The sequence below is a fragment of the Brevibacillus nitrificans genome (assembly GCF_003710965.1).
Lineage (GTDB): Bacteria > Bacillota > Bacilli > Brevibacillales > Brevibacillaceae > Brevibacillus > Brevibacillus centrosporus.
The window spans coordinates 1-112,443 of record NZ_RHHU01000011.1; the positions used below are offsets into that span (position 1 = coordinate 1).

The 112,443-nt window shown below is 50.3% G+C and carries 120 protein-coding genes, 1 rRNA gene and 2 riboswitches (1 of these 123 only partly in view); of the genes, 48 read left to right on the forward strand and 73 right to left on the reverse strand.

All coding sequences use genetic code 11. The features are described from left to right. Positions 1-90: ribosomal RNA gene (locus EDM59_RS17960) — 16S ribosomal RNA — on the reverse strand; the annotation flags it as partial. A 247-nt stretch (positions 91-337) separates the two neighbouring features. Continuing rightward, positions 338-1,201: a hypothetical protein gene (locus tag EDM59_RS17965; protein ID WP_122924892.1), complete on the reverse strand. Its 864-nt coding sequence runs from the start codon at positions 1,199-1,201 to the stop codon at positions 338-340. 115 nt (positions 1,202-1,316) lie between these two features. Between EDM59_RS17965 and EDM59_RS17970 the strand changes: the two genes are divergently transcribed. Then, positions 1,317-1,706, forward strand: a complete 390-nt coding sequence (locus tag EDM59_RS17970; protein WP_092266989.1) for a YgzB family protein — start codon at positions 1,317-1,319, stop codon at positions 1,704-1,706. A gap of 61 nt (positions 1,707-1,767) precedes the next feature. On the opposite strand, the gene EDM59_RS17975 is transcribed toward EDM59_RS17970, so the two are convergent. The 3 genes from EDM59_RS17975 to nth form a co-directional block, all read right to left on the reverse strand. Continuing rightward, the gene (locus EDM59_RS17975; protein ID WP_425455996.1) at positions 1,768-3,525 is read right to left on the reverse strand and encodes a glycosyl hydrolase family 18 protein; all 1,758 of its coding nucleotides are present in this window, start codon (positions 3,523-3,525) and stop codon (positions 1,768-1,770) included. 251 nt (positions 3,526-3,776) lie between these two features. After that, positions 3,777-4,211: a peroxide-responsive transcriptional repressor PerR gene (gene perR / locus EDM59_RS17980; protein ID WP_092266990.1), complete on the reverse strand. Its 435-nt coding sequence runs from the start codon at positions 4,209-4,211 to the stop codon at positions 3,777-3,779. A 151-nt stretch (positions 4,212-4,362) separates the two neighbouring features. After that, on the reverse strand, positions 4,363-5,049 hold the full coding sequence (gene nth, locus EDM59_RS17985) for an endonuclease III (protein ID WP_122924893.1): 687 nt from the start codon (positions 5,047-5,049) through the stop codon (positions 4,363-4,365). A gap of 129 nt (positions 5,050-5,178) precedes the next feature. On the opposite strand from nth, the gene EDM59_RS17990 reads away from it, so the two are divergent. After that, complete coding sequence (locus EDM59_RS17990; protein ID WP_122925199.1) at positions 5,179-6,081, forward strand: complex I NDUFA9 subunit family protein; 903 nt, start codon at positions 5,179-5,181, stop codon at positions 6,079-6,081. 85 nt (positions 6,082-6,166) lie between these two features. Here EDM59_RS17990 and EDM59_RS17995 read toward each other — a convergent pair whose 3' ends face one another. Genes EDM59_RS17995 through bcp form a run of 5 tightly spaced genes read right to left on the reverse strand, consistent with a single transcriptional unit; the run spans position 6,167 to position 9,902 of the window. Continuing rightward, the gene (locus tag EDM59_RS17995; protein WP_122924894.1) at positions 6,167-6,955 is read right to left on the reverse strand and encodes a GNAT family N-acetyltransferase; all 789 of its coding nucleotides are present in this window, start codon (positions 6,953-6,955) and stop codon (positions 6,167-6,169) included. An 18-nt stretch (positions 6,956-6,973) separates the two neighbouring features. Next, positions 6,974-7,522 (reverse strand): cob(I)yrinic acid a,c-diamide adenosyltransferase, encoded by a 549-nt coding sequence (locus tag EDM59_RS18000; RefSeq protein WP_122924895.1) that lies wholly within the window; start codon positions 7,520-7,522, stop codon positions 6,974-6,976. 45 nt (positions 7,523-7,567) lie between these two features. Further along, positions 7,568-8,329, reverse strand: a complete 762-nt coding sequence (locus EDM59_RS18005; protein WP_122924896.1) for a class I SAM-dependent methyltransferase — start codon at positions 8,327-8,329, stop codon at positions 7,568-7,570. 10 nt (positions 8,330-8,339) lie between these two features. After that, complete coding sequence (locus EDM59_RS18010) at positions 8,340-9,392, reverse strand: M42 family metallopeptidase (protein WP_122924897.1); 1,053 nt, start codon at positions 9,390-9,392, stop codon at positions 8,340-8,342. Between the two features lie 39 nt (positions 9,393-9,431). Next, positions 9,432-9,902, reverse strand: coding sequence for a thioredoxin-dependent thiol peroxidase (gene bcp, locus EDM59_RS18015; protein WP_122924898.1), 471 nt, complete (start codon positions 9,900-9,902; stop codon positions 9,432-9,434). A 186-nt stretch (positions 9,903-10,088) separates the two neighbouring features. Here bcp and EDM59_RS18020 point away from each other — a divergent pair, with 186 nt between their 5' ends. Next, positions 10,089-10,706, forward strand: a complete 618-nt coding sequence (locus EDM59_RS18020) for a winged helix-turn-helix domain-containing protein (RefSeq protein ID WP_092266997.1) — start codon at positions 10,089-10,091, stop codon at positions 10,704-10,706. A gap of 68 nt (positions 10,707-10,774) precedes the next feature. After that, positions 10,775-11,449, forward strand: coding sequence for an HAD family hydrolase (locus EDM59_RS18025; RefSeq protein ID WP_122924899.1), 675 nt, complete (start codon positions 10,775-10,777; stop codon positions 11,447-11,449). A gap of 98 nt (positions 11,450-11,547) precedes the next feature. Here EDM59_RS18025 and proS read toward each other — a convergent pair whose 3' ends face one another. From proS to EDM59_RS18055, 6 genes are all read right to left on the reverse strand, one after another. Further along, positions 11,548-13,014, reverse strand: coding sequence for a proline--tRNA ligase (gene proS / locus EDM59_RS18030; protein ID WP_122924900.1), 1,467 nt, complete (start codon positions 13,012-13,014; stop codon positions 11,548-11,550). A gap of 326 nt (positions 13,015-13,340) precedes the next feature. Then, positions 13,341-13,946, reverse strand: coding sequence for an ECF transporter S component (locus tag EDM59_RS18035; RefSeq protein WP_122924901.1), 606 nt, complete (start codon positions 13,944-13,946; stop codon positions 13,341-13,343). Between the two features lie 243 nt (positions 13,947-14,189). Next, positions 14,190-14,344: riboswitch (FMN riboswitch) on the reverse strand. Between the two features lie 121 nt (positions 14,345-14,465). Beyond that, entirely contained in the window at positions 14,466-15,263 is a 798-nt protein-coding gene (locus EDM59_RS18040; RefSeq protein ID WP_122924902.1) for an ABC transporter permease, read from the reverse strand. Between the two features lie 5 nt (positions 15,264-15,268). Continuing rightward, a complete protein-coding gene (locus EDM59_RS18045; RefSeq protein ID WP_122924903.1) occupies positions 15,269-16,063 on the reverse strand; it encodes an ABC transporter permease in 795 nt (264 codons plus the stop codon). Further along, positions 16,056-17,066 (reverse strand): ABC transporter ATP-binding protein, encoded by a 1,011-nt coding sequence (locus EDM59_RS18050; protein ID WP_122924904.1) that lies wholly within the window; start codon positions 17,064-17,066, stop codon positions 16,056-16,058. The genes EDM59_RS18045 and EDM59_RS18050 overlap by 8 nt, the downstream gene beginning before the upstream one ends. 94 nt (positions 17,067-17,160) lie before the next feature. After that, entirely contained in the window at positions 17,161-18,006 is an 846-nt protein-coding gene (locus EDM59_RS18055) for a protein phosphatase 2C domain-containing protein (protein ID WP_122924905.1), read from the reverse strand. Between the two features lie 149 nt (positions 18,007-18,155). Between EDM59_RS18055 and EDM59_RS18060 the strand changes: the two genes are divergently transcribed. Next, a complete protein-coding gene (locus EDM59_RS18060; RefSeq protein WP_122924906.1) occupies positions 18,156-19,451 on the forward strand; it encodes a glutamate-1-semialdehyde 2,1-aminomutase in 1,296 nt (431 codons plus the stop codon). Positions 19,452-19,543: 92 nt separating this feature from the next. On the opposite strand, the gene EDM59_RS31615 is transcribed toward EDM59_RS18060, so the two are convergent. Continuing rightward, positions 19,544-19,666: a hypothetical protein gene (locus tag EDM59_RS31615; RefSeq protein ID WP_281274577.1), complete on the reverse strand. Its 123-nt coding sequence runs from the start codon at positions 19,664-19,666 to the stop codon at positions 19,544-19,546. A gap of 20 nt (positions 19,667-19,686) precedes the next feature. Then, positions 19,687-19,992 (reverse strand): class I SAM-dependent methyltransferase, encoded by a 306-nt coding sequence (locus tag EDM59_RS18065; protein ID WP_122924907.1) that lies wholly within the window; start codon positions 19,990-19,992, stop codon positions 19,687-19,689. A 195-nt stretch (positions 19,993-20,187) separates the two neighbouring features. Here EDM59_RS18065 and EDM59_RS31100 point away from each other — a divergent pair, with 195 nt between their 5' ends. From EDM59_RS31100 to EDM59_RS18085, 5 genes are all read left to right on the forward strand, one after another. Continuing rightward, positions 20,188-20,328: a hypothetical protein gene (locus EDM59_RS31100; RefSeq protein WP_170184504.1), complete on the forward strand. Its 141-nt coding sequence runs from the start codon at positions 20,188-20,190 to the stop codon at positions 20,326-20,328. 244 nt (positions 20,329-20,572) lie between these two features. Continuing rightward, a complete protein-coding gene (locus EDM59_RS18070) occupies positions 20,573-25,102 on the forward strand; it encodes a glutamate synthase-related protein (RefSeq protein ID WP_122924908.1) in 4,530 nt (1,509 codons plus the stop codon). 220 nt (positions 25,103-25,322) lie between these two features. After that, positions 25,323-26,006 (forward strand): zinc metallopeptidase, encoded by a 684-nt coding sequence (locus EDM59_RS18075; RefSeq protein ID WP_122924909.1) that lies wholly within the window; start codon positions 25,323-25,325, stop codon positions 26,004-26,006. 96 nt (positions 26,007-26,102) lie between these two features. Beyond that, on the forward strand, positions 26,103-26,921 hold the full coding sequence (locus EDM59_RS18080) for a pyrroline-5-carboxylate reductase dimerization domain-containing protein (RefSeq protein WP_122924910.1): 819 nt from the start codon (positions 26,103-26,105) through the stop codon (positions 26,919-26,921). Next, entirely contained in the window at positions 26,922-27,791 is an 870-nt protein-coding gene (locus EDM59_RS18085) for an NAD(P)-dependent oxidoreductase (protein ID WP_281274581.1), read from the forward strand. It abuts the gene before it with no gap. Positions 27,792-27,864: 73 nt separating this feature from the next. Here the strand turns inward: EDM59_RS18085 and EDM59_RS18090 are convergent, their stop codons facing one another. Then, positions 27,865-28,230, reverse strand: coding sequence for a winged helix-turn-helix transcriptional regulator (locus EDM59_RS18090; protein WP_122924912.1), 366 nt, complete (start codon positions 28,228-28,230; stop codon positions 27,865-27,867). A 128-nt stretch (positions 28,231-28,358) separates the two neighbouring features. Between EDM59_RS18090 and EDM59_RS18095 the strand changes: the two genes are divergently transcribed. Both EDM59_RS18095 and EDM59_RS18100 read left to right on the forward strand, forming a co-directional pair. After that, entirely contained in the window at positions 28,359-28,745 is a 387-nt protein-coding gene (locus tag EDM59_RS18095) for a DoxX family protein (protein WP_122924913.1), read from the forward strand. Between the two features lie 36 nt (positions 28,746-28,781). Continuing rightward, complete coding sequence (locus EDM59_RS18100; protein WP_122924914.1) at positions 28,782-29,639, forward strand: pirin family protein; 858 nt, start codon at positions 28,782-28,784, stop codon at positions 29,637-29,639. An 85-nt stretch (positions 29,640-29,724) separates the two neighbouring features. On the opposite strand, the gene EDM59_RS18105 is transcribed toward EDM59_RS18100, so the two are convergent. Next, entirely contained in the window at positions 29,725-30,270 is a 546-nt protein-coding gene (locus EDM59_RS18105; RefSeq protein WP_122924915.1) for a flavodoxin family protein, read from the reverse strand. A gap of 231 nt (positions 30,271-30,501) precedes the next feature. Between EDM59_RS18105 and EDM59_RS18110 the strand changes: the two genes are divergently transcribed. Continuing rightward, a complete protein-coding gene (locus EDM59_RS18110; protein ID WP_122924916.1) occupies positions 30,502-31,041 on the forward strand; it encodes a GNAT family N-acetyltransferase in 540 nt (179 codons plus the stop codon). Between the two features lie 87 nt (positions 31,042-31,128). Here the strand turns inward: EDM59_RS18110 and EDM59_RS18115 are convergent, their stop codons facing one another. The 5 genes from EDM59_RS18115 to EDM59_RS18135 form a co-directional block, all read right to left on the reverse strand. Next, positions 31,129-32,382 (reverse strand): MFS transporter, encoded by a 1,254-nt coding sequence (locus tag EDM59_RS18115; protein WP_122924917.1) that lies wholly within the window; start codon positions 32,380-32,382, stop codon positions 31,129-31,131. A gap of 132 nt (positions 32,383-32,514) precedes the next feature. After that, positions 32,515-33,729, reverse strand: a complete 1,215-nt coding sequence (locus tag EDM59_RS18120) for an MFS transporter (protein ID WP_122925200.1) — start codon at positions 33,727-33,729, stop codon at positions 32,515-32,517. Between the two features lie 66 nt (positions 33,730-33,795). After that, the gene (locus EDM59_RS18125) at positions 33,796-35,556 is read right to left on the reverse strand and encodes an ABC transporter ATP-binding protein (protein WP_122924918.1); all 1,761 of its coding nucleotides are present in this window, start codon (positions 35,554-35,556) and stop codon (positions 33,796-33,798) included. 58 nt (positions 35,557-35,614) lie between these two features. Continuing rightward, the gene (locus EDM59_RS18130) at positions 35,615-36,151 is read right to left on the reverse strand and encodes a DUF402 domain-containing protein (protein ID WP_092267014.1); all 537 of its coding nucleotides are present in this window, start codon (positions 36,149-36,151) and stop codon (positions 35,615-35,617) included. 48 nt (positions 36,152-36,199) lie between these two features. Next, positions 36,200-36,613 (reverse strand): GNAT family N-acetyltransferase, encoded by a 414-nt coding sequence (locus tag EDM59_RS18135; protein WP_092267015.1) that lies wholly within the window; start codon positions 36,611-36,613, stop codon positions 36,200-36,202. 652 nt (positions 36,614-37,265) lie between these two features. Between EDM59_RS18135 and EDM59_RS31105 the strand changes: the two genes are divergently transcribed. Both EDM59_RS31105 and EDM59_RS18140 read left to right on the forward strand, forming a co-directional pair. Then, positions 37,266-37,412: a hypothetical protein gene (locus EDM59_RS31105; protein WP_183192947.1), complete on the forward strand. Its 147-nt coding sequence runs from the start codon at positions 37,266-37,268 to the stop codon at positions 37,410-37,412. A 136-nt stretch (positions 37,413-37,548) separates the two neighbouring features. Beyond that, entirely contained in the window at positions 37,549-37,713 is a 165-nt protein-coding gene (locus tag EDM59_RS18140) for a YrzI family protein (RefSeq protein ID WP_122924919.1), read from the forward strand. A 59-nt stretch (positions 37,714-37,772) separates the two neighbouring features. Here the strand turns inward: EDM59_RS18140 and mutY are convergent, their stop codons facing one another. Next, positions 37,773-38,897, reverse strand: coding sequence for an A/G-specific adenine glycosylase (gene mutY / locus EDM59_RS18145; protein ID WP_122924920.1), 1,125 nt, complete (start codon positions 38,895-38,897; stop codon positions 37,773-37,775). Positions 38,898-38,921: 24 nt separating this feature from the next. Next, on the reverse strand, positions 38,922-39,209 hold the full coding sequence (locus EDM59_RS18150) for a hypothetical protein (protein WP_122925201.1): 288 nt from the start codon (positions 39,207-39,209) through the stop codon (positions 38,922-38,924). Positions 39,210-39,374: 165 nt separating this feature from the next. Between EDM59_RS18150 and EDM59_RS18155 the strand changes: the two genes are divergently transcribed. Together EDM59_RS18155 and EDM59_RS18160 are read left to right on the forward strand one after the other, a co-directional pair. Continuing rightward, positions 39,375-40,370 (forward strand): metal-dependent hydrolase, encoded by a 996-nt coding sequence (locus EDM59_RS18155; RefSeq protein ID WP_122924921.1) that lies wholly within the window; start codon positions 39,375-39,377, stop codon positions 40,368-40,370. A 143-nt stretch (positions 40,371-40,513) separates the two neighbouring features. Then, the gene (locus EDM59_RS18160) at positions 40,514-41,077 is read left to right on the forward strand and encodes a pyridoxamine 5'-phosphate oxidase family protein (RefSeq protein ID WP_092267019.1); all 564 of its coding nucleotides are present in this window, start codon (positions 40,514-40,516) and stop codon (positions 41,075-41,077) included. 65 nt (positions 41,078-41,142) lie between these two features. Here the strand turns inward: EDM59_RS18160 and mle are convergent, their stop codons facing one another. From mle to EDM59_RS18215, 11 genes are all read right to left on the reverse strand, one after another. Further along, entirely contained in the window at positions 41,143-42,003 is an 861-nt protein-coding gene (gene mle, locus EDM59_RS18165) for an alpha/beta fold macrolide esterase (RefSeq protein WP_122924922.1), read from the reverse strand. Positions 42,004-42,309: 306 nt separating this feature from the next. Continuing rightward, positions 42,310-42,756: a carboxymuconolactone decarboxylase family protein gene (locus EDM59_RS18170; RefSeq protein ID WP_183192963.1), complete on the reverse strand. Its 447-nt coding sequence runs from the start codon at positions 42,754-42,756 to the stop codon at positions 42,310-42,312. A 75-nt stretch (positions 42,757-42,831) separates the two neighbouring features. Then, entirely contained in the window at positions 42,832-43,719 is an 888-nt protein-coding gene (locus EDM59_RS18175) for an RNA polymerase sigma-70 factor (protein ID WP_122924923.1), read from the reverse strand. Then, complete coding sequence (locus EDM59_RS18180) at positions 43,719-44,513, reverse strand: dioxygenase family protein (protein ID WP_122924924.1); 795 nt, start codon at positions 44,511-44,513, stop codon at positions 43,719-43,721. The genes EDM59_RS18175 and EDM59_RS18180 overlap by 1 nt, the downstream gene beginning before the upstream one ends. A gap of 133 nt (positions 44,514-44,646) precedes the next feature. Next, positions 44,647-46,335 (reverse strand): methyl-accepting chemotaxis protein, encoded by a 1,689-nt coding sequence (locus EDM59_RS18185; protein ID WP_122924925.1) that lies wholly within the window; start codon positions 46,333-46,335, stop codon positions 44,647-44,649. A gap of 117 nt (positions 46,336-46,452) precedes the next feature. Further along, positions 46,453-48,168, reverse strand: a complete 1,716-nt coding sequence (locus EDM59_RS18190) for a glycerol-3-phosphate dehydrogenase/oxidase (protein ID WP_122924926.1) — start codon at positions 48,166-48,168, stop codon at positions 46,453-46,455. 164 nt (positions 48,169-48,332) lie between these two features. Further along, entirely contained in the window at positions 48,333-48,890 is a 558-nt protein-coding gene (locus EDM59_RS18195; protein ID WP_122924927.1) for a glycerol-3-phosphate responsive antiterminator, read from the reverse strand. Between the two features lie 54 nt (positions 48,891-48,944). Next, positions 48,945-49,715, reverse strand: coding sequence for an HAD-IIA family hydrolase (locus EDM59_RS18200; RefSeq protein WP_122924928.1), 771 nt, complete (start codon positions 49,713-49,715; stop codon positions 48,945-48,947). A gap of 36 nt (positions 49,716-49,751) precedes the next feature. After that, positions 49,752-51,458 carry an ABC transporter permease gene (locus EDM59_RS18205; protein ID WP_122924929.1) on the reverse strand — a complete coding sequence of 569 codons (1,707 nt, stop codon included), beginning with the start codon at positions 51,456-51,458 and terminating at the stop codon, positions 49,752-49,754. Then, positions 51,458-52,588 (reverse strand): ABC transporter ATP-binding protein, encoded by a 1,131-nt coding sequence (locus EDM59_RS18210; RefSeq protein ID WP_122924930.1) that lies wholly within the window; start codon positions 52,586-52,588, stop codon positions 51,458-51,460. Before EDM59_RS18210 ends, EDM59_RS18205 begins: the two co-directional genes overlap by 1 nt. A gap of 15 nt (positions 52,589-52,603) precedes the next feature. Further along, entirely contained in the window at positions 52,604-53,677 is a 1,074-nt protein-coding gene (locus EDM59_RS18215; RefSeq protein ID WP_122924931.1) for an extracellular solute-binding protein, read from the reverse strand. Between the two features lie 409 nt (positions 53,678-54,086). On the opposite strand from EDM59_RS18215, the gene EDM59_RS18220 reads away from it, so the two are divergent. Beyond that, the gene (locus tag EDM59_RS18220) at positions 54,087-55,091 is read left to right on the forward strand and encodes an MBL fold metallo-hydrolase (RefSeq protein WP_183192948.1); all 1,005 of its coding nucleotides are present in this window, start codon (positions 54,087-54,089) and stop codon (positions 55,089-55,091) included. A 134-nt stretch (positions 55,092-55,225) separates the two neighbouring features. On the opposite strand, the gene EDM59_RS18225 is transcribed toward EDM59_RS18220, so the two are convergent. Next, positions 55,226-55,834 (reverse strand): superoxide dismutase, encoded by a 609-nt coding sequence (locus EDM59_RS18225; protein ID WP_092267031.1) that lies wholly within the window; start codon positions 55,832-55,834, stop codon positions 55,226-55,228. 194 nt (positions 55,835-56,028) lie between these two features. Here EDM59_RS18225 and EDM59_RS18230 point away from each other — a divergent pair, with 194 nt between their 5' ends. After that, positions 56,029-56,796, forward strand: a complete 768-nt coding sequence (locus EDM59_RS18230) for a TSUP family transporter (protein ID WP_092267032.1) — start codon at positions 56,029-56,031, stop codon at positions 56,794-56,796. A 150-nt stretch (positions 56,797-56,946) separates the two neighbouring features. Beyond that, entirely contained in the window at positions 56,947-58,536 is a 1,590-nt protein-coding gene (locus EDM59_RS18235; RefSeq protein ID WP_122924932.1) for an FMN-binding glutamate synthase family protein, read from the forward strand. Positions 58,537-58,749: 213 nt separating this feature from the next. On the opposite strand, the gene EDM59_RS18240 is transcribed toward EDM59_RS18235, so the two are convergent. Further along, positions 58,750-58,935, reverse strand: a complete 186-nt coding sequence (locus EDM59_RS18240; RefSeq protein ID WP_092267035.1) for a hypothetical protein — start codon at positions 58,933-58,935, stop codon at positions 58,750-58,752. Positions 58,936-58,955: 20 nt separating this feature from the next. Then, on the reverse strand, positions 58,956-59,186 hold the full coding sequence (locus EDM59_RS18245; protein WP_092267036.1) for a YneF family protein: 231 nt from the start codon (positions 59,184-59,186) through the stop codon (positions 58,956-58,958). A 151-nt stretch (positions 59,187-59,337) separates the two neighbouring features. On the opposite strand from EDM59_RS18245, the gene EDM59_RS18250 reads away from it, so the two are divergent. Further along, on the forward strand, positions 59,338-60,159 hold the full coding sequence (locus tag EDM59_RS18250; RefSeq protein ID WP_122924933.1) for an N-acetylmuramoyl-L-alanine amidase family protein: 822 nt from the start codon (positions 59,338-59,340) through the stop codon (positions 60,157-60,159). 17 nt (positions 60,160-60,176) lie between these two features. Beyond that, entirely contained in the window at positions 60,177-60,473 is a 297-nt protein-coding gene (locus tag EDM59_RS18255) for a hypothetical protein (RefSeq protein ID WP_122924934.1), read from the forward strand. Here EDM59_RS18255 and prpE read toward each other — a convergent pair. The 7 genes from prpE to EDM59_RS18290 form a co-directional block, all read right to left on the reverse strand. After that, the gene (gene prpE / locus EDM59_RS18260; RefSeq protein WP_122924935.1) at positions 60,458-61,279 is read right to left on the reverse strand and encodes a bis(5'-nucleosyl)-tetraphosphatase PrpE; all 822 of its coding nucleotides are present in this window, start codon (positions 61,277-61,279) and stop codon (positions 60,458-60,460) included. The genes EDM59_RS18255 and prpE overlap by 16 nt on opposite strands. A gap of 96 nt (positions 61,280-61,375) precedes the next feature. Further along, entirely contained in the window at positions 61,376-62,005 is a 630-nt protein-coding gene (locus tag EDM59_RS18265; protein WP_122924936.1) for a response regulator, read from the reverse strand. 8 nt (positions 62,006-62,013) lie between these two features. Further along, positions 62,014-63,162 (reverse strand): HAMP domain-containing sensor histidine kinase, encoded by a 1,149-nt coding sequence (locus tag EDM59_RS18270; RefSeq protein WP_122924937.1) that lies wholly within the window; start codon positions 63,160-63,162, stop codon positions 62,014-62,016. Between the two features lie 13 nt (positions 63,163-63,175). After that, a complete protein-coding gene (gene liaF / locus EDM59_RS18275) occupies positions 63,176-63,979 on the reverse strand; it encodes a cell wall-active antibiotics response protein LiaF (RefSeq protein WP_122924938.1) in 804 nt (267 codons plus the stop codon). Positions 63,980-64,015: 36 nt separating this feature from the next. Further along, a complete protein-coding gene (locus EDM59_RS18280) occupies positions 64,016-64,573 on the reverse strand; it encodes a class I SAM-dependent methyltransferase (RefSeq protein WP_183192949.1) in 558 nt (185 codons plus the stop codon). A 91-nt stretch (positions 64,574-64,664) separates the two neighbouring features. Beyond that, a complete protein-coding gene (locus EDM59_RS18285; RefSeq protein WP_122924939.1) occupies positions 64,665-65,360 on the reverse strand; it encodes a PspA/IM30 family protein in 696 nt (231 codons plus the stop codon). Positions 65,361-65,417: 57 nt separating this feature from the next. Next, positions 65,418-65,816 (reverse strand): LiaF transmembrane domain-containing protein, encoded by a 399-nt coding sequence (locus EDM59_RS18290; RefSeq protein WP_122925204.1) that lies wholly within the window; start codon positions 65,814-65,816, stop codon positions 65,418-65,420. 295 nt (positions 65,817-66,111) lie between these two features. Then, positions 66,112-66,253, forward strand: a riboswitch (cyclic di-AMP (ydaO/yuaA leader). 4 nt (positions 66,254-66,257) lie between these two features. Here EDM59_RS18290 and EDM59_RS18295 point away from each other — a divergent pair. From EDM59_RS18295 to EDM59_RS18305, 3 genes are all read left to right on the forward strand, one after another. Beyond that, positions 66,258-66,788, forward strand: coding sequence for a C40 family peptidase (locus tag EDM59_RS18295; RefSeq protein ID WP_122924940.1), 531 nt, complete (start codon positions 66,258-66,260; stop codon positions 66,786-66,788). Positions 66,789-67,015: 227 nt separating this feature from the next. Next, positions 67,016-67,738, forward strand: a complete 723-nt coding sequence (locus EDM59_RS18300; protein WP_122924941.1) for a response regulator transcription factor — start codon at positions 67,016-67,018, stop codon at positions 67,736-67,738. Next, a complete protein-coding gene (locus EDM59_RS18305) occupies positions 67,739-69,118 on the forward strand; it encodes a sensor histidine kinase (RefSeq protein WP_122924942.1) in 1,380 nt (459 codons plus the stop codon). Between the two features lie 166 nt (positions 69,119-69,284). Here EDM59_RS18305 and EDM59_RS18310 read toward each other — a convergent pair whose 3' ends face one another. The 3 genes from EDM59_RS18310 to EDM59_RS18320 all read right to left on the reverse strand — a co-directional run bounded on the left by EDM59_RS18310 (position 69,285) and on the right by EDM59_RS18320 (position 71,964). Continuing rightward, positions 69,285-70,625, reverse strand: a complete 1,341-nt coding sequence (locus EDM59_RS18310) for a cytochrome P450 (RefSeq protein WP_122924943.1) — start codon at positions 70,623-70,625, stop codon at positions 69,285-69,287. A gap of 113 nt (positions 70,626-70,738) precedes the next feature. Further along, complete coding sequence (locus EDM59_RS18315) at positions 70,739-71,302, reverse strand: biotin transporter BioY (RefSeq protein WP_122924944.1); 564 nt, start codon at positions 71,300-71,302, stop codon at positions 70,739-70,741. A 95-nt stretch (positions 71,303-71,397) separates the two neighbouring features. Then, positions 71,398-71,964 (reverse strand): hypothetical protein, encoded by a 567-nt coding sequence (locus tag EDM59_RS18320; RefSeq protein WP_122924945.1) that lies wholly within the window; start codon positions 71,962-71,964, stop codon positions 71,398-71,400. A gap of 132 nt (positions 71,965-72,096) precedes the next feature. On the opposite strand from EDM59_RS18320, the gene EDM59_RS18325 reads away from it, so the two are divergent. Continuing rightward, a complete protein-coding gene (locus tag EDM59_RS18325; protein ID WP_122924946.1) occupies positions 72,097-72,408 on the forward strand; it encodes a hypothetical protein in 312 nt (103 codons plus the stop codon). Positions 72,409-72,492: 84 nt separating this feature from the next. Here EDM59_RS18325 and EDM59_RS31700 read toward each other — a convergent pair whose 3' ends face one another. From EDM59_RS31700 to EDM59_RS18345, 4 genes are all read right to left on the reverse strand, one after another. Next, the gene (locus tag EDM59_RS31700) at positions 72,493-73,566 is read right to left on the reverse strand and encodes an ankyrin repeat domain-containing protein (protein ID WP_342769217.1); all 1,074 of its coding nucleotides are present in this window, start codon (positions 73,564-73,566) and stop codon (positions 72,493-72,495) included. Between the two features lie 142 nt (positions 73,567-73,708). Beyond that, positions 73,709-73,870 (reverse strand): protein YhfH, encoded by a 162-nt coding sequence (yhfH, locus tag EDM59_RS18335; RefSeq protein WP_092267053.1) that lies wholly within the window; start codon positions 73,868-73,870, stop codon positions 73,709-73,711. Positions 73,871-74,053: 183 nt separating this feature from the next. After that, a complete protein-coding gene (gene ilvA, locus EDM59_RS18340) occupies positions 74,054-75,301 on the reverse strand; it encodes a threonine ammonia-lyase IlvA (protein WP_122925206.1) in 1,248 nt (415 codons plus the stop codon). 538 nt (positions 75,302-75,839) lie between these two features. Continuing rightward, positions 75,840-76,181 (reverse strand): hypothetical protein, encoded by a 342-nt coding sequence (locus EDM59_RS18345; RefSeq protein WP_092267054.1) that lies wholly within the window; start codon positions 76,179-76,181, stop codon positions 75,840-75,842. A gap of 162 nt (positions 76,182-76,343) precedes the next feature. On the opposite strand from EDM59_RS18345, the gene rlmD reads away from it, so the two are divergent. Then, positions 76,344-77,726 (forward strand): 23S rRNA (uracil(1939)-C(5))-methyltransferase RlmD, encoded by a 1,383-nt coding sequence (gene rlmD / locus EDM59_RS18350; protein ID WP_122924947.1) that lies wholly within the window; start codon positions 76,344-76,346, stop codon positions 77,724-77,726. Positions 77,727-77,905: 179 nt separating this feature from the next. Here the strand turns inward: rlmD and EDM59_RS18355 are convergent, their stop codons facing one another. After that, positions 77,906-78,388, reverse strand: a complete 483-nt coding sequence (locus EDM59_RS18355; RefSeq protein ID WP_122924948.1) for a toxin-antitoxin system TumE family protein — start codon at positions 78,386-78,388, stop codon at positions 77,906-77,908. Beyond that, complete coding sequence (locus tag EDM59_RS18360; RefSeq protein ID WP_122924949.1) at positions 78,360-79,028, reverse strand: helix-turn-helix domain-containing protein; 669 nt, start codon at positions 79,026-79,028, stop codon at positions 78,360-78,362. The genes EDM59_RS18355 and EDM59_RS18360 overlap by 29 nt, the downstream gene beginning before the upstream one ends. Positions 79,029-79,429: 401 nt before the next feature. Between EDM59_RS18360 and EDM59_RS18365 the strand changes: the two genes are divergently transcribed. Next, a complete protein-coding gene (locus EDM59_RS18365; RefSeq protein ID WP_122924950.1) occupies positions 79,430-80,203 on the forward strand; it encodes a hypothetical protein in 774 nt (257 codons plus the stop codon). A gap of 310 nt (positions 80,204-80,513) precedes the next feature. Here the strand turns inward: EDM59_RS18365 and EDM59_RS18370 are convergent, their stop codons facing one another. Beyond that, positions 80,514-80,900, reverse strand: coding sequence for a carboxymuconolactone decarboxylase family protein (locus EDM59_RS18370; RefSeq protein ID WP_122924951.1), 387 nt, complete (start codon positions 80,898-80,900; stop codon positions 80,514-80,516). Between the two features lie 100 nt (positions 80,901-81,000). Here EDM59_RS18370 and EDM59_RS18375 point away from each other — a divergent pair, with 100 nt between their 5' ends. From EDM59_RS18375 to EDM59_RS18410, 8 genes are all read left to right on the forward strand, one after another. Beyond that, positions 81,001-81,375, forward strand: coding sequence for a MerR family transcriptional regulator (locus tag EDM59_RS18375; RefSeq protein WP_122924952.1), 375 nt, complete (start codon positions 81,001-81,003; stop codon positions 81,373-81,375). 99 nt (positions 81,376-81,474) lie between these two features. Beyond that, positions 81,475-82,041 (forward strand): DUF4256 domain-containing protein, encoded by a 567-nt coding sequence (locus EDM59_RS18380; RefSeq protein WP_122924953.1) that lies wholly within the window; start codon positions 81,475-81,477, stop codon positions 82,039-82,041. Between the two features lie 96 nt (positions 82,042-82,137). Then, positions 82,138-82,446: a YciI family protein gene (locus tag EDM59_RS18385; protein WP_122924954.1), complete on the forward strand. Its 309-nt coding sequence runs from the start codon at positions 82,138-82,140 to the stop codon at positions 82,444-82,446. A 165-nt stretch (positions 82,447-82,611) separates the two neighbouring features. Continuing rightward, a complete protein-coding gene (locus EDM59_RS18390) occupies positions 82,612-83,043 on the forward strand; it encodes a GNAT family N-acetyltransferase (RefSeq protein WP_122924955.1) in 432 nt (143 codons plus the stop codon). Further along, positions 83,040-83,828 (forward strand): class I SAM-dependent methyltransferase, encoded by a 789-nt coding sequence (locus EDM59_RS18395; protein ID WP_122924956.1) that lies wholly within the window; start codon positions 83,040-83,042, stop codon positions 83,826-83,828. Before EDM59_RS18390 ends, EDM59_RS18395 begins: the two co-directional genes overlap by 4 nt. Before the next feature lie 146 nt (positions 83,829-83,974). After that, on the forward strand, positions 83,975-84,319 hold the full coding sequence (locus EDM59_RS18400) for a YojF family protein (protein ID WP_122924957.1): 345 nt from the start codon (positions 83,975-83,977) through the stop codon (positions 84,317-84,319). Between the two features lie 23 nt (positions 84,320-84,342). Then, positions 84,343-84,999, forward strand: coding sequence for a bacillithiol biosynthesis deacetylase BshB2 (bshB2, locus tag EDM59_RS18405; RefSeq protein ID WP_092267064.1), 657 nt, complete (start codon positions 84,343-84,345; stop codon positions 84,997-84,999). 169 nt (positions 85,000-85,168) lie between these two features. Continuing rightward, complete coding sequence (locus tag EDM59_RS18410; RefSeq protein ID WP_122924958.1) at positions 85,169-85,711, forward strand: histidine phosphatase family protein; 543 nt, start codon at positions 85,169-85,171, stop codon at positions 85,709-85,711. A 134-nt stretch (positions 85,712-85,845) separates the two neighbouring features. Here EDM59_RS18410 and EDM59_RS18415 read toward each other — a convergent pair whose 3' ends face one another. Together EDM59_RS18415 and EDM59_RS18420 are read right to left on the reverse strand one after the other, a co-directional pair. Continuing rightward, complete coding sequence (locus tag EDM59_RS18415) at positions 85,846-86,259, reverse strand: YjdF family protein (protein ID WP_122924959.1); 414 nt, start codon at positions 86,257-86,259, stop codon at positions 85,846-85,848. Between the two features lie 204 nt (positions 86,260-86,463). Next, entirely contained in the window at positions 86,464-86,793 is a 330-nt protein-coding gene (locus EDM59_RS18420; protein WP_122924960.1) for an antibiotic biosynthesis monooxygenase family protein, read from the reverse strand. A 491-nt stretch (positions 86,794-87,284) separates the two neighbouring features. On the opposite strand from EDM59_RS18420, the gene EDM59_RS18425 reads away from it, so the two are divergent. After that, positions 87,285-88,763, forward strand: a complete 1,479-nt coding sequence (locus EDM59_RS18425; RefSeq protein WP_122924961.1) for an Lsa family ABC-F type ribosomal protection protein — start codon at positions 87,285-87,287, stop codon at positions 88,761-88,763. Positions 88,764-89,043: 280 nt separating this feature from the next. Continuing rightward, positions 89,044-89,571 (forward strand): superoxide dismutase family protein, encoded by a 528-nt coding sequence (locus EDM59_RS18430; RefSeq protein ID WP_122924962.1) that lies wholly within the window; start codon positions 89,044-89,046, stop codon positions 89,569-89,571. 127 nt (positions 89,572-89,698) lie between these two features. On the opposite strand, the gene EDM59_RS18435 is transcribed toward EDM59_RS18430, so the two are convergent. The 5 genes from EDM59_RS18435 to EDM59_RS18455 all read right to left on the reverse strand — a co-directional run bounded on the left by EDM59_RS18435 (position 89,699) and on the right by EDM59_RS18455 (position 97,936). Next, complete coding sequence (locus EDM59_RS18435) at positions 89,699-90,529, reverse strand: 1,4-dihydroxy-6-naphtoate synthase (RefSeq protein ID WP_122924963.1); 831 nt, start codon at positions 90,527-90,529, stop codon at positions 89,699-89,701. Further along, a complete protein-coding gene (locus EDM59_RS18440) occupies positions 90,529-91,191 on the reverse strand; it encodes a futalosine hydrolase (protein ID WP_122924964.1) in 663 nt (220 codons plus the stop codon). Before EDM59_RS18440 ends, EDM59_RS18435 begins: the two co-directional genes overlap by 1 nt. Before the next feature lie 133 nt (positions 91,192-91,324). Continuing rightward, entirely contained in the window at positions 91,325-95,785 is a 4,461-nt protein-coding gene (locus EDM59_RS18445; protein WP_183192950.1) for an immunoglobulin-like domain-containing protein, read from the reverse strand. A 160-nt stretch (positions 95,786-95,945) separates the two neighbouring features. After that, on the reverse strand, positions 95,946-96,599 hold the full coding sequence (locus EDM59_RS18450) for a response regulator transcription factor (protein ID WP_122924966.1): 654 nt from the start codon (positions 96,597-96,599) through the stop codon (positions 95,946-95,948). An 8-nt stretch (positions 96,600-96,607) separates the two neighbouring features. Further along, positions 96,608-97,936, reverse strand: coding sequence for a sensor histidine kinase (locus tag EDM59_RS18455; protein WP_122924967.1), 1,329 nt, complete (start codon positions 97,934-97,936; stop codon positions 96,608-96,610). Between the two features lie 374 nt (positions 97,937-98,310). Here EDM59_RS18455 and EDM59_RS18460 point away from each other — a divergent pair, with 374 nt between their 5' ends. Next, positions 98,311-98,511, forward strand: coding sequence for a cold-shock protein (locus EDM59_RS18460; RefSeq protein WP_005830059.1), 201 nt, complete (start codon positions 98,311-98,313; stop codon positions 98,509-98,511). 67 nt (positions 98,512-98,578) lie between these two features. Here EDM59_RS18460 and EDM59_RS18465 read toward each other — a convergent pair whose 3' ends face one another. Next, the gene (locus EDM59_RS18465; RefSeq protein WP_122924968.1) at positions 98,579-98,908 is read right to left on the reverse strand and encodes a YnfA family protein; all 330 of its coding nucleotides are present in this window, start codon (positions 98,906-98,908) and stop codon (positions 98,579-98,581) included. Positions 98,909-99,221: 313 nt separating this feature from the next. On the opposite strand from EDM59_RS18465, the gene EDM59_RS18470 reads away from it, so the two are divergent. Beyond that, on the forward strand, positions 99,222-100,103 hold the full coding sequence (locus tag EDM59_RS18470) for a YitT family protein (protein ID WP_122924969.1): 882 nt from the start codon (positions 99,222-99,224) through the stop codon (positions 100,101-100,103). 57 nt (positions 100,104-100,160) lie between these two features. Here EDM59_RS18470 and EDM59_RS18475 read toward each other — a convergent pair whose 3' ends face one another. Both EDM59_RS18475 and EDM59_RS18480 read right to left on the reverse strand, forming a co-directional pair. Next, on the reverse strand, positions 100,161-100,865 hold the full coding sequence (locus EDM59_RS18475; protein WP_183192951.1) for an HAD family hydrolase: 705 nt from the start codon (positions 100,863-100,865) through the stop codon (positions 100,161-100,163). A gap of 115 nt (positions 100,866-100,980) precedes the next feature. After that, complete coding sequence (locus EDM59_RS18480) at positions 100,981-101,391, reverse strand: acyl-CoA thioesterase (protein ID WP_122925207.1); 411 nt, start codon at positions 101,389-101,391, stop codon at positions 100,981-100,983. 162 nt (positions 101,392-101,553) lie between these two features. Between EDM59_RS18480 and EDM59_RS18485 the strand changes: the two genes are divergently transcribed. The 8 genes from EDM59_RS18485 to EDM59_RS18520 all read left to right on the forward strand — a co-directional run bounded on the left by EDM59_RS18485 (position 101,554) and on the right by EDM59_RS18520 (position 108,721). After that, on the forward strand, positions 101,554-102,009 hold the full coding sequence (locus EDM59_RS18485; protein ID WP_122925208.1) for a DinB family protein: 456 nt from the start codon (positions 101,554-101,556) through the stop codon (positions 102,007-102,009). Continuing rightward, a complete protein-coding gene (locus EDM59_RS18490; protein ID WP_122924971.1) occupies positions 102,006-102,527 on the forward strand; it encodes a GNAT family N-acetyltransferase in 522 nt (173 codons plus the stop codon). The genes EDM59_RS18485 and EDM59_RS18490 overlap by 4 nt, the downstream gene beginning before the upstream one ends. Before the next feature lie 149 nt (positions 102,528-102,676). Next, a complete protein-coding gene (locus EDM59_RS18495; RefSeq protein WP_122924972.1) occupies positions 102,677-103,594 on the forward strand; it encodes a DMT family transporter in 918 nt (305 codons plus the stop codon). A gap of 184 nt (positions 103,595-103,778) precedes the next feature. Next, positions 103,779-104,873, forward strand: a complete 1,095-nt coding sequence (locus EDM59_RS18500) for an iron-containing alcohol dehydrogenase family protein (RefSeq protein ID WP_122924973.1) — start codon at positions 103,779-103,781, stop codon at positions 104,871-104,873. Next, complete coding sequence (gene hisC, locus EDM59_RS18505) at positions 104,870-105,979, forward strand: histidinol-phosphate transaminase (RefSeq protein ID WP_122924974.1); 1,110 nt, start codon at positions 104,870-104,872, stop codon at positions 105,977-105,979. The genes EDM59_RS18500 and hisC overlap by 4 nt, the downstream gene beginning before the upstream one ends. A gap of 23 nt (positions 105,980-106,002) precedes the next feature. Then, entirely contained in the window at positions 106,003-107,016 is a 1,014-nt protein-coding gene (locus EDM59_RS18510) for an ABC transporter substrate-binding protein (protein WP_122924975.1), read from the forward strand. A 120-nt stretch (positions 107,017-107,136) separates the two neighbouring features. Continuing rightward, the gene (locus tag EDM59_RS18515; protein ID WP_122924976.1) at positions 107,137-107,934 is read left to right on the forward strand and encodes an ABC transporter permease; all 798 of its coding nucleotides are present in this window, start codon (positions 107,137-107,139) and stop codon (positions 107,932-107,934) included. Between the two features lies 1 nt (position 107,935). Then, positions 107,936-108,721 (forward strand): ABC transporter ATP-binding protein, encoded by a 786-nt coding sequence (locus EDM59_RS18520; RefSeq protein WP_122924977.1) that lies wholly within the window; start codon positions 107,936-107,938, stop codon positions 108,719-108,721. A gap of 99 nt (positions 108,722-108,820) precedes the next feature. Here EDM59_RS18520 and EDM59_RS18525 read toward each other — a convergent pair whose 3' ends face one another. The 5 genes from EDM59_RS18525 to EDM59_RS18545 form a co-directional block, all read right to left on the reverse strand. Next, complete coding sequence (locus EDM59_RS18525; protein ID WP_122924978.1) at positions 108,821-109,159, reverse strand: cupin domain-containing protein; 339 nt, start codon at positions 109,157-109,159, stop codon at positions 108,821-108,823. Between the two features lie 12 nt (positions 109,160-109,171). Beyond that, entirely contained in the window at positions 109,172-109,768 is a 597-nt protein-coding gene (locus EDM59_RS18530; RefSeq protein WP_122924979.1) for a TetR/AcrR family transcriptional regulator, read from the reverse strand. A 23-nt stretch (positions 109,769-109,791) separates the two neighbouring features. Then, on the reverse strand, positions 109,792-109,971 hold the full coding sequence (locus EDM59_RS18535; RefSeq protein WP_122924980.1) for a hypothetical protein: 180 nt from the start codon (positions 109,969-109,971) through the stop codon (positions 109,792-109,794). Between the two features lie 111 nt (positions 109,972-110,082). After that, positions 110,083-111,420, reverse strand: coding sequence for an MFS transporter (locus EDM59_RS18540; protein WP_122924981.1), 1,338 nt, complete (start codon positions 111,418-111,420; stop codon positions 110,083-110,085). 65 nt (positions 111,421-111,485) lie between these two features. Then, a protein-coding gene (locus EDM59_RS18545) for a hydantoinase B/oxoprolinase family protein (RefSeq protein WP_122924982.1) crosses the window boundary here: on the reverse strand, positions 111,486-112,443 show its 3' portion. The gene runs 794 nt beyond the window's last position; the window shows 958 of its 1,752 coding nt (coding positions 795-1,752); its start codon lies beyond the right edge, outside the window; its stop codon occupies positions 111,486-111,488.

Genomic DNA, 112,443 nt, shown 5'->3' on the forward strand with positions numbered 1-112,443 from the left:
GCCGCTAGCCTCCGAAGAGACTCGCTCGACTTGCATGTATTAGGCACGCCGCCAGCGTTCGTCCTGAGCCAGGATCAAACTCTCCAATAAAGTTTGTATCTGGTTCAAAGCTGGCAAATCATTTCATGATAGACTCATCAACGCTTTCGCTGTTCAGTTTTCAAAGAGCATTTTTGGCTTATCGCCCAGAGGCGACTTTTTTAATTTACCACATTTCCAACCAGGAAATCAAGTGGTTTTTTCAAATTCTTTCGCTGCCATTTTTTCGTAGAAGCAGCAGCAACGTTTGTTAATATAGCATGGATCACAAACCGAAGTCAACACTATTTAAAAAAATTCACCCAAGCAAAATAAAACAAGCCTCTAGTGCTCCCTCATCTTGCCCTGGGCAGACCACTTCCTGAAGGAATGAGCGCTGAACCATTTTCTCAATTAAAGAAGGAATTTCAATGTCCGCTGCCTGCACAGCAGGATGATTCATCAGCTCCTGCAAGCGCCAGGGCCCCTCCTTTGTCTCCATCAGCTCAATCAAAAAACGTACCGATTCCTTCATGCGTGATGTCACTGCGAATTCAATCGCAAGCACCAAGAGCTCAATCCGCTTTTCCAAAGTCTCTGCGTTCATAGACAGCTCTTCATACAGCTTGTACACAGACGAGTCCAGTTGTTTCACTTGAGACCATAGTGCCGGCTGAGGATACTCTCCCATTTCATATACAGTGAGGCGGGCCCATGCATGCAGCGCCTGTACAAAAGCGTGGTAAGCATCCAGAGTAGAGCCTTGCTGCAGCCATTCTTTTGCTTCGTGGAAAAAATACACCAATCGGGAATACTCTTTGCAGATGAGCTTTTTTTGCAGCGAATCGGTAAGCCGAAGCAACCGCTGCCTCATCTGTCTCATATAACCGTCCTTATCAACAAGAATCTCTGCCTTTGCCACTGTGTATGCCAGCTTCTCATCCAAGCCGTATGCCGCACTCTTTTCCAGCTGCCAAACGCTGATCCATTGCTCAACAATCCATTGATCTTGAAAGTATATCCGCCGAATGCTGTTATCAGACTCAGGTTGGCTGGCAACAATCAAATAGAAGGTGCCATCGCGAAGGGGAAAATTGGGAAGCATAAGTACAGCTTGTACATCCAAACGCTTTTGAAGCAGTTCAAGGTACGTTTGTTGACTCTCTTCTGGCCTCATGTCCATGCCTTTTCCTCCCTGCCCCTGGGTTGAACATATGGATTCTACATGAGAACTCCTTTTCCTGCTTGTCAACAGACAAATCCTTAGTATGCTATACTGTAGGGTAGGAGGAATGATGATGAAGAAAACTGAACGTCTTAGCAAGATCAAACGCATGCGCACTTGGGGTAACTGGAGCATGGTGATCGGTATTTTGCTGATGTATACGGGGTACGCTTTCTTTGCTGGATACTTGGACTTTATTCCTTTTCTCGGCACCCTGTTCAAAGGTTCTCACGTCTTTATGACGTTGCTGTTGATCATTGGCTTTATCTTGACGATGGGCAGCACGGTTATGTTTATGATTTCCGGAATGGTATCTACCTCTGCTCCTCAGGTACAATGCCCATCGTGCCAAAAAGTAACGAAAATGCTCGGAAAAGAAGACGCCTGTATGTTTTGCGGACAACCACTCCGTCTCGATGACGCACAGCCTCAGCAAAACCAAAACCTTACACCACAAAAATAATGAAAGATCATGCAAAAGCCACCCGCTGCCCACGTCGAGCAACAGGTGGCTTATTTTCTTTCTAGGACGAGGGCTTCTCATGCTGGCTGTTCAATCCATCTGAGACAGCCTTCCAAATCTCGGGCACCTCATAGCCGCGGCGCCAAGAAGCTACTCCCGCGAGATTGTACTTGTGCACAATGGCCATCCGTTTTTCTATAGAAGTCACGTCTTCCAGCCACATTTTATAGGTATTGCCATCTTTAGGATCTTGATACTGCACATAGTTCTGCCCGCTGGCCTCATCCAAAGTCGGCGTCAGCTTGCGTTCCTCGATCCACTCCAGCGCACGAGGCATCGACAAGGCCTTGGAGGATACCTTTACGCTTCCATCCGCTTGCTTGGTTTCCGTCCACAATCTCGTATAAAAAGGGACACCCAGCAACAGCTTTTGATGGGGAACCTCCTCGAGTACCCCTTGCAATCCGTTTTCCACCCATGGCAAGGATGCCACTGAACCGGCTTTTGGACTGGACGCCCAATGCTCGTCATAGGTCATGACCGCCATGTAGTCTACCACTTCTGCGAGGGCTTTTCGATCGAGGAACATCGACCATGTTTCTGCGGTTGACTTGATTGTCACATCGATGGAAACCGTCAGCCCCTGTTCATGCAAATAGGGTGTCAGCTCGCGCACAAACTGGACGAGCTTTTGTTTTTCATCCAGATACACATTTTCAAAGTCAATGTTGATCCCGTCCAGATCGTACAGGTTGGCATAGTGAATGAGCTGGGCAATCAGCTTTTCCCGCTTGTCGTAGCTGCTGAGAACAGATTTCGTCCAGTCCGGGTTGAATCCGTTCGTGACCAATCCCCAGACCTGGTAACCCCTTTGATGCGCCCACTTCACATACGCAGGATCAGCTTTATTCTGCAGTGTCCCTTCTGCATCTTTCATTTCGAACCACGTTGGCGAAACCACATTGACGCCTTGCATAGGCCCGATATCGGAAACATTTGGATTTTTACTCGTAACCTGTTCCCACACCAGATTGATTTTTTGTCCCAGCGGCTTCCAGACAGCCTTTTGTGTAGAGGATGCTGGGCGATCCAGACTTACCTTTCGCACCTGTGTTAGCTCCAGACTTTCTCGTGGCAGAAACCCCGCAATCCCATCAGCGGTCAAAACCCGGTACCACTTGTCCGACTGTCCCAGTACATCCACTACAGCACCTGAGGAAAGCTCCGCTACGATCGGCGTGCGCAGCGAAGCTCCTGTCCGAACGAGCTGAGGATCGTCATCCTGTACCACTTTTGCTTGTTGAATCGCATATCCGTCCTTTTCTACAGTAAGAGCTCCCGTCGCAGGCTTATGCGCAAAAGAATACGGATACAACTTTTCCAAAGGCTCAAGCGGCACATAACGAACCCCATCCACTTCTTTTACGGGCACCTGCAGATTGACCGGCTGCTTGTTCAGATAGGCTACCACTTGTCCGCTTTCCATTCGCAGCACTTTGTCCTTCGTCGTAATGATGACCGAATGAGTAGGTTCGTCCCAGAAAATAGCGGGATCCAGCTTCTCCTGAATAAATGAGAACGGCAGCAAAATTTGATCCGCTTCTATCAGATAAGGAGTCTTCTCTACCTCACCCTGGTAAACGAGCGCGTGCTTCTCCCCGTTAAATGGCGATACGTGCTCTGTTGACGCCCGCAGGACAAAGAACCAATAAATCCCTCCAAATATCGCCACAAAAAAGAGAATCAGCATAAGGAAAAACTGAAACACCCGCCTTCTCCGCTTTTTGGGGCGGGCAGCCATCCCTAACTCCATACTCACAAGCTACGACCTCCTCTCAGACGGAACATATCCGAGAGTGATATCCGTCAATCTATTTCGTCTATTCTTTCTATGCCTGTTTGGGTACAAACCATTCACAACCTTCTGACATGCTTCCTTTCAAAAGACGTTTGAAACCCGAAAACGTTACACCTTGGGATGTCTGGTGCAAATATCGGCAAACCAAAACACCTTCCTCCTCAACTGATTTCCGGTTGATTCAGAAGGTGCTCTGTGTTGCAGTCCTGCATTTAGTGGGTGTTCTTTTGACAGGCTTCACAAACGCCATAAACTTCCATGCGATGGCCTGTAACGTGAAATCCGATGTCTTTCGCTGCTGATTCTTCCGCGTCCCGTAAGTATGGGAAATGAAAATCGCTGATCGACCCGCACTTCGAACAGATTGCGTGATAGTGATCTTCCTCCACATTTGCATCAAAACGGCTGGACGCATCCCCGTAAGTCAATTCAATAACTAATCCAGCATCTTTAAAGACACGCAGATTGTTATAAATCGTAGCAACGCTCATATTGGGGAATTTGCCTTCGAGGGCCTTGTATATTTCGTCAGCCGTCGGGTGAGTCATCGTCTCCAGCAAATAGGTCAAGATGGCATGGCGTTGAGGTGTCATTCGAACCCCGGTATTCTTCAGGATTTCTACAGCTTTCTCTACACGCTGTGTCATAACGTTACACCCCACAGTCTTTCGCAAGGACAAAAGAACAAGCCTTTCTCATGTCATTGATTAGAATTACTATAAATAAGTGTACGTCTTGTGAGCGAAAACTGTCAATATCCATTCCGTTTATTTCCCGAATGAAGAAATTGGGAAACGGTTATGGCGTCTTCGTTTTGGTTTTCGCCTTCGGTTTTGCCTGCGCTTTCTTCCCTTCTGCGATCGCGTGCTTGCACATGGTTTGCAGCGGGCATTGACTGCATTGCGGGTTGCGGGCGGAACAGATCCGTCTGCCGTGCCAAATCAACCAATGATGAGCATCCGACCATTTTTCCCGGGGAATACGCTTCATCAGCTGACGCTCCACTTCGTCGACATTGTCGCTTTTGGCCAATCCCAAACGGTTTCCTACGCGAAACACATGGGTATCGACTGCAATCGCCGGAACCCCATAGGCGTTGGACAAGACCACGTTAGCTGTCTTTCTCCCGACTCCCGGCAATGCCTCCAGCTCCTTGTGCGTTTGCGGCACTTCGCTATTGTATTTCTCGTACAAGATTCTACAGGTCTCTAAAATGTTTTTACTCTTATTCTTATACAGACCGAGCCCTTTTATATGCTCCTCCATTTCTTCCTGCGTCAAATGAAGGTAGTCTTCCGGTTTATTCAGTTTTTCAAACATCGGCGCCGTTATTTCATTCACCCGTTTATCTGTACACTGTGCTGACAAGATCGTGGCAATCAGAAGTTCAAACGGGGAGGTATAGTTCAACTCACAATGCGCGTCTGGATACAGCTGCTGCAGGGTATCCAATATTTCTTCGACTGGTACTTTGCGTTGTGCCATTCATATATCCCCCTTTTTCTCTCCATTATACCGTGGCTCGTCAACTCGGCAATCCAGGGAGTTTGTGGCGGGCTCGTATCTCCATGAAGTAAAATGGAGCTGGAAGAATATAACGGAGGGGAAATGTGGATGAAAGTATTTCTAACAGGTGCTACCGGTTTTGTGGGGAAAGGGATGTTGGCAAGGCTACGCGAGGAAGGACATGATGTGGTTTGTCTCGTTCGCCCTGGATCAGAAACGAAACTAGGCCGTCACGATGAGGCTGCCGGCAAGATTACCTATGCTGCCGGAGACCTCTTTCATCCCGACTCACTCCGTGAAGCAATGGCTGGCTGTGACGCCGTCATTCATCTGGTTGGGATCATCCGGGAGCAGCCAAGAAAAGGGGTCACGTTTCCGCGAATTCATATAGAAGGGACAAGAAACGTCGTAGAGGCAGCCAAACAAGCAGGGGTCAGTCGATTTGTCCATATGAGCGCTTTGGGGGCACGGGAGAATGCAACCAGCGCCTACCACAAGACGAAATACGCGGCGGAACAGATCGTCATCGCTAGCGGAATCCCGTTTGTCATCTTTCGTCCTTCGGTTATTTTCGGACCTGGCGACGAATTCGTAAACATGCTGGCCGATTTGGTCAGGCTGCCGGTGACCCCCGTTCTCGGAAGCGGTGCCTATCCTTTGCAGCCCGTTGCCAGAGAGACAGTCGCAGATGTGTTTGTCCAGGCACTGTCGTCGCCTTCTGCTGCGAATCAAATTTTCGAAACAGGTGGACCTGAGGCAATCACCTACGAGCACATCTTGGATCATATCGGCGCTGCGGTCGGAAAACGAAGCGTGCGGAAAATTCATATCCCACTGTCCCTGATGAAACCTGTCATCAATATAATGGAAGGTTTCCCTTTCTTCCCCATTACAAACACACAGCTCACTATGCTGCTGGAAGGAAACGCCTGCAAGGACTCAGAGCCGCTCTACACGACTTTCGATACACCTAAAATCGAGTTTCGCCAAGGGATTTCTCAGTATTTGTAAAGAAGGCAATAGCTTGGCGAAGGCGTTCGGCGTTCATGCAAAAAGCCCCGATCACAATCGATCCGGGGCTTTTGATCTTCTTTTCTTATCGAATCTCCAGCACGCCTTTTCCCCCGCGAAAAACATGAAGGAACGGAATCGTGCCAACCGTGACAAACCCGTAACGGCTGTACACCTTTTCTACTCGCTCATTAATTGGGCATACCCATAGCTCTGAGCTTTTGGATTGGATAAACTGTTCCTGCGCATAGCGGATCAAATGACCGATCAGACCGCGCCCGCGAAAAGCCGGCAGAGTCGCAACATTTTCAACCCGAACCACATCGCCAGCCCTCAGCAGGCACAAAGAGGAGGCTGGTTCCCCCTCTACTCGCAGCAGGAAATGCTGAAAATCCGGATGGGCAAATTCTTGGGCAAAAGCCTTTTCCCGAACTTCCTTGCCCCCAAACTCAGGGACAGACTCTACAAGCAGGCACTCCTCGTAGTTGGCAGCAGTAACGGGCTCGATGGTGACAGAAGAATGCTCGTTCACCTGAGCCTTTTCCCCTTGCCAGATTTGAACAGGCGAGGGCAGCTCCTCCGTGCGGAAGCCTCGCTGCTCCAGCACTTCCACCAGCTTCTGCTGATTGGGGGCATCGTACAAATACAATCGGGGATGAATGCCTTTTTCCTCAAAAAACGGGATGATCTCGTCCGCCATCTCAGCTGCTTGCTGGAGGTCCATTACCGCATTCGAAACATGGGCATGATTGGCATCATAATGCCCTGGATTCTCTTCGTTCCAGAACAAGTAACCCCACGATCGCTTGGCGTGATTGGAAAAGGCCCGTTTATAGGCTACGTCCGTCTGTTCAACGATAGACAGCAAATTCATTTGGAGCCTCCAGTCAGGCTATTCATGCAGGGTCTGCTCTGCTGTTGCCGTTTGCTTGTTTATGTGGCGGGCGACAACGAACAAATAATCGGACAAGCGGTTCAAGTATTTCACCACGGCTTGGTTGACCTGCTCTTGCTGTGCGACATGGACGGCCTTGCGTTCCGCTCGCCGCACCACTGTACGCGAGACATGGAAAGCAGCTGCGGCCGGATGTCCACCAGGCAGCACGAAGTTGGTCAAAGCCGGCAAGTCTGCATCCAGCTTATCAATCTGACCTTCCAGGAAAGTGACATCCTCTTCTCCAATCGGCCAGCCGACCTTTTTCCCCTCTGGAGTCGCCAGCTCAGCACCAACGTGAAATAGCTTGGTCTGAATGACATGAAATACTTCCCGAAGCTCTTTCCAATCGACGGACTCCGGCAAGAGAGACAGCGCGAGTCCGATCTGCGAATTAGCCTCATCGCATGTACCATAAGCCTCTACACGATCTGCAAACTTAGGTACGCGAACGCCGGCTACTAACGATGTCTCGCCTTTATCCCCTGTTTTGGTGTAAATTTTCATTCCAGCCCCTCCATCTTTCCCTTTATTTCCCTGGAAATCGACAATCTACAAGGCTTCTGCTACCAAAATCAGCTCGGAACTGCTGGCGTCAAAGGCTGTTTTGGCAAAGCTGCCATAGCGCTGTGTTACTTTGAAGCCATTTAAGCGCAGCAAGTGATGCAATTCAGTCGGGAAAATATACCGCAGCGTAAATCGACCCGTGACACGCTCTGTCATCACTCCGGCAGCGTTGGAGCGTTCATATATCCGTGTCACTTCCGCCAATTGCTGAAAGTGATCGTAGCGCGTGTAATCCCACATCGCCACTTCATCGCCGTTCTCCATCCGATGCGTCCCACGCAAGGACATTTTTTCATTTTCCTCATAAAAATGCTGAATCTTCGGTACGAAAACATTCATGGCAAATTTGCCGCCCGGTGCCAGATGCTTGCGAATACAAGCCAGCGCCTTCATCTGCTCTTGGATGTGAAGCAGATGCAGAAAAGAGCGAAATGGAATCATGATCAAGGAGTACGTCTCGCCCAAGTCGAAGCTGCGCATGTCTCCTTGGAGAAGACGCACGGAATCTGCCACACCCAGCTCCTCTGCCTTTGCCTTCGCCCTATCCAGCATCTTTTGCGAAAGATCCAGCCCTGTCACGGAGATTCCCGCTTGAGCCAGCGGGAGGGTAATGCGCCCCGTCCCGCATCCGAGCTCAAGCACCTTGCCGCCCGCCTGTTTGGCCTGATCCATATAATACTCCACATCGCCATTCAGTCCGCGTTGCGTCAAATCGTAATAATCAGCCCAATCATACATATTGCTCATGGCAGCTCTCCTATGCTTGCAATTGTTCGGATTGCAGGTACGCCATAATCAGCTTGGCTGTGTTGTCGAGCGCTTCGCGGTGGGTACGCTCATGCGAGTGCGAAGCGTCTACCCCAGGTCCGATCAAGCCGTGGACAATGTCATAGCCAGCCCGCAATGCTGCACTTGCATCCGACCCGTAAAATGGATAAATATCGACCTGATAATTCAAGCCTTCTGCTTCTGCCAGCTTGGTCAGATGGCTGCGCAGCCCATAGTGGTAAGGTCCAGACGAATCTTTCGCGCAGATGGAGACACAGTATTCGTCTGTTGTCTGACCATCGCCGATCGCGCCCATGTCCACTGCCAAATATTCAATGACATCAGAAGGAATGCTGGAGTTTCCGCCGTAGCCGATCTCTTCGTTGTTGCTGATAAAGAAATGAGTCGTGTACGGCAGCTTTTTCCCAGACTCTTGCAGCTCTTTGAGAACGCCCAGCAAAATCGCCACGCTCGCCTTGTCGTCAATGTGGCGGGACTTCACAAAACCGCTCTCGGTGACGGTCACACGTGGGTCAAAGGACACGAAGTCCCCTACGGAAATCCCCAGGTCGAGCACTTCCTGCTTGGTTTTCACCTTTTCATCCAGACGAACTTCCATGTTTTGATCGGTGCGCTCCGCTTTTCCCGCTTCCCGGCCATAAACATGAACTGACGCTTTGGTAGACAAAATAGTTCCTGTGATCAGTCGGCCGCTGCCAGTCTCTACGAGGCAATGCTCCCCTTCAATCGCATTGAACTCAAATCCGCCAATCAACGTCAGTTTCAGGCGTCCGTTCGATTTGATTTCTTTAACCATCGCCCCCAGCGTATCCACGTGAGCGGTGAGCAGGCGAGCCTTATCCACGTTTGCTCCAGCAATCGTCGCCAGAATAGCGCCTTTGTTTGTACGCTTGAAAGCAACCCCCAGCTTTTCCAGCTCCTGCGCTACCCACGCCATGACCTTTGCCGTATTCCCCGACGGACTAGGAATGTTGGCCAGCTGACAAAAAGATTCAACGATATAGTCGTTAGATACACTCATGGATTTGGCCTCCTGATATCTTCTATGTAATTGGACTATCTACGCTTGCAGTTCTTCCTCGATAAATTGGAGCACCTCTTGGACGTGCCCCTTCACTTTTACTTTCGTCCACGCTTTTGCGATATTTCCTTGCTTATCGATGACAAAGGTAGAGCGCTCGATGCCCATGTATTCTCTGCCGTACATCTTTTTCAGAACCCAGACACCATATGCCTCTGCCACCTGATGCTCCGGGTCTGCCAACAGCGGAAACGGAAGCTCGTGCTTCGCCACAAATTTATCGTGAGACTTCACGCTGTCCGGGCTGATTCCCAGAACGACAGTATCCAGCTGCTTGAATTTCGGATGGTAATCACGAAAATCACAGGCCTCTGTGGTGCATCCCGGTGTCATATCTTTGGGATAAAAATAGAGCACTACATTTTTTCCCCGATAGGAAGAAAGTGAAATGGTCTGATTCTCATTCGCTTCCAGCGTAAAATCAGGTGCTGCCTGCCCAATGGCGGTCATGTTTATCCCTTCCTTCTATTCCCTTTTTTCCACATTTACACGCTATCTCATTTTACCACAAGCTTACAGCCACTTCATCTCTATACACGTTGCGCTTTCTATCAGAAAACGATAGAATTGATTGATAGTATAGAGAACGACGAAAAATCAAAATTTGGCCTAGTCAGTTGGATGGTGAGAAATGGCATGAAAGAGATTTATGAAGTAACAGACCCAGAAGCACTAAAATCCCTAGCGATTGCCGAGCGCGTTAAAATTTTGGAGCTATTTGAGGACCTCGAGCCTCGGACAGCCAAACAAATTGCCACGGAGCTGGGTGAAAACGCTGCTCGTCTTCACTACCACGTGAAAGAGCTGGTTCGTGTCGGCTTGCTCGAGCAGGTGGATACACGCGTCAAAGGTTCCATTGTCGAAAAGTATTACGAACCAGTAGCCAAAGTGATTCAGGTCAAACTGCAAGTAATGATTGAGGAAAATGCTCAGCAATTGAGCGATGTGATGTTCACTCCTTTCCGCACCACGGAGAAGGATCTCATGCGGACCTTGAACCGCTTTGTTGCCAGCGATCAGGATGTGCGCAAGGAGTATAAGCATACTTTCGCCTTCAATGCCCATGAATTTCATCTCAGTCAGGATGAGCGCAATCAGCTTGTCGAGGAAATCGGTGATCTGCTGCAAAAATACAAAGGCTTTAAAAGTGCGCCGGGACGCCGCAAGTTCAAGTTTTTTGACGTGCTGTTCCCTCTGACACCTGCCGATCCTACTGACGATACGGATGAACCGTTCGAGGATTCCGACGAATAATCTCCGACATCATGAAAACCATCACGAACGATGGTTTTCTTTTTGTATTTGGAAAAGGAGGCTTCCGCATGCGTACCATTCTGTTTGACTTCGATGGCACAGTAGCCGATACACTCCCGCTCATCTTTACCGCCTTTCGCTCTACCTTTCAGCGCTTTTTGCACAAGCACTACTCAGATGAACAAATCATCGCTCTGTTTGGACCCACAGAGACGGGGATTGTAAAAAAGGAATTGCCTCCCCACGAGCACGACTCCGGCTTGGAACACTTTTTTTCTGCCTATACAGATGAACATCTGCGTCTGCACAATCCGCCTGAAGTCACGCAAATGCTGGAACAGCTCCGCAATGCCGGCTTTCAGCTTGGAATCGTGACGGGTAAAGGCAGTCGCAGTGCCGAAATTTCGTTGCGGGAGTGGAAGCTGGACGAGTACTTTGACATCGTCATCACCGGCGACGATGTCTCGGACCCCAAGCCTAACCCAGAAGGAATCCTGCTCGCCATGCAAAAGCTGGGGGCCGACACGAGAGAAACCATCTATGTAGGAGACAGCGACGCAGATGTGATCGCAGGCCGGGCAGCCGGGTTGCAGACTGTCGGCGTCAACTGGCTTACCGTCACACAAAAGGGCGGAAAGTTTGATCCTGCGCCGGATTATCTTTTCACGGATGTACAAAGCTTCGTCGACTGGATCCTATCGGTAGAAAACTTGGCGCCGCCAGGCTTTGTTGCGGAGCCTTAGTTGCACGTATACTGGCTATAGAATTTTATCAATGCTTCCTGGACAAAAAAGGCATGCCTCTATTGGATAGGGCACGCCTTTTTTTCATCGGTAAGGGCTTAGTAAGCTCGGCCAAACCAGACTGTATGCTGTGCTTTTTCACCGCAGCAGATGCAGGTTTCCTTGGTCACTGGCGGCTCAAAGGGAATATTGCGGGACGTGAACTTCGTCTCTTCCTTGACCTTCGCCTCGCACGCGTCATCTCCGCACCAGCCAGCCAGCACCCAGCCGCTGGTGACGTTTTCCTGCTCGCTTTTTGCGATATGCGCAGTCAACTGCTCCATGGTATCGATCGTCAAATGAGAGTTCGCCTCGCGGAAAGCCAGCGCTTTTTGGAACATGTTTTGCTGAATTTCCTCGAGCAAGTTCTGGATGGTTTCCACGATGCCATCGACTGCGACCGTGATTTTTTCACCCGTATCGCGGCGAGCGAGAATCACTTGCCCGTTCTCAACATCGCGCGGCCCCATTTCCAGACGCACAGGTACTCCGCGCATTTCCCACTCGTTGAACTTCCAGCCTGGTGTCTCTTCCCGCAAATCAGCACGCACACGGACACCGGAAGCCTTGATGGTATCGAAGAGCGGATCAAACGCCTCCATCACTTTCTCCCGCAGCTTCATCGGTCCGACCGGGATCATAATCACTTGCGTTGGTGCCATTCTTGGCGGCAAGGACAAACCGCGGTCATCCCCGTGCACCATGATCATCGAGCCGATCAGGCGAGTCGAGCTGCCCCATGACGTCGTATGGACGTATTTAAACGTATTGTCACGATCGAGGAACTTGATTTCAAAGCCGCGCGCAAAATTGTCGCCCAAGTAGTGCGAAGTGCCAGCCTGCACCGCTTTGCCGTCCTTCATCATCGCTTCGATGGAGTACGTATCAACCGCACCAGCGAAGCGCTCACTTGGAGTTTTTTGCCCTTTCCACACGGGGATCGCCAGCTCCTGCTCCACGACTTCGCGATAGATCTCCAGCATTTGCATGGTCTCTTCGCGCGCTTCCTCTTCAGTCGCATGAGCCGTATGCCCTTCCTGCCAGAGAAACTCGGAGGTACGCAAAAACGGCATGGTTCGCTTTTCCCAACGGAAGACGTTTGCCCACTGATTGATCAGGACAGGCAGATCACGATAGCTCTGGATCCACTGGCTGTACATATGGCCGATGATCGTCTCGGAAGTTGGACGCAGTGCCAGTCTTTCCTCCAAAGGTTCACCGCCTGCTTCCGTCACCCATGGCAGCTCTGGATTGAAGCCCTCGATATGCTCTTTTTCTTTTTGCATGAAGGACTCAGGAATCAGCATGGGGAAATAAGCGTTTCGGTGTCCGGTTTCCTTGAAGCGCTTGTTCATTGCTTCCTGAATCCGTTCCCACAGCTCAAACCCTTCCGGCTTGAACACGATACATCCGCGAACGGGCGTGTAATCCATCAGGTCCGCTTTTTTGATCGTGTCGATGTACCAGCGTGAGAAGTCCTCCGATTGTGGCGTAATTTCCTTCACAAATGCCTTTTCCTCTTTCATCCTTCTACAGCTCCTTTTTCTTAAATGAACGCGAATGAAATGCAAAAAATCCCCCATCCCACATAGGGACGGAGGATCAAACATCCGCGGTACCACCCTGATTGACACAGCATAAAGCTGCGTCCACTCAAAGTCCCGATAACGGCGGGGCATCCGGCACAGCTCATCGCCAGCGGCTTCAGGATGGGGTGCAGTTCTGCCTTCGTATCGACCTTCCAGACTAGGGCCGACTCTCTGGGACGTAGCGAGGTACTGCGGGTCCTTTCATAGCCTTTATTCGTTAAAACTTTATTAGTTACCTATCTTAGCAAGTCATCGCCTGATTGTCAATTTGTGGCACGCGGATTCAAACGACTGCCTAGCTTGACGTATACCGGATAAGCGACCAGCGAGAGCATCGCGCCTTTGAAAATGTTGAAAGGAACGATTCCGTACAGGACAAGCGACCATACGCTCGTAGCTCCAAAGGTAGACAGCAGCGTTTCCATTGGCATTTGATACAGAGCCGCGTAGGCAGGGAGCAGGAAGAAGGCATTGGCTACAGCCATCACTGCGCTCATCAGCAAAGTCCCCAGAGCAAGCCCCAGCAAAAATCCTTTTTTTCCTTGGCCCAGTCGCTGCATGGATACCGCTACGAGGATAAAGCTGGCACCTGCTACGACGTTGGCAAGCTCCCCGATCAAGAGGCCGTCCGTATTTTTAAACAGCATGTGCAGCGCATTTTTCAAAACTTCCACGATGATCCCAGCCACCGGACCGTACATGAGTCCGCCAATCAAAGCAGGCAAAGTACTGAAATCCAGCTTCAGAAAGCTCGGCATCAGCGGAATGGGAAATTCCAGATACTGCAGGATGAAGGCAACGGCCGCCAGCATGGGGATCGTCACCAGCTTTTGGGTTGACCTCGTAGAGTGTAATGCTGTTTCTTTCATGTGTACCATCTCCTCATTTTTTCTCCTTCTTGAGGAATGGCAACAGTGATCGTGAACCCACACATCCTGAACCTTGTGCAAACGAAAACAAGCCCCGAGGAAAGAAAGATCCTCAGGGCTTTTTGCAGGCGCATGACAATTCCTGATGCAAAAATAAGTACGAGAAACAGAAGGGCTGCGAAAAATCAATCGCCCCTTATCCCGTTTGCACAGGGAAACAAGCACGTGTGGTAACGTACTGTCGTCATCCTTCTCCCATCCAGACTGTACTGTCGGCTCTGGAATCACACCAGATCCTGCACTCCCTGCTGTGTATCAGCTCGGGAGGCTCGCGGGCTTACATGCAGCTTCGCATGATCACCGCCGGTCGGGAATTTCACCCTGCCCCGAAGGAATGTGTTTGTTGTTGTATACAGCATATTATACAGCTGATTTTTTATTTGACAATAGTTGAAAATGCGATTTCAGCATTTTTCCGATGTTTTTTGTAGGAATTACAAACAATAAAGAAAGAACGGGCTAGGAACCCGCTCCTCTATACTTGCTCACTCCAATATTCCAGACCACAAGCCCGATGCCAAAGAAAATGACAGCCACCACCGGAGTCATGGCCGCATAGGTGTACCACGTCTCTTTTCGCAAAAAGTAGGCGGCGGGATAAATACCGACAAAAGCAAACGGCAAGATGTACGTCAGCACAAACCGAATGATCTTGTTGTAAACGTCTACCGGATAGCGCCCGTACTGCTGGATGTTGTAAATCATCGGAGAAATCCCCGTCCGGGAGTCGGAGAAAAAGCTGATTGCAGAAACGGCTGTGTAGATCCCGCCATAGATCAACGCTCCGCTGACGGATAGCACGATAAAGATAATAGGATCGTACCAGTAAAAATCGAGCTTCAGCTGAATCGTTGCGTATCCCATGATGATCAGACCGGAAATCACCCCGAAAATCCTGTCAGGTGCGATGGACTCCAGACATACTTGCGCCAGATTGTGCACAGGTCTCGTCAAAATCCGGTCCATCTCTCCGCGGATAATGTAGCGCTCGTTGAAATCCCAGAATCCGAAGAAGATGGAAAACAGCGCATACGGCACCAGGAAAAATCCGTAGATAAAGATGATCTCATCGCGTGACCAGCCACCCATGAGCGGAACGTGCTGGAACACGACGATAATGAACACGAGGTTGATCAATTCGGAGATCAGATTCGATGCCAGATCGCCTAAAAAGTCTGCGCGATACGCAAGCCGGGTCTTGAAATACTGGCTTAAGTAATCCGCGAAAATACGGTAGATGTGTTTTGCATTTTGCATGATCTCTACCCTCCCTGTACGACGAGCCGGCTGCGAGCCATGCGCCACAAGATCAGGATCGGGATCAAAATCACAACCATCCAGATCACTTGAAATCCAATCAGCTGCCATGCTCTCGCGGCCGAGGTCGCACCAGTGAAAATGAGGCTGGGATAGTAGTTGATCGCTTGGAAAGGCAAAAAGCCCATCAGCGTTTGCGCCCATCCTGGAAAGAAGCTGATCGGCAGCACCAAACCAGACATCAGGTCAACAATGACCCGTTTTGCACGAATCATCCCGTCATTGCGGAACATGAAAAACGTCAGAAGCCCTGTCAGCAGGTTCACCTGCGTATTGATCAGAAAGGCGAACAGCAAGCTGAGCAGATAAAGTCCCCAGCCCTGAGCGGTCGCTGGGAAGTGGAACGGAATGATCAGGCTGATCAAAAAGATGCCCGGTCCCGCAAAAAACAAAAAGCGGAAGATCCCTTCGCCAAATGCCTGTGCCGTTTTCACGGAAAGGTAGTTGTACGGCCGGATCATTTCGATCGCAACTTTCCCTTCCCGCACGTCTTGGGCGATTTCCATATCGATGTTGTTGAAATAAAAGGCCCGGGACATCCAGGCGATCGCCACGTAAGAGGTCATCTGCGCTACAGACAGCCCTCCCAGCTGCTGCTGTCCACCGTAAATGGCTCCCCACAAAAAGTAATACGCCCCGATGTTGATGGCGTAAATGATGATGCCACTGTAGTAGTTGACCCGGTAGGCCAGCATGGTTAAAAAGCGCATGCGAATCAGTTCCATGTAAAGCTTATGCATGATTCGCTACCTCGCCGTCCGTCCGGTAAATGTTGCGCACGATGTCCTCTGTGCTGGTCTCCATGATCTTCACGTCACTCACATCAAACGATGCCATGACCGTGGACAAAACGAACGGCAGCATTTCCTGACTGCGCGGCACCTGCACCCGCAGCGAATAATCGTTGATTTGTTCGATCGTACAGGGCATATCCCCCAAAACGTTTCGCAGCTCGGAAGCCTTGGTGCGCTTTTTCATCTGGAAGGATACCTCTGTCCCATTTCCCCAGCGCTCTTTCAAATCACTGAGCAGTCCGTCGAAAATCAGCTTGCCTTTATCCATGACCAGCACTCGCTTGCAGAGCGCCTCAATATCGGACACGTCATGTGTCGTCAGCAAAATGGTCATATTTTCCGTCTCATTCAAATTGCGCAGAAACTCGCGGATCTTTTGTTTGACCAGAACGTCCAGCCCGACCGTAGGCTCATCGAGAAACAGCAAGCGTGGCTTGTGGATCAACGATGCTGCTACCTCACAGCGCATCCGCTGCCCCAGGCTGAGCTTGCGAACGGGCTGACTTACGAAGGAGCCTATATCTAGCTCCTCGATCAGCCGCTCCAGCCATTTCTCGCCCTCTGCGTCATCGACCTTGTAAACGCTTTTGAGCAAGCGAAAGGACTCCAATGGGGACAAGTCCCACCAGAGCTGGGAACGCTGGCCAAATACGACACCGATGGAGCGTACGTAATCCTCGCGCTCTTTGAATGGAACAAATCCATTGATGACGATGTCTCCGCTGCTCGGCGTGAGAATGCCCGTCAGCATTTTGATCGTAGTGGACTTACCCGCGCCATTTTCCCCGATCAGCGCGAACATTTCCCCTTCTTCCACCGTAAAAGACAGATTATCCACTGCTTTCACCGTCTTGTATTCACGGCTGAACAAATCACGAAAAGCACCACCTAATCCGGCTCGGGACTGGTGAATGCGAAACTCCTTTTGCAGCTGCTTCACTTGAATCATGGTTTACCTTCCTTTTGTGTCTCTTTGCGGATGCATTCCATCTGTTAGTGTATATGACAGGCTATGAATGTGCAAAATTCAATGTGCTGGAAATTCATTCACTCAAGTGCAGGACGATTCCGGTTTTGTCATCCGATTTTTTGAAGCGTACGTAGCGGACGCATTCCGGATCGCTGTTTTCCAACGCAATTAACTCGTCTGCATACCTCTGTAGTCCTTTGTGAACAATCGGAAGCACCGTCTCCTCCCATCTCGGTTCGACTTCTCCATAGGGGCGAGGCAGGAGCAAACCATCTGTCAGCAGGACAAGGGCTCGCAGCTGGGTACGGTTGATTCGTCCAGACTCTATAAAGTCAGGACAGGCAGATTCTCCATTGAGGACACCATATCCACCTTCTGTATTGGCCTGATAGCGGTTGGAAATAAGGATGTCACGACAGTGCTCCATCAGCTCCGAGTGCTGACGGATACCTGCGGAAATACAGGACTCCCATTTCGCGAAGGCAGCCTGCTCTAAGTGACTGACTTGCGGGTGTGTAAGAGCGCGTACCGTATCGTCTGCATAAACGGCAAAAATCATGCAATCTCCGGTTTGGGCATAATGGATAAACGTATCCTCTACGCGAACAACCGCACACGCTGCTCCCCACAGGGCTTCCTTTTTCTCCAGATCGATCCGGTCATCGCGCATACATGCGTAGAGCCTTTCGTTTGCTGCAGCCAACAGCTCGGGTAAGCTCTGCTCCCCATTTTCCTCCTCCAGGTGCTGCTTCACGAGTTGGGCAGCAATCGCACCTCCTGTCAGTCCCTCCGCATTTTCATACGGAACGAGCGAAGACACTCCATCCACAACTGCAAAAAGATGCTTCGTCTGATTCGTGACGTACGCATCCTCATTCATCTTGCTGCTGCCGGCGACGCATATGCATTCCATTTTCATCGTGACATTCGCCTTCTTTCCCCATATTCAGTTGCTGGAAAATTGTATCATTTTTCCTTTTCCCCTTCCAGACATCTCCTTGCATACCCACCTTTTCTTTGGCTGTGGTAAGATAGGGAAGACCTTTTGGACAGAAAGAGGGTAAAAGAATGAACCGTGAAAAATCCGCACACCTGCACCAACAAGCCATGGATGTGATTCTGGGAGGCGTCAACAGCCCGTCCCGCTCCTTCAAGGCTGTAGGAGGCGGTGCCCCCGTCACCATGGAACGCGCCCAGGGAGCGTATTTCTGGGACGTGGACGGAAATCGATACATTGACTATTTGGCAGCCTATGGCCCCATCATCACGGGCCACGCCCATCCTCATGTCACACAAGCCATTTGCGAAGCAGCAGCAAACGGTACGCTGTACGGAACGCCTACTCCTTGGGAAGTGAAGTTTGCCGGTATGATCCGCGAAGCGATTCCTTCCATGGAGCGCATCCGCTTTAATAACTCCGGTACGGAAGCGGTCATGACGTGCATCCGTGTCGCACGCGCCTACACAGGCCGTGTCAAAATCATCAAATTTGCCGGCTGCTATCACGGCCACTCTGACCTCGTCCTGGTAGCGGCTGGATCTGGACCATCCACACTCGGCATTCCAGATAGTGCGGGTATTCCGCAAAGCATCGCGAACGAAGTGATTACCGTCCCGTTCAACGACGTCGAAGCATTTGCAGATGCAATGAAACGCTGGGGCAGTGAGACAGCAGCCGTTCTCGTTGAGCCAATCGTTGGAAACTTCGGTATCGTGACGCCAGAGCCAGGCTTTTTGGATGCAGTCAATCGAATCACGCACGAAGCCGGTGCGCTCGTCGTTTACGATGAAGTGATTACGGCTTTCCGCTTCTGCTACGGCGGAGCGCAAAATCTGCTCGGAGTCGAGCCAGATCTGACTGCTCTGGGGAAAATTATCGGGGGTGGCTTACCGATCGGAGCTTACGGTGGCCGCAAAGAAATCATGGAACAGGTCGCTCCGCTGGGGCCAGCTTATCAAGCCGGAACCATGGCAGGAAATCCAGCGTCTATTCGCGCCGGCATCGCTTGCCTGGAAGTATTGCAGCAGCCAGGAGTCTACGACGAATTCGAGCGTTTGGGTGCCATGCTAGAAGCTGGAATTCGCCAGGCGGCGGAGAAGCACGATGTAACCATCCAGCTCAACCGCGTCAAAGGCGCTATGGCAGTATACTTTACGGACGAGCCGGTACACGATTACGATGCAGCCCAAAAAGCAGACGGGGAGCTGTTCGCCCGTTTCTTCCGCCTGATGCTGGATGAAGGCATTTGCCTGGCTCCGTCCAAATACGAGGCCTGGTTCGTTACTACTGCACATACGGAAGAAGACATTCACGAAACGATCGCAGCAGTCGATCGTTCCTTTGCCGCCCTTAACGGAAAATAAAGTGGCTTCAAAAGGATTGAGGCAGTCAGGAAATCTTCTGACTGCCTCTTCTTTGTGTGTATTTATCGTCATGTTACCATCTGCCAAACAGGCTAGGGTCGAATACCAATCACAATCGTAGCATCCAGCTCTGGGTCCGTTGCCACTTGCGGAATGAATCCGCTGCTTTTGAAGATATCGACGGTCTTTGGCACCTGTCGTTCACTCGTCTCCACCAATACGTGTCCACCCGGAATCAGCCAGCGTGCAGCCCGCCTGCCACTCGCCGCATTACGTCCAGCCCACCCTCGCCTCCATGTAAGGCTACAGACGCTTCGTATATTCGCGCCTCTGGGGGAAGCAGCCTGATCGAGTCGGTTGGCACGTAGGGTACATTGGCTATGAGAACGTCGACACGGCTGAGCAGTGTGGCGGGCAGAGGTTCAAAAAGGTCGCCTTCAGCATACGTCCGCGCTGCTGAGATGAGCAATTGGGCCTCTTCCTCTGCGACACACAGCCAGCAGCACGGAGCTTGTTTTCGATCATTTTGGAAATGAATCATCTACTCCTACTGTAAATTTTTAGGTACTCCCTTTCTTTTCGTGAGTTTCACTAGAAATCCTGTCAAGCCGGTGATCCATCAGACACTCCCCCAAGCAAGCCGTAACAAAACGAGCGTAGGGAACGGTTTCCTATGCCATGACCCAAGCCTTTCGGGAATACTACTCATGCAGTTACCCAAGAGGAGGGATCCCGGTTGTCAAAAGGTGAGCATATGTATCCACAAGCACCTGAAAAAACGTTGGACTCCAAAGAGAGCTCCAAAATGCTCGAAGTCGTCGGTTTCCAAAAACCGAGAAAAACCGAACATCACAAGACGCAAAATCACGATCGTTAACCATCTGAAACAGACATATCCCGCCGCTTACCGGTCAGGGTGTGTCTGTTTTTTTCGTGAAATATCAACCGTTTTATTGAACAGAAATATTTTCTTGCACAGCAAGCGCTTACATCCTTTCGCGTAACCTGTCCCTTTCTTGTGCTGACCTTCTGTTCGTGTTATCCTAAAACCTACAATATCGTTAGAAATTTCAGAATATTTAACGGGAGGTGGGTGGTCAGTTCCTCTACTGACCGGAATCATGCTGAATAGAGACCAGAAAAAAGAAACCATCGAACAGTTTCGCGAGTATCATCGCATCGAGCATGACAGCTGCGCCATCGTTTGTGTCATTGAAAAACAGGGGAGTCCGACTCGCAGCAATGTAGATGAGACCATTCGCTCCATGATCCAGATGGAACACCGCTCCGGCTTTATCAACGGCGAGGGGGATGGCTGCGGGATATTGACGGATATTCCTCGCGCGCTCTGGTCTGATTACCTGGATGACGCCGGTTTCGATCGGTCGCATGCCTATGATCCACGCTTTTCCATCGCTCATCTGTTCATTCCTCAAAAAGGTCATGATACGCAAGCGACTCAGCAAGAAATTCGCTCTGTTTTCACTCAAGCGGGACTGACTATTTTGCTGGAGCGCGAAAATGCTGTTGATTCCACTGTCCTTGGAAAAAACGGCAAGCGGGATGAGCCGATCTTTTGGCAGCTCGCCGTGTGGTCGTCGGAAGAGCTGACAGAAGCCGAGTATGCCCGTAAGCTGTTTGCTATTCATGTCACACTAGAGGCAGCCTCCCACGTGCATGTCGCATCGCTTAGTCCGGTCAGTACGGCTTACAAGCTGATGGGCTCGGCAAATCTGCTGCCCCAATACTTCCACGACGTAGCCGACGGGCGCTTCGTTTCATCTGTTACCATCGGTCATAACCGTTATTCAACCAATACATTGTCCAATTTCTTTCGCGTGCAGCCCTTCTCCCTGCTGGGTCACAACGGCGAGATCAACACGATCAGCAAGCTGGAGGAAGAGGCCAGGATGCTGGGTGTGCCTCTCGTAGATGGCGGCAGCGATTCGCAAAACCTCAACCGGACTATCGAGACTCTCATCCACCGCTTTGGACTGAGCCTGTTTGAAGCCATGGAAGTCGTCTTCCCTCCGATTCATCACGAAATGAAGGGCCTTCCTTCGCACTTGCAGGATCTCTACGTATACCTGCGCCAAGCATGGGGACATTTCGCACAAGGCCCGGTCGGCATCGTTTCCCGCTACTCGTCGGAGTGTGTATTTGCTGTAGATGCCCTCGGGCTGCGTCCTCTCTGGATGGTCGAAGGTGCGACTTCGCTTTATTTCTCTTCGGAGCAAGGAGTCATCAGCGTTCACGATATGGCGAGCGAGCCCAAAGCTTTCGCACCCGGCGAAAAGGTAGCGGTGCACCTTCCTAAAGACAAACCCGTAGAAGTCATCTTGCATCATCAGCTTCAACAGGTCGTCTACGAGAGGTTTTCACAGAAAATTCAGCCGAATAAATCCCGTCAGCATTTGCATTTTGCTTATGATCTGGAAGCTCTGTCTACGGAGCCTGATGTCCCTGCTCCGACTTCCTCCGTTTACAGTGCTTTCGGCTGGGACCGTGAACAGGTCCAGCTGGTGGAGCAAATGGCATCCAACGGCGCAGAGCCGATCCGCTCCCTCGGGCATGACGGCCCGCTCGGCGCCCTTTCCAAGGAAAGACAGAATCTGGCGGACTACATGAAAGAAAGTGTAGCTGTCGTCACGAATCCAGCCATCGACCGCGACCGTGAGATGGAGCACTTCTCCACACGCATCCTCCTCGGCTCCCGCGTACCGCTCGCCTCCAAATCAGTCACGACACCGCAGCTGGAACTGCCTTCTCCCATCCTTTTGGAAGGGCAATCCCTGCAAAAAACCGCTCGCCAGCAAGGGACTCTTTCTCTGGAACAAATCATTCATGCCTTTCATAACCATCCAACCAGCATTGCTATTCTCTCTACTCATTTCCATGGACAGGACGGGTATGCCGCTGGTCTGAATGAACTGCGCCAGGCAGCTGTCAAGGCTGTAGAAAAGGGAGCAGTGCTGATTATTCTGGACGATACGGACACCCACCAGCAGGAGCATTACTGGATCGATCCGCTGCTCGCCATCTCGGTCGTCGATCAAAGCCTAAAGACAGCTTTTGCAGAGGACGGGATCAGCCTGCGCCGCAAGACGAGTCTGATTTTGCGCTCCGGGGCGATCCGTTCCCTCCACGATCTTGCCCTTTCCATCGGGTCAGGTGCTGATGCTGTTTCTCCCTACCTGATGTTTGCCACTGCCTCTGCCAAAAATACCGAAACGGCTCCAGGTCATTTATATGGCGCTTTGAACAAAGGCTTGGAAAAGGTCATTTCCACGCTCGGCATCCACGAGCTGCGCGGCTACGGCCGGCTTTTCTCATCGATCGGTCTGCAAGATGAGGTTGCCGCAGCACTTGGCATCGTCAACTTCTGTGGTTCGGAGCATGCCGGACTGTCGCTTGCCGACCTGCAGGAGGACAGCATTCGCCGCCATCACGACTTTTCCAGCGAAACGGCACGTGAATCCAAGACGTTCCATATCTTCCCTCGCTTGTGGAAGCTGATCGGACAGATGGCTGCCGGCGATATTCCCTACTCGGACTACGCTTTGAAGCTGGATGAAAACGAGCGGGAAAATCCCATCGCGATCCGTCATACGGCTGACTTTGCCTTTGACAAAGCGGCTGCCCATGTAGAACCGGAGCAGGTGGACATCAGCGTCGGGGAGCACTCGCTGCCGTTCCTCATCTCGTCCATGTCGTTTGGCTCCCAAAACGAAACGGCTTTTCGCGCCTATCCGAAGGCAGCGGATCAACTGAATATGATCTGTATGAACGGAGAAGGCGGCGAGATTAAGGACATGCTCGGGCGCTATCGGAAAACGCGCGGCATCCAGATCGCATCCGGCCGCTTTGGCATCAACATCGAGCTGGCAAACGCCGCAAACCTTTTGGAAATCAAAATCGGGCAAGGCGCAAAGCCAGGAGAAGGGGGGCATTTGCCAGGCTCGAAGGTCACAGCCAAAATCGCTGCTGCTCGGAATGCCGCGATCGGGTCGGATCTGATCTCCCCTTCCAACAACCATGACATCTACTCCATCGAAGACCTGGCGCAAATGATCACCGAACTGAAAACCGCCAATGACAAAGCCAAAATTTGCGTAAAGGTACCGATCGTGCCCAATATCGGAACGATTGCGGTAGGCATTGCCAAAGCCGGAGCGGATTTTATTACTTTGTCGGGCTTCGACGGTGGGACAGGAGCTGCCCGCGTCCACGCCCTGCAGCATGTCGGACTGCCTGCGGAAATCGGCGTCAAAGCAGCGCATAACGCCCTCCTCGAGGCTGGTCTGCGCGATCAGGTCGAGCTTTGGGCAGACGGGGGCGTAAAAAGTGCCGCTGACGTCGTGAAACTGATGCTCCTGGGTGCGAACCGTATCGGTTTTGGGACGCTTGCGATGATCGCGGTCGGCTGCACGACTTGCCGTGGCTGCCATCTGGATACCTGCCATGTCGGGATTGCTACCCAGATCGACAGCATAGAGGAAGCCCATGAAAAAGGACTTCGCCGCTTCGTTCCCCGGCAAACGGACCTCGCCGTCTCCGGGCTCAAGACATTCTTTGGCTTGTTTGGCGAAGAGGTACGACGCATAACCGCTGCACTCGGCTTTACCCGTGCGCAGGACCTGGTCGGACGCTCCGATCTCTTGGTACAGACGAGACTGCTGGACAAAATCGATCTTACTTCCCTTTTACACGTTCATCCGCTTACTGGGCAAATGACGGATACCGTCTCCGCAGAGGATCGCATATTGGTCGCAGCAGCCACGTCCCTTCGCAGCCATACCAGCGATTCCTTTTCAGACGGACGCCCTATCCAACAAACGTTCAAGCGCATCCTCTCCGGTGAGCGTGTACTGGGCAGCCGTTGGGCAGGTGCGCGAGTCGAAAATCATCTGGATGGAAGCTACACGTCATTGCCAGAGGTTTCTCTGCACTTCGTGGAAGGCAGTGTACCGGGAAATGGCCTGGCTGCCTACAACGTCCAGGGCGTAAATATCCGCGTCGAAGGAGGCGCGCAGGATGGAGTGGGAAAAACGAGCTTTGGCGGCCGCATCTCCGTTTTGAAGGCAAAGGGGCTGCGCGGTACCTTCGTCAACGGATCTGTCGGGAAAAGCTTTGGCTACGGGGCGCAACGGGGACTGTTTGTCGTGCAGGGCAATGCTGACTCTCGCGCCTGCATCCGCTTATCTGGCGCAGACGTCGTTTTTGGCGGAGAAATAACGGAGCCGATCCGCGACGAGCTGGGGGGAATCGGGGCGCGGGCAAACCTGAAGGGCTTTGCCTTTGAATACATGACAAATGGCCGTGCGGTGGTTCTCGGGGATCCGGGCCCATGGATTTGCGCAGGAATGACAGGAGGTGTCGTCTACGTCAAGCTGACGCCGGAGATGGGCTTTGACAAAGCTGCGCTCGAACGCCGGATTGCCAAGGGAGCAAAAGTGTTCCTGTACTCCCTCGACAAGCAGGGCTTACAGGATGTTCAGGAGCTGCTCGGTGCGTATGTGCAAGAGCTGCTCGCTACTGCCCAATATGAAACGGCAGGGCGTGTCCAGGCTTGGAGCGATGATGCTGCCTCGCAGTTCATCATGATTTCCCCCAAAAAAGAGCAGGCAGACCCTTCTGTCTCGACCGAGTAATCACTGAATACCTGCATTTCAAACTCCTCCTGGGTATTGGAGGAGTTCCTTTTGTCATACATATAAGCACGTGATAATATTGTCAAAACATGGTCATGGATTGTACAATAAAAAATGAAACTGCCAGATGGGATATTCGTATACATAGATATGGGACACAATGATGTAATGAAATTGCAATCGTACAGATACGAACGATTACTATAAGGAGTGATTGTGAATGTTTTTTCATCCCATGGACTTTTTGATCATAATTGCGTTCCTGCTTTCCCTGTGGGCGCAATTTCGCGTAAAGGGCACGTTTAACAAATATGCAAATGTCCCTGCCTCCTCCGGGATGAGCGGCGCAGAGGCGGCACGTCGGATGCTGGATGCAAACGGCTTGACCAGCGTTCCAGTCGAGCATATTCCAGGTACGCTGACAGACCACTACGATCCTCTCTCTCGTGTAGTGCGCCTGTCGGATTCCGTTTACTTCGGCAACTCTATCTCTTCTCTGTCCGTTGCTTGCCATGAGGTAGGCCATGCGATCCAGCACAAAGTTTCCTATCCGATGCTGGTAGCTCGTCACCGGATCTTTCCGGTCGTCAACCTCGTGTCGGGTGTAGCTCCGTTGCTGTTGCTGGCTGGGTTCTTTTTCAAAATGACTGGACTTCTCTTGATCGGGATTATCTTCTTCTCCGCTGCCGTTGCCTTCCAGCTGATTACACTGCCGGTTGAGTTCAATGCCAGCAGCCGGGCGAAAAAGCTGATGGTGCAAATGGGCTTCATCCGCAACACCGAAGAACGTGAAGCCAGCAAGGTACTCGGTGCAGCTGCTCTCACTTACGTAGCGGCCGCTTTGATCTCCGTCCTGGAGCTGGCGAAGTACATCATGATCTTCCGCAGCTCTGACGAAGACTAATATCCAACAGCCTCCCAAGGTACAGCCTTCCCCTTCGCGGGTGCTGTACCTTTTTTCGTTGGCTTGCGTTACAATATCACCTAGGAGGTTGGGCCAATGAATATCGGAATTATCGGATTGGGCAGTATCGGTCAAATGCTCGTAAAAGCATTTTGCAAAAGCGGTGCTGTCGCTCCAGAGGAACTAGTTGTTTTCAACCGAACCCGGGAAAAAGCAGACAATCTGCGAGCAGCATACGACCTGAAAATTGCGGACACGGCTCAAGCGGTGTGCAATCAGGTGGATATCCTCTTCATCTGCACCAAGCCACTCGAAATTCTTCCTTTGCTGCGTACACTCTCTATCCCTGCGAAGACGCATGTAGTCTCGGTCGCAGCCGGCGTAAGCATTGCCGATTTGGAAGGCGTACATACAGGCTCCGTCAGTAAAGTAATCCCGACCGTCACCTCTTCTGAGCTGCGCGGCGTTTCCCTGTTTGCTTGCAGCGAGCGTCTTTCTTCTGAGCAGCGAGAGCAATTGAAGTGGCTTTTATCGCGCATTGGCGTGGCACAGGAAATAGCGGAGGAAGAAATAGAGACGGCGACGATTTTGACGAGCAGCGCACCTGGCTTGATTGCTGGAATACTCGAGTCTTACGCGCAGGCAGCTGTACGCAAAACTCCTGCGCTGTCTATTGAGCTAGCACGGGAAATGCTCGTTGAAACCATGCTCGGAACTGCTACGCTCCTGCAAAACGAAAAGCTCGGCTTTGATCAGTTGATCGAGCGTGTGGCAACCAAGGGCGGCATTACCGAGGAAGGACTGCGGGTTCTGGACAAGACGCTCCCTAAAGGATTTGACGAGCTGTTTGACATGACAGCGTCCAAGCATGACATGCTCAAGCAAATGATTCATAAACAGAATTCAACGCTATAACTGAAAAAGGAGATTGCAACGATGAAAATAGGTTGGATTGGTTTGGGTAACATGGGGATTCCGATGGCGAGCAACCTGCTTGCCGCAGGCTATGAGGTAGCCGTCTGGAATCGCTCACCGGAAAAGGCTTCCCCTCTGCTCACCCTGGGGGCAACACCGGTCCCGACGGTATCGCAGCTGGTGGAGCAATCCGATATCTTGTTTACGATGGTCAGTGACGACGATGCGGTCAAAGCAGTCTACAGCGGACCAGAAGGGATTTTTGCGGCAGCCGCACAGGGCAAGCTGGCGATCGATATGAGCACGATCTCGCCCGATACCTCTCGCTGGATCGCGGGTGAAAGCAAGCAAGCGGGCCTACGCTTCTTGGATGCCCCTGTGTCGGGGAGTGTGGGGCCAGCAAAAGAAGGTACTCTCGTCATCATGGTGGGTGGAGATGAAGCAGATTACAAACAAGCCAAGCCGCTGCTGGACAAACTCGGAAAAGCGGCGATCCATCTGGGGCCAAACGGTGCGGGAACTTCTGCAAAGCTGGCTATCAACCTGCTGCTTGGCATCACCGTGCAGGGTGTAGCAGAGACCTTGTTATTTGCCCGCTCGCTCGGAATCAGCACAGATCAGATGCTGAACATCATTTCCGAAAGTGCAGTCGGAACCCCACTCATTCGCGGCAAAGCAGCGTCTATTTTGGCCGATGACTTTCCAGCTGCCTTTGCCCTCAAGCATATGGCGAAGGATTTGCGCCTGGCGACAGCAGCAGGCGTATCCACCCCTTTGGCAGAATCGGCAAACGCCAGCTACCGGCACGCTTTGGAGAACGGTCTGGGAGATCTGGACCTGATGGCGATCATCAAGCATTTGGAAGGATAAGAGCTGTAAATACTGACACCCCCTATTTCCGCCTTTTAAACGGAGAAATAAGGGGTGTTTTTTCATTCTCTCTTCACGATTCATTCGCCATGGCATCGTCTTGGCGTTTTTGTTTCTCATTCATGTGCTGCTTGTGCGATTCTCCCCACTCATGCATCATGTTCAGAATGGGCTGCAGCGTTTTTCCATACTCCGTAATGGAATACTCGACCCGTGGAGGAACCTCAGGATAAATGTGCCGCTCGACAATATCCTGCTCCTCCAGCTCTCGCAGCTGTGCCGTGAGCACCTTTTGTGTGATCTCCGGGATCAGGCTTTTCAGCTCGCTAAATCGTTTGGTTCCTCCGATCAGCAGATGCAAAAGTATAATAGTCTTCCACTTGCCGACAAAAATATCGAGCGTGTTACCGACTTTACACAAACTGGGTACGGGCTTCATGACCTTCTCCTCCCTACTAGTATCGTTGAGGATACCAAACCACCTCAAAGTGCGTACTTCCGTAGCTTCTTGATTGCTAACATAATAACACATGAAGCGAGCACTCATGTACGGGAGGGATTCATCTCATGGATATTTTGATTCTGCTAGGACGCGTTTTATTCGCATTTATCTTTGTGGCAGCGGGCTTTGCTCATTTGAAGGATTTCCAACACACCAAGGAAATGGCGCAAAAATCCAAAGCTCCTTTTCCTGCGATGTCCGCAGCCATCATGGTCATACTGGCTATCCTCGGTGGCCTTAGTGTAGCACTGGGCCTGTACGCCAAAATCGGAGCCCTTCTGCTGGTTCTGTTTTTGCTGCCGACCACGTTTATCGTTCACCGTTTCTGGGGTCTTACCGATCCCATGCAGGTGGCCATGCAGCGCATTCAATTCAATAAAAACCTGGCTCTGCTGGGTGCCTCGTTACTGCTCGCCTATTATGGCTCCGGTCCATACAGCCTGCTCTCATAATGAACAGCAATCTTTTCAAAAAAAGGGGAGAATCTGATGAATCACGAATACAGCCTTCCTCGCGAGATCCAAAAAGTCTGGACAACTAGCGAACGCAGAATCAGCCAGGTGCACCGGGCGGCACCCGTTCTCCTGCCCGGTTACTGGGCCGATTTCGATCCGTTCTTGCTGATGATGGAGGATCGCTTTCAAAAAGGGGCTTTTGATGTCCATCCGCATCGCGGGATGGAAACCATCACCTACGTAATCGATGGCAGCATCGAGCATTACGACAACGCGACTGGCGGTGGAGGAGTGCTCCAAAAAGGGGATCTGCAATTCATGACGGCAGGTCGAGGCGTGGTTCATAAGGAATCGCCAGCAGAGGGAGAAAGCGTCCATCTCCTGCAGCTGTGGGTCAATCTGCCGCGCAAACATAAAATGGCAGAGCCGCGCTACCAGAATATAAGTGCTCAGGATGTGCCTGTTCGTCAAGAGGATGGCGCCCAAATCCGAGTGTACTCGGGTTCTTCTGGGGAAGTCATCTCGGACACACTCAACTATGCTCCCGTCACGTTTGTCCATATGGTAATCGAGAGCGGCGCGTCAGTCACACAGGATCTTCCTGGCAGCTACAATGGCTTCATCTATGTCCTGGAGGGAAGCGGCACTTTTGGTGAAAATGCCGTTCAAGCGAAAAAAGGGCAAGTGCTGTGGCTCGGCCCGGCAAACGGAGAAAAACGGAGCAGCATTCGGGTAGCGGCGGACGAAAAAATGCAGCTCGTGCTGTTTGCCGGTGAACCTCTGCGCGAGCCAGTCGTCGCACATGGACCTTTTGTCATGAATACGGAGGAAGAAATCCGGCAGGCATATGAGGATTACCGAAACGGGACGTTTTTTACCCCCCATCGCTAACTGACCGAAAAAAAGAAACCCCCAACCTCTTTGGGGGTTCCTCGCTCTCCAAGACCGGCCATCCACTCCCGGTCTTTTTCCTATTCTATCTCTTAGCACTCCACTGCTCGTTCCAAACACTCGCCTCTGCCACTGCTCGCTTATCCTGCAGAACATCGCCAGGCTTGTTGCCCTCCCCGATGATGTATCCCGCAAATGGCATGCCGACAAAACCAAAGATGTATTGGAACTGTTGAATGAGAGGCAAGCCCTTCACACGCGGATCATCGCCGCCTGTCGTGATGACAAACGCTTGCTTTTGCACCAAGGCTTGCTTGAAGCTGTAGCGCTTGTCGCGCAGGCTCTGCGACCAGCGATCCACGAAGTCCTTCATGAATCCAGACATCCCGTACCAGTAAATCGGGGTGGCAAAAACGATCACGTCATGCTCCAGCACGGCTTCCACGATCGCATCGTAATCGTCGTCTACAGCTGTGAAGCCCTCTGGGTCATGCCGCTGATCGTGGATCGCCCGAATGTTTTTTTCGCGCAAATGGATTTGTGTATGCGGAATCCCGTTCAAAACAAGCTGGCTCAGCTGCTCCGTATTGCCATTTTCTCTCGAGCTGCCTTGCAGTACCAAAATCTTCATCTCTCTCACTCCGTTCTTTCAATTGGTGGCTTGGGATGGAGCTTCAGCGATAGAGCATATCCCTGCCAGCTGCTATTTGCTTCCTATTTTATCACCTTTTGCATAAAAACAAATCTGTATCCTCAGTGGGTGCAACTGGTCTGTCAATCCCTGCAGTGCCTGAGTGGTTATGGGCAAATGTGTATAAGCTATAGAGGGTTTATCACGAGTGATCAAGCGGGGGAATAACTCATGGATTGGTATGACCGACTCAATGAATACTTTCCAGAATATGAAATGAAAAAGGAAGGCCAGATTCAGGCGCTCATCCGGGAAACAGACATTTACCGCAAAGTCGATACCGACAAATTCCTTTTGCTGTACGCAGAGTTTCCAACCTTTATCTTCATCGATTACCTCCTGATCAATCCTGCCACACGTGGCCAAGGGATCGGCACCAAGGTTATTTCGTCACTCAAAAATAGAGGAAAGGACATCATTCTAGAGGTAGAGCCTATCGATCGAAATGACGAAGATACCATCAAGAGAGTCCATTTTTATCAAAAGAACGGATTTGTAAAAGCAGACCGCATCCGGTACAGCTGGGAAGAAGAAAATGGCGAGACGTATGAAATGAACATCTATTACTGGAGCCCCCATGAGAATCTGCCTCAGGAGGTCGTCCTCGAGAATATGGCAAAGGCCTGTAAGGAGATCCATAACTTCCGTGCCCAACAATACTACGGCCGCAGTGTGGCCAATCCGGATGAAGTGCTGCATTGGAAGCACTGATGACGTCCCCAGTCATTTTTCTGTATCAAAAAACCTCCTCTCGATTGCAGGCAATCGCTGCTTTGAGAGGAGGTTTCTTCTTATTTTTTACACATGATCGTTGCTTCCATAGCTACCGTACTCGCATTCTATGTGCTGATGCTGCAGCCTGCGAAAATGCCAGGCGAACAAAACCGCTACACACAAAATACCTGCAGACAAAAAGTACACGGTCCGCGTCCCCAGCCATTCCGCCAACGCCCCCATGACCAGGGCAGAAATCCCGAAAACCATGGCATCAACCGCCCCTTTTGCAGACAAAACATACGGCAGACGTTCCTCGGGAGTGGCTTGCTGCAGCAAGGTTTGCTTGGAGATGGCGTGGACCTCGTACAAGGGACCCAAGGCAAAGGAAAAGAAGAGGGCGAGCAGTGGATGCGTGCTGCTTCCAAACCCGACGGTAACCACTGCGGAGCCAATGATCCCTGCCATGATCCAGCGTGACAAGTGCTTTTGCATCCGCTGCGCTTTGGCCAGCAGAAGGATGCCTCCCATGATAGCTCCCAGCAGGTAACCGGCATTGATGTAGCCCCACCACTCTTCTCCCTTTTCCAGCTCCTGCACGGCAAAAGGCAGCATGATCGCTGCAATCCAAACGGCATTCGCCAGCCCGATCACCGCATCCACGGTGACAACGAAACGTACCATGGAATTCGTGCGGATGAACCTCCAGCCGGTCAGAAGGCCTGGATTCCCTGCCTCCGCTTTTGGTTGGGCACGCTCCCGACCCTCGTTGGGTGCAACCCCTACCATCGCAAGCGTCGATACCACATAAGCGGCGACCGTTCCCGAAATAACCAAGCCGGACCCGATCCAGGCGACCAGTACACCCCCCAGCGCCCAGCCGGCAAAGAAAGCCGTTTGATCGGACGTTGCCAGCAAACCGTTTGCTCTCATCAGCTCTGATCGCGGCACCACCTGAGGAACCAGGGAATTTCGCGCTGGATTTGACCATCCATCCATAAAAGCAATCGCTGCTCCTACTGCCAAAAGAGCCGAGACGAGCTGAGGTCCCTTATCTTCAGCCAATGGAACAACCAGTACAGCTGCAGCGAGGAAAAGCGTTTTGCTCCCTTGGGATACCACCAGCATCTGCGGCAGTGACAGTCTTCGGAAAACAAAAGGAGCCGTCAACGCCCCCGCTGATTGCGCTGTCAGATTAATGACGGGGATCAGCGAAGTATACATGACAGAGTCTGTCACAGCGTAGACGGCGGAAATAAACGCGACAAGATAAAAAACATCCCCCAGATTGGCCAACGTCTGACCACCCCAGAGGAAAATAAACCTTCTATTCCACATAAAAGGTACCTCCCAGTCGGCTGCAGATAAAAGAATATCCGCCTATTTAGTTGAACGTGTCAAAACTCGTTCATACCGACTCAGAATCACAAGGGAGGTACACCTCGTTTCAAAAATTTTCTTTATTATAGTTTAGCTGCCCATTCCCTGTATAGTGCCTTTGTGACGGAAAAAGGTGTAGTACACCCAGCCCGCATTGATCAGCAAAAAGGCGCTCGTCATGAAAAAGACACCCTCGATACTGACATAGCCTGCCAAAAAGCCGCCGATCATGGGACCGAGCATGCTGCCGATACTGACGAAGCTCTGATTGTAGCCGTAAACCCGGCTGATCATATGTGTCGGTGTCGCTCGGCGCAGCAGGGCATTGACGGATGGCAGCAATCCTCCCAAAGACAGACCGAGCAAAAAGCGCAGGATGACCAGCTGCCAGACCGTTGCGACCAAGCCTTGCGGAATAAAGATAATGGCCGACGCCAGCAAAGCGAACAGCAGCACTTTTTGCGAGCCAAACCGGTCCCCCAAAATCCCTAGCCGCGGAGCCGCAACGACGTTTGCCACGCCCATCGCCGCTTGAACAATCCCTGCCCACAGCGCGACCCTGCTGCCTTCCGAACCCAACAGCTGCGCGATGTAAATCGGCAGAATTGGTACGATGCTGAACAAGGCAAACTGAATCATCACGGTTACAAAAAAGAGCGCCGGCAGTTCTTTGGACGAGAAGATCATCTGAAAATCTTCCCGCAGATTGGACCGGTCCTTTTTTTCGGGTGGTACAAAGTTCTCTTTCACCGTAAACGTGATGACCAATGTCGCGAGCAGCAGCAGACAGCCCGTGATCACAAAGATCATCCGAAACCCGATACGGCCAGCCAATACCCCGCCAAATAACGGCCCCATGATCGTTCCTGCTGTCACGAAGGATTGAAGCATTCCTTGCGCCCACCCGATTCTGTCCTTTGGTACGGATGAGGCGACGAGTGCAGTGCTGGCAGGGATGATTCCACCGACCAAGCCGTTGATCAAACGCAAAGCCAGCAGCTGCCACAGGCTTCCCGCAAAGCCCGTCAGCGCTACCGTGATGGACATGAAATAGCCCGACCGTAAAATCATGATCTTTCGTCCGTGCTTGTCGGCGAGGTTTCCCCATATCGGAGAAACCAGACCGGCCGTCAAAAAGTTTGCCCCAAATATGATTCCCGCCCAAGCCGTGACCTCGTGGGGATCTTCAATCCCGAAATCCTGCTGAATGTACAGCGGCAAAAACGGCATGATCATACTCATCGCCATCATGACAACAAACAGTGAGCCGCACAATACGTATAGATTACGCCGCCATGTCTCCATCGGCTGCATCTCCCTTCTCTTCTATCCACCCTGCTCTTGTATGCGCGAGTGTAGAAGCCGCCCCGTTTACTTCCCTAGATCCTGAACACTCCACAGGCCATGGTATACCCCTCTTTTCTCCAGAAGCTCCTCGTGCTTGCCTTGTTCCACGATCTGCCCTTCCTTCATCACAACAATTTTATCCGCATGCGTGATGGTCGAAAGTCGATGGGCGACAATGATTGTCGTTCTGCCATTCGTCAAGCGAGCCAGCGATTCCTGGATCATATGCTCCGATTCCAGATCGAGAGCCGAAGTCGCTTCATCCAGAATCAGAATGCCCGGATCGCGTAGAAATACACGTGCGATGGCTACCCGCTGCTTTTGCCCTCCCGACAGCTTGACGCCTCTCTCCCCCAGCTCCGTATCGTACCCGTTCGGCAGGCTGGAAATAAAGTCGTGCGCATTTGCTGCCTCGGCCGCCCTCACAACCTCCTCGTGGCTGGCGTCGGGCTTCCCCATCACAATATTGGCCCTGGCCGACTCGCTAAAGAGGATATTATCCTGCTGCACCATCCCGATGTGATTGCGCAGGCTGCTAAGCTTGACGTCCCGCACATCCATGCCATCTACGAGGATTCGTCCTTCTGTCACGTCCCAAAAGCGGGGCAGCAGACTGATCATGGACGATTTTCCTCCGCCCGACATACCGACGAGAGCAACCGTCTCGCCTGGCTCAATCGTGAGGGTAATGTTCTCAAGCACCAGCGGTCCTTCCTCCCGATAGCGAAAAGACACATTCTCAAAGCGTACTTCGCCGCGAATTCGCTTCGTAACAGGGTCTACTGGCAGATTTCGCGCCCCAGGCCGATCGACGATGTCATAGTCCTCATCGAGAAATTCAAACATCCGGTCCATGGAAGCAACAGCCTGCGTCAGTACGGTCGATGAGTTCACCAGACGTCGCAGCGGCGTGTAGAGCCGATCGAGATACGCATAAAAAGCGACAAGCGTCCCTACGCTCATGGAGCCGCCAACCACCTGATAGCCCGCGTAAGCGATGACCAGAAGGGGCGCGATGTCTGTCACCGTATTGACGACAGCAAACGTATTGGCATTCCACCGGGTGTGTGCCAATGCTTTTTTCAAAAAGTGATCGTTTTCCTTGGAGAACTGCTTGCTCTCATGCTCTTCGAGGGCGAAGCTGCGGATCAGCGACATTCCGTTTACCCGCTCGTACAAATGGCCTTGCAGATGAGCCAGTGCCGCTGACCGTTCTCTTGTCAGCTGACGTAAACGCTTGTAGAAATACTTAACGGAGATGCTGTACAGTGGGAATACGATGATCGCTACAATCGTCAGCTCGAGATCCATATAAAACATGATTCCCAGGGTCAGCACGATGGTGATGAGATCCAGCCACAGATTCATGAGCCCTGTTTCCACAAAGGTCTTGGTGGATTCGACGTCGTTGATCACCCGAGAAATAATTTCGCCCGTTTTCGTATTGTTGTAGTACCGCAACGAAAGTCGCTGCAGATGGGAAAACAGCTGATTGCGGATATCGAACAATATCCGGCTGGATACCCACTGGGCATAGTATTGCCTGATGTATTCCACAGGCGCACGAACAACCGTAAACAAGAGGAAGGCTCCGAGCATGAGCCAAAATAATTTTGTCAGCTTTTCTTCCTGGGGAATAGGGCTTGGCAGCAAATCGTCAATGACGTATTTGATCAAAAGCGGCAATAAAAGAGGGATGGCAAACTTGATGATTCCGATAAATACGGTGCCTACGATCATTTTCCAATAAGGCAGCACGTAGGATAAATAACGCCTTATGCTCAATCGCTACACACTCCTTTGCAAACAAGGAAATCCCTCCCCCGGTTTTACGGGAAAGGGATTATTCCTCATCGTCTCTTACTAAAAGATAACGCTCGTACCAACGTTGGACAAATCCACTCTGAAAAGGTCCACGGCGTGCACGAACCCAATCAAGCACTTCCCGCAAAGCAGTCTGTACCTGCTCCACCACAATCGGAGGATAATTCATCTGCTTGCTATGCAAAAGGAATTCCTCTTCGTCTAAAATGGAATACGTCATGTCGGGATAGACTTTTACGTCCAGATCGTAGTCTATGTAACTCAGCAGTTGCCCCTTCATACTGAATGGCGAACCAATGTTGCAGTAATAATAAATGCCGTCATCACGAATCATGGCAATGGTATTGAACCACTGTCCTCGACCAAATGTACAAATAGCCGGTTCGCGCGTACGCCACTCCCGCCCGTCTGCCTCTGTCACCTTGACTCGATCATTTCCCCCAATCACGACCGCATCACTGGTATGAATCAACGTAGATTTGTCCCATATGCGGTGCAACGAATGGTCATGTTTATAACTTTCAATGCGGATGTTGGAGCCTGGAGTCGGCGACATGACTCTCCCCTTTCTTCTCTTCTCTATCTGAATGGGGACAAGCCTCCTTTAAGAAGAGAGCTTTTTGGAAAGTGTAACATATTTTTGCATTTCATAGCCAAGCGAATGGTAAAAGGGCAGAACTTCTGGGTTATCCTGATTCACCATGATCAGTACGCGATTTACGCCTCGTTGCTTGAACCGCTTCTCGATTGCTTCCACCAGCTGTCTGCCTATGCCTGTTCCTTGTTCACTTGGTAAAACGGCAAGTCTGTAAAAATAGGCGCGAGCCCCATCGATGGTGCCTACCACGACCCCTATGACTTTGCCTTCCTTTTCTGCAACCATCACTAAATCGCTGTCCCATGCCAATTGTTGGGCCAAATCGTTCAACGACTCCGTGTCCGATTGGTCCAAACCGGTTTCCTGCCAGATGCTAGTTATAGCCGAATAGTCACCGAGTCGAAACGGACGAATCAGCATACGTTGCCTCCTTCGTTGCCTTCTTCTACTATTGTACACCACTTACACAAGTTTGTCTTGCACGTGACATACTCAGATCACCTGCAAAATCGGTCAGAAATTAATTATACAACTCCCCTCTCTCTTGCGCTACCCGCTTCGCGCACGGAAGATGTTTGGTCCAAATCCGTTGTCCGCTTTCGATGCATGGGCATCCTGCAGACTTGTCCAGGCCGCACCATGAACAGTGAGCTTTGCCAGCAATTCGCTGAATAATTGTCAGAATATATTTTCTTTTTGAACTTAGGTAAAAAGTGCTTTACATAGGGAAAAAATTCCCATATTCTAAGAGTAAGATTTTTCACAACTACTCGAATGAAAGGAGGCTGCAACAAAATGATGACTGTCGTTATGAACCACCTCACTTATGCGGATCGTCTTATGGTTGCTACAACTGAATATCGCAACGCCTCCTGGAAAAACGAATCGTAGTTGTCATTCGTGTCTTTACTAATGACTATTCGTTACATACCAGACCGCAGGCGTTGTCGCTTGTGGTCTTTCCTTTTGGGAGAGCTGTTTCCAGACCGCAGGCCGTCGTCCGCGGTCTTTTCTGTGTCAATCAACATCCATTTTTTACCAAAAACTCCACCTTGAGAGGAGGTGATTCGATATGGTACTCAACTTTCTTTTCTTCACGATCAAAATTGAACGTTCTTCTGCTGTAGAACGCATGGTTGAAAGCGAACGCTCCCACTATTTGGAGAAGCGCGCGGAAGCTCACGCGTACGAAGCTGCACAACTGCTCAGCCGCATCTAATGCCACGTAAAAAATTCATTCAGGAGGGATGTTTTTATGAAAAGCAGAAAAAAGCGTCAGGTGATGAGGTTTACAGGAGTCAAATCGATAGACGGCGGCTGACTGACCAATTCCTTTGGGATGGGAGGGATATAGAATGTACATTCCAATGATTTTTTTCACCATCACGATCAAATTCGAAAAGCGGCAATTAACGCCCGCACAACGTGAAGCAAGATGTAAACGGGATCTTGCCATCGCTGAAATGGAAGAGCGCAAGCGTCAAATCGCAGCGCAGTATCCGGAATTTTGGTTTCGTTAATAGACAGCAATTGAGCTTAGCCTACGTTAGAAAGCCCTGCAAAGAAGCAGGGCTTTTGTTTATCTGGCAGACTCATTTCGTTTTTGCATTAAATCGCGAATTTTGTGATGGGCCCCAGGAAAAGTATAGGTATCCAATTCATCGATTTCCACAAATCGGGCATGAGGTGGCAATTCCTCACCATCGATCCAGTCACAGGACCTCACCTGCATATTCCATTGCAAGTGGGAAAAGGTATGCTGCACGTCTCCCAGCATGTCGATCACTTCGATATCGATGCCGAAGCGCTCGCGAATCCCGTTTGCCAATACTTCCTGCTTGGCCGCGTCACGCTCGACATCCGTCTCCACCATCGGGAACTCCCACATGCCAGCCAAAAGTCCGGTTTCCGGTCTCTTGTTGATCAAGACTTTCCCTTCCTTTCGAATGACACCGACCTGGAGATGAATCGGACGCGGCGGCTTCGCTTTTCCTTTGATCGGGAGGTCTTCCTGTACCCCCTCCTGACGAGCCATGCAATAATCAAAAACCGGACAGGTCAAGCATTGCGGCGTGCGCGGTACACAGACCATCGCGCCCAGCTCCATCAGCGCCTGATTGAAATCGCCGGCTCGTCCATGTGGAATCACCTGGCGAACGAGATGCTCGATTTTGATCCGTGTCGCCGGTTTGGCAATATCATCTGTCAAATAGAGCAAGCGTGAGAAAACCCGCATCACGTTTCCATCGACGGCAGGCTCTGCTTTTTCATAAGCAATGCTCAAAATCGCCCCAGCTGTGTAAGGTCCTACTCCTTTTAGTGTGGCGATTTCCTCCGGCGAGTCGGGTACCACTCCACCGTAGCGTGCCTGAACCTCGCGTGCTGCCGCCTGCAGGTTGCGTGCCCGCGAGTAATAGCCAAGTCCTTCCCACGCTTTTAGCACTTCGTCTTCGGGAGCTTCTGCCAATGCGCCGATCGTCGGGAATTTCTCCATGAAATTCGCATAATAAGGTTTAACGGTTTCTACGCGCGTTTGCTGCAGCATGATTTCCGATACCCACACGCGATAAGGGTCTCGGTTAATCCGCCAAGGCAGATCCCGCTTTTGCGAATCGTACCAGGCCAGCAAATCGGATGAGAAACCAAAGACATGAAATTCTTCCGGCAATGTATAAGGCAGTTCTTTCGTTTTCTTTCCAGCCATCTTTTGTATGTTTGCTCCTTTTCGTTATCGCTTCACGGCACGGAACGCCCAGACGTGCAGCTTGGCAGCACCGCCCGACACACAGGCACAAAAAGCTTCATCTTCCAAACGCCATGCCTTGATTTTCTCGTACTGCTCGACTTCTCGGACTTCAAACATTTCGACGAACAAGCCTGGCTGATCGATCCCTTCCAAACAGGAGTATGAAGCGGCTCCCATCGCGGCCAGCTTTTCAGCCATTTCTTCGAGCAGTATGAGCGCATCCTGTCGCTTGGCAGGGTCCAGCTTATATTCGATAAACACAGTCAGCATCACTTTGTCCTCCCTTTCGAGGTCAATCTTCCTCATCATACTTGTTTGTGGAAACCCGAACAAGATCACAATTTTTTTCAAATGAGGCGGGAATTCTCCTGCTCTCCACGCTATAATAAACCATAATAAATACAACAGGGAGGAAAGGAGGGGTACGCCGATTCCATGGATACCGCCACACATTTTGCTATGGGCTTCGGATTGGCAGGTCTCGCCTATCTCGATCCTGTCGTAGCATCGACTCCAGGACTCGCGGAAGCTGTGATGATCGGCACGATCATCGGCTCACAAGCACCTGATCTGGACGGCTTGATCCGTATACGCGGCACCGCAGCTTATGTTCGCAACCATCGAGGCGTATCGCATTCAGTACCAGCACTGTTTCTCTGGACAGGGGCTACATTTGCTCTTATTCAGACCATCATGCCACAAACCTCGTGGCTCCATTTATTAGGCTGGATCTTTCTGGCCGTCTGCTTACACGTTTTCGTCGACTTGTTCAATTCCTATGGTACCAAGGGGTTGTATCCGTTTCGAGACAAATGGGTCGCTCTGAATGCCATTTTTATTTTTGACCCGTTCATCTTTGCTGCGCATCTGGTTGGCTTTATGCTATGGGCAGCAGGCCTTGAACCGGGAAGGCTGTTTCTTTGGATTTATGTGATCATCGCCGTGTACTACTACTGGCGATGCCAAGCACAAAAGCGAACGACGGAGCTCGTCCGTCAACGCATAGGCAAGTCAGGCACCTATACGATCATTCCCACGATTTCGTGGTCAAATTGGACTTTCGTTGCCAAGACCGAGCATCATTGGTATGTGGGCGAGATCCACTCGGGTGAAGTGATCATTCTCGACACCTTTTCGATCAAGCCCGAAAACGAACGAATCGCCGCAGCCAAAAAAAGTCGCAAGGTGCAGTCCTTCCTCTCGTTCACCCATCATGTGCACGTAGAGACGACAGAGCGCCCCTTCGGCTATGAGGTCAAATGGATCGATCTGCGGTATCGTTCACGCTTCCAGGGAAAAAGCCACTACATGTTCGTCGCGGTTGTTTACCTAGGCTTTGATCTGCAAATACGGGATTCGTTTGTTGGCTGGATCCATCGCGGAGAAGATCAGCTGACCAAGAAAATGGACCCCAATCGCCAGCTCGGATAACCTCTCGCCGTCCTCTCCATGGACGGCTTTTTTGCATTTTGACCTGCCCCTTCTGTGGAAAACTGCCCCTTTTTACCGAGTCAAAAAACCTCTAAGCTAAGGCTACTACTGCTCAAGGAACTTGTCCGATGGAGGGATTTATCATGATACCCATTCGCTATTCAAAGCGAACGCTAACCGATCAAGCACAAATCGATGCGTTCCTGTCTCATGCCAAAGTAGGGAATCTCGGATTGTCCAATGGAGATGAACCGTATATCGTTCCCTTGAATTTTTGCTGGTGGAATGGACAGATTTACTTTCACGGAGCGGACTCCGGTCGAAAGGTCGAGATGATCGACGCGAATAGCCGTGTTTGTTTTAGCGTAACCGAGGAATACGGCACCATCGCCGACCCGATCCCTGCCCATACCGATACCGCCTATATGAGCGTCTTTTTGTCAGGAACAATCGCGCGCGTGCAGGAGCCTGAGGAAATGCGGGATGCTATGCAGGCGATGCTCGACAAGTACGTGCCTGGTTACTACAAAGAGCCGCTTTCCCTACAGCATGTGCTCAAATACCGCTCCTCGATGGGCAGTGTCACGGCGGTTTTCCGCATCACGCCAGACAGCTTGACGGCAAAAGGAAGCCCAGTGCCGGAGGAAAAGCTTTTTTATCCGGGAAGAACAGTGGGTGACGATACAGGAAAACCCGCTCAGTCGTAGTGTCCTGTAGGAATAAAGGGGTTGCGATCGGCGTAAACCGGTCACAACCCCTTTTGTATGCTCGCTTACTCTGCCGAGCTCGTATGCCTGTAAATGCCTGAGATGATCGTTTCCCAATCATCGCTGTGCATCTCATGACCGGACCCTTCAAGCGTCAATAGCGTCGCCGTCGGAATCTCCGCTGTGAGCGCCTCCGCATGCGGAAAAGGCAGAATCGTATCATGCGTGCCGTGGATCACCAGTGTCGGTGCTTTGATTTCAGATTGCCGTCCTTCAAAAGCGTCATCTCCCACGAGCTGCGCGTGATTGAACATGCTGAGCAGGTTGTTGGCTCGCTTGATTTCTTCCGTGACTTGCGCGTAAACACGTTCTTCCTCGAAGACGTGGGCAGGACCGCACAAAATGGCTGAGCCTGCTACCAAATAATCCGCTACGGCCTTTTCATCTGTCCAGTCGAGCGAAGCCCCTTTTGCATGATAGGCGAGTACGCTCTCGTCCATCGGCGGCAGATTGCGATGATTTTTGTCTGAGCCAAACAAGCCGGAAGCAATCAGTGTCATTGACTGCACGCGCTCCGGATAATAGACCGCCATGACCTGCGCGATCATTCCCCCCAGCGACATCCCGACGAGATGCGCCTTTTCAATCTGGTATGCATCAAGCACGCCAACCGCGTCGTTTGCCATATCCGCTACCGAGTAATTTTTTGTCCCTGGAGCGTAGACAGTAGAACGCCCGACATCCCGATTGTCAAAACGGATAACGTAGCGGCCCGTCTCAGCCAATCTTTCGCAAAACGTAGTATCCCAATACACCATCGAGCACATGGCTCCCATAATCAGCAAGACAGCTGGATCTTTCGGATCGCCAAAGCTCTGCGCACATATTTCAACACCATTTACTTGTTGGATGGTTTCTGTTCTCATGTGGCTCCCCATTTCATTCGTTTTTAGGCAATACGGAAGAAAGACAGACTCAAATAAACCCAAGCATTTTACAGAAAAATGAATGAGCCGCTTGAGAAACTCTCCCCATTATCGCAAACGAATGAATTTGATAATCATGCTACACACCTCGAAGCTACATAGAATTGGGATTACTCCCTTCCCCATTGTACCAGATTCGGCGTCCTTTGATCGATTCGCAATGAATCCTTTTTGCCATAAAAAAAGGAAGGGCATAGGAAAGATCGCTCTCCCCATGCCCCTCATGTGTTTTCACTCTCGAACCGCTTACAGCTCAGCCGGTGCGGTCATCCCTGTAGTGATAGCCAGACGATTCCAGGCGTTGATCACGTTGATCGCCATAATCAACGACACGAATTGCTTTTCATCAAAATGCTTGCGAACCTCTTCGTACAGCTCATCGGATACGCCGCCGACCGAGATCGTGGTAACCGCTTCGGTCAAAGCGAGTGCAGCACGCTCAGCAGCTGTGTAGAAGGCAGCCTCTCTCCACGCGCTGAGCAAATAAATGCGCTGCTCGGTTTCCCCTAGCTTACGCGCATCCTTCGTGTGCATGTCGAGGCAGAAGGCGCAGCCATTGATTTGCGAAGCACGGATTTTGATCAGCTCCATCAGGCCCTTTTCCAGCCCGCACTCCTGGACGTAGCCCTCGAGCTTGATCATCGCTTGAAACGCTTGCGGATTTGCAGATCTATAATTCATTCTCGCTTTCATGTTCATCTTTCCCTTCGCTTGTTTTTGGCTTTCCATTCTCCTAGACGAGGGAAGGGATACTCTTGTGACCAAAAATCACGCTTTCGGGGAAAAATGGGTCAATTTTTCTGGATTGACCACGAAATAGATCCTTTCGATCCTGTCCTCATGCGGATTGAGTACCAGCGAGATGACTCGAATCGGCTGGCCCTCAACCGCTATGATGATACCCGGCTGTCCGTTGATCGAACGAATCTGCAGATCGACACGGGCGTCTTCCCATTTGCGCCAGATGCCCGTGAGAAATGCCACAATACGCTGATCGGAGAAAATCGGATGCAGCGCAGCACGCGTTTTCCCTCCGCCATCCGAAATCAGCACCGCGTCCTCGCTCAACAGCTGCACCAGTGCCTGTGAATCCGCGTGAGAGATCGCTGAAATCAGTTGTTCGACCAGTCTTTTGGAGCGTTCCGGCTGGACTTCTACCTGCAAGCCCGCTCCGTTCAGTTTTTGCTGGGCACGGCTGAGCAGCTTGCGGCAGGCTGCTTCGGATTTGTTCAATATCTCAGCGAGGGTACTGTACTCATACCCAAGCGCAGTCCGCAATACGTAGACCACACGTTCATCCGGTGACAAAGTCTCCAGCAGAACGAGAAGCCCGTAGGATACCGATTCTTCCATCAAAACTGACTGAAGAGGGTCACTGCCTGTCGCATCATCCGCCAGTGGCTCTGGCAGCCACTCTCCTACGTACTGCTCCCTTTTCCAACGGGCGGACTTCATCGTATCCAGGCAGCGGTTGGTCACAGCTTTGCAGAGATAGCTTTTCATGTGTTGAATGTCATCGATGTCGCTCTGCGTCAAGGCAAGAAACGTCTCCTGTACGATGTCCTCCGCCTCAGCCACGGAACCCAGCATGCGATAGGCGAGGGAAAACATCAGCGATTTGTACTGCCGATAGACATCCTCCATGAGCCTCGTCATTATTCTGCTGTCCCGAACTGCCAGATCGTATGGCTGAGGCTGCCATAACGGAAGCTCATATGCAGACGCTGCGCGATGCGATCGTCATCCGCCGCTCCCATCGCATAGACGAGAGGGACAAAGTGCTCACTGCCATAGGCGGGAACCGCTTTTTCTGCATGGGGAGCCAGCGTGCGATATTGAGCCAGATCGGTCACGTTCCATTCCATCAGCGTTTCTTTGAGCCATTCCTCAAACTGCAGGGACCACTCAAAGGCTCCGCCCGATGTTTCCCGCATGTCGAGATAGGAGAAATTATGGATCGTGCTGCCGCTGCCGATAATCAGGACATCTTTGGCACGCAGGGGTGCCAGTGCTTTTCCGATCATGTACTGCTGCTCGACCGTCAGATTCGGATTCACGGAGAGCGCCACAACAGGCACATCCGCATCCGGATATACTTTTCGCAGCACCACCCAATGACCGTGATCCAGGCCGCGGGAACGGTTCAGGTTGACGGGGATACCCGCCTCTTGCAGCAGCACTACTGCTTCCTGCGCGATCTCCTCATCCCCTTTTGCGGGATACTGAATTTCGTACAGTGCCTGCGGAAAGCCGCCGAAATCGTGAATGGTTGGAAATGTCTCCATGACACCGACTTCTTGGGCAAACGCTTCCCAGTGAGCAGAGAACATCACGATCGCGTGCGGACGGTGCGGGAGCAGATTTGGCAGGCTATGCAGCGCTTGTGTATAGGAATTGTCTTCGATTGCGAGCATGGGTGAGCCGTGAGCAATGAACAGGGATGGCATCATCTGAAACACTCTCCTCTTTCAACACGGTTACTTTTCGTAAGTATTATAACCGATCTGCCTTCCTATTTCTATCCTTAGCATCGTCCTGATCGAAATAGGCGTCTATTCCTCCACCACAACCCTCTGAAATCCCCTACCGGAACCACTCCACCGCTCGCTTTAGCTCTTCTGCCTGCCTCTCTAGCGAACGAGAGGCAGCATTTACTTCTTCACACGCCCGCACCTGTGTCTGGGTAGCCTCCACGATCTTATAGGTTTGCTGGGCTCCCCCCTTCACCACGGAAGCTGTCTGTACGGAAGATGCGGACAGTTGCTCGACACTGGCCGACATCTCTTCCGTTATCGCCGATACCTCTTGCACCTGACTCGAAATCTGTCCCATCCCGTGGGTGATTTGCTCAAAGGCTACCTCTGCTTCCTTTAATACAGATGCACCGTAGTGAACGTCCTGAGACATGCTTTGCATGGAAACGACCGCTTGGTTAGCCTCTACTTGTACGTTTTTAATCAGGACGGCGATCTGCTTGGCAAACCGATCCGAGCTTTCTGCTAGTTGGCGTACCTCTTCCGCTACGACAGAAAACCCTCGTCCCTGCTCTCCCGCCCGCGCTGCCTCGATCGCCGCATTCAGCGCAAGCAAATTCGTCTGGGACGCAATCTGTGTGATCATCTCGACGATTTGATGAATCTTCTGCGAGCTTTCTCCCAACAGCTGTATCGCAATAACCGATTCATCCATCGCCGCAGTAATAGCGTCCATCTGAGTCGTTGCTTTTACTAGCGCGTGAATACCGTGATTCGCATCTTGTTCCGCACAGATCGATGCCTCTGCCAATGAAGCCGTAGACTCCGCCACACGTTGAATGCCAATCGCCATTTCTTCCATGGCCTTGGCGCTCTCATCTGTGCTCGCGACAGTAGCGTCGCTTCCCGCAGAGATTTCTTCCATCGCAACAGCAATTTGGTTGCTTGCTTCAAGTGTCTCCTCAGCATGTCCACTCAATTGTACCGATGAGTGCGTAACATGCTGGGCGGTGGCGTTTACTTGCATGGCAAATTCCCGCAGCTTGTGACGCATTTCATTGACATGCTTGGCCAATTCTCCGATTTCATCCCGATTTAGCACGACAAGATCCGTCTTGCCCAGCTGCCCCTCTGTGACCAGCTTGACGGCTTGTACAACCTGCAGCAAAGGCCGGCGGATGTGTCTGGTTAGCATAAACGAGAGCAGCATACTGATGAAGAGAGCGATCCCCATACTGATCAGCGTATTTTTTCTCCCCGACTCATGTAGAGAAGTGGCCTGAGCGGTTGCAGTCGCCGCTCCCTCCTGACTCATGCGTATGAGATTTTCTAAATAGCCCTCCATCACCTGAAACATGGTGTCTGCTTCCCGTTGCAAATCTGCGAGCGAGACTTCCCCCGACTGCTCCACCAGTGTCTGATAAGCCAGTTGATAGTTGGTCCAGGAAGCCTGCAAGGATTGAAAATACTTTTCCTCCTCCTTGCTCAAGGGATGGTTTCCATACTCCTCAAATTGCTTTTGGATCTGTTCAAGCGTCTGCTTTGCTTCCCCGTCGATAATGCCCTTTTTGCTCAAATCACTCGTACTTGCGTATTGAAGCTGCAATGAAAAAAAGTGCTCTGTCTGATATTTGATATGTAAGATTGCTGTTGTCTTGGGAAGCCATTTTTCATTGATCTCCTCTGCCTTGCTATTGATTTGTTCTTCTGTTCGCAATCCTAGCCAGCCTAAAGCGGCCATGAGGATCAGCATGCACAAAAACCCTGCAAACAACTTCGTTCCTACCGTCTGCCTCATCTCACTTGCTCCCTACCTGATTTTTTAAAAAACGTGCTGCACAGCTGCTTGGCCAAGCTACAAAAAAGCGGAGAAAAAGAACCTGACCAAACGGGCACTTTTTCTCCAACTCTTTATCTACAACGCTTTTCGCTTTGTTGGTGGATTGGATGTCAGAGCGATTTCCTCTTCATTTTTGGGGAGATAGTAAATCGTTTCCAGCAAATCGTTGACGGCTCCGCGTTCTTTTTCTTTTTGGGCTTCGTTCCATCCCAGCGTGGCCCCCATCATCCGAATGACCGCATCAGCCTTCTCCTCCGCTTTCTTTACCTGAAAATAGGTCCAGCCCGTACGCAGGCGAAGGAAATCAACTGCTGTCGTGGTCATCTCTGCTTCCATCGCATACGAGAGCTGCGCCCACAGAAGCTGCTCTTCGCTTTGCTTCTTCCCCTTTTCTTGGAGCGTTTCCAATCGGCTGTATATGTGCAGGGTGTTGGTTCCGTAGGTATCGATCCATTCTTGTGCCGTAGCAGCGTCTACCCCTTTGGACACGCCCGCTTGCAAAAGCTCCTGCTTGCAGGCTGCATAATCGGTATGTCCCATACGTTCACCGCCACTGATCACGGTTTGATCTGTATGACAAGCGTCAAATCGACGGCCTGACTCCCTGGATAAATCCACCGCGACCAAATCAACCACTTTTTCAGCCATCTTCCGAAATCCTGTCAGCTTTCCGCCAGCGATAGTGATCAGACCTGAATCCGAGATAAATATCTCATCTTTGCGAGACAGCTCAGATGGGCCTTTTCCTTCCTCATAGATGAGTGGACGGAGCCCTGCCCAATGAGAGACTACATCTTTCTCTTCCAGCTTCACATCCGGGAACATCGCGTTCACTGCTCGCAGCAAATAGTCCCGATCTTCTTTTGTCGTGCGCGGCTGATCGATGTCTTGCTTGTAGCCCGTATCAGTGGTGCCGACATACGTGATATTCCCACGTGGAATGACGAACATCATGCGTCCATCCGGAGTATCGAAGTAAGCAGATTGCGTAACCGGCAGCTTTTCCTTTTCCACCACCAGATGTACACCTTTGGTTAAATAGAGGCGCTTCCCTTTCAGTGAGCCATCGAGCTTGCGTACGCCATCTACCCACGGTCCCGTTGCATTGACGATTTTTTTCGCATAAATCTCGTATGTCTTTCCTAAATGACGATCCGTTACCTTGACGCCGACTGCCTTCTGCCCACGGTAAATAAATTCGGTCATCTCCGAATAGTTGACGATGCTTGCCCCTTGGCGCCAGGCGGTCTTCATGATGTCCAGCGTAAGTCTCGCATCGTCTGTTCGGTACTCGTAATAGTAGCCTGCGCCCTTCAAGCCGTCTTTTTTCAACAGAGGCTCGAGGCGCAGTGTCTCTTCCCTGCTCATCATTTTGCGCCGTTCCTTACGCTCTACTCCTGCGAGCCAATCGTAGACGTACAGTCCAACAGAGGACGCCAAATATCCGTACGTCCCTCCGTTGTAAACAGGGAGCAGCATCGGGGCCGCAACAACGAGATGCGGTGCATTTTTGTACAAGATGGCTCGTTCGCGGCCTACCTCCTGTACAAGTTTGACATCTCCTTGCTTTAAATAACGCAATCCGCCATGGATCAGCTTCGTGGATCGGCTGCTGGTGCCGGACCCGAAGTCGTTCTTCTCCAACAGGCCGACGCGAATTCCTCGCTGACTCGCATCGAGTGCAATCCCCGCTCCTGTAATTCCGCCTCCAATAACCAGCAGGTCTAATTCTTTTTCTGCCATACTGGTGAGGACAGCAGTCCGATTATTCGCAGAAAAATGAGTGTTCATCTCCGCTCTCCCTCTCTATTTGCATATACTGGTTAAGAATCTTATAAATTCTTACTGTAAAAAAACAGAAAACCCCCATGGAAAAGAGCAACTTGAACAGGTCAAGTTGCAGCTTCTCCACAGGGGGTTCTCTTGTTCTCTTCCCTTATGAAAATGCTATGGTGCTACGACCATAATTCATTTGTTCCGACAGAAACAGCTAGTGCTCCAGCGGCCAAAGCTTCGTTAATCTCTTTTTTGGTATCGATCAATCCACCCGCAATGATCGGCAAAGGCGTCAAGTTCGTCATCTCCTGAATAACGCGAGGCATGACACCTGGCATTACCTCGACTGCGTCAGGCAAAGATTGCTCGATTACTTTGATTCCTTTGAGCACTGCATTACGATCGATCAAAAAAATGCGTTGAATCGCCATCAGGTTCATCTCTTTAGCCACCCGGATCAGGTTGCTTCTGGTCGAAATGATCCCGGTCGGTGCTATATTTTTGGCGACATAAGCGACACCGCTTTTATCCGCTGCGATGCCTTCGATAAACTCCATGTGCAAGAATACGTGTTTATCGACGGCCTTGACTCGATCCACCAGCTCTTTCATGTTGAAAATCGACCCTGTAAGCAAGAAGATAATATTCGCTTCGCTTTGGATTGCAATCTCTAAATGCTGTTCGTCCTGAACTGCGGCAATTGTCTGGCATTCGACCAGATCAACAATCGGGTACATTCCATTAACCTCCATTGAACTGGAATCCTTACCCTAAATTATAACATGCTTATCTCAGAGGTTAACGATGTCTTTAATACTATTCAGTATATAGCGAGGAGTATGTTCACTGGTTTCTGCCATCTCGCGTGTAGTGATCCCGGTCAGGACGAGAACAGAATTCATTCCCGTATCGTTCCCCATCTTGATATCTGTCTCCAGACGATCTCCGACCATGTAGCAAGCGTCATAATCCAGCCCGAGATGCTGAACGGCAGCCTCCGCCGCGATCTTGGACGGTTTGCCGACAACGAGCTGAATGGGCGTACCTGTCGCTCCCTCGAGTGCGCCGATCAGGGCACCCGTATCTGGAATCTGCCCATCTTCCAGCGGGCATGTACGATCAGGATTGGAGGCAATCACAACGGCTCCCCGGATCGCAGCTTGATACAAGTCATTGAGTCGGTCATAGGTAAACTGACGATCCCAAGAAAGCACGACGTAGCTCACTTCCAGCGGATTCTCGCTCATGGCAATACCGTGATCACGCAGCTCGTCACGAATCGGTTCTTCTCCGATCACCAATACCTTATCCTCTGTTTTGCACACATTTTGTAAATAGCGTGCGACGATCAAAGACGAATTCAAAATATCGTCTACGCTTGTAGGAATCCCCATTTTGGTCAACTTGTGCGCGTATGACTGCCGGGTCGCTATGGGCTTGTTGGAAAGGAATACGACTTTATCCCCTCTGCTGCGCAAGGCGTGAATAGCTTCCACTGCCCCTTCAATTAACTGGTCTCCCAGATAGACGGTTCCGTCCAGATCAAAAATAAATCCCTTCATTCCTCACACACTCCTGCCTTCCTGTTCTGTCGACTATCAATAGAGCTGATCTTTTGTGATCTTCTTCGCCAGAGCTTGGAGAATAATCACGATCACGATAATCAAGATCGCCATCGCGCACGCCGTATAATATTCGCCGCGCAGCAGGTTTTGGAACACGGCCAAGCTCATGGGTGCCCATTCCGTCGGAGCCAAAAGAATCGAAATACTCGTTTCCTTAATGACGGTAACAAAAACCAGAATGGCTCCCGCTGCAATGCCTGGCAGCATCAATGGACCGATGACTGTGATCGCGGCGATGAGAGAGGAAGCTCCCAAGCTGACAGCAGCCTCTTCAATGTCTTTGCGTATCGCCATCATTGAGCTCATCGTCGAACGAATCATGTACGGCATACGGCGAATCGTATAGGCGATGATGAGCAATAATGCCGTACCTGTCAGATGGATTGGCGCTGTGTTAAAGGTCTGGATCAGCGCGATCCCCAGCGCGATACCAGGCACGATCAACGGAATAGACGATACGAAGTCGAGCCCGCCCGATCCACGACGAACAACAAAATAAGAAACAAAGGTCGAAATCACTACGCTGAGCACCAGCGTACCGGCAGCGAGCACCATACTGTTCCAAATATTCTTGCCCGAGGTACTGAAAATGGTCTTGTAATGACTCATGGTATAGCCGTCCGGCAGCGCATGGTGTCCCCATGTCGTCGCAATCGAGGATAGGAAAATCGAGCCTAGCGCTAAAATGGGAACCAGCATGACCAAAAACGTGTAGATAGTCAAACCGGCAATGGTTCCTTTGTGGTCGTTCAGCTTTTGCTTCGTTGGTTTTCCGGAAATGGTTCCGTACTCTCTCCCTTTAATCACAAGACGTTGCAGCCAGAAGAAGAAAGCTGCGACTAGCAGCATGATGACAGTCAATACTGCCGAACCTGCCCAGTTAAAGAACCCTGCAATCTCCCGGTAGGACTCTACGACAATCAGATTCAATTCCTTTGGTGCCAAAATAATCGGTGTCCCAAAATCGGAAAAGCTGACCGTAAAAATCAACAGCATACTAGAGACGATCCCGGGAACCGCAAGCGGCAGTGTGACTCGCAAGAACGTATACCAGCTCTTCGCTCCCAAATTTTGCGAAGCCTCTTCCAAGGTGACATCACAAATCTTGAATGCGGCAACCATTGGCCATAGCGCATACGGGAAGAAGAAAAAGACTTGTACGAGTACGATCCCGAGCATGGATTGCACATCAAAAAGGACACCCTCCCCGCCAAAGCTATGGTAGAGCTGCGTCACCCAGCCTGTTTTGCCAAACATCAGGACAAAGGCATGGGAAGAGATAAACGTAGGCATGATCAACGGAATCGTGCACAAAGCCGCAAAGAAAGACTTAAACGGCATCTTCGTTCGAGCAAACGCATAGGCGATGGGCAGTACGATCACGGTAACCAGAACAGCCACGCCTGTCCCCAGCTTCAAGCTGTTCATCAAAGCGGCGAAATAGCTGTTTCCTTCACTAAAGATCGACGTGTAGGCTTCCACAGAAATATTGGAGAGCTTCTTTATTGTCGAATCGAATATTTTCTGGCTAGTAAAGCTGCCGAAAATATTTACAGGCTGGCCTGTAAAGCTGACGAGCAGAATCGAAAAGAGCGGTACAAGCAGGAAAACAAAGAAGAACAGATAAATCAGCCACTTGAGAACGGTTAACCCATTAAGCTTTGCGGTCAAACGTTTCATCATAACGCCACCACTCGATTCGGATCGATTTGCAGCTTCACCGTTGTTCCTGATGGCAAGATTGGACTGCCCGCTTCGAACACCGTATCAACCTCAAAGCGCAACTCGCCAACCTTGACATCGTATCGGATCGTCGGGCCCAAATAAGTGGATAGTTCAATCGTTCCATCCAAGATGTTCTCGTCGTCAGCTGCTTTCTCGCTCGTTAACAGGCGGATGCTCTCAGGTCTGATGATGACTTCTACGTCTTTTTTGTTCGTTGGGTACGTGGAACGAAGGAATCTGTTTTCCCCAATCTCAATCAAGGTTTCGCCAGATTCGTTTACCCCTTTGACCGTTCCGTTCAAGATGTTGGAAGAACCTACAAAATCGGCTACAAACTTGTTTGTCGGGTTGCTGTACAAAGCCGTAGGCGTATCAACCTGCACCAGGCGACCTCCGTGCATGACCGCCACACGGTCTGCCATGCTCATGGCTTCCTCCTGATCGTGCGTGACGAAAATCGTCGTGATCCCTACCTTTTGCTGGATCTGCCGAATCGTGACGCGCATGACGTTGCGCAGCTTTTTATCCAAATTGGAGAGAGGCTCGTCCATCAGCAAAACAGCGGGCTCCATCACAAGTGCTCGAGCGAGTGCCACACGCTGCTGCTGACCACCGGACAATTGACCTGGCAGACGATCAGCCAGATGTCCCAATTCCACAAAATCAAGAGCATCCCTGACTTTTTGCTCGGTGGCACGATCTACCTTGCCGAGCCTTCTGTTCAGCAAATGTGCCAATGTCGAAAGCTTTGTGCCAAAACCGCCTTCATAAAAACGGCGAATATTTAAACTGTACGCCACATTTTCGAAGACATTTAGATGAGGAAACAGTGCATAGCTTTGGAAAACCATCCCGCAGTTTCGTTGATTTGCTGGAATCTGATTTACGTTTCGATCACCGATGTAAATCGATCCGGAGGTCGGCGTCTCAAAACCGGCTACACAACGCATCGTCGTCGTTTTCCCGCAACCGGATGGACCCAGGAGGGCGAAAAACTCGCCCTCTTGAATCTCCAGATTGACATCTTCCAAAGCGGTGTTTCCGTTAAATTGTTTGTTTAAGTGCTCAATCTTCACCGATCCCATTGGAAGATCCCCCTCTTATTGGAATTTTTGACGCCATTCGTTACGTACGCGGTCGTAGTTTTGCACGACCCAATCTACATCCATCTCCTGTGCGTGCGGAATGACTTTTTCCAATGTCAGAGGAGTCTTGGATTGCACTTCTTTAGAGATAGGGATATGGTACCAGTCAGCCAATTTTTGTTGTCCTTCTTTGGAGAGCAGGTAGTCGATGAACGCTTTTCCTCCATCCGGATTTGGCCCATTCTCTACCAAAGAAACAGGGTTTACGATGATTGGCGTTTTTTCAGGCACGATGAAGTCCACTTTCTCGCCTTTTGCTTTGTTCTCGTACGCCATAAAGTCAAAACCAATTCCGATCAAAGCCTCTCCCTTTGCAACCGCTTTCGTAGGAGCAGATCCTGAATCCGGCATCGCGCTCATCTGATCCACCAGTTTCTTGAAATATTCCCAACCTGGTTCTTCGCCCTTTTCCATCAACTGGCTAAGTACGAGGAGAGTCGCTGTACCCGATGCTGCAGGGTTTGGCATTTGAATTTTGCCCTTCCATTTTGGATCGAGCAAATCGTCCCAAGTTTTCGGCAATTCTTCTGGCTTCACCAGATCCGTATTGTAGACAAAGCCGAGTACGAATACTTCAGCACCGATCCACTTCCAATCTTTGTCGCGGACTTTGATGCCATCCTGTACTTCTGGCCAATCTTTGATCGCTTCAGGTGTGTAGGATGTGATGATTCCTTTATCTTTCGCAGACTCGAACGGCAGGAAGCCTCCTCCGCCGTACCAAAGGTCAGCCATTGGATTGTCTTTCTCGGCGATCATGCGGTTTACGAGTACGTTGGTACCAGCGTATTGCACATTCACGGACGAGCCTGGCTTCAATTTTTCAAATGCTTGTCCCATCTCTTTGGTCATATCCGGTGTCTCAGGTGAATAAAACGCGATAGAACCTAGCTCTTTTTTTCCTCCGCCATCCGTGCTTGCCGTGTTACCAGCAGCAGTCCCCTCAGAGGAAGAGCATCCTGCGAGTACAACAGATGTAAGCAATGCTGCTGTTGCAACCCCATGAAACCATTTGTTCTTCTTTTTCATTTGTCAGACCCCTCTCTATTCTTCTGTTAATCGACCACCATAAGTGAATCAAGTATTGGAGACACAAAAAAGGAAAAAACCCTTACACAGCATAAACACACTACTCCCCCCTGAGGGTCATGTGTTTACGGGTAAGGGTTTTCTCCATTTTCTCCGCCTAACCGTATGTGAACTGTATTGTCGATTAACAAGTCATTCTAAAGGGAATTATAGGCATACTATACATATTTGTCAATGAAAACACTTACATTTATGTTTTTTTCCAATTTTGTCACTTGCCACTTCATTTTTTCTGAAAATAAATAATAAACAATCAATTTTATTCGATTTATTGACCCGGCACCTGACGTGAGTGCATTATATACAAAACAACGTTTTCTATTTTAAACAACATTTGAAAGGAGTTCCCATGAAAAAAACTCGACTGCTTACTGTTCCCCTGTCTGTAGCGCTGATCACCTGTTCCCTGTTGCTGCCAGCTCCGCTCTCGTATTCGGGTACCGCTCATGCACAGGAGCAAGCCGCTGCTGCCGATTCCGCCGTCATGAAAGTGACGTTGCTCGGTACAGGCTCCCCTCTGCTTAGCATGGAGCGATTTGGACCTGCTACCTTGGTCGAGGCGGGTTCGGAGCAACTGCTTTTTGATGCAGGGAGAGGCGCTGCCCTGCGACTCAACCAGCTGTCCATCATGCCCGGAGAGATTGACAAGCTGTTTTTGACCCATTTGCACTCCGACCATACGATTGGCATACCGGATGTTTGGCTGACAGGCTCGCTGCCAACGGCCGGGAAGCGTTCCACTCCTTTTCAGGTGTGGGGACCTGCCGGAACAAAAGAGATGATGGCAAATTTAGAAGAAGCTTTCCACGATGACATCGAGGGACGGAAAGAAAATCAAAAAGAAGCACTGGATGGGCTCACTGCTGTTGGACAAGACATAGAGGAAGGGGTCGTCTATGAGAAGAATGGCGTGCAGGTTGTCGCCTTTCTCGTTGATCACCCGCCTATGGAGCCCAGCTATGGTTATCGAGTGAATTACAAGGGTCACTCTGTTGTGATCTCGGGCGATACCCGCTACAACGAAAAGCTGATTCAGCAGGCGAAAGGTACTGATCTGCTCATCCATGAAGTAGCCGCTGCCAAGCCGGACAATCACTCGCCTGCTATTCAAAAGATATTGTCAAAACATACGACTCCGGAAGAAGCAGCGAAGGTATTCCAACAGGTTCAGCCAAAGCTCGCCGTCTACTCGCATATCGTGCTTCTCGACGGATTGAGCGACGCCGATGCCAATCTCGCTGTGCGGACAAACCAAACATATGATGGAAAACTGGTTGTCGGCCAAGACTTGATGTCCTTTACCATCGGTGATCAGGTCACGATCAAAGAGCCGCATGTGGGGCTGATTCCCTAATTTCATACCGTATGGCAACGGAGAAAACTTGGCTTTGCCGAGCCATTGGCGAAGTCTGATCCATTCTTATCTGCACAAAAAAGGCTTGTCGCGATAATAGAGCGACAAGCCTTCCTCTTTGTGATAAGCAGCTATTATTTCGCAGCAGCGAAACGTTTGCTTACTTCATCCCAGTTTACTACGTTCCAGAACGCGCCGATGTAGTCAGGGCGTTTGTTTTGATATTTCAGGTAGTAAGCATGCTCCCAAACATCCAGACCGAGGATAGGCGTTTTGCCTTCCATTACAGGGCTGTCTTGGTTTGGAGTGGAAGTGATGGCTACCTTACCGCCATCTGCTACCAGCCAAGCCCAACCGGAACCGAAACGGCCAGTTGCTGCTTTTGCGAATTCAGCTTTGAAGTTGTCAAAGCTTCCGAAAGCCGCGTTGATTGCGTCAGCCAGTTCACCAGCTGGTGCGCCGCCGCCGTTCGGGCTCAGGATTTCCCAGAAGAGAGTGTGGTTCGCATGTCCGCCACCGTTGTTACGAACTGCTGTGCGGATGCCTTCTGGCAAAGCGTCGATGTTGCTGATCAATTCTTCTACGCTTTTGTCTTGCAGGTCAGCGTGAGCTTCCAGAGCAGCGTTGAGGTTGTTTACATAAGTTGCGTGGTGACGTCCATGGTGGATTTCCATTGTTTGAGCGTCGATATGCGGTTCCAGAGCATTGTGCGCGTAAGGCAATGCAGGAAGTTGATGTGCCATTGTAACATTCCTCCTCGAAATATGTATGGGTCAAGCTACAGGTCTATTATAATTCAACAGACTCACTTTTACAACAAATAGGTATGCAAAGTATCGTAATCTATTATTTTTTATTTCAAAGATTTCCATCTTGCAATCGAGTTCGTCCGTGCTAGACTTGGTTTATTACAAACATGGAAAACTAGGTGATTCTCGTGGAAATGGATTTATCGACGATACTTTTTCTCGCATTATTCGGTTTTGTCGCCGCCTTTATTGATAGTACGGTAGGCGGTGGCGGCCTGATCTCCCTCCCTGCTTTGCTCGGACTTGGGATGCCCCCTTACCTCGCTTTGGGCACAAACAAGCTAGCCGGCACGATTTCTTCGGCTACCAGTTCCATTACGTTTATCCGGAGCGGCAAATTTGACAAGAAACTGATGTACATGTTGTTCCCGGTCTCGCTAATCGGAGCCTACTTCGGTGCCAAGACGGTTCTGTTCGTTCCGCAGGAGCTCCTGAAAGTGCTCGTGATTATTATGATGGCCCTCATATTCGTTTATACCTTATTTAATAAACGGTTCGGGGAAGTAGCCAACTTCAAGGGCTACACCAAGTTCACACTCAGCGTAGGGATTCCGTTTACTTTTCTGATCGGATTCTACGATGGATTTTTCGGACCGGGTACAGGTTCGTTTTTCGTTTTCCTGATGGTGCTGCTCTTCGGCTATGATTTCGTCATCGCTGCCGGAAACGGGCGCATCCTCAATCTGGCGAGTAACATCGCCGCTCTCACTGTCTTCACTCTCGAAGGCAAGGTCGTTTTCGTAACAGGTCTGGTCATGGGTGTGGCCATGCTGCTCGGGGCTTCGCTCGGAGCTCGTATGGCGATCAAAACCGGCGTCCGCTATGTTCGTCCCCTGTTTTTGATCGTTTCCATCACGCTGATTACCAAAATGGTATATGAATTGATTTTTTCGTAAGCACAATCAACAGCGAGCGTCCACCTGTCCAGGGAGGCGCTTTTTTTCTTGCCCTTCGTTTCCCGAAGACAGAATGAGAATTGGTAATTGGCGGTAAGCTATACCTGTTTCATGATGATCGATGTATACGCTTCGGGAGGTTTTAGCAAGATGGTGCCTACAGTCCTGCTGGTCATACTGCTTCTTATCGTTGCATTGCCTCCACTGATATTTTTCGGTTATATGTACGCCTTATCGAAAAAACCAAAGCATTCCATCATTCGCTCTCACCCCTTCCTGGGCTGGATGCGTTATTTGCTCGAAAAGCTAGGGCCAGAATTTCGCCAATACTGGTTTGACAACGACACAGAAGGAAAACCGTTCTCGCGGGCCGATTTTGTCGGTCTCGTCTATGCCGCGAAATATCGGACGGACCTCATCTCCTTTGGCGGAAGACGCGACTATGAGAAGCCTGGCTTCTATTTGTCCAACGCCATGTTCCCTCAATTAACGAGCGAGCTTCGCGTAGACAATGAGAAGCTCCTACCCGGAAAGAAATATGTGATTACCGATGAAGGGCTGTTCACCAGAAGGGAAAAATTCATAGATGAGCAAGTAAAGCCTTGGCTTTTGCACGATGATGACGTCATCGTAGTAGGAGAAAACCGCAAGCATCCGTGGCGCCTGAAAGGCATGTTTGGCGCTTCTGCTACTTCCTACGGAGCTGTCGGCGAGCATTATATTCAGTCCACAGGAACTGGCGCGTTCATGGCAGGCGGCTCTTGGATCAATACGGGGGAGGGCGGGGTAGCAGAAGTGCACTTGAACACGGGCGCCGATATCGTCTCTCAGATCGGGCCTGGCCTGTTCGGCTTCCGCGATGATTCTGGCCGCTTTTCTATTGAAGAGTACAAACGCAAAGCGAGCCTCTCAAACATCAAGGCTTTCGAACTGAAATTTCATCAGGGCGCTAAAATACGCGGCGGTCACCTCGAAGGCACCAAGGTCACCGAAAAAGTCGCAGCAGCGCGCTTGGTGCCTGTAGGCAAGACGGTGAACTCGCCGAACCGCTTCGAATTTCTGACCAATCCAGAGGAAGCGCTTCGTTTCATAGGCACCTTGCAGGAGGAAGGCGGCAAACCGGTGGGGGTCAAAATCGTCGTCGGCGATTCGCACAGGCTCGAGTCGTTTTTTCAGACTATGCTCGCGCTGGATATCTTTCCGGACTTCATTACTGTTGACGGTTCCGAGGGGGGCTCCGGAGCGACTTTCAAGGCAATGGCGGACGGCATGGGATTACCGCTTTTTGCTGCGCTGCTCATTCTGGACGATACCGCGAGAAAATACGGCGTGCGTGACCGCTTCAAAATTTTCGCATCTGGCAAGCTGATCACACCTGACAAAGTGGCCATCGCTCTTGCACTGGGCGCGGACTGCGTCAACTCCGCCCGCGGATTTATGATGGCGAACGGCTGCATTATGGCGCTGCAATGCCACACCGGCAAGTGTCCGACCGGGATTACAACTACGGATTCCAAATACCAAGAAGCGCTGGCCCCGGAAGAGAAACAATGGCGCGTGATGAACTACATCCTTCAACTACGGGAAGGGTTGTTTTCCCTGGCAGCCGCTTCCGGCCTGAAGAGCCCCCGTGAATTCACCCGGGAGCATGTCGTGTTTTCGAACGAAAGCGGCCAAAGCATCCGAGTCGCGGATTTGTTCCCTTACCCCACCGCGAGGAAAAAGGCGTTTGATCAATGATCAGGTGCCTTTTTTCAGGTACATGGGTATAAACAAAAAAAGCCTGGCGTTTCGCCAAGCTCTCGGACAAGCCTGGCGTCTCGCCAAGCTCACAAAAAAAAGCCTGGCGTCTCGCCAAGCTCTCGGATAAGCCTGGCGTCTCGCCAAGCTCTCGAAAAAAGCCTGGCGTTTCGCCAAGCTCTCGAAAAAAGCCTGGCGTCCCGCCAAGCTCCCCTACTCTTCTTTCCCTTTTCTCTGTTTCATTCGCAAGATGATGCCGTCAATCAGCAGGCCGATGCCCGCTCCGTAAAAAGGTGCTGCAAACCGGGTCCCTTCACCCAAAGGCAGCTCTTTCAAATACACGACGAAAACGCCAAGAATAAAACCAATCATCGTGTAGCGCAGACGGGTCGGACCCATAGCGACACCCCTCCGCTTGTTTATTTCCCGAATTTATTTGGCATTTTCATATTTTTCATGGTGCGGCTCATTTGTTTCAGCTGTTTTTGGTTCAAATTCATCCCCATCGAACGAGCCATGGCTTGCAGCTGTTTTTCGTCCATTTGCATGTTCTGCATCTGCTTTTTCAAATAATAAGTCCCGCCGGCAAAACCGCCCACCAGGCCGAGCAAAAGTGTAACGATCGGGATTACCCAGTTGTACCAAGCCATCAATACATTACCATCCTCTTTGCGTAATTACGAACCCTTTTATTGTACCATAGTTGGGCCATATGTACATTGTCACTAGGAAAAATGATGAGACTGCCCTCAACATGTTTGCTTTTCCAAGCATATGCTGATTGCATGAGGTGATGAAAACATGGCTCCTATCGTCATTCTGGATGCCGGACACGGCGGTGTGGACCCTGGCGGTGGAAACAGTGCGCAGTTTACGGAAAAACAAATGACCCTAAACATTACCCTCTATCAATACCGCCGATTTCAAGAAATGCAAATCCCCGTTGCCGTGACGCGATCATCCGATGTGACCTTGCCAAGCGAAGATCGTGCGGCGCTCGTCCGAGGCAGCGGAGCTCGTTACTGCATTTCCAACCATATCAATGCAGGTGGTGGACGCGGCTCCGAGGTTATCTACTCCATTTACGGAACTGCTGCCTTTCCACGGCTCATCGCAGAAGAGCTGGAGGCAGAAGGAGTTCCAAACCGGCGTATCTTCACCCGGACACTCCCCAATAACCCGCGTCAGGACTACTATTACATGAACCGCGAGACGGGAAGCGTGGAGACAGTCATCGTCGAATACGGCTTCGCTGATAACCCTTTGGATGCGGATAAACTCAGCAAGGACTGGCAAAGTCTCGCGGAGGCTGTCGTTCGCGCCTTTTGTGAGTACGCCAATCTGACGTACCAGCCGCCCAAGACGGCTCCTACCCCTACTCCTACCACTACCCCGCCCGCTAGCGGTGGAGGCGGCGGAACGCAAAACCCGGGAAGCGGCAACGGAAACCCGAATAATGGAGGTGGCAGCGACGTGCCCGACTGGAAACAGGAAGCTATCGACTGGATGTTTGATGAGGGACTCTTGACCAATGAGGACTGGCGACATCAGGCTGACAATCCACTCCCACTTTGGGCAGAGGCCGTCATTCTGAGACGCTTGTACGAAAAACTGAAATCTTAACAGGGAGTTGGGGCCGCATGGGTTTTGATCTGGGCTTGATTATCGCATTTGCCCTGGCGGCCACCGCTACCCTAGCCGATGTCTTTCGCATTCCGAAAAAGCTGCGAAGCTGGGTAGCAGTGGTCTTGATTATCGGGATCTACATGGTGAATCAGTGGCTGTACGCCCCTGGCTTTGACTGGAAGACAGCTCTGATGGAAGGGGTCACTGCCGGGCTCGCAACTGTAGGAATCCACTCCACTTCGAAAAACACCATCGAGCAGTGGACATCCTCCAAGAACAAGGAGAACAAAGACTCTCAGTCTGCGGTATAACGCGTCAGCGGCGTATCTGCCAGACCCGAATAATTTTCCTTTGCCGGTACACTCACAAGCTCGTCCTCGGGATAGCGATAGGCGGTCAGCATTCCGCCAAACACGCAGCCCTGGTCGATATTGAGTGTACCGTTTTGGCGTTCCGGTTCCGGACGAGGATCGTGCCCCCAGACAATCAAAGGCTCGTACCCCCTTCTTTCTTTGGCCCACTCCCTGCGGATGGGTCGCCCGTCTGGTCCGGTACCCGCCACGTCGCCATATCGACAGAACGTGTGCACAGCAGGCGATTCCAGACCGATGTAATCATCCTTGATCCCCGCATGGACGGCGACAGCGACGAGCTTGTCGTTTTTTTTGACCATCATGTGGGAAGGAGATGAAAAGAGCAGCCTGCGGCTCTGTTCTCGCAGCAGGGAAGCCTTTTTGGGTCCGTACTCCTGCTGGTAAACCCGAAACTCTTCTTCAACCTTCTCATCACCATGTGCCAAGGTGACCGGTCTGCCGTCCAGCCAGCGGGCAACCTTCCAGCCGTGGTTGCTATCTACCATCTCCGCTACGCCAGCAGCAATATGTTGAATAAAGAACTGCAGCATCTTGATAGAATGTGGACCTCTACTCGTGATATCGCCGAGGGAAAGGAGCTTTCTGCCCTGGGGATGGCGAAACGTACCGTCTTGGCTTCGCTCATAACCCAAACGCTTCAGCAATTCCATAAATTCGTCGTAACAACCGTGTACATCTCCCACAAAATCTACACCGTTGTCAGCCGAAAGCACCTTGGAGCGTGTCTGAGGTTTGTGCCTCATAGCCCGTCCCCTCCTTTCCAAATCTATTAATTACTATCTTTACCACATAAACAAAAAAAACTCACCCTCTCTTGCAGGGTGAGCTGTTTTCTCTTGTCAGCCAAGGTGGTTGGTGTGCACGTAGATCGCTGCCTGAGTTCGATCTTCAACGTTTAGCTTGGCTAAAATATTGCTGACGTGTGTTTTGACGGTCTTGATGCCGATAATCAGCTCGTCGGCAATTTCCTGATTGGATTTGCCTTGCCCGATGAGCTTCAGCACCTCCAGCTCACGAGGAGTCAGCTGCTCGTGTGGCTGTGCTTCTTGACCGTGACGGAAACGGGCCATGATCTTTCCTGCTACCCGCGATTCCAGTACTGGCTCTCCAGCGGCTGCGGATCGGATCGCCTTGGCAATTTCAGCGGCCCGGGAGGTTTTCAGCAAATAGCTGAAAGCTCCGGCTTCAATCACAGGATACACCTTTTCATCATCGATAAAGCTCGTCAGCACGATGACCTTGCTCGCCGGACAAGCCTCTCGAATCCGTCTGGTCGCTTCTACACCGCCGATGCCTTCCATGACCAGGTCCATCAGGACGACATCCGGATGAAGCTCCACCGTCAGGCGCACCCCTTCTTCGCCGCTGCCCGCCTCTGCTACGACTTCAATGTCATCCTCCGTAGACAAATACGCCGCCAATCCCATCCGTACCATCTCGTGATCATCTACCAGTAATACGCGAATCACAGATACATTCACCCTTCCCGTTCCGTCTGTGACATCAGAGGAATCCGCACTTCGATTTGCGTCCCCTTTCCGACCGCGGAGTAAATCTCCATCGATCCACCCACTTCTGCTACCCGCTCCTGCATGCTGCGCAAGCCATACGAGGTCAGCTTCTCCCCTTCCGGATCAAAGCCAACGCCATCGTCCGTCACACGCAGTCTCACCTGATCCTGCAACGTAAACAGCTTTACCGCGATCTGGCTGGCTTTGGCATGGCGAAGCGTATTCGAGAGAGATTCCTGCAAAATGCGAAACAGGTGGTCCTCGATGCCGCTTGGCAATCCCACGACCGCTTCGATTTCCCAGGTAATCTCCATACTATTTTTACGTGTCAGCTCATCCAACAGTTCCAGAATGGCTTCCTTGAGCGTCTTGTTCTGCAGGGTTGCCGGGCGCAGATGCAAAAGAAGGGCACGCATCTCCGCCTGGGCTGCCGCCGCCATTTCCTCTACGAGCTCGATCTGCTGCGCCGCACGCTGCGGATTCTTTTCGATCAACCGTTTCAGCGCGGCGGTCGTCATGGCGATCGCAAACAGCTGCTGACTGACAGCATCATGCAGCTCACGCGCCAACCGCTGCCGCTCTTCCGTCACGGCAGCCTGCTTGAGCTGGTCTGCCAGTGCCGCATTGTGATTGGACAAACGCTGCAGGGAGGCCACCTGCTCTTCCCATTGGGACGCCAGCCGGTTCAGCTGCCAGCCCAGCTCGCCGATCTCATCGACACCAAGCTCCGGAACGCGGTAGGAAAGCATCCCCCGGCCCAGCTTCATGGCAGCTTCCCACAGAACGCTCACCCGCTTTTTTAGCAGATTTCCATATATATAAGAGCAGATCAGCCCCACCAATGCACCGGCAGGCATGGAAACCACGACCGCCATCAGCTGCGCGACCCAATCCGGCTCTGGCGGAAGCTCTATCCCCAAATACTCAACCGTCCACAAGTGCACCCGAGGATCCTGTATCAGCTCCGAGTACCAACGGACCAGCTGCGGATCGTCTTTCCAAACGAGATGAAGCGCAAAAAAACAAACAAACGCGACGGTGACCGTAGCTATGGACAATCCCATGCCGTAGCGGACACTTTGCCATTGAATACTCGCTAATCGCTGTCGACGCATTCGCCAGTACCTCCTAGATGTACTTGACTTTGATATCGCCGACAAGCAGCGAGATATGCAAGCTCACTTTATTTACCGCCCGGTCGTAATGATCCGAGCGAATCATGATACTGCGGTTGATTCCTCCCTGACGGTTACTGAAAACCTCCAGATCGCCGACAGACAGCTCAGCCGATACGGATACTGGCAGATCGACAGGCACGTAGATCGTCACGTCGCCAATCCATCCCTCGATGTTCAGCTGCGCTTCTTCCGTCATCAGCATTGCGCGCGACAAATCAATCACGACATCGCCAATTCCATGCCAAACATGCAAGTGACTCAGCTCAAAACGGCCGGAAGTCAGATGAAAGTCCCCGATCAGCGAACTGCGTGAATCTTTTGGTAACGAGCGAGTATGCCCCCGCATCTCGATTGGCTCGGGCTTTGTCGTGCTTGGCTCCTCGGGCATAACCGCTCCAGCCGCGTGCTCCTTTTTGGAGAACCACTTGACCACTGGATCCGATTCCCGCGATTTGCCGCGAATCAGTCGATAGCCGAAGTAAACAAACAAGGCGGGGATGACCAACCCGAACAAGTCATCGATCCCGATGCCAAACCACATTTCCAAAGCAATGATCACGCCAAGGCAAAAAAGGATACCGCCGCCGATTCGTTTATGCTGCCCCCATAGACGGAAACCAAAATAGACCAGCACCATCGGCCACAAATCAAACAACCCGAACGAAATAATATGCAAACTGTCTAAAAAGAGACCAATCCCCGTCAAGATGATCAGGACACCAGCCAACATTTTGTGCACGCGGGACAGCTTCACGAAAGTCTCCTCTCTTACGCCCCATGCCGATTATCTTCACTTCTGTCCGTTACGACATGTATAAATGAATGCAGGTGGAATGTTCAGCAGAGTAAAATCGGTTTCGACCCAGCTAAATCGCTCCTGCAGCTCAGCTTGGAGTTGTAGCGAATATTGGAATGTAATGAATAGCCCCCCTGGAGCCAGTACGGACTGGACTTGATCCAGGATTGCTTCCCGTAGTTCTTTCGGAAAATTGGCAAAGGGCAGCCCTGAAATGATGACATCCGCCTGGCCAAGCTTCAATTCCTCCAAGTAGTGAGACAGCATGGTCGCTTCTTCCCGAATCATGACATCGGGAAACCGGGACTGCAGCATGGTCCGAAATTGGGCATCGCGCTCCACAAGCACGTACTTAGCATCTGGACAAATGTTTTGATAGATCCTTTGGGTAAATGCACCCGTCCCCGGTCCAAGTTCCATGATGACATTCGCCTTGTCCCAATTGACACGGCTTAACATTCGCTCACATAAAAACCGAGAGCTGGGGGTAATACTACCGACGCGTCCAGGCTCAGCGATAAATCGTCGTAAAAAGACCAAAAAATCTGCCAAGAATAGAACCTCCTAGGGGAAAAGCAGCCTGGTTGACAGGCTGCCTAATTGCCACAATCTATTCTACATCTGGCGCCCCTGTTCCTGTAAGTCAGGCCTTTGTTTCGGGTGCAGCCGATGTTTTGTTTTCTTTCAAGGATGCTTTGATATTGGCCAGCTCTGCATCCAAATCGTCTTTTTCCAGTTCAGACAGAGCGTTGCTCAAGCCCATGCTCGTTTGACGCCATTGTCCGCTCATTTGCGCTTCCGCTTCCATCCGCATCACTTTTTCTTCCATGCGGGCAAATCCTCGGCCAGCTGTCTGATTTCCGATACCGACGACAGCAGAATTGACCTGCTTTTGTGTACGAGCTACTTGGGCACGAGCCATCAACGTAAACTTTTTCGCTCGCATCTTGTAAAATTCCTCTTTAAGCTCCGCCAGTTTTTCACGCATCTGGCCTGCTGCTTCCGCTGCGGACAAGTAGAGAGTCTCATATTCCTGAGCACGGTCCTCGTACTGCTTCTTGTCAGCCAGAGCGCGGCGTGCCAGCTCGTCTTCCCCTTCTGTCAGCGCGAGCTTCACTTGGCGATCGCGTTTTTCAACTAGGGCTACAGCTTCCTCCCATTGCTGACGGAACTTTTTCTCCAAAGCTACCTGACGGGCAACCGCCACCTCAACCTGTCCAATTTCCACTTCCATGTCACGCATGTACTGGTTGAGCATAACTACCGGATCTTCCATGGAATCCAAAGCATCATTCACCGAAGCTACTGTCAGGTCACGCAAGCGTCTAAAAATACTCATTTGTTATTTCCTCCTCATCATATCACATCGTTTGGTTTCATCCAAAAACAAGTGGCTCTACTTTTTCGTCATGCCCGATTCCCAATGATCCAGGGCGTCTTCCTTTAAAACTCGTTGTGCCCACTGTCTTTCCCACTCGGCTGGTGCCTCCTTGGGAGGATCTTTATGGCGGAGCAGACTGTATCCGAGATAGATCAACCCAATCGCCAATATGCCGTGAAACAGCAGGTGCAGCTTCCCAATCAGCATCAGAAGACCAAAGGTGAAAATCAGCACTCCCCAGAAGCGGGAGCCTCCATGGCCCAGTACTTTGCGAGCTCCGTAAACCATGATCAAACCGGGAATGACCCATCCTAAAACATCACCAAAATCAATCCCTATCTGATCAAGAAGAACCAGCCCACCGATCAGGAGCAGAACCAGCCCGAGTAAGAACTTGCCAGACCGTTCGCTCATTCCATCCTTCCCTCCAATCACCTTCATTGGTGCAGGTGTTAACCTTATGGCCTTATTGTATCCTCCAGCATAGGCGCCCCATAACGGGCGGACGGTTGGTTTTTGTCTCCGTCCTTGGACGGATGCTCCTTCCTGCCCTAATCGGACATGCCTTTTCCCGCATCTTTCTCTTGCAATTTCGAGCGTTTTCGTTACAGGATCAGACAAAACTTTGTGACGAAATTGTGAATAAGCGGTGCAAAAAAAGGAAAACACGGACTTGCAACGAATCCCATTAGGAGTGCGTGTAAAAAAACATCGAAAATAGCCGAGTTCCGCTAGGCGGAAACGGGGGAACCATGTATTTCTGGGGTGAATGGTTGCGCTTTTTGGCAGCCTAGGGAGTCCTTTCGACCGAATCCTTCAGCTAACCTCGTAGGCTCTTGAAGGGAGCAGTTTCTTTTGCGCAAGTTGCTAGTATCTTTATTTATCGTCGGATTGCTTGCAATGGGAACCGGCGCTGCACAAGCTGCGGAGGCGAATTCTCCTCTGACAGATGTCGTCAGCGACCTGTACGGTGTCCCTTACAAATCTTCCGGCACCACGAAAAAGGGCTTTGACTGCTCCGGATTTACGCGCTACGTATTTGATGCGTTAGGTGTAGACCTGCCACACAATTCTGCTGCCCAGTACAAATTGGGAACGCCAGTCGACAAAGGTGATTTACAGCCTGGTGATCTGGTTTTCTTCCAAACCAACGGTCGCAGCATCTCGCATGTGGGCATCTACATCGGAAACGGCACATTCGTGCATTCGGAAACTGGTCGCGGAGTCGTGAACACGAAGCTGAGCGACCCCTACTATTGGAGCAAACGTTACGTCGGCGCAAAGCGTCTGAATGTACCCGCTCTGGTAGCAAAGGCTGAAACTCCGAAAAAGGAAAACGCGGTGCAAGCAGCATCGTTGCCGGAAAATCAAGCAAAACAACAGTAGTTCGGCAAAAAAATGTAAAGCCAGGGACTTCGCGTCTCTGGCTTTTTCTGACGAAATTTAGGACCTGGTGTCAGGATGTGACCTCACTTATTCGCATTTCCTAATGAGTTTGGAGGTTCACTTGCCCTTACCTACTGTTTGCGTGGTATGATAGGAATAAGTAATTAAATTATTTTGATCGCCTATGCGCGAACACTTATATAATGAAGTAACTGGGGGTAGATCCGGTGAAAGATCATATTTTGATTGTGGATGACAATCTGGAAATCATCGAATTGCTAGAGGATATTCTGGAGAATGAAGGATTCGAGGTGTCCACCGCCGAGAGTGGCGAGAATGCGCTCGATTTGTTGAAAAATAGCGAAAAGAAGCCAAGTCTGATTTTGCTCGACATCATGATGCCAAACATGAGCGGCTACGAGCTATGCTCCCAAATTCGCCGGGAATGGGACCTCCCTATACTCTTTTTAAGTGCGAAAGGGAAGGCTGTCGACAAGGTCGTCGGTTTTGAGATCGGGGCAGACGACTACATCACCAAGCCTTTTGATACCGAAGAGCTGCTGGCTCGCATCCGGGCTCATCTGCGCCGCTATGAACGCATTCGCAAGCATACAGAAGAACAGCCGGAGAAAGAAGCCGTAGGCTCTCCTATTACCGTATTGAAGTTCAAGGACCTGGAAATTCATAAAGAGACGTACTCCGTCTACGTCAGCAACCAAAAAATCGATCTGTCCACCAAAGAGTTTCAGCTGCTCACCTTCTTGGCGGAAAACGCCGGGATCGTCTTTACCCGCGAGCAGATCTACGACCGCGTCTGGGGATATGGCTACGGTTCACTCAACACCGTCACGGTGCATATCAAAAACCTGCGTGAAAAACTGGAGATGGACCGCCAGTTCATCAAGACGCAATGGGGGACAGGCTACGTATTTATCGGGGAGAAGCTCTAAATGAGTCTGCGCAACAAACTGTTTCTATCTTTTATAGGCCTGCTGACCCTGAACATTTTGCTGTTCAAGTTTGTCTTCCAGGACATCATCGTTGATCAGCTGAAAAACGACCGCCACTCGCAGTATCAGTACGAGAAGGATACGGCGGAAAAGGTGCGCCTGAATCAGCTGCTGCGCTCCAGCAATTTCAAGGACCCGACAGAACGGCAGGAGCTGGAGAAGCAGCTTCCCGAGGATCTCATGTACCGAATGGTCGTAAAGGATGCGAATGGCAACATCATCTTCAACAAGACCTCGCAGGCATACGACCTGAAAGTACCGACTCCCTCCCCTGCTCGCCCCTCCCCGAAAAAGGGAGACTTGAAGGTTGTAGCCGAATATCATTTTCAGCAGGAGCCTCCGCTGAAAGGGGAAACGGTCATCTACTTTTACACAGACGACTACGACATTATGGCGACAAAAGGCGTTTCCATGATGCTCTGGTTTATTTATGGAAGCATCCTCCTGGTCGGACTGGTGCTTTTGGCGCTCTTCCTTCGCTGGATATTGCGTCCCGTCAGTGAGCTTTCCCGTGTGACCCAGGAAATTCGCGGGGGAAAACGTCTGGTTTCCTTTACGTATCGCTCTCATGATGAGTTTGGGCAGCTGTTCCGCTATTTTGGGGATATGGTGGACGAGCTGCGCTATTCCGAGGAACGCCAATCCGAGCTGATCGCGGCGATTGCCCATGATTTCCGCACGCCTTTGACCACCATCAAAGGGTATGCCTCGTATATCGGGACCGGACGCGTGACCGATCTGGCGCGCATCCAAAAGCAAATGAACAAAATCGAGAGAAAGACACTGGATCTGGAGCATCTGCTGGACGAGCTGCAGGATTTCACGCAGCAGAGCATCGAGGTACGGCTCCATATCAGCCGCATTCACGTCAAAACGTTCATGAAAGGGATCATCGAGGATTATGTGGCGAAGATCCAGGAGGCAGGTCTATCCTTTCAGTGGAAGCTTCGCGTCTCCAACGAGCTCCACATCGAAGCAGATGAAAATCGCCTGCGCCGCGTCATGGAAAATTTGATCAACAACGCTATTTACTACAACAAGCCAAACGGCTCCGTCCTGATCACCTGTGATCAACGGGAAGGCCATGTCTTGTTTTCCGTGATTGATAAAGGGGAGGGCATCGCTGCAGAGGATTTGCCGAAGGTGTTCACCAAGTTTTATCGGGCGGAAAAATCACGGAATCGCAACAACGGCGGGACCGGACTCGGTTTGACTATCTGCCAGAGCATCGTCCGTCGTCATGGCGGTGAAATCACGGTAAACAGCGAATTGGGGATAGGAAGCAGCTTCTCCTTCACCATCCCCTTCTACCCTTCGTAGTTTATTTAGATTTATATCCAGTTAACATATTCTTTATTTTTGTTTGATATAGTACAAGATGTAAGCATGTTGCTTTCAGTGATAAATAACCCCCAGTTCGGTATCTGACACAATGCGGCACATCCGTTCGTGAAAAGATGCCTTTTTTTTGTTCTCAGAACGATTTTTATCCTCTTTTTTCCAGGCGCATCCGCAAACCGTTTTTCGGACGCAAGGTCACGAGTGGTTCAGGCTCCACGACCTGACCAGGCTCAGCCAGCCTCAGCTGATAGCGCTGGGCAAACGTAGCTAAGAGCAAGGTCGCCTCCATCAAAGCAAAGTTGTTTCCGATACATACACGCGGACCACCGCCAAAAGGGAAGAAGGCAAAGGTCGGGATCTGTTTGAGCAAATCTGTCGCAAACCGCTCCGGGATAAAGGCATCCGGGTTTTCGTAGAAACGCTCATCGCGGTGCATGACATACTGACTCATCATCAGCGTTTCCCCTGGCTGATACGTGTGTCCCCCAATCTCCACTTCCTCGACTACTTCCCGGTTGATCGTCCACGCAGCCGGATACAGGCGCAGCGACTCGTATACGACGAGATTGGTATACTTCAGCTCCGGTAGATCCTCTACTTTGGGAAGTCTCTCTCCCAGGACCGTCGCCAGCTCTTCATGCAGCTTCTTCTCGGCTTCCGGATGACGCGCCAGCAAGTAGAAGATCCACGACATCGTATTGGCGGTCGTCTCATGTCCCGCGACAAAGATCGTCATGACCTCATCGCGCACCTGCTCATCGGTCATTCCCGTTCCATCCTCTTCATCCCGTGCTGCGAGCAGCATCCCCAAGAGATCCTTCCCTGGCTCATCATTATTGCGCCTCGCCTCAATCAACGAAAAAATCGTTTTATCCAGCAGCTCATTCGACTCCAAAAACTCGCGGTTGCTCCGCGTCGGCACAGAGAGAGGAATATCGATGAAGGACGAGGCTTTGTTCGCGACATAGCGGAGCCCTACATCGATCGCGTGACCGATCTCGGATGCTCCTTCCTTGACGCTTTTGCCAAACATCGTTTCCGTAATGATCGCCAGCGTGACTTTCATCATGTCGTGATGGATATCGCGTACGTCCCCATCCCTCCACTCGGACATGAGATCCACCCCTTGCTTGACCATAACGTCCCCGTAAGTCGCGATGCGTTCCCGATGAAAGGCCGGCTGCATCAATCGGCGCTGCCGCAGATGTTTTTTGCCTTCACTGGTGAGGATTCCATCGCCCACTACCGCCTTTGCGACCTGCAGCCCTTTGCCCTTCCGAAAATGGGCTTGCTTGGTGACCAGCACTTCCTTGATATGATCCGGATTGGTCAATAAATAGACGTTCCGTTTGGGACCAAAGCGAAACAGCACCACATCGCCGTGTGACTTTGATGCCGAGCGGATAAATTGGAGAGGATTGCGCCGAAACGAAAGCAGGTTGCCTGTAATGGGAAGCCCTTTTGGTCCAGTAATGGTCTCGTTCATCTTGTCCTCCTCGTGTCATAAAGCATGTCATCGATAGTATCCGGCACAAAAAGGAGTTTATGCGAAAAAAAGCCATCCGCTGAAGGGATGGCTTCGAGAGATGATTCTGTTTGTTAGCGGATCGTCGGCTGTTCCATTCGCAGCAGGCGTGTCGCAATCAGGCGCTCTCTGACCTTGATCCCGATGATCGATGCCAGAACCGCTTTGACGACCCCTACCACCACAAACGGGGTAGCTCCAAATGCCACTGCTTTGTCCCAAGGAATGTCCAGGACGAATTTCAATTGGATGGAACCGCAGATCAGCGTGATTACCATTCCCACGATGTTTGCGATCATGGCATTTTTCAAAGTGAAGCCCGCCTTCTCTAAAATCAGACCCGTGGCGTAAACGGTCAGGATAAACCCGAAAATATATCCGCCTGTTTTCCCAAACAAGACTTGCAGACCCCCGCTCGCTTCCGTGAAGACAGGGAGTCCGATCGCACCCAGCAGGACGTAGATGAATATCGACAAGGTACCGTAACGGCTACCCAATATCGTCGCGGTCAGACCTACCGCTAAAGTCTGCCCTGTGATCGGGATCAGGGGCAGCGGAATCGTCAATTGAGACAGGACTGCCATAATCGCAGCAAAAATTGCAGATAAAAGAAGCCATCTCAGTCTTTCGTTTCTCATATGTACGAGCCTCCATTTGTTAACTAAATTATAAATAAGGTTAACAAAATAATAATAATACGCCTCATGAGAAATGTAAATGGCTGTACCAAAATTTATGCCTGTTTAGCTAAATAGGCTTGGAGCTGCTGCAAAGACTCTATCGTGTGATCGATTAAATCGCGAAGATCATCAATATTGCCCTCATCAATTTTCCGATAAAAATCGAGGGTAATCTGGTTGTCTACGCGCTCAGGAGGCCACTCGAACCGACTCTCCTCCATGCGCGCTTTTAACAGATGTGTGATGTATGGACGATGGCCCCAGATATCGTTGAGCATACTCGTGATCGCTTTCGCCTCTTCCGGAATCTCGTTTTTCACATTCATGGGCAAATGAAAATGGATGCAAATCGTGCAGCCGATCTGCTCCGTCAATGGCTGCTCGAGCTGCTCTGCCGCAATATCGGCAAGTCCAGTACGCAGCTGCATCTGGGCGGTGACTGCCCCCTCTTTCTCTGCTGCTTCCGCCAGCTTGAACTCGATTTGAAACAAGCGATGAAACGTCGCCATATCCATCACATCAGAGCGTCCCGTAATCAGGATCGCTCCTTCAAAATCACGGTCGTATACCGCTCCCTCCAAGACAACCCTGATATTGTCAAACACAAGAGGATGAAACATACTTTCCCTCCTTTTTCTCTTTCCTAGAATGCCCGCTTTTCACTCCTTTTGCAAGGGAACAGCTTTCTTTCGTAGCGAAGAGGTTCTACAGAGTGGTAACATGGTGGTGAACCAACCTATGAGGTGACAGCCATGTTTCTTATCGTCATTCTGGTCGTCGTCGCGATCTTCGGAGAAATCATTCACAGGCTAAACCCTTGGAAAAAGCCGGAGCCTGCCTATGAGGACCTGGTAGCCCAGATCAAACAAGCCGATTGGTACCAGGAGCTGTCAAGAGACGCTGCCTGTAAAGAGATTCTGGAAAATGACCCGCATGTCCTGGCCTACTACTCCGGTACGTATGAGGCTCAGCGTTTGCTCACCCAGGAGGGCTTCCAGCTCGGTCTGATCGACTACGTCAAAAAACAAGCACAGACCAAAGCCAGCTCTCCCAGCACACGATAGGGAAGCGCTGTACAAAAGCCGCTGTGGATAAGTCCTCAGCGGCTTTTGTATGAGTAGGCTCGAATGTATTTTGTGTATGACTGCTCAGATTGCTCCGTGTAGCCGCAAGTACGCAGCGACCTGCTCGTTTCCTTTTTCCAAAGCAAGAGTGAGTGCGGTATGCCGCCCTTCGTTATTTGCAGGCTCGTTGATCGCAGCTCCGTACGCAAGCAGCAGGCGGATGATCTCGACATGCTCGTCGTGGAAGGCTGCCGTGTGCAGGCAGGTATGGCCATTGCTGTCAAAGATGTCGGTCTTCGCACCTCGCTCGAGCAGCAAGCGGATCACTTCCCCATCTCCTTCACCAGCGATGGCGGCATGCAGAGCCGTATTGGACGGGATATACGCGATTTTGGAATGGGACACCGCTTGTACATCGGCCCCATGATCCACCAATAAGGCAACCGCCTCTTTGTGGCCGAAGTGAGCGGCGTACCCCAGCACCGTCAGCCCCTCTTCATTTTCTGTATTCGCCAACGAGCTATCTGTCTTCAAAAGCTCGCGTAATTTCGCAAGGTCACCTGTCTGTGCTGCCTGGAACAGTTCCTTTATCATTGCAGCTGTCGCCATTTCCATTTCTCCCCTTTCCCTATCCATGGTCGCCAACCGAAGCTGTGCTCCTGGCAGCGGTAATTGTGTTGTCGTTTGTTCCCCGAGTGTTTCAAGGGATAGCGTCCCGTGAGCCTGCTCATGACCAAAGCCGAGGCAAAACCAGGCATGGAGAGCGGAGGCATCCTGTGCTGGAATGAGCGTAAAATGGGTAAAGTAGCCTTCATCCACCCAAGCCTGGGCTGCTGCCGCATACAGATCCTGATACAGCTCTGCGGACTGTCCGCTTGCCAGACTATGACCGGCAAGACTCGTCCAGATATGGCGTCCGCGGATGGTGCTTGCCGTTTTTTCCCCGAAAAGATAGCCGACGAGCTTCCCATTTTTGATCGCGGCTGCCCCAATCGTCTCTGGTTTTTGCCATTCTGTCTCAATCGCGATCCGGGCATCCTGCTCCCTCTCGAAGCGGCAGGGCAGGGCGGGAGTCGCCAAACGGTCTTTTTGATGACGCGAGGCCAGCAGTTTCGCTGCATCCTCCACCATGTCCGCAGTAAAAGGCAAGATATGCATATGACTCCTCCCTCCACCGATTGCGTGCCTATACTCATTCTGGAAGTTCCCTGCTATTCCTTCTGTTCTCATTTCAGGCAAACAAAAAAGGCGTACCCTGGCATTTCACCATGTGGTACACCTCACCTATCGACTGTTCGCATTATTTCTTTTGGTGATAGTACTTGTAAGCGTCGTAGCTCATTTTCTCCTGGCAAGTGGAGCATTCGTTTGCGTAGGATTCTGCCTGCTCGTGAATGGTTTCACCGCAAGCAGCACAGCATTTTGCCTCCAGGTTGCGGAAAAAAGAAGTGATTGGCGTCATCGATAAAACCCCCTGTTGTGTTGTTATCTGTATTGTATTACAACAGAGTCTGTTTTATAAAAGCTTGTTATAATACATTACGCCGTATTATCTTTTTCTCGCTCCTGTTTTCTGCTGTTTGCTCTCATTTTCGCTGTATTCATACATTTTTGCATTTTCTTAATCTGTTGTAACACAACCGCCTTAAATCAACAGATGAAACAGATATGGATCGTTGGTGATTTCCACGTAGCCGATGCCGTGCAGCTTCATGCGTGCCACGAGTGGCTCGTAGTCTTCCTTGCACTTCAGCTCAATTCCTACCAAGGCCGGTCCGTTTTCCTTGTTGTTCTTTTTGGTGTACTCAAAGCGGGTGATGTCGTCGTGTGGTCCTAGCACCTTTTCCATGAACTCGCGCAGTGCCCCAGCCCGCTGTGCGAAGTTGAGGACAAAGTAGTGCTTCAAGCCTTCATGCAGCAAGGAGCGCTCCTTGATTTCCTGCATTCGGTCAATGTCGTTGTTTCCTCCGCTGATGACGCACACCACATTTTTCCCGGCGATCTGATCCCGGTACAAATCGAGGGCTGCGATGGACAAAGCACCAGCAGGCTCGACCACAATCGCACTGCTGTTGTACAGCTCCAGGATCGTCGTGCACACTTTTCCTTCCGGCACGAGCACGATGTCGTCCAATACACTTTGGCAAATCGACATGGTGAGCTGTCCTACCTGTTTCACTGCTGCTCCATCCACGAACTTGTCGATCTCATCCAGCGTGACGACGTCCCCTTTGTCCAGAGCGGCTTTCATGGACGGCGCTCCCGCTGGCTCTACCCCGATAATCTTCGTAGAAGGGCTGACTCCTTTTACGTAGCTGCCGATCCCTGCTACCAAACCGCCCCCGCCAATCCCCGCGATGACGAAATCTGCTGGCTCTTCCATGTCGTTCAAAATTTCCAGCCCGACCGTTCCCTGTCCAGCCACCACCAGCGGATCGTCGAACGGATGCACGAAGGTACGCTCCTCCTGCAAGCAGTACTTCATCGCCTCTGCAAACGAATCGTCAAATGTATCCCCGACCAGTACCACTTCCACGTACTCGCCACCGAACAGCTTCACTTGCGACACTTTTTGGCGCGGTGTCGTCGTCGGCATGAAGATCGTGCCTTGGATTTTCAGGTCCTGACACGAGTAAGCCACTCCTTGTGCATGGTTCCCGGCGCTGGCGCACACGACTCCTCTCGCCCGCGACTCTTCCGACAGGCTGCGGATGAAATGGTACGCGCCCCGAATTTTAAAGGACCGGACCACCTGCAAATCTTCCCGTTTCAAATAGACATTGCAGCCATAGCGTTCGGAAAGCTGCTTGCTCTTTTGCAAGGGCGTTTTTTCTACCACGTCTTTTAACGCATGATTGGCTACTACCACATCTTCTACTCTGACTGTCTGCATGGTTTTTGGCATATCGATAAAACTCCTCTCTGACCGTTCATTGGTATCTATCCTGTAGGAAAGGATTGGAAACGAAAAAAGCCCCCGCCCTGCCAGCAGCGTTATTCACGCATGGCTGGCTGAGGCGAGAGCGTCGCGGTACCACTCAGCAATTCTGCTTTCCTCACGAAAAACAGACTTAAGGAAGTTCAATCGAGGAACTCCCGTCCGGTAACGTGGACGAATCCGTTGTTCTTTACTCAAAAGGGGCAACCCTCTTTTTCGAGAACACCGCTCCAAGGTGATTTTCGAATGCATGCTGGCGACCATCCTTTCAGCGCGGGGGACGGCTCTCTGAACGCTGCTCACTGCTCCTACTCTTCCTTATCAACGCAATCGTACAAACTAATTCAAATTTTTTCACATTATAAATGTTAAAAGGAACGCTTGTCAAAGAGATTGTGCTGAGCGCGCAGTCAGAAAAAGCCGCTTTCTAGGTACGAAAAAAGGATGCAGCTGCCTAAGACAGCTACATCCTCTTGACCTTTTCTTTCGACTCTTACACAGCTTCGTAGATCGCTTCATAACGCTTGCCGATCTCTTCGTCGTTCAAGCCAGCTTCACGCAGACGGCCGATCAGCGCATTTGCCCAAATCTCGGTGCGCTGTGCCATTTTCGCGTATTTTTTCGCTTCCTTCGTTTTGCGCTTCGCACGATCTTCCCCGTTGGACTTGAGGTTATCGAGGACGAACAGCATGTGCATCGTGTCGTCTTCGTTCAAGTCTTGCCAGCTGTCGTTTAGGAACGCAACCACTTTTTTATAGTATCCGTCAAACTCGTCAAAGGAAATCTCGGTATCCATATTGAGATATTCTTTCATTTTTTCAAATAGCTCTTGCATCTAGCGCCACAACTCCCTCATGAATTCTCCGCATTATTATAACAAAAACATGCCTTGGGAGGAAGTTGCCATTATCTGTGAGGAATGCCTCCCCCATGCATACTCGATCAATATACTCTATAATAAGGGAACAATCCAATGATTGAGGAGAACCGGTAACTAATGAAACCGTATCAAAAGGAACAAGATGCCAGCATCCGCGTCGGCCAGCAGATGACCCTCACCATCAAAAGTCTGGGCATCAACGGCGAAGGGATCGGCTATTTCAAACGTAAAATCGTGTTTGTCGATAAAGCATTGCCAGGGGAAGTCGTACATGCGCAAGTGACCGAGGTCAAAGAGAAATATGCGCTCGCTCGCCTACTGCGGGTCGTGGAGAAATCCAAGTCGCGGACCGTCCCACCCTGTCCCGTCTACGAAGAATGCGGCGGCTGCAGCCTGCAGCACATGGACTATCAGGCGCAGCTCGCAAGCAAGAAAGAGATCGTCATCGAATCGCTGCGCAAATACGCGCGGTTGGACAATCCACCCGTCGCTGACACCATCGGCATGGACAATCCGTGGGGCTACCGAAACAAGGCACAGTTTCAGGTGGGCAAGCAGGACGGAAAGCTCATCGCAGGACTGTATCAGACAGGCAGCCATAACCTAGTGAATCTGGAGGGCTGTCAGGTGCAGCACGATGCGACCAGCCAGATCGTACAGGCAGCCAAGCAAATTCTCGAGGAGCTCGGCATTCCGGTCTACGATGAACGGAAGCGGACAGGCGTCATCCGCACCATCGTGGCACGCGTCGCCTTTGGAACAGGCGAGACGCAGCTGACGCTCGTCACTGCCACGCCAGACATTCCTCGCGTCAAAGAACTGATCCTGGAGCTGCGCACACGCCTTCCTCAGCTTGTCGGCATCACGCAAAATGTGAATGCGCAAAAGACCTCGCTCGTCTTTGGAGACAAAACCATCTCGCTCTGGGGCAAGCCGACGATCGCGGAAAAACTGGGGGACCTGTCCTTTGCTTTGTCTGCACGCGCCTTTTTCCAGCTCAATCCCGAGCAGACGAAAAAGCTGTACGATCAGGTAAAGAATGCGGCACAGCTCACCGGAAAAGAGCTCGTGCTGGATTTGTACTGCGGCACCGGGACGATCGGACTGTGGCTGGCGCCATATGCTCGTGAGGTCCGGGGGATCGAGCTGATTCCCGAAGCTGTGGAAGATGCCAAGCGTAATGCGGAGCACAACCAGATCGACAACGCCAGCTTCCACGTAGGTCGCGCCGAGCAGCTGATGCCGAAATGGGCCAAGCAGGGCGTGCGCCCCGATGTCGTCGTGGTCGATCCGCCTCGGACCGGGCTGGACAATGCTCTGATTCGCTCCCTCCTGGATGTGACGCCTGCGCGCATCGTGTACGTGTCCTGTAATCCGTCCACGCTGGCGAAGGATATTGCCAAGCTGCAGGCGAAGTACAAGCTGGTGAGCGTGCAGCCGGTTGATATGTTTCCGCATACGAGTCATGTGGAGGCTGTGAGTTTGTTGGTAAAGAAATAGAAAATAGGAAGGTGGCTAAACCTCTTGATGCTTCTGGGGTTTAACCACCTCTTTTACTCATTGCATGAAGATTCTTCTTACTTAAATCAGACATTGACTTAAATAGTGAATTACATCCTATCTTACAATAAATATCTGAATAAAAGTTCTGTACTAGTAAATATGACAAGCCGTCCCGGTTATTTGATGGTTTTGTCAGCTTCAGATTTCCTTTTATCGAATTTTCTAATCGAAATATACCCCTCAAATTCTTCCAATACATCTAATATTGTTCTACCTGGTTCAACGCCCCTTCTATTATCGCCATGTTGATCGGCAAAATTCATCTTTATATGAACATGCCAAGGGTCATATTTTGTTATTTCTGCTGGTGTACCATTCGGATGATAATGTGCATGGAACTTTTTCAGTAAAATACCATCCTCATTATACCAATCATAAAAATATTCATATATTTCTTTGATTGGTGAGTCGGGATCATAGGTCTCCTTGCACTTTAATTTGGAATTATCTACAAAAAGGATTTCTGCATTCTTCTCCCGGCCACCGCGTGGATTTTTTTCTGAACCTGGAATTTCACGCACGTCTAGAAATAAATTTGGAAACATCCTTTGAAGGTTTGAAAATGTTGTTCTAGGAATCGGGATAGTTAGCTTCCGCATCGTTTAACCTCTTAAGATATGATTTCCAAACGGAAGCATCGGTTTCTTCATCAGATGTCAACTCTAGTAATGTTTTCTTCCCCAATGTTTCTTCGAATGGTCCACCGTATTGTTTTCTAAACTCATCTATACAGTAGCGCAAATACGTTATTTCATCCGTTACGGGTTCTTCATTTTCTTTCTCCCAGTTTTCTTTTAGCTCACTAACTAAAATTCTAACTCCATTGGGGTAAATTACTTCTGCGTCATCCGGAATTCTAGCATGCTCTCTCCCCTCACGGTTAACCCCTTTGATCCTTCCTAAGTTAATCCATTTATTAATTGTTTGTTGGCTAACTCCAATGAATTTGGCCAGGTCAGAAGTAGTGTAAATTTCTGTAATCTTGTTTTTTTCTTTTGAGTTAACCTCTGATTCCATGTGATCAATAAGCATTAGAAAATGGCGAGTAAATAGGTCCTTATCTTCAAAGATCACTTCGTCCCAATCACGAATCATTGGTTCTGTATTTTTTAAAGAGTGGATTAGATACTTAAAAAAAAGAGCGCTGGTAAGAAAATCAGTATCAATTATTTTTTCAATAAATGCTCCTTTCTTCTCATTAAATTGAAGTTTATCCATTACGGTTACTGGCATGATCATCACCTCACACCTCCATTATATAGCAATTTAAACTAATTATCAACATAACTGAAACTAATCTGAAAGCACAAGGCAAAAAAGTACTACATAAGCAATTATGTGCAACTTAGTATGCAATTATTCAAAGAATCCAAAGTATACTTGTACTATTTTGTTAAATCAATGATATAAGGTATTGAGAAATTTAGAAGAATTGTTTATGTTAGTCCCTTTACATGCTAAAAAGTTGTTTGACCACATTTAATGCCAGAACAATAATAATTGTCTTTAAAAAAACAATAAGTCCTTTATAATCAAAACTATCCCGAAAAAAGAATAGGAAATTTATGTAACTATTAAGACCACTTATTCCCTAATTGGATATGGTATTAATCAGTCATGGATCTTTCATGGAGGAAAAAATGTCGGACAACTCCTTTCTAGATAACGTAAAGCGATTAATCGAAATGCATGGCGAGGGCCTGCTTGGCGGAGAAATCATGCCGGAGGACGCTCTCATTGGGATTGTTCCTGAGAGCGAATTGCCAAACGTGTTGACACTGGGTATGGCTTTAAATTACCAAAGAAATTCATACACGCTCTGGCAATCCATCGCGGCTGCCTATACGGATGAGAGTACCCGCTGGATATTTACACCGCTTGTCGTAGCAAAAAGCAGTATAGATGACCTGCGATTGGCTTTGCTTGAGTATCGCGTCGCCTTGCAGCCTAATCGCCATCCAGAAATCTGGAAATCCGTCTCATCGGGGATTGCTCGCTCTTCATCGAAGGGTGACGTTGCGGGATTGATGGAATCTGCTCACTACGATATTGCCTGCTTAAAGAGCATGATGCAGACAACGCGCAAATCCGAATTTCCGTATTTATCCGGACCGAAAATTTTTAATTACTGGCTGTACGTCATGGAGACCTATACAGGGGTGAAGTGGCAATCCCGTGAGTTGATTACCGTCGCTCCTGATACACACATTATGAAGGCTACAGTGAAATTAGGGTTATGCACTTCGGATGTGCTGAATGGAACTACGGACGATAGGAAGCTGGTTGCGGAAGCATGGGAAAAAGCACTGAAAGGCAGTGGTTTGGCTCCCATTGACGTCCATACTCCACTATGGCTATGGAGCCGGGCAGGGTTTCCATCCCTAGCTGTTGAATCTCTCTTCACCACATCCTGACAAGGGTAAGGTAACAACTCTGTAATCCGTCCATGCTGGCGAAGGAAGGATATTGCCAAACAGCAGGCGAAGTCCTAGCTGGCGAGCGTGAAGGCGGTGTCGCTATTGGTTAGAAAAGACAATCAGTGGAGATCTATTGGCGGATATAAGTAAAGAGGGGCGATCCCCCTCTTTTTTCATGCTGTCGTGATTCATGTAACACGGATATGATGTGTCTTACCTCTTCAGAATTGCCCGAGAAAAAAGTTGGTAAAGCCGCTCATCTCCTCCAACGCCATTTTTTGTCCTTTAGTAACAGGAACAGTAGGCTTTACCTCCTTAATTCTTTTCGTTCTTGGAAAACACGTTTCGCTACAAAAATAGCATTCAGTACGCGTGAAAAGCCTGTGTAGGGAATGCAATGCGTGATCGCTTCCATGATCTCCTGAGGGGAGAGCCCCACATTAAGAGCAGCATTCATATGAACCTGTAGCTGTGGTTCGCATCCGCCTTGTGTGGTTAAGGAAGCGAGTGTAACAAGCTGCCTTTGCTTGAGATCCAAGCCGTCTCTGGAATAAATGTCTCCAAAAGCAAATTCAACAATATACCTGCCAACGTCAGGAGCAATGTCCTGCAATGACTCTATCACCTTCTCCCCGCCTTCCCCGTCAATTTCCATTAGCTTTTCCCACCCACGTTGATAGCGCTCTGTAGTCATGTTTAGCCTCCTGTAAGTAAGTGATCAAAATCGATTCTGATGTCATGCTACACGTTCGAGCGCACTCTAAAGCAATGCTTTTTCTGTTATAATCAGTCTCATGAGCAAACAATTTACTATTCAGCAAATTTCGCAAATAACCGGACTAACCGCCCATACTTTGCGTTACTATGAGAAGATTGGTTTACTGGACGGCGTAGCGCGCAATGAATCCGGCTACCGTAAGTACGGGGAGTCTGATCTGCTATGGATCGATTTTTTAATCCGATTACGGGAAACGAGAATGCCCATCAGCGAAATGAAACAGTTTTCCGACTTACGGAGTCAAGGAAAAGCTACTATCAAGGAAAGGAGGACATTGTTAGAACGGCATCAAAATAAAGTAACGAAACAAATAACAGATCTAAAAGAGAATTTGCTCAAAATCGAGCATAAAATCGCCCACTATAAGGCGTTAGAGGAAGAAGACATTTGAGCCTTCCTTACAAGTTCACTCCTACCGCTCCGTGACCGACAGATATTTATGATTTGAATATGAATCGAGAGTAGCCTATTTTGAGGGGGACGATTTGAAATGGCCAATCATAGCAAGGAGCTGTCACCGGAACAAAGCCAAGAACTACTCCAAACCTTGAAAACCCGTTTTGAGAAGAACATGAACCGCCATCAAGGGCTTGAGTGGGCAAGCGTACAAGCAAAGCTCGAAGCTCATCCGGACAAGCTGTGGTCGCTCCATGAAATGGAGAGAACTGGCGGCGAACCGGATGTTGTTGAACATGATGCGACGACAGGTGAATACGCTTTTTACGATTGCTCAGCGGATAGCCCCAAAGGACGCAGAAGTATTTGTTACGACCATGAAGCGCTGGAATCACGGAAAGAGCATAAACCACAAACGAGTGCGGTTGAAATGGCAGCTGCCATGGGCATCGAGCTTTTAACCGAAGAACAGTACCGGGAGCTGCAGAAGCTGGGAAACTTCGATTTGAAAACCTCGAGCTGGGTCATGACCCCAGATCGTATTCGCAAGCTCGGCGGTGCCCTCTTTTGCGATCGTCGCTATGACACTGTTTTCGTGTACCACAATGGTGCAGAGTCTTACTATGCTGCAAGAGGGTTCCGCGGCTTGCTGAGGGTCTAGGTATTTTTCGATTCCTCTCCCTCATCAGTCAGGCGTGCTTTGCTTTACATGCAGCTCACCATAACAATAGACACTCTTGAAAAGCGGGGAACTTCCATGGATCTGCAACCATTCATTTACGTACTTCGATTAGTCCCTACCTATCATCACGAGGAAAACTGGACGGAGGAAGCGCGAAATATTGTAGGGACGCATTTTCGCTATCTGCAAGACTATCAAAAGCAAGGTGTACTAATCATGGCAGGCAGAACCTCGCCAGTAGATGAAACAACCTTCGGCATCGTTGTCTTCCAGGCAGCAACGGAAGAGGCAGCCCGCGAAATCATGAGAAATGACCCTGCAGTGGTAGGCGGAGTCATGACAGCAGAGCTGTTTCCATTCCATGTGGCCTTGCTTGGGTCATAGTCAAAAATGACAGCTTTGACCCGCCGTTGATTCAGCTGCTCAACCCGTAGTCGTCTAGCCCTCACCGAAGACTTGTCCTTGTATCATTGACTGCAAGGGCGAGTCTTTTTCTCATCCGGGTTATCTCGGGATCTGTATCCTCCAAGCGAAAGAGGTTTTCGAGAAATGGCAAACAAACCAATTGAAATCGTCGAGCGTCCCCCAACCCCAAAGGAGCATCAGCTGCTATGGGAGGCAGTTGGATGGGGGAAGTACCATGCAGAGATGGCTGAAAAGTCTCTTGCCAACTCACTCTACTGTCTCGTTGTCCAAAGCGAAGGAAACGCGGTTGGAATGGGACGGATCGTCGGCGATGGGGCGATGTATTTCTATATTCAAGACGTAGCTGTCCTCCCTAAATACCAAGGAAAAGGAATCGGCAAGCAAATCACGGACAAGCTGCTCGCCTACATCCAGAAAACCTGCGCGGGGCCAGCGTTTGTTGGGCTTTTCGCAGCACATGGAAAAGAAGAGTTTTATCAGCGGTTTGGTTTTATGGATCATTCCCCTGGCATGACAGGGATGTTCCTAGTGATGGAGGAGGCTGCCTCTTTATGAATCGAAATTTGCCAGATCCTCGCCTCCATCCCGATTGGCTCCGACCGCACTCCATCGAATGGTACGCGCAGCTCGGAAGACTGGCCGGTCAGTTCGCATATCCGTGGCACTCTACGCTCGAGGAGCCGAATGGAGAAACGTTGTTTGCCGCCGAAATAGAGCAGGTAGTACGAGACAAAAACGTACTGGATATCGGATGTGGACACGGTGCGTTTACCAGGAGCTGGAGCCCTCTCGTCAAGCAGATTACAGGCTTGGATGTCACCTGTGATTTCATCCATTCAGGCATTCCTCCCTACCCTGCAAATGTGCGTTTCGTTACTGCCAATACGAAAGCAGGACTGCCTTTCGAACGGGGAGAGTTTGATGTCGCCTATACTCGCAGAGGTCCTACTTCCGCTTATCTCGATGTGAAAAGAGTCGTGAAAGAGGGTGGGATGATTCTGGGACTGCATCCCGGCGACAAGCTTTCGACTGAGCTGTCCGAATGGTTTCCCGGTCTGTTTGAACCGCTGCCATCAGGAACCCCTGTACTAGAGAACCTCCTTCAAAGACTGGAACAAGGGGGCTTGGGTCACGCAGAGCTTCGCAAAGTGAGCAGCATCGAATACTTGCACGAGCCACTCGATGTCATTCGCATGAGCTGCTTCGGGCAAACACCTCTCCTTTTCGAGTGGGTCACCAGCCTCTGCCTAAGCGAAGTTACACAAATCTTTGAACGTAAGGCTACGAACAAGGGGCTTCCTATCACATTTGATCGCTATTATGTAAAAGTTACTGTTTGAAATGACTTCGCCTCCTTGCGATCTTAATCGAATGTTGCTCTTTTCCACACTTCTGCCCTCGTTCTATCTTGACATCGGAGAAGAGGTTTTCTAATGTAAGGGAATGTAAGACCGCTGTTCCATAATTAAAGATAGGGGGCACCATGATGCAGCTTATCATTCCAACGGAAGTACAGCGAAGAATAGACAATCTGAAGGATCAGGATCTGTACATCCACCTAGAAATGACGACGGGAGCGTATGCCGCCCATTTTGATAGCTCCAAGCATCCTGCAGCAAACTTCATCACGAACGCGATCATTCGCTTTTCGCACGGCTCGATCTCTGGCAATGGCCCATTTCGAGTAGGTTTGAAAATGGAGCAAGGCTGGATCTACTCCGAAGGCTTGACTCATTTTGAAGAGAGCGAAGCAGAGAGATTGATCATGGCGGGGCATGACAGTCAAGGCAAGCTGGTCGTATCGTTGCAATTAAGCCGTCAGCCCTTCTAAAGGAAGAGGAGATGAAACATTCTATGGAACGACATATTCTTGTGGTGTTGCCTCATCCGGATGACGAAGCGTTCGGTTTGTCCGGAACATTAGCCAAGCATATCAAAAATGGGTCGCAAGTGACGTATGCCTGCCTGACCTTAGGTGAGATGGGCCGTAATATGGGCAATCCCATTATTGCCTCGCGGATCACGCTTCCGTCCATCCGCAAGAAAGAGCTGCAGGATTCCTGCGACGCTATCGGCATTCAGGATCTGCGCATGCTCGGATTCCATGACAAGACGATTGAATTCGAGGATCAAGACCTTTTGGACTCGCGGATCGATGCCATTATTAAGGAAGTAAATCCTTCCTTGATCTTCACCTTCTACCCGGGCTATAGTGTTCACCCCGACCATGATGCGACGGGAGCTGCTGTCGTTCGCACGGTTGGCAGAATTCCAAAAGAACAAAGACCTCCTGTTTACTGCTTGGCCTTTGCCAAAAATCTGGAGGAAGGCATCGGTCAACCGAACGTCTTTAACGATGTAAGAGAGTTTTTGCCTCAAAAGGTTCAATCCATTCTCGCACACCGCTCCCAGTTCCAAGTAGCTGAGCTGCTCGACGAAGTGGATTACACCTCCAAAGAAATTGTTGACCGTTTTGGCACAGAGCGCTTCTGGATTTATCCATTCGATTAATCGATTCATCGCGCAGATATTTTGAACGAAATGACAGAACCTACGAGAAGCCTTTTGAAAGATTTTGTTTGGTACTTCCCTCCTGACTGGGTGATCCAAGCTTCAAGCCTTTCAAGAGGCTTCTTTTCTGTATTGAGTACGACAACCCGAAAAAAGGAGCACGCCCTTCATGAAGCATATTTATATCGTTCGTCATTGCCAGGCGACGGGACAAGAACCCGATGCCCCCTTAACAGAACGTGGGCAGCAGCAAGCCGTGCAGCTCGCCTCCTTTTTCGCTGAAACAGCGGTTGATTCCATCCTTTCCAGCCCCTTTGAAAGAGCGTATCGCACGGTTTCCCCGCTGGCTGAAAAGCTCGGCTTGAAGATCGAGACGGACGAGAAACTGACAGAAAGAGTCCTGACTGGACAAAATCATCCGAACTGGCGCGAAATGCTGCGGCAAACGTATGACGATTTGGACTTGTGCTACGAAGGCGGCGAATCCAGCCGTGGCGCGATGGAGCGAGCTTCTTCGGTAGTAAGAGAAGTCCTCGAAAGCGAGCAGACCCATACCGTCATCGTGTCGCACGGCAATCTCATCTCCTTGCTGCTGAAGCATTTTGACTCACGGATCGGATTTCCAGAATGGGAGTCCCTCTCCAATCCCGATGTGTACCACCTTTCTTTTGCGGGTGAACAGCCGGCCATCGAGCGGATTTGGCGGGAATGAGGCTCGGCCCTGAATCTGAGGTCCTATTTGGCGAGTTAGACTTACTACCGCTGCTCTCCACCTCACGAAAAGAGCCTGGTCACGACTTTTTCCATCGTGATCAGGCTTCTCGTGTTTTCTTGCTTAGCAAAACGCTATTTCCCCCGGTGCTTGGCTTTCGCCTTTTGCACCTTGAGCTCTCGCTTGCGCTCCTTCAGCTCTTCCTTTTGCTGACGGGAATCGACCTGCTTCTCTTTCTTCCGCTTTTCATACTCCAGCCGCAACGCTTCCTGAGCGTAAGAGGAAACACCTCTTTGCTCCATTTCGCGTGAGACTTGCCTGGCAAGACGTTTTGGATTAATCCGCCGCTCCGAAATGCCATACCCTGACTCCACACTTTGGGATAAGCCTTCTGTCAGTTGATCCAGCTGTTTCCAGACAAACTCCAGAACCTCCTGATCTTTCGGCTCTGCCCCAAACAAATGCTTGCCAGCTTTCACTTTTCCTTGAACGTACTGCTCTACTACTCCTACCCAAAATTGACCGTCGTAGAATACAGTCAGCTTCATACCAAAAACTCCCCCTCTGAAAAATGACGAGAGCGACGGACATCCCGAGGGGGGAAGGTTACTGATACGGACATGTGCGGATCCTCATGGCCATGCGCCCGGACTACCAACCGGACTGTGTTTTTTCGCACTCGCTTGAATCGATTGGATTTACGCCTTTATTGTAGCACCCGTTCCCTTTTCTTTCCATAAACGCATGACTGTTCAATAATCGAAGAGGCCCACTGACGTATCGAGCGGCACTTTCTCCAACGGATCGTACACCTCGAATATGCGCAGGCGCGGCTCCTCCTTCACGATCCCTTTGACCGCCTCGCAAAAATGCGGAAACATGATCGCGTTTGCCGACTCGGCGTCTTTCTTCGACTCCCAGTAGTTCAGGGCAGCGTACTCTCCCTCGTGATCTTCAAAGAAATAGGAATTCCCGCGAAAGCCTTTTTGCGTACGGGATATGACATTCAGCTCCTGGACAACCTTCTCTGCAGCTTCTCGGCTTCCTGGCTCCAGCTTGAAAAAGACCATCCGTGCAAACATAGAGGCTCCCTCCTCCTTCTCGCCATGTAGCAGTTTATGAATCAAGGATTGGGCGTAGTATAACAACAAAAAAAGAACACCCCATCCGGAGCGTTCTCTAGGTATAGAATAAATCTGAGCATCGATTACGTCCAGAGTTTTTTCCCTCACTCGCATCCTTTTTCCCGTTATTTTGACCAAACGTCCATTTTTTTGACACATCTCACCCCGTGTTGAAACTTAAAACTGAATGTGCTATTGTAAATACAAACATAACGACTGGAGATGAAAAGATGGATAATCTTTCTTGCTAATGAAACGAAGCATAACCAAATCAAACGGGCAGAAGATGCCTCTTGTTTTGTTGTGCTTGTGCGAGCAAGAAAGATCCATTCTTTTCACTCAGACCATATATCCTCGTCATGCCTTCTTTGGGCTTGGCTTTGCTGTATGTATGAGCTGTGAGAATGTACTTTCTTGCAGCTCATTTTCTATATACAGGAGGATCATGTATGTCTTTAATAAACGTTGCAAACCTGACTTTTGCCTATGACGGCAGTTACGATAACATCTTTGAAAATGTGAGCTTTCAGGTCGATACCGACTGGAAATTAGGCTTCACGGGGAGAAATGGGCGGGGGAAAACCACATTCCTCAACCTGCTGCTTGGCAAATACGATTACAGCGGCAGCATCTCTGCAAAGGTCGCCTTCGAATACTTTCCTTTCCAGATCGCCAACAAAGAGGACAACACCACGGAAGTCTTCGCCAGTATTTGCCCCGATGCCCTCGAGTGGGAAGTCATGCGCGAGCTGTCCCTGCTCCAGGTATCCGAGGATGTTCTTTACCGCCCCTTTGACACGTTGTCGAACGGAGAGCAGACTAAAGTGATGCTGGCCGCATTGTTCCTGAAAGAAAACAGCTTTCTGCTGATTGACGAGCCGACCAACCATTTGGACCGGCACGCACGAAAAATCGTCAGTGACTATCTCCGCTCCAAGCACGGCTTTATCCTGGTCTCTCACGACCGAGCCTTTTTGGATAACTGCGTCGACCATATCCTGTCCATCAACAGGACCAACATCGACATCCAAAAAGGCAACTTCTCCTCCTGGTGGCATAACAAGGAGCTGCAGGACAGCTATGAGCTAGCCGAGAACGAAAAGCTCAAAAAGGACATCAATCGCTTGTCCGCTGCTGCCAAACGCACCTCGGACTGGTCCGATAAGGTGGAAAAAACGAAGAACGGGACCACAAATTCCGGCTCCAAGCTGGATAAAGGCTATGTAGGTCACAAAGCAGCCAAGATGATGAAGCGGTCGAAGTCCATCGAGTCCAGGCAGCAATCCGCCATGGACGAGAAGGCGAAGCTCCTCAAAAATGTGGAAAGCTCCGACAAGCTCAAGCTTACTCAGCTGAGCTTTCATACAAGCCGCCTCGTTGAGCTGGACGATGTCTCCCTCTTCTATGGCGAGAAGACCGTATGTGAAGATATCAGCTTTTCCATCGAGCAGGGCGATCGCATTGCCCTTTCCGGAAAAAACGGTTCAGGGAAGTCGAGCCTCCTGAAGCTGATTTGTGGCGAAAGCATCTCGCACACCGGAACCTTCCGCAAGCCTAGTCAGCTGAAAATCTCCTACGTCTCGCAGGACACGGCTCACCTGCGCGGCAACCTGACCTCCTTTGCAAAAGAGAATAGCATCGATGAAAGTCTGTTCAAGGCGATTTTGCGCAAGCTCGACTTCTCTCGCGTTCAATTTGAAAAGGACATCGCTGCTTTCAGCGGTGGACAGAAGAAAAAGGTGCTGATTGCCAAAAGCCTTTGCGAACAGGCGCATCTCCATGTGTGGGATGAACCGCTCAACTTCATCGACGTGATCTCCCGCATGCAAATCGAAGAGCTGCTGCTCGAATACTCCCCCACGATCTTGTTTGTGGAGCATGACAGCGCGTTCTGCAAAAACATCGCTACCAAAATCGTTGAGCTGTAACCGAATAAGACAGCTTGCACCAAACCACGAACCGTCTTGATGTCTCTCGACGGTTCGTGGTTTTTTTTCGCAGACTCTGCCAGGCATTTCGGCTCTTTACTAGGGTGAGATTCGGAAAAGAGAGAAAGGGAAAGTGGTGTTTCCTCGCTGACCTTAATTCGTCCGCTTTCCGTGATATATCCTGTACACTCCCTCCCCCCTGAAAAGGAACCGGAACCCAGCGCCTATCTATGACATATGCTACACTAGAAAAATCCAGATAGTGAGGCTGACATTTCCCATGAATTGGTATCAACCGTACGGATACTTTCCCCAAACGGTTTCCTCTCAGCACGTCTACACGCCTACAAAGGCCATTGCGGAAATCCAGGGCGGTCCTTTGGCTCCGAATCTACACGGCTATATTGCTTTTTTGGATGTCCCCTACGGCACCGAGGTTTTTGTAGAGGTTAACGGTCTTCCAGCTTATCGACCTGCGAGCGGCGACCACCCGCCTATCGGTCCCTTTGGCTTTCATTTACACGAAAACAGCTCCTGTGCCGTCGGCGATCCCCAAGATCCGTTTCAATCCGCCGGCTCTCATTGGAACCCAACCGATCAGCCCCATGGCAATCACGCCGGAGATTTTCCCTCTCTCTTTTCCAATGACGGCTACGCGCGTATGAGCTTTTTCACAAACAAGTTTCGGGTAGCGGACATCATCGGCAGGACGGTCATTATCCATCAAAACCCCGACGACTTCCGCACACAGCCAGCTGGCAACTCTGGCAAACGCTTGGCTTGCGGTCTTATCCAGGCCGCGGGGTAGCTCCGCCGGCTATTTGCACTTGCACTCGCTCTTTTGCTTGATCGGAAAATGCTCCGAACGCAAAAAACTCTGTAGCCCTCCCACCCTTGAGTGGCTACAGAGTTTCTCTTGCTTCCATTCGGTTTGACTACGCACGCAAAAGAGCCAAATCAAATTTGGGAACCAGACCTTCATCAGCAGCCCTGGAGAGCAAGCCTGAGATGGCTGCGAACCCGTCCTCGCCCAGATCTCTCGTAAACTCGTTTACGTACAAATCGATGTGTGCTTGTGTTACCTCCGGCGCCATTTCTTGAGCATGCGCCGCTACATAGTCTCTAGATGCTTCCGGATGTGCCCACGCGTACTCGACTGAAGCACGTGTCCATTTGGTCAAAGCTTCCATATCCATAGAGCGGCGAGCGATGATGGCACCCAGCGGAATCGGCAGACCCGTGTCAGACTCCCACCAGCTGCCCAAGTCTTGCATCATGGTCAAACCGTAGTTTTGATAAGTAAAGCGTGCCTCGTGAATGACCAGACCCGCATCGATCTTGCCATCTCGTACGGCAGGCATGATTTCATGGAAAGGCATCACGACAATCTCCCCTACGCCACCCGGGACATTTTGCGCTGCCCACAAGCGGAACAGCAGATAAGCGGTAGAACGCTCGCTAGGAACGGCTACGCGTTTACCAGACAGCTTGGCAGGATCGTTGCTGTCCTGTGTCAGAACAAGCGGGCCGCAGCCTCTTCCCAGTGCTCCGCCACACGGTATCAGCGCGTAGTCTTTCAAAACCCACGGCAGGGCCGCATAGGAGATTTTCATAACCTCCGGGCCTTCTGTGTTGATCGCCAAATGGTTGGTGATGTCAATGTCTGCGTACATAATGTCCAGCTCAGGAGCGCCGGGAACCAGCCCATGCGCCCATGCGTGGAAGACAAACGTGTCATTTGGACATGGAGAAAAAGCAATCTTCATCATAATACCTCCCGTAGTACAGAGCTGGCTGCTTCCAGAGCAGCAAAAGCCTCTTTCATTCGCCAAGCCGATTTGTCACGCGGGCCAATCGCATTGGAAACAGCCCGAATTTCTAAGACCGGTATTCCTGCCTCCTGTGCGGCAACCGCTACGCCATACCCCTCCATCGCTTCCGCAGCCGCATCAGGTTTGCGTCGTGTTAGCTCCGCAGTTGTCTGCGCCGTACCTGTCACCGTCGACAAGGTCAGGATCGGCGCCATTTTCACTGGCAATTCTGCTGCCTGCAGCGCCTCGGTAACACTTGCTGCCAGCTGTTGATTTACCGGAACATGGGCAGATCCGAAGCCGAGCTCGTCCAAGCTGCAAAAGCCTTCAGCCGTCTCCGCGCCGAGATCGGCACAGACAATCTCACTGCCGACAACCAGCGAGCCTACCTCTACCTGACCGACAAACCCTCCACTGATCCCGGCACAAATGACCAGATCAAACGGCTCCTCTGTAGCCAGTATCCGTGCTGTTCGCGCCGCTGCTGCGATAGGACCTACTCCTCCGATGCGGACTGTAAAGCGACCATCGTTACCTAGACCGCGCAATATCGCTTCACGCTCAGGTTCGACTGAGGTCACTACTAGCACTCGCCCCTTTTTTCGAGAATCCTCCATTTACACATCGCCTCCTTCCTCTCCTCATTTTTTAATGCTTGCTAGGTTTTCATTCCATCTCCAACGTTATCGCTACTTTTGCTCGCTGTAAAGTCGTTTACGCAGTTTGTCAGAATGCAGGGAAAATATGACCTTACCGTACCGTAATGATAATCTCCTTCTCAATTCCTTCGTATGTCGCTCTTATCGTCGTCTTGCCTGCTTTGATCCCTGTAACCATTCCATCCTCAACGTCGGCAATCTCCTCGTCTTCCACGCTCCATTTCACTTGCTTGGTCACGTCTTCCTTAAAGCCCTTTTCATACAGAGCTGTGATGATGACAGAGACAGATTGCTCCGCTTTTAGCTTCAGACTGGAGCGATTTACCTGCAGCTTTTTCGCTTTCTTTTCATCCAGGACAAGAACGCTAATCCTCGTCACCCTGCCCCCGTACTTGGCTGAAAGATTGGCCGTTCCTTTTTTTAGCGGAATCAAGGTGCCATCTTCCGTTACCTTCACCACATTCTGTGTACCCACTGACGACCAACGCACCCGTTCCGTAACATCTATCTCTTCTTTATTGCTCATAGTAGCAAGGATGCGCAACGTGTGCTCATCATCCATTCCCAGCACGACCTCTTTGTCGGATCCCCGAAGGAATTGGACCTTTACTTTCGAAATGACGACAGGAATGACGAGTTCTTCTCCTTGGTACTGGATCGTGAGTACAGTCTCTCCCTCTTCCTTTCCGGCTTTCAATCGTCCTGGCGAAATCTCTACCAGCCTCTTGTCGTCAACACTGAATGAGGTATGCTTGTCTCTGGTAATCAACTTGCGCTTGCCTTTCTCGACTGCGTATACGCTAAAACGGATCGTTCCATTCGGCACAAGCAAGAACGTCGATTCGGAGGCCTCAAGCACTACACGATCTGGTTTTTCTTTCTCGATCGTGATCGTGATCGTTTCTTCTTCACCCCGATAATGAACCGTCATTGGAGAGGTTCCCGTTTTCTCGCCGGCTGTGACTCTTCCCTTTTTTACGCTGACGTAATCTTTGTCAAAGCTGTAGCTGATCGCTTTGTCATTTGTGATCTCTTTACGTTTTGTTCCCTCCAAGACATATACTTTGAAAGTTTTGGAGTCACCCGGCAACAGCTGGATAGAAGCAGGAGATACTTCCAGTTTAAGCTTGCCTTCCTCCTGTTTTTCCAGGACAGTCACTATGCTGCTTGCCGTCTTGCTGCCATCGTAGGTTGTTACGGTGATGGTAGCCGTTCCTGCCTTTTTCGCCGTTATCCTGCCGTTTGTCTCCACCTCAGCCACACTTGGGTTGCTGCTGCTCCAGCTTACAGCCTGATTCGTAGCGTTGGAAGGTGCGATCGCCGCATCCAAAGCCACGGACTCCTCGCCTATCGTCAGGGTCAAGGTTCGCGGCGCAAGCGTTATTCCACTGACCGGAACCACAACAGGGGAGGGCGAGGGAACAGGACGATCAATGACACGCACCGTGCGCTCCACCGGAATTGCCTGATTCCCTGCCCAATCTTCTGCCGCATATTGGAGGATATACGTACCCCGTTTTGTGGCATCTACTGTCCCGGTAATAGTCGGTGCCAAGCCGGTCGCGATTTGGTCCGTGATCGTCACTCCTGGATCTTGGAATACGCTTCCTCGGTAGATGTTCATCGCTGCGGCTCCATTTAAAGTAATGACCGGAGCCGTTTTGTCGATGCGGATTTCTGCTTCCGCAACATCACTGACATTTTGCAAAGCGTCTGTCTGTCGGGCGTATACCTTCTTGACTTTCTCATCTTTTATCGTTAATTGCCCCACATATTGCTCCCATGTCTGCCCATCCAGACTGTACTCCATTGTTGCGCCCGCTTCACCGCTCACCGTTACCTCCACATCGCCATTTGTCCAGCCGGATGGATGAACCGAGATGACTGGTTGCATGAGCGTCCCTTCTCGAACCACCTGCACAGTTCGGGTAACACGGTCAGCCTGATTGCCTGCATGGTCCACTGCGGCGTACGTGAGCGTATATTCCCCGAGTCTATCGGTATCCACTGTGCCGTTTATGGAGAATTGCGGCTCTGGGTCGAGGTTGTCCGTGACTTGTGCTTTGGGGTCGACGAATGTGCTTCCGCGCTGGATACTCATGATCGCATCACCATTCAGCGTAATCACCGGAGCCGTTTTGTCGATACGCACCTGTGCTTCCGCTGCCTCGCTTACACTTTGTGCGTCATCTACCTGCCTGATGTAAATGAGGTAGCTCCCCTCCGCTGTCATGACGATCGAATCTCGGGTCAATGGGTCGGGATCAGGCTGCCAATCCTGACCATTGGTGCTAGACGCAAGCCTTGCCCCTTCTACTCGATTATGTACGGTTATCGTCACATCCTGATCGGTCCAGTCTGAGTGACTCAGGGCCAGATCAGGTTTGGGCAGGCTGTCCAGTGTCACCGTATACGTCTTTACGACCCCATCCTTTGCCGTTACCCGGATTTGGATCTCATTCTCGGTGTTTCCCACTTGCAGCTCCTGCTTGGCTCCACTGACTGCGGAAGACCACGCACCCTCGCCGATTCTCAGCTCTACATCCGCTGCCGGATCTTGCAGCGTTGGGGTAAGCTTTATTTTGGTCACGCCGGTGTTCACATACACTCGATAACTTGTCACCGTACTTGAAAATTCAGGAGTTAACACGAAAGCTTGACTGTCCCCTTCTATGAGCAGGCTGTTCAGTCTAGCCTCATTTTCTTGATATTCATAAGCCCCCATATCGATGCTGTCTCCTACCAAGCGTGGCTTGTCCTCCATGTCGGTGGTAATGGAAGACAGATCAGGAGTCTGACCTGCATCAAAATACGCAGGGCTGCCCTGATCGATCGCTGGTGAGCCTGAGCCAAGGCGATAGTTTCCCTGGGCAGAATCGATAAATACAGGATCTGCAGCATATATATTCCCACGATTCCCATTATCATCTGCCCGGTTTAGCTTGCCTAACAAGGAATGCTCCATGTGAATCGTAGAGCTTGGCGTATAATAGAAAATGTCGTCTCCTGAATTTCCCCAGACGATGCTGTTACGAAGTGAAGCAGAAGTGGAAGCCCACGTGTACATGCCACCACCAGACACATTCGCTTCGTTTCCGCTAATCGTCACATTGGTCAGGGCAGGATTGGAGCCAAAGTTATAGATTCCGCCACCGGACACATTCGCCCCATTCCCGCTAATCTCCGCATTCGTCAGAACATTGGCACCGCCGTTGCTATAGATCCCTCCACCATCACCAGTCGCCTCATTCTCGCTGATCTTCACATCCGTCATGACATCATTACTATAGCTGTTATAGATCCCGCCGCCATTTTTCGCATGGTTCCTTTTCATCTCTACATGGTTGAGTGTCGATTTGCTGTTGATGAAGTACACCCCGCCGCCTTTCTCTTTGGCCGTGTTTTCACTTATCGTTACATTTGTAAATACTCCACCTTCAGAGGAGTGATACACCCCACCTCCATCCGTACCTGCCTTATTCAGGTTAATCACCACATCGCTCAGCGCAGGATTGCTATCGGAATTCACCATCCCGCCGCCAGAGCCAGAAATCGCTTCATTCTCGGTCATCTTCACATCTGAAAGCACAGGATTGCTGCCTGCGGTGTTTACCACTCCGCCGCCAGAAGTATTTGCTCTATTCTGCTTGATTTCTACTCGAGTGAGTATGGGACTGCTGCCAAAGTTATACATCCCACCCCCAAGTGAACCTGCCTCATTTTCGCTGATCGCTACATCGGTCAAAGCAGGATTGCTCTTATAATTATTGATCCCGCCGCCATAATACTCCGAAGTATTCCTGGTTACCCTCCCATTGCGCAAAATAGGACTGCTGTTGTCCTCGTTATGCATGCCCCCGCCAATTTGCGCCTTGTTGTTTTCCATCACTACATAGGTAAGGTCAGGGCTGCTATCATTCGAATTCGCCATCCCCCCGCCTTGTCGTTTTGCTGTATTCCCAACAAAGGTTACATGTTGCAAGGTAGGACTGCTTTGGTAGTTGTACATTCCTCCACCGTCCTGATCGTACACATAATAGCCAGAGGCATTCCCACCCGTAACCGTGACACCATCCAGCTTCGCGGTCTGGTCTATATTCCTGTTATGGAAAATATGGTAGGCATTATCGGAAGGATCGCCCTCAATGCCGATATCACCGCTAAGAACTGTCGGATAATCAGTCACATTCCTCTCTGTTCCGATTCCAGAATATCCGCCGGAAATGTCCACACCGTTTTTCATCTGGAACGTTTTCGTTCGTACATCACTGGCATAAGATTCTTTCGTCGGATAGTAGGTCCCTTTTGCCATCCAGATCTTATCTCCCGTTTGTGCCGATTCCAGAGCTTTTTGCAAAGTGGCGAAAGCATCATCCCATGTCGTTCCGGTACTGCCGTCGTCTCCCCCTTCCTCCTGCATCTTCACATAGTAAATCGTTCCTCCATCTCCTCCTGCTGCCATAGCCCCTGGCATAGACAGCAGCTGGCCAGAGCAAAGCAATAACGCAAGTGCCAGCATCCAGAACCGCGCTGTTCTTTGATTCTTCTTCATTCTCTCCTCCTTGTGACCAAGACCAATTTGTAGCGAGGATACCATGCACATTCTGTAGACAGGAAGTGGACAGTTTTATGTCTACCATGACAAAAAAATAAACCGTCCTCCTTCTTGCCATTTGCAAAAAGGAAGACGGTTCCCCCCGAAACTCTATCTGCTAGCGGTTATCCTCTTTGTCACTCTCAAGCTCAAGCAGCCCCCACTTTTGACATTTATCTGCCAATTCGCTGCTGGACTGTTCCCAATTGAACTTCTTCAAGATTCTGCCCACATGCTTTTTCACTGCTGCCAGACTCACATGGAGCTCCTTTGCTATTTGGGATTGTGTCTTTCCGTCAGCAATCATAATGAGCAGCTGGCGATCTCCGTCGCTTAGCAGGCTTTTCTTTTGCTCATGAACCATCTTTCTCAACCGGTCGCCATATTTGGAGCTCTGGTTGTGCATGGCCGCGCAGATGACATCGGGCAACTTCTCGAACTCATTCTTATAGAGATAATCATAGGCTCCATTCAAAAAGGCTTCGTAAAAGATGTCATCGTTGTCATCCAACGAACTGAGCATAATCACTTTTACATGGGGATACTGAACCGAAATATCAAGCGTGGCGTCAAGCCCTGAGGATTTGTCGTCTCCAAGCATGATGTCCATGACGACAATGTCGGCTGGTTCGCTGCGAAGGAGAGCGAAACACTCTTCCCTTGTAGCAGCACAAGCGTAAAGCTCTATATTCTCGTGTCCGAAGAAAAAGCTTTGCAATCCTTCTCTCCAATCGGGATCGTCTTCCACATAGAGAACTTTTATTTTACTCATCGTTTTTCTCAACCTTTTGATGGAAATGTAAGGACAATGACTGTCCCTTTGTTGGGTGTGCTACTGACCTCTACCTTGCCTTTATGGGCTTCGACCACTTTTTTCACCTGATACATGCCGAGACCGAAATGCTCACCCGTGCGAAGCTTCGTGGAATAAAAGGGCTCAAATATGTTCTGCAATTGTATGCTGTTCATTCCGCGACCCGTGTCACGAATCGTAAGCAACACCTTGTTGGTGCGCTTGTCGAGGGAGATATGGAGCGATCCTTTTTCCCACATCGCTTCCACGGCGTTGTTGCAAATATTTTGAAGGCATTCAGTGATGAGCATTCTGTCGATGAGCAAAAGCGTCGGCACGTACCGCTTCTCGACTCGAACATTCGGAAGGGCTTCCACGGATTCCAGCACTTCGTCCAAAACGACGGAGATATCATGCATTTCCCGCTTTGGTCCCAGCTTGTCGCTCGTGGCATGTGAAATTTTGGACATCATCGCCATCATCGCTTCGTGTGTCCTCAATAAGTTTCCAACGTATGTTTCAATTTCTTCATACTGTCCCAGTTGTACATTTTTCCGGATATTCAATGCGTTCAGCTTGATCTTTCCGATCGAGTTTTTTAGGGAATGGTGGATGAACCCGGTTCCTACATGTACGGTATGTAGCGACTTCCTTCTGATGCCTAGGAAAGCATCTCGTAAGTAGAAAACGGTTATGAGCAATAAACTCGTAATACAGATGTACGGGATGATGGCTATTAGCTGATCGCTTACGGGTGCAGCAGAAAAATGATAGACATTCAAAGCAATCAGCGGAACGAGAAAGACAATGGCAATCGAAGCGTGATTGACCCGTTCCTTGGGCGTATTCGCCTGTATCATCGGACGAACAGCCAGCCAAGCCATCAAGCATATATAGCAGAGACCCCATACAGCTACGAATCCATTATGAACGCGATTCGCCATCAAATCCGTCTGAAAGAGCAAAGTCACTACCGGCGGAATGCCGAGAAGAATCGGAATCCATTTTTGATACGTAAAGAAGCCATTATAGATTAGATAAAAGAGCAGCATTCCGTAGTAAGGGAACGTATTGATGACCATGTTTAACAGCGCCGTCACAAAAATGGATGCACGAACTACGGTCACACTCAGCTTGTGCTCGATTGCATACGGGACCCAGCCTTTTTCAAGAAACATCTGCAAGCCGCCCAAACCGGCGCACAGGATCACCAATGCTGCCCAAAAAATCAGACGGTTCCCCCGATGATTCACCCATAAATAGATACTTAAAGCTGTCAGACTGACAAACATGAGAAAAAACATGAAGAAGAACATGGATACCCGCCTTTGTACAAGATGGTCATTTATCTAAAGTATACATGTTCATTCGACAAAATAGAGAGGCGAATCAGAAGCTGTCAACGCCCTCCTATTCCTTCTATAACATAGTAATTCTCTTCGCCAGATCACATAAGTAGACATTTCATTGTCTACCTAGAAAAAGCGGCAAAACACCCAGCTTTGCCGCCTACTTATTTGATTGCTTTCCCAGAAGAGCTGTGGTAGTATTTATTCAAACAAAAGATTTCTAAGTGTTCACATATTGTAAAGGGTTTACATGTATGTTTGAACCTTTTCCAATGTGTGAATTTTTATTTTACCCATAAATAAAAGTTGCATATTCATTTTATTTTTTGGAGGTAACACCCATGCAAACAGGTACAGTAAAATGGTTCAACGCTGAAAAAGGCTATGGCTTTATCGCAGTTGAAGGCGGAAACGATGTATTCGTACACTTCAGCGCAATCACAGGCGAAGGTTTCAAAACCCTCGAAGAAGGCCAACGCGTTGAGTTCAACGTAGTAGAAGGCAACCGTGGACCACAAGCTGAGAACGTTGTAAAACTGTAATCGGCTTTCAAAAGCTGCCACCTCTGTAAAGAGGGGCAGCTTTTCTTATTCAGCCTGCTTTCTCCCTCTACGACGAACGTGGCGCCCACAAGATGACACTCACGCCAATTATGCAGATGAAAGCTCCGATCCAGTCGTACAAGTCAGGTGTTTTTTTGTCGACCAGCCACCCCCACAGTACAGCGAGAACGATGAACACACCTCCGTATGCCGCGTACACCCGACCAAAGGAAGGAAAGCTCTGCAAGGTCGGAATCACCCCGTACAGAACCAAAATAATGCCCCCGATGATACCATATCCAATCGGTTTGGACTCCCTGAGCCAAAGCCAGACCAAATACCCGCCGCCAATTTCGGCCAGACCAGCCAGTACAAACAAGAGCACGGTTACAAACATCCCTATTCCTCCTTTCGACCCAAAAAGAAAATCGTATGAAAACGACTCGTCTCACATACCATGTAGTGTATTTTTCAGATATTTTGCCTACCATCGCCATTTTGCCATGGCTGATAGGAGCTCCCCGATTTCTCACTAGTAGAAAGTAGCAATCTCCCTCTCCCCTGTCAATGTCAAAGTCATAAGCGGCTGCTAATTACCCAAAAATCAGATGTGAATGTACTTTTTTACGCGACAGCACATTTAAGCCTTAGGTATCAGACAAGGAATGGTATAATGAATAGGTAAACAATCAATATTTGGGAGGGGAACGATGGAACAAACATTGTCAAAATCGACTCACCAAAGATTGCCGTTGGGAAAATTGCTCAAAAGAATCTTCTTCATCCTGATCGGTGCTTCTCTCGTCTCGGTTGGTCTGGAAATCTTTCTGGTTCCGAATCAAATTATTGACGGCGGTATTGTAGGCATTTCGATTATTGCGTCTCACTTGACTGGATGGACTCTTGGCATTTTTCTATTTTTACTCAACTTACCATTCCTGATCGTCGGCTACAGGCAGATTGGAAAGACGTTCGCCATCTCTACGCTTTTTGGCGTCACCATCATGTCGATCGGCACCGCCTTGCTGCATCCGGTTCCAGGATTGACGGATGACCCGCTGCTTGCAGCCGTGTTTGGCGGAATCATTTTGGGAATTGGCGTTGGGCTCGTCCTGCGCAATGGAGGATCACTGGACGGCACAGAGATTATTGCTGTTCTGTTCAACAAGAAAACCCCCTTCTCCGTTGGTGAGATCGTGATGTTCTTCAACTTTTTCATTTTGGGCAGCGCCGGATTCGTATTCGGATGGGATCGTGCGATGTACTCGCTGATCGCCTATTACATTGCATTCAAAATGATCGATCTGACCATCGAAGGCTTCCAGGAATCCAAATCGGTTTGGATTATCAGCGACAGCTACAAGGATGTGGGAGATGCCATCGTAGCTCGTCTGGGACGCGGAGTCACCTATCTAAAAGGAGAGGGCGGCTACACAGGCGATGAGAAGAAGGTCGTCTTCTGCATCATTACCCGTCTGGAAGAAGCAAAGCTCAAGATGATCGTCGAAGAGATTGATCCGAGCGCGTTTTTGGCAGTCGGCAATATTCACGACGTCCGAGGCGGACAATTCAAAAAGAACGCAATTCACTGACTATATGCACAAAAGGAAAGTGCCTCCCATTATTCGGAGGCACTTTTTCTCTTTGTCCTATAACCAGGCCGCAAGCTGCTCCAGCCGCTCGATTGTGGCCAGAGGCTGATGGCTCGTTGGCTGTTTTTTCCCACGCGGGTTGATCCAGACTGCGGACATACCGGCCTCCATCGCTCCAGCGACATCCGCCTCCCATGTATCTCCTACAAACAACACCTTGGAAGCTTCCACATCCAGCGCTTGTAAAACGGTGGCGTAAATGCGCGGATCTGGCTTGTGGTAGCCGATCAGCTCGGACAGAAACACGCGCTCTCTTGGGAAATAGTCAGAGAGTCCAAGTCTCTCTAGCTTGATAAACGCCATATCCACGGGGCCGTTGGTCACGATCCCGAGCGTGAAGCGCTTGGACAAATCCGCGATCAGTTCATTCACGTGCCCATCAGGAGTGACCGCATCCATGCACGCTGCCGCATAGGCTTGCTGAAAGCCGTTGATTTCCTCTGCGCTGATGTCCCGGTTGAAATCTGCCATGGATCGTTGCAGTCGAAGCTGGCGGTATTGGGTAAAATCGTATTTTTTCGCAATGACATCAACCCAGAGCGCATCCCCATGCCGCCGCAGCGCTGACAGCAAAGCCGCTCCATCCAAGTCGTGGGTCAGCGGATGTGTCGCGATCGTATTTATCATCCCTTTTTCCCAGCAAGCCGAAAAGTCAAACAAAGTATCATCCAAGTCAAACAATATCGTTGTGAAAGCAGACACCTTGGCGTCACTCCTTCTCTCGTTTCTCCGTCTGGTTCTCTCTTGTTCATTGTAACGGAAAAAGTGCGCCTTCAGGGGAGCAACCTGTACAAAGATGCGAGAATGATGCTTCCTGCTATTGCTGTGCCAATTCAGCCGACAACGCCTTACGCAGCTCTGCTGGCATTTCCGTAGCACGGCGGGAATGGGCATCGATCATGACCATCGTGACATCTGCATCCGCTACGAGCCTCTCCTCCTGATTGAACAGCTCGTGACGGATGACAAAGCTTTTCTCGCCCAGCTTGACCGCGGATGTTCGGGCGACTACCTGTTCATGAATGCGCAGTTCTTTTCGATAGTTGATGGTAATGTTGACCACCACCGGCATGATGGCGCGACGCTGCAGCTCGTCGAGAGTCAGTCCCGTCTGCCAGAGCCAGTCAAACCGGGCCCACTCCATGTACTCCAAATACTTTGCGTTATTGACGTGTCCAATGAAATCCAGATCGGTTGAACGAACGGGAAACTCTATTTGATGCGGCATCCCCATCACTCCTTTTTTCTTTTCTCCAGTATAGCGAATTTCCAGAACTGAGTGAACATTCATTCGCAATATTCAAAATGATTCGTCTGTTCTTTTGTCCTGTTTTACCTATAATAAGGGTAGTATGTATTTTCCAAGCTCCATGGAAGGATGATCGAGCTGATGTTTGAACAGACACTGCTGCCTGCCCTGAAAACCGCACGTTCTCGCTATATGGACGTGCTAGTCAATCTGGAAGAGAAGGAGCTTGTCTGGAAATTGGCTCCTGGCTCCAACTCTATCGGCTTTTTGATTCATCATATTGCGGAGGTCGAGTATCGCTTCTGTATGATGTTTTTTCAGCGTCCGCTGCCAGATGGCCTTACGCTTGCAACGATTGGAAACGTGAAGGATGAAGGCATCTATACGGAGCTTGCCCCGCTTCATGCCATTCGGGAAGCCTCTTTTGCCCATCTGCTCGATTCCCTCTCCTCCCTGCCCGAAGAGGCTTGGGACATTCCTTGCGTGGCTCCGATCGGGACACTCACACCACGACAGGCGCTGGGACGCCTCATCTATCACAACGGCTATCACGCGGGACAGATCGGCCTGATTCGAAAATACGGTGGCGCCCAATGAGTCTTTCCTTAACGGGAGAACGCCTCGTCCTGCGGGAAACGATACGGGACGAACTTCCCCAGCTTCTGAACATCTACAACAGCAACCCGGGGTACAATCAACTGCGCAATGGCTTTGGAATCGTGACATTGTCAGAGCTGGAAACCGAATATGATTCTACAGTGGGAATACCTTCAGGATACTGGCTGACAGTGTACGCGGGTGAACAAATCGTTGGCATCATGCACCTGATCGTCACCAATCCCGCGGATCAAAAAAGCTGGATCAGTCTGCTACTGATCCACGCTGATTTTCAACGAAAAGGCTATGGCAAAGAAGCGGTCCAGCTGGCAGAAGGTTTCTGTGCCTCTGCGGGCAGCCTCCACGTACATCACGGAGTTATCGCCCAAAACGAGCCTTCCCTTCTGTTTTGGGGCAAGCTCGGTTACGAACAGTATCGCCAGGTTCTTGCGCCAGTCGGTCGTCTGGAGCAGCCTGTTCTTCTCGTAGCCAAATGGCTGTCACCGTCACCAGAATAAGGAGGTGAAGCAAATGACACTCCACTTGTTTGAATGTGATGTACCTGCCGTCCTCTCCTAGTCGGGAGGGAATGGATCGATGGTACATTCTTCCCCTCGACTACGGAATATGGGCTTTCATGAAGAACATTCCGAGAGGGGACCTATACATGATTCAATCACAATGGAAACAGCAGTTATTCGGAGCGATCTGCCTGACGCTGGCTGCAGCGATCTGGGGAGGCGTGTATGTCGTAAGCAAAGTCGTGCTGGAAGTCATTCCCCCGTTTACCCTATTGATCCTGCGCTTTGCGATCGCGCTGGTCGTGCTGGGGGCCTTCGTCATCTCCCGCAAGGACTACATCGCCAAAAAAGACTTTCCCATGATCATGCTGATTGCATTTGTCGGCATCACCATCTCGATTGCCGCTCAGTTCCTAGGTACCAAGCTCTCGACGGCTCATATGGGCGCACTCATCACCTCCGCTTCCCCTGCCTTCATCGCGATTTTTGCGGTGTGGCTGCTAAAAGAGCGCATCCAATGGAAGCAGCTGATCGGCATCGTGCTTGCAACGGCAGGCGTCCTCATCGTCATTGGTGTGCCGGATCAGGCCGATGCGCAATCCTCCTTTGCCGGAAATGTGATCCTGCTCGTTGCCGCTGTCAGCTGGGGATTGTACACGGTACTCAGCAAAAGGGCGACACAGCTCTACTCTTCTCTCGCTGTGACTACCTATGTGGCGCTGTTCGGTCTGATTTTCACAAGTCCCGTCATGATCTGGGAAATAAGCGTTACTCCGATCTCGTGGGATTTCGGCTGGGAAATTTGGGCGGGTGTCTTGTATATCGGGATCATCTCTACGGCAGGTGCCTTCTACCTGTGGAACAAAGGCTTTGAGATGATGCAGGCGGGGAGCGGAGCTGGCTTTTTCTTCGTCCAGCCGATCGTCGGATCTTTTCTGGGTTGGCTGCTGCTGCATGAACATCTAGGGCTGAGCTTTTTTGCTGGAGCCGCTTTTATCTTTTTAGGGGTAGCGCTATCCAATTTGCAGCAGTCGAAAGCCCCTAAGCAGTCGCATCATTCGTGACAAAACAGACCATTTTCTTACCAAAAACAGCTGTTGTCTGGCTAATGCTGGGAAACAGCTGTTTTTTCGCACTATATTTCAGAATGTTGTAAGTCGTTTATATTGACAAACGATAAGTTAAACCATAGTATAATCTATTGTATATTCATTCACTCCCATGAATAATGGTACAGGAGATGTCGTTATGTTTACTATACCAGGTCCTGGTAAATATGTACGTGAAGTAGAGCTTTTGAATGAAATTGGTGCTTATATCCAGGGTTTTGGAAACAGCGCGCTGATGATCGGTGGAAAAACGGCTCTGTCGAAAGTCCAATCCGTCATCACAGCCAGCCTGGAAAAGCAAGGAATTGAAAATAAAGGCTTCACCTGGTACGGCGGCGAATGCTCATGGGCAAAAGTCGAGGAGCTGCGCGCCATCGTACAGGAGAAAAAGCCCGAGGTACTCGTCGCAGTCGGTGGCGGCAAAGCGATCGATACGGTAAAAGCAGTTGCCTTTGCTGAAAATCTGCCTTTAGTCGCCGTTCCAACGATTGCCGCTACCTGCGCTCCAGCTACACCGATTGCGATCATGTATGACGACGAAGGAACGTTTATCGAGATCAGCCATCGCTCCAAGGCTCCGAATGTCGTTTTGGTAGACACGAAGATCATCCGTGAGGCTCCTTATCGCTTCCTCGTCGCAGGGATCGGCGACACCTTGGCAAAATGGTTCGAATCTTCCGTATCGGTGAAAAAGAGCCAGCCTACTGCTTTGAATCAAAGCGCGGTTCGCTTGGCGGAAGGTCTCTACCAGATGCTTTTGGAAAAAGGACCTTCTGCTATTGAGACCATCAAGCAGGGAAAAGTCGACGCAGCGGTTAATGACGTCATCGACAGCATCATCCTGATCAGCGGAAGCGTGAGTGGCTATGGCGGCGACGATTGCCGTACAGCTGCAGCGCACGCGATCTACTCCGGCTTGACCATTTTCCCTGAGGTGCACGACACCTACCACGGTGAGATCGTCGCTTTCGGGATCTTGTCCCAGCTCGTACTGGAAGGCAAAAGCGAAGAGGAAATCCGCGAGCTGATCTCCTTCTATCAAAAGGTTGAGCTGCCTTACACACTCGAGGACATGGCGATTACCGAGCTTTCCGCAGAAGAGTGGGAGCGCCTGGGCACCGTCACAGTCGACATCGAAGACATGGACAACATGCCTTTCGCGGTCACGCCTGAGATGGTCGTACAGGCCATCCAGGGTGCCGATGCCATCGGAAAGAAGGTCAAACAACGATGAAGCTAGATCAAATGGTCCGCAGCGTCTACCCGAACCTGACGCCTTATACGTGCTCGCTCGCCGATCTGCCCGTGGAAGAAATGAAGCAGGCACTGGGTCTTGAGCAAGTATACAAGCTCTCTTTTAATGAAAATCCGTTGGGCCCCTCGAGCAAAGCGCGAAATGCCATGCAGCAAGCTCTGTCCCAGCTGAATCTGTATCCGAGCTCCAGCGGAGAAGCCGTTCAAGGCAAAATCGCAGAAAAAGAAGGCGTCCTCCCACAAAACGTCATTCTGTCCAACGGGGCAGATGAGATGATCATTCTGGTAGCCCAAACGTTTCTGGAGCCTGAGGACGAGGCGATTATCCCGGAAATCTGCTTTGTGCAGTACATGGCTTCGACCTATTTGATGGGGGCAACCCCTGTTTTCTCTCCGATGAAAGCAGATTTGAGCATCGACCTAAAGGCCATTCTGCAAAAGATTACCGAGAAAACGAAGGTCATCTTCCTCTGCAATCCGAACAACCCGACAGGAACTGTCATTCCTGCCGATGAGCTGCAAGCGTTCATCAAGCAAGTGCCAGAAAACGTGCTGGTCGTCATCGACGAAGCCTACCACGAGTTTGCGGATGGAGATGGCTATCGCTCCTCGGTAGAGCTGGTGAGTGACTTTGCCAACGTGTTCGTCATCCGGACCTTCTCGAAAATCTATTCGCTGGCGGCTGCCCGGATCGGTTACGGGATGGGACAAGCTGCGCTCGTCGATGCCATCAATCACGTTCGCCCTCCATTCAATGTCAACAGCATCGCACAAGCTGGTGCATTAGCCAGCCTTGATGACGCCGAGCACGTAGCCGAGTCCAGACGAATCAATCAATTTGGCAAGCAGCTTTTGTGCAAAACGTTTGACGAGCTTGGGCTGTCCTATCTGAGCAGCCAGGCGAACTTTGTTTGTGTCGATACAGGCAAGGATGGTCAAGAGGTGTTTGATCGACTGGCTGAACGCGGCTGGATCGTACGCAAATTGACTGGCTATGGGCTAAACAGCTCCCTTCGCATTTCCATCGGTCAACCTGAGGAAATGAAAGCTTTTGTTGAGGTATTTAAAGAAGTTCTATCTAAATAAAAAACAGATAAGGGGAAATTCAAGTGAAAAAGTTTCTATTTTTGCTGCTGTCCGTCATGGTTGCCCTCACTGCAGTCGGTTGCGGATCTTCCAATCAAGCAAGCGAATCGAAGCCAGCAGAAGGCGGCAATGCTGCTCCTGCGGCCAAAACTCCTTTGAAAGTGACACTGCCTACATGGACTGGCTATGGCCCACTGTTCCTGGCGAAAGAAAAAGGCATTTTCGAAAAGCACGGTCTGGATGTAGAACTCTCCATCATCGAAGGCTTGGCTGAGCGCAAACAAGCGCTGGCTGGCGGACAAGTCGATGGTATGGCTACTGCCCTCGACGTTCAAGTAACGCTGGCTGCTGCTGGTGTTCCGATGCAAGTCGTTTGGCTCTTGGATGATTCTTTTGGCGGCGACGGGATCATCGCGAAAAACGAAATCGCTTCTGTCGCAGATTTGAAAGGCAAAAAGGTTGCGTTTGAGCAAGGCTCCACTAGCCACATGCTGATCCTCACTGCGCTGAAGCAAGCAAACCTGACAGACAAAGATGTAGAAATGGTGCAAATGTCCGCTGGTGATGCGGGTGCTGCCTTCGTTGCTGGCAAAGTCGATGCAGCTGTTACGTGGGAGCCATGGTTGAGCAAGGCTTCGCAAGCAAACGGAAAAGTTCTGCTCTCCACCAAAGATTTGTCCGGTATCATCGTGGATACGGTAGGCTTCAAAAAAGACGTAATCGAAAAGCGTCCTGACGATATCAAAGCATTCGTAGCTTCTATGGCAGAAGCAATGGATTACTGGAAGCAACACACAGACGAGTCCAACGAAATCATGGCAAAAGGTCTGAAAATCGAACTGGCTGAATTCACAGGAACGGTTACTGGCCTGAAATTCCTGCACAAGGAAGAGAACAAAGAGCTGTTTGGCGATGGAAAAGGCGCTATTTACACTTCCACCAAAAATGCGATCGACTTCTACATGGAACAAAAGCTGATCGACACGGCTCCTAAGCCAGAAGACGTATTGAATCCAACTTTTGCTGGAGGACTGTAAGAAAACTTCTAACGAGGCCCGTACAAGGTGGAGCGACCGCGTTTTCACTCCCTCTTGGGGGCCTCCTTTTCTCTTGCTTGACCCTATAAAATGACTACTTGATCAAAAGGAGGGATGACGATGTGGAAAAATGTTTTCACCCCGAATAAAGATATCGCCAAACCTCTGTACACAGGGGCGGGAATCGCGACCTTTATTCTTTTGCTGCTGTTCTGGTCCATCCTCAGCTACGGAGGCTTCGTCAATCCGCTGTTCCTCCCTGCTCCGGACAAGATTGTCAAATCTGCGATCACCATGTTCCAGAGCGGTGAAATTTGGACGGATATCGGCATCAGCTTCTCCCGTGTAGCTCTCGGCTTTATTCTGGCTGCCGTGATTGGCGTACCGCTGGGCATGCTGATGGGCTCCTTGCGCGTCATGCAGGGTGCTTTTGAACCGATTATTGGCTTTATTCGCTACATGCCTGCTTCTGCTTTTATTCCTTTGCTGATTTTGTGGATCGGCCTGGGGGAAGGGGAAAAAATGGCTGTCATCTTCCTGGGCACCTTCTTCCAGCTGACTTTGATGGTCATGGACGTAACGAAGAACATCCAGAACGAGCTGATCGAAGTCTCCTACACCCTCGGTGCAAAAAGCTTTCAGCTGTTCAAACGGGTCATCCTCCCTGCTTCACTCCCTGGTATTGTCGATACGCTTCGCATTACCTTTGGCTGGGCATGGACGTACCTGGTTGTAGCCGAGCTGGTCGGGGCTTCGGACGGTCTCGGATTTATGATCATGCAAGCCTCCCGCTTCCTGAAGCCGGATAAAATCATCGTCGGGATTCTGATCATCGGGGTACTGGGATTGATCATGGACCTGATCTTTAAAGCAATCTATCGCGCATCCTTCTCCTGGATGAGAAAGGAAGGATCTTAAGATGACGACAACACCGAAATTAGTGATCGATAACGTAGGGAAAGTATTTTCAACAAAAAGCGGACAGGTTGTCGCTTTGGATCAGACTTCCTTCTCGGTCGAGGAGGGCGAGTTTGTTACCATTCTGGGGCCTTCCGGTTGCGGGAAATCCACCATTTTGCGCGTCGTAGCTGGCTTGGAGGAGCCCTCTTCCGGCCATGTCTACCTAGATGGCAAAGAAATCAAAGGACCTGGACCTGACCGCGGAATGGTCTTCCAGTCGTATACGCTCTATCCATGGCTGACGGTAAAGGACAACATCACCTTTGGCTTGGATTTAAAAGGCGTTCCCAAGAAGCAGCAGGACGAGATCGCGTTTCACTACCTCGATTTGATCGGTCTGAAAGGCTTTGACAAGCATTATCCGATCCAGCTGTCCGGTGGGATGAAGCAGCGTGTAGCGATTGCTCGGGCTCTCGCCAACGATCCGCAAATCCTCTTGATGGATGAGCCGTTCGGGGCGCTGGACGCACAGACGCGGACGATCATGCAGGAGATCTTGTTGAAGGTATGGGAAGAATCAAAGAAAACCATCCTGTTCATCACCCATGACGTGGAGGAATCGATCTTCCTTGGTGACTCGATCTACGTGATGACAGCGCGGCCAGGGCGCTTGAAGAAGAATATCAAGGTGCCGCTCCCACGTCCGCGCGACTACCAGAACAAACATAGCGAGGACTTCCTCGCATTGAAGCTGGAGCTTTTGGACCTGATTCGCGAGGAAAGCTTGAAGGCGGTCAATCCGTAAGAGACAGCAGTAATCGAAAAAGAAAGGAGAAACCCCCAAGGCTGATGGCTAGCGTTTACTAGCGAAGGTCTTGGGGGTTTCTCCTTGAGGGATTGTCGTTTACGATCGCTTTACCAATGCCCATACCACTACGCAATCTTCGTCTCCATCATTAAACGATGCATGCGCTTCTCCTGCTGGGATCAATGTTGCATCTCCTACTGAAACACGATGTTCGGTTTCGCCAATTGTAACCACCATCGCACCACTTACTACGATACAATATTCGTCTTCATCATGCGGTGTTAGACCCTCGATAGGAATGCGTATGCCAGGAGGAATGGTTACAATACCAAAGCGTGTTTTTCCCCCATCAATGGCATGAAATGGGAACATCGTCTTGAGAATTGCCCCTGATCCCCCCTCGGGTAACACCTTGTTCGCATAGGAAATAATCATGACAAACCTCCGTCATTTGATAGCTGCTCCATAGGTAATCCCACTCCAAAATGTATTCCATGCATGCAAAAGCTTCCTTTCAAATTTTTCTCCATCGTACAGAGACATTTCCATAAAGACGCCGTCCATCAAGCAATAAAAAGCATCGACCAAAACTTCAATGTCTATTTTGCGAATCACACCCTGCTCCATACCCTCCAAGAAAATAGCCTGCAAAACATTCGACAGTATTTCCTCTGTGACACTTAATTTTGTTTTTATTTGTTCTTCCAAACTAGGGGGAGGAAACAGAATCACTCTTCTATAAAAGGATATTTTATCTTTTTGCTGCTGATTGTACTGAAATGAACTCATAAGGACCCCGTACAACTTATCCTGTACAGAACTTACCTCGGACTTCGTAATGGCTCTAATGACATACAGATTGTATTCTTTTTGCGTTTCTTCAAAAATTTGCAGGAACAGTTCTTCCTTGTTCACAAAAAACGCATACATGGATGGTGTTTTTATTCCCACTTCGGTAGCGATCGCCGTTAAGGTGGCTCCCTCATAACCGTGAGTAGCAAAATGGACTAAGGCTACATTTTTAATTTTTTCTTTCGTTGTCATGAACTTTACCACCTAACTAGTTATCATAAAAAACGATGTAGGAAGAACTCGGTTACGGATTTAACTTCCTTACTAAAAGTAGCAATCTGCTTTAAATCATGAATGAGTTTTTCCCGTTCGTTAAAACTGTCTACGATCATACGCATTTTCTGTTGCTGTTCATCTACTACTCCTTCTTGGATCCTCACCATTATTTGCTCCATCTTTTGACGTCCTATTTCTAATTCTACATTCTTCTCAATCGTTTCCTTCTTTTTTCTCTGTGAATGAACATCAGCCATCTCAAAATAGAGAGACGGCTGATGCCTATAGGGTTATTCCAAAATCACATTCTCCGTTTCACGCAAGAAGAGTGAAGAGATGCACGTAACGACAAGGAACAAGGAAATAAACGATACGATTGCCACAAAGCTCAAATTTGCCGTTAACATCGCTCCGATTATACCCGGCGCAACTGCGCTGGCTATGTTTTGGGCTGTTAGTCCCCATGCTACGCTGACTCCCCGAACATCAGTTGGATACATTTCTCCCGACCAAGTATTCCATACACCCCAAGCCCCTAAGCTAAAAAAGTAATAGACGAAGTTCCAGATGTACATTTCCACAACGGAATTCGAGGTAGCGAATCCAAATCCTCCGATGGCAGCTAATAGGACAAACCAAAACACTACTTTCTTCCGTCCAAACCTTCCTGTAAGGGAGGCAGAGGCCATATACCCTGGAAACATGAATAGCGCAGTAATCGCCAAGAAGCCCAACCCTTGTGGTGTACTCAATCCCTTCTTTTCAAGCAAAAGCGGCAGCCATGAAAGCAATGCCCAGTACCCCCACGAGAAGCAGAAACTGAAAATCGTCATCCAGACGGTCATTTTTACATACTTTCGTTTGAAAAGCTCAAGGAAGGACCCTTCTTTCACGTCGGTGATTACCAATTGCACGTCATCTAATTCAGAATCTATTTTTCCACCAGACAGTTTCCTTATGACTTCTTTTGCCTCTTTCTGGCGACCTTTGCCGACAAGCCAATAGGGCGATTCTGGAATCGATAGTATCGCCAAAAACCAAAGCCCACCCAGAGAACTGATTCCTAGGATCCAGCGCCAACCGAGATCACCGAACAGATGTGTCACGCCTATAGCAAACAAGTAGCCGATTGGCATACCGGATGCCAGGTAGACAGCAGCTTTTCCCCTTACCTTAACAGGCAGCAACTCGGTAAAATAGGGAAAGGTGACTACCAATAACCCCGACAAAGCTACCCCCGATAAAAAACGCATCCACCATAAAATTTCGAAATTTACTGAGAATGAACTGAGTAGGGAGATCAGCGCATAGGATAATAAACTCCATATCGTTGTTCGTTTTCGACCGAACTTATCAACGAGCTTCCCCCACAGCAAACATCCTAAAATCATTCCCAATGGCGACGAACCAATCAAAGAACCGATTTGGACCTGTGTCAATTTTAACGATGCCCCGATAGAATCACCGATGAGGATGATGATCATCGATTCCCACATCTGAACAACGAATGAAATAAACAGTGCGATTCCTGCTTTCCAGTGCATGCGAGTCACCGGCATGTTTTGAAAAACTGCCCCTACCGGTACGTGGTTAGACCCCTGATCATTCTTTTGCAATTCGATCGACATGGTCTTCCTCCCCTAAATGAATGATTCTCACCCAAATTTGAAATGCCGCCATCCACTGTTCATACCTATCTATTCCCTTTTCGGTATTCCGCTGTCCCTTCCCAGTCGATATCTAGCGTTCCGGGCTTGCATACCACACCATAGTCAGTCCATGCTGTCTCTTCGGAAATGTACCCGTCCAGCACATCCTCAATTACCTTATAGGGATCCCTGTCAAAAGGATGACCGAAACCTCCACCTCCACCCGTTTTCACCGTGATCACATCGCCAAACGCTAGAGGCTTTGCATTCACTTTTAATACTTCCTCTTTTTCGTCGCCTCTTTGGACGACCACGCTAGGTGGCATGCCACTATTGCCTTCAAACAACCCCCAGGCAGGTGTTTTCGATCGCTCAAACCATGCGTACATAGAGGACTCCTCTGCAAGAACCTCGTATCCTCGAACGATTCCCAAACCGCCGCGATGGTATCCCGCACCTCCCGATTCCTCGCGCAGCCCATACATCGTAACCTTCATCGGGAATTTCGATTCAAACACCTCAATTGGCATGTTTTTGAAATCGCCGCACACATTGCATATCAAGCCGGATTGACCGTCGTTTTCATGAAATCCGCCCCAACCGCCTGCAGTAGCTTCGAAATTCAGGAAGGGAGCATTCGTTTTGGGATCGATGCCAGAGAATGCAATATTCATAGCATCTCCGTAATGAGCCGCTACGCTTTTTTCTTTCATTGCGGGAGAAAGCGCTTTGAAAATTAGATCCATCAAAAGTCCAAGCGGCGAATAGTAATAACCGCATGGGGCAGGCTCCTGTGCGTTAAAGATCGTATGAGACGGAGCAACGACATGTAAGGTTCTGAAATTCCCTCCCGTTACAGGAGAATCTGGATTGATTAAATTTTTAAAGGCAATACGGCATGCAGAAATGGTTTGAGCTAACCCGCAATTGATTGGCCCGCGCCGTTGTTCACTGGAACCTGTAAGGTCGATCGTAATGTCTTCCCCTTTTACCGTTACCTTC

Coding starts and splice junctions, on each gene's coding strand:
- EDM59_RS18050 (WP_122924904.1), bottom strand. CDS start 17,066: ATGATTCAAGTGAAGCAGCTGCAAAAGGAGTTTCGCATTCACCAGTCC.
- EDM59_RS18175 (WP_122924923.1), bottom strand. CDS start 43,719: ATGACGAGGCTCATGGAGGATGTCTATCGGCAGTACAAATCGCTGATG.
- EDM59_RS17965 (WP_122924892.1), bottom strand. CDS start 1,201: ATGGACATGAGGCCAGAAGAGAGTCAACAAACGTACCTTGAACTGCTT.
- EDM59_RS18035 (WP_122924901.1), bottom strand. CDS start 13,946: ATGAAAGAAACAGCATTACACTCTACGAGGTCAACCCAAAAGCTGGTG.
- EDM59_RS18020 (WP_092266997.1), top strand. CDS start 10,089: ATGAAAGAGATTTATGAAGTAACAGACCCAGAAGCACTAAAATCCCTA.
- EDM59_RS18025 (WP_122924899.1), top strand. CDS start 10,775: ATGCGTACCATTCTGTTTGACTTCGATGGCACAGTAGCCGATACACTC.
- EDM59_RS18450 (WP_122924966.1), bottom strand. CDS start 96,599: ATGAGTAAAATAAAAGTTCTCTATGTGGAAGACGATCCCGATTGGAGA.
- ilvA (WP_122925206.1), bottom strand. CDS start 75,301: ATGCAGACAGTCAGAGTAGAAGATGTGGTAGTAGCCAATCATGCGTTA.
- EDM59_RS18080 (WP_122924910.1), top strand. CDS start 26,103: ATGAATATCGGAATTATCGGATTGGGCAGTATCGGTCAAATGCTCGTA.
- EDM59_RS18400 (WP_122924957.1), top strand. CDS start 83,975: ATGCAGCTTATCATTCCAACGGAAGTACAGCGAAGAATAGACAATCTG.
- EDM59_RS18255 (WP_122924934.1), top strand. CDS start 60,177: ATGGGTTTTGATCTGGGCTTGATTATCGCATTTGCCCTGGCGGCCACC.
- EDM59_RS18090 (WP_122924912.1), bottom strand. CDS start 28,230: ATGAAGCCCGTACCCAGTTTGTGTAAAGTCGGTAACACGCTCGATATT.
- EDM59_RS18105 (WP_122924915.1), bottom strand. CDS start 30,270: ATGAAGATTTTGGTACTGCAAGGCAGCTCGAGAGAAAATGGCAATACG.
- EDM59_RS18075 (WP_122924909.1), top strand. CDS start 25,323: ATGTTTTTTCATCCCATGGACTTTTTGATCATAATTGCGTTCCTGCTT.
- nth (WP_122924893.1), bottom strand. CDS start 5,049: ATGGCACAACGCAAAGTACCAGTCGAAGAAATATTGGATACCCTGCAG.
- EDM59_RS18005 (WP_122924896.1), bottom strand. CDS start 8,329: ATGAGCAATATGTATGATTGGGCTGATTATTACGATTTGACGCAACGC.
- EDM59_RS18150 (WP_122925201.1), bottom strand. CDS start 39,209: ATGCTGACTGTGTTTATCGAATATAAGCTGGACCCTGCCAAGCGACAG.
- EDM59_RS18140 (WP_122924919.1), top strand. CDS start 37,549: ATGTACATTCCAATGATTTTTTTCACCATCACGATCAAATTCGAAAAG.
- EDM59_RS18460 (WP_005830059.1), top strand. CDS start 98,311: ATGCAAACAGGTACAGTAAAATGGTTCAACGCTGAAAAAGGCTATGGC.
- EDM59_RS18470 (WP_122924969.1), top strand. CDS start 99,222: ATGGAACAAACATTGTCAAAATCGACTCACCAAAGATTGCCGTTGGGA.
- EDM59_RS18435 (WP_122924963.1), bottom strand. CDS start 90,529: ATGAAGATTGCTTTTTCTCCATGTCCAAATGACACGTTTGTCTTCCAC.
- EDM59_RS18010 (WP_122924897.1), bottom strand. CDS start 9,392: ATGAGTGTATCTAACGACTATATCGTTGAATCTTTTTGTCAGCTGGCC.
- EDM59_RS31105 (WP_183192947.1), top strand. CDS start 37,266: ATGGTACTCAACTTTCTTTTCTTCACGATCAAAATTGAACGTTCTTCT.
- EDM59_RS18465 (WP_122924968.1), bottom strand. CDS start 98,908: ATGTTTGTAACCGTGCTCTTGTTTGTACTGGCTGGTCTGGCCGAAATT.
- EDM59_RS18285 (WP_122924939.1), bottom strand. CDS start 65,360: ATGAGTATTTTTAGACGCTTGCGTGACCTGACAGTAGCTTCGGTGAAT.
- EDM59_RS18365 (WP_122924950.1), top strand. CDS start 79,430: ATGTCGGACAACTCCTTTCTAGATAACGTAAAGCGATTAATCGAAATG.
- EDM59_RS18290 (WP_122925204.1), bottom strand. CDS start 65,816: ATGAGCGAACGGTCTGGCAAGTTCTTACTCGGGCTGGTTCTGCTCCTG.
- EDM59_RS18225 (WP_092267031.1), bottom strand. CDS start 55,834: ATGGCACATCAACTTCCTGCATTGCCTTACGCGCACAATGCTCTGGAA.
- EDM59_RS18185 (WP_122924925.1), bottom strand. CDS start 46,335: ATGAGGCAGACGGTAGGAACGAAGTTGTTTGCAGGGTTTTTGTGCATG.
- EDM59_RS18045 (WP_122924903.1), bottom strand. CDS start 16,063: ATGCATAAGCTTTACATGGAACTGATTCGCATGCGCTTTTTAACCATG.
- EDM59_RS18500 (WP_122924973.1), top strand. CDS start 103,779: ATGTTTACTATACCAGGTCCTGGTAAATATGTACGTGAAGTAGAGCTT.
- EDM59_RS18135 (WP_092267015.1), bottom strand. CDS start 36,613: ATGCTGATTCGTCCGTTTCGACTCGGTGACTATTCGGCTATAACTAGC.
- bcp (WP_122924898.1), bottom strand. CDS start 9,902: ATGACCGCCATTGGGCAGGCAGCACCTGATTTTACGCTGGAAGCGAAT.
- bshB2 (WP_092267064.1), top strand. CDS start 84,343: ATGGAACGACATATTCTTGTGGTGTTGCCTCATCCGGATGACGAAGCG.
- EDM59_RS18245 (WP_092267036.1), bottom strand. CDS start 59,186: ATGGCTTGGTACAACTGGGTAATCCCGATCGTTACACTTTTGCTCGGC.
- EDM59_RS18515 (WP_122924976.1), top strand. CDS start 107,137: ATGTGGAAAAATGTTTTCACCCCGAATAAAGATATCGCCAAACCTCTG.
- EDM59_RS18250 (WP_122924933.1), top strand. CDS start 59,338: ATGGCTCCTATCGTCATTCTGGATGCCGGACACGGCGGTGTGGACCCT.
- EDM59_RS18200 (WP_122924928.1), bottom strand. CDS start 49,715: ATGAAGGGATTTATTTTTGATCTGGACGGAACCGTCTATCTGGGAGAC.
- EDM59_RS17995 (WP_122924894.1), bottom strand. CDS start 6,955: ATGAATTTGCTGTCTATCGTTGAACAGACGGACGTAGCCTATAAACGG.
- EDM59_RS18355 (WP_122924948.1), bottom strand. CDS start 78,388: ATGCGGAAGCTAACTATCCCGATTCCTAGAACAACATTTTCAAACCTT.
- EDM59_RS18205 (WP_122924929.1), bottom strand. CDS start 51,458: ATGAAACGTTTGACCGCAAAGCTTAATGGGTTAACCGTTCTCAAGTGG.
- EDM59_RS18415 (WP_122924959.1), bottom strand. CDS start 86,259: ATGAAGCTGACTGTATTCTACGACGGTCAATTTTGGGTAGGAGTAGTA.
- EDM59_RS18375 (WP_122924952.1), top strand. CDS start 81,001: ATGAGCAAACAATTTACTATTCAGCAAATTTCGCAAATAACCGGACTA.
- EDM59_RS18155 (WP_122924921.1), top strand. CDS start 39,375: ATGGATACCGCCACACATTTTGCTATGGGCTTCGGATTGGCAGGTCTC.
- EDM59_RS18385 (WP_122924954.1), top strand. CDS start 82,138: ATGGATCTGCAACCATTCATTTACGTACTTCGATTAGTCCCTACCTAT.
- EDM59_RS18040 (WP_122924902.1), bottom strand. CDS start 15,263: ATGCAAAATGCAAAACACATCTACCGTATTTTCGCGGATTACTTAAGC.
- EDM59_RS18220 (WP_183192948.1), top strand. CDS start 54,087: ATGAAAAAAACTCGACTGCTTACTGTTCCCCTGTCTGTAGCGCTGATC.
- EDM59_RS18120 (WP_122925200.1), bottom strand. CDS start 33,729: ATGGAGACATGGCGGCGTAATCTATACGTATTGTGCGGCTCACTGTTT.
- EDM59_RS18060 (WP_122924906.1), top strand. CDS start 18,156: ATGAACCGTGAAAAATCCGCACACCTGCACCAACAAGCCATGGATGTG.
- EDM59_RS18195 (WP_122924927.1), bottom strand. CDS start 48,890: ATGTACCCGATTGTTGATCTGGTCGAATGCCAGACAATTGCCGCAGTT.
- EDM59_RS18440 (WP_122924964.1), bottom strand. CDS start 91,191: ATGGAGGATTCTCGAAAAAAGGGGCGAGTGCTAGTAGTGACCTCAGTC.
- EDM59_RS18425 (WP_122924961.1), top strand. CDS start 87,285: ATGTCTTTAATAAACGTTGCAAACCTGACTTTTGCCTATGACGGCAGT.
- yhfH (WP_092267053.1), bottom strand. CDS start 73,870: ATGACGCCAATCACTTCTTTTTTCCGCAACCTGGAGGCAAAATGCTGT.
- prpE (WP_122924935.1), bottom strand. CDS start 61,279: ATGAGGCACAAACCTCAGACACGCTCCAAGGTGCTTTCGGCTGACAAC.
- EDM59_RS18170 (WP_183192963.1), bottom strand. CDS start 42,756: ATGAAAGCGAGAATGAATTATAGATCTGCAAATCCGCAAGCGTTTCAA.
- EDM59_RS31700 (WP_342769217.1), bottom strand. CDS start 73,566: ATGCATATCTTGCCTTTTACTGCGGACATGGTGGAGGATGCAGCGAAA.
- EDM59_RS18130 (WP_092267014.1), bottom strand. CDS start 36,151: ATGTCGCCGACTCCAGGCTCCAACATCCGCATTGAAAGTTATAAACAT.
- EDM59_RS18095 (WP_122924913.1), top strand. CDS start 28,359: ATGGATATTTTGATTCTGCTAGGACGCGTTTTATTCGCATTTATCTTT.
- EDM59_RS18390 (WP_122924955.1), top strand. CDS start 82,612: ATGGCAAACAAACCAATTGAAATCGTCGAGCGTCCCCCAACCCCAAAG.
- EDM59_RS18240 (WP_092267035.1), bottom strand. CDS start 58,935: ATGGGTCCGACCCGTCTGCGCTACACGATGATTGGTTTTATTCTTGGC.
- EDM59_RS18535 (WP_122924980.1), bottom strand. CDS start 109,971: ATGGAGCAAATAATGGTGAGGATCCAAGAAGGAGTAGTAGATGAACAG.
- EDM59_RS18180 (WP_122924924.1), bottom strand. CDS start 44,513: ATGATGCCATCCCTGTTCATTGCTCACGGCTCACCCATGCTCGCAATC.
- EDM59_RS18455 (WP_122924967.1), bottom strand. CDS start 97,936: ATGTTCTTCTTCATGTTTTTTCTCATGTTTGTCAGTCTGACAGCTTTA.
- EDM59_RS18420 (WP_122924960.1), bottom strand. CDS start 86,793: ATGTTTGCACGGATGGTCTTTTTCAAGCTGGAGCCAGGAAGCCGAGAA.
- EDM59_RS18540 (WP_122924981.1), bottom strand. CDS start 111,420: ATGTCGATCGAATTGCAAAAGAATGATCAGGGGTCTAACCACGTACCG.
- EDM59_RS17990 (WP_122925199.1), top strand. CDS start 5,179: ATGAAAGTATTTCTAACAGGTGCTACCGGTTTTGTGGGGAAAGGGATG.
- EDM59_RS18490 (WP_122924971.1), top strand. CDS start 102,006: ATGAGTCTTTCCTTAACGGGAGAACGCCTCGTCCTGCGGGAAACGATA.
- EDM59_RS18325 (WP_122924946.1), top strand. CDS start 72,097: ATGTTTCTTATCGTCATTCTGGTCGTCGTCGCGATCTTCGGAGAAATC.
- EDM59_RS18380 (WP_122924953.1), top strand. CDS start 81,475: ATGGCCAATCATAGCAAGGAGCTGTCACCGGAACAAAGCCAAGAACTA.
- EDM59_RS18345 (WP_092267054.1), bottom strand. CDS start 76,181: ATGCAAGAGCTATTTGAAAAAATGAAAGAATATCTCAATATGGATACC.
- EDM59_RS18360 (WP_122924949.1), bottom strand. CDS start 79,028: ATGATCATGCCAGTAACCGTAATGGATAAACTTCAATTTAATGAGAAG.
- EDM59_RS18410 (WP_122924958.1), top strand. CDS start 85,169: ATGAAGCATATTTATATCGTTCGTCATTGCCAGGCGACGGGACAAGAA.
- EDM59_RS18520 (WP_122924977.1), top strand. CDS start 107,936: ATGACGACAACACCGAAATTAGTGATCGATAACGTAGGGAAAGTATTT.
- EDM59_RS18100 (WP_122924914.1), top strand. CDS start 28,782: ATGAATCACGAATACAGCCTTCCTCGCGAGATCCAAAAAGTCTGGACA.
- EDM59_RS18190 (WP_122924926.1), bottom strand. CDS start 48,168: ATGAACACTCATTTTTCTGCGAATAATCGGACTGCTGTCCTCACCAGT.
- EDM59_RS18310 (WP_122924943.1), bottom strand. CDS start 70,625: ATGAACGAGACCATTACTGGACCAAAAGGGCTTCCCATTACAGGCAAC.
- EDM59_RS18270 (WP_122924937.1), bottom strand. CDS start 63,162: ATGCGTCGACAGCGATTAGCGAGTATTCAATGGCAAAGTGTCCGCTAC.
- EDM59_RS18000 (WP_122924895.1), bottom strand. CDS start 7,522: ATGAAAATTTACACCAAAACAGGGGATAAAGGCGAGACATCGTTAGTA.
- EDM59_RS18495 (WP_122924972.1), top strand. CDS start 102,677: ATGATTCAATCACAATGGAAACAGCAGTTATTCGGAGCGATCTGCCTG.
- EDM59_RS18485 (WP_122925208.1), top strand. CDS start 101,554: ATGTTTGAACAGACACTGCTGCCTGCCCTGAAAACCGCACGTTCTCGC.
- EDM59_RS18160 (WP_092267019.1), top strand. CDS start 40,514: ATGATACCCATTCGCTATTCAAAGCGAACGCTAACCGATCAAGCACAA.
- EDM59_RS18320 (WP_122924945.1), bottom strand. CDS start 71,964: ATGTTTCATCCTCTTGTGTTTGACAATATCAGGGTTGTCTTGGAGGGA.
- proS (WP_122924900.1), bottom strand. CDS start 13,014: ATGAAAGAGGAAAAGGCATTTGTGAAGGAAATTACGCCACAATCGGAG.
- hisC (WP_122924974.1), top strand. CDS start 104,870: ATGAAGCTAGATCAAATGGTCCGCAGCGTCTACCCGAACCTGACGCCT.
- mutY (WP_122924920.1), bottom strand. CDS start 38,897: ATGGCTGGAAAGAAAACGAAAGAACTGCCTTATACATTGCCGGAAGAA.
- EDM59_RS18215 (WP_122924931.1), bottom strand. CDS start 53,677: ATGAAAAAGAAGAACAAATGGTTTCATGGGGTTGCAACAGCAGCATTG.
- EDM59_RS18430 (WP_122924962.1), top strand. CDS start 89,044: ATGAATTGGTATCAACCGTACGGATACTTTCCCCAAACGGTTTCCTCT.
- EDM59_RS18525 (WP_122924978.1), bottom strand. CDS start 109,159: ATGATTATTTCCTATGCGAACAAGGTGTTACCCGAGGGGGGATCAGGG.
- EDM59_RS18370 (WP_122924951.1), bottom strand. CDS start 80,900: ATGACTACAGAGCGCTATCAACGTGGGTGGGAAAAGCTAATGGAAATT.
- EDM59_RS18395 (WP_122924956.1), top strand. CDS start 83,040: ATGAATCGAAATTTGCCAGATCCTCGCCTCCATCCCGATTGGCTCCGA.
- EDM59_RS18315 (WP_122924944.1), bottom strand. CDS start 71,302: ATGAGAAACGAAAGACTGAGATGGCTTCTTTTATCTGCAATTTTTGCT.
- EDM59_RS18305 (WP_122924942.1), top strand. CDS start 67,739: ATGAGTCTGCGCAACAAACTGTTTCTATCTTTTATAGGCCTGCTGACC.
- perR (WP_092266990.1), bottom strand. CDS start 4,211: ATGACACAGCGTGTAGAGAAAGCTGTAGAAATCCTGAAGAATACCGGG.
- EDM59_RS18115 (WP_122924917.1), bottom strand. CDS start 32,382: ATGTGGAATAGAAGGTTTATTTTCCTCTGGGGTGGTCAGACGTTGGCC.
- EDM59_RS18065 (WP_122924907.1), bottom strand. CDS start 19,992: ATGATTCATTTCCAAAATGATCGAAAACAAGCTCCGTGCTGCTGGCTG.
- EDM59_RS17970 (WP_092266989.1), top strand. CDS start 1,317: ATGAAGAAAACTGAACGTCTTAGCAAGATCAAACGCATGCGCACTTGG.
- EDM59_RS18445 (WP_183192950.1), bottom strand. CDS start 95,785: ATGAAGAAGAATCAAAGAACAGCGCGGTTCTGGATGCTGGCACTTGCG.
- EDM59_RS18210 (WP_122924930.1), bottom strand. CDS start 52,588: ATGGGATCGGTGAAGATTGAGCACTTAAACAAACAATTTAACGGAAAC.
- rlmD (WP_122924947.1), top strand. CDS start 76,344: ATGAAACCGTATCAAAAGGAACAAGATGCCAGCATCCGCGTCGGCCAG.
- EDM59_RS18235 (WP_122924932.1), top strand. CDS start 56,947: ATGGTGCCTACAGTCCTGCTGGTCATACTGCTTCTTATCGTTGCATTG.
- EDM59_RS18055 (WP_122924905.1), bottom strand. CDS start 18,006: ATGAAAATGGAATGCATATGCGTCGCCGGCAGCAGCAAGATGAATGAG.
- EDM59_RS18480 (WP_122925207.1), bottom strand. CDS start 101,391: ATGCCGCATCAAATAGAGTTTCCCGTTCGTTCAACCGATCTGGATTTC.
- EDM59_RS18070 (WP_122924908.1), top strand. CDS start 20,573: ATGCTGAATAGAGACCAGAAAAAAGAAACCATCGAACAGTTTCGCGAG.
- EDM59_RS18110 (WP_122924916.1), top strand. CDS start 30,502: ATGGATTGGTATGACCGACTCAATGAATACTTTCCAGAATATGAAATG.
- mle (WP_122924922.1), bottom strand. CDS start 42,003: ATGAGAACAGAAACCATCCAACAAGTAAATGGTGTTGAAATATGTGCG.
- EDM59_RS18530 (WP_122924979.1), bottom strand. CDS start 109,768: ATGACAACGAAAGAAAAAATTAAAAATGTAGCCTTAGTCCATTTTGCT.